General features: G+C 65.8%; 115 protein-coding genes and 2 pseudogenes (2 of these 117 cut by a window edge). 53 read left to right on the top strand and 64 right to left on the bottom strand.

What is annotated here, in order from left to right:
* The 3 genes from EGD98_RS14525 to EGD98_RS14515 form a co-directional block, all read left to right on the top strand.
* Positions 1–561 carry the 3' portion of a molybdopterin-binding protein gene (locus tag EGD98_RS14525; RefSeq protein WP_220589081.1) on the top strand. Its footprint begins 288 nt before the window's first position, so only the last 561 of its 849 coding nucleotides appear in the window; its start codon lies off the left edge, out of view; its stop codon occupies positions 559–561.
* A 127-nt stretch (positions 562–688) separates the two neighbouring features.
* Positions 689–1513: an aldo/keto reductase gene (locus EGD98_RS14520; RefSeq protein WP_220589080.1), complete on the top strand. Its 825-nt coding sequence runs from the start codon at positions 689–691 to the stop codon at positions 1511–1513.
* Between the two features lie 54 nt (positions 1514–1567).
* Entirely contained in the window at positions 1568–2239 is a 672-nt protein-coding gene (locus EGD98_RS14515; protein ID WP_220589079.1) for an MBL fold metallo-hydrolase, read from the top strand.
* 15 nt (positions 2240–2254) lie between these two features.
* On the opposite strand, the gene EGD98_RS14510 is transcribed toward EGD98_RS14515, so the two are convergent.
* From EGD98_RS14510 to EGD98_RS14485, 6 genes are all read right to left on the bottom strand, one after another.
* Positions 2255–2566 (bottom strand): DUF7126 family protein, encoded by a 312-nt coding sequence (locus tag EGD98_RS14510; protein WP_220589078.1) that lies wholly within the window; start codon positions 2564–2566, stop codon positions 2255–2257.
* Positions 2563–3480 carry a glutamine-hydrolyzing GMP synthase gene (gene guaA, locus EGD98_RS14505; RefSeq protein ID WP_220589077.1) on the bottom strand — a complete coding sequence of 306 codons (918 nt, stop codon included), beginning with the start codon at positions 3478–3480 and terminating at the stop codon, positions 2563–2565. The genes EGD98_RS14510 and guaA overlap by 4 nt, the downstream gene beginning before the upstream one ends.
* Complete coding sequence (locus EGD98_RS14500; RefSeq protein WP_220589076.1) at positions 3480–5144, bottom strand: CTP synthase; 1665 nt, start codon at positions 5142–5144, stop codon at positions 3480–3482. Before EGD98_RS14500 ends, guaA begins: the two co-directional genes overlap by 1 nt.
* An 84-nt stretch (positions 5145–5228) precedes the next feature.
* Positions 5229–5612, bottom strand: a complete 384-nt coding sequence (locus EGD98_RS14495) for a DUF7344 domain-containing protein (protein WP_220589075.1) — start codon at positions 5610–5612, stop codon at positions 5229–5231.
* 111 nt (positions 5613–5723) lie between these two features.
* A complete protein-coding gene (locus tag EGD98_RS14490) occupies positions 5724–5912 on the bottom strand; it encodes a hypothetical protein (protein ID WP_220589074.1) in 189 nt (62 codons plus the stop codon).
* A 57-nt stretch (positions 5913–5969) separates the two neighbouring features.
* On the bottom strand, positions 5970–6638 hold the full coding sequence (locus EGD98_RS14485; protein ID WP_220589073.1) for an alpha/beta hydrolase: 669 nt from the start codon (positions 6636–6638) through the stop codon (positions 5970–5972).
* Between the two features lie 93 nt (positions 6639–6731).
* Here EGD98_RS14485 and EGD98_RS14480 point away from each other — a divergent pair, with 93 nt between their 5' ends.
* Positions 6732–7568, top strand: coding sequence for a PspA/IM30 family protein (locus EGD98_RS14480; protein WP_220589072.1), 837 nt, complete (start codon positions 6732–6734; stop codon positions 7566–7568).
* Between the two features lie 15 nt (positions 7569–7583).
* On the opposite strand, the gene thrS is transcribed toward EGD98_RS14480, so the two are convergent.
* Entirely contained in the window at positions 7584–9512 is a 1929-nt protein-coding gene (thrS, locus tag EGD98_RS14475; protein ID WP_220589071.1) for a threonine--tRNA ligase, read from the bottom strand.
* Between the two features lie 158 nt (positions 9513–9670).
* A complete protein-coding gene (locus EGD98_RS14470; RefSeq protein WP_220589070.1) occupies positions 9671–10246 on the bottom strand; it encodes an HTH domain-containing protein in 576 nt (191 codons plus the stop codon).
* Positions 10247–10488: 242 nt separating this feature from the next.
* Here EGD98_RS14470 and EGD98_RS14465 point away from each other — a divergent pair, with 242 nt between their 5' ends.
* From EGD98_RS14465 to EGD98_RS14450, 4 genes are all read left to right on the top strand, one after another.
* Positions 10489–10920: a universal stress protein gene (locus tag EGD98_RS14465; protein WP_220589069.1), complete on the top strand. Its 432-nt coding sequence runs from the start codon at positions 10489–10491 to the stop codon at positions 10918–10920.
* Positions 10921–11131: 211 nt separating this feature from the next.
* The gene (locus EGD98_RS14460) at positions 11132–12661 is read left to right on the top strand and encodes a DUF7125 family protein (RefSeq protein WP_220589068.1); all 1530 of its coding nucleotides are present in this window, start codon (positions 11132–11134) and stop codon (positions 12659–12661) included.
* Positions 12661–13218, top strand: coding sequence for a DUF7504 family protein (locus EGD98_RS14455; RefSeq protein WP_220589067.1), 558 nt, complete (start codon positions 12661–12663; stop codon positions 13216–13218). The genes EGD98_RS14460 and EGD98_RS14455 overlap by 1 nt, the downstream gene beginning before the upstream one ends.
* A 96-nt stretch (positions 13219–13314) precedes the next feature.
* Positions 13315–13461, top strand: coding sequence for a hypothetical protein (locus EGD98_RS14450; RefSeq protein WP_220589066.1), 147 nt, complete (start codon positions 13315–13317; stop codon positions 13459–13461).
* Here EGD98_RS14450 and EGD98_RS14445 read toward each other — a convergent pair whose 3' ends face one another.
* Positions 13462–13806, bottom strand: a complete 345-nt coding sequence (locus EGD98_RS14445; protein ID WP_220589065.1) for a hypothetical protein — start codon at positions 13804–13806, stop codon at positions 13462–13464.
* A complete protein-coding gene (locus EGD98_RS14440) occupies positions 13803–14327 on the bottom strand; it encodes a DUF5817 domain-containing protein (protein WP_220589064.1) in 525 nt (174 codons plus the stop codon). The genes EGD98_RS14445 and EGD98_RS14440 overlap by 4 nt, the downstream gene beginning before the upstream one ends.
* A gap of 112 nt (positions 14328–14439) precedes the next feature.
* Between EGD98_RS14440 and EGD98_RS14435 the strand changes: the two genes are divergently transcribed.
* On the top strand, positions 14440–15600 hold the full coding sequence (locus EGD98_RS14435; protein WP_220589063.1) for an NAD-binding protein: 1161 nt from the start codon (positions 14440–14442) through the stop codon (positions 15598–15600).
* A 272-nt stretch (positions 15601–15872) separates the two neighbouring features.
* On the opposite strand, the gene EGD98_RS14430 is transcribed toward EGD98_RS14435, so the two are convergent.
* Both EGD98_RS14430 and EGD98_RS14425 read right to left on the bottom strand, forming a co-directional pair.
* On the bottom strand, positions 15873–17330 hold the full coding sequence (locus EGD98_RS14430; protein WP_220589062.1) for an HPP family protein: 1458 nt from the start codon (positions 17328–17330) through the stop codon (positions 15873–15875).
* A 61-nt stretch (positions 17331–17391) separates the two neighbouring features.
* Complete coding sequence (locus tag EGD98_RS14425) at positions 17392–18117, bottom strand: guanosine phosphorylase (protein WP_220589061.1); 726 nt, start codon at positions 18115–18117, stop codon at positions 17392–17394.
* A gap of 80 nt (positions 18118–18197) precedes the next feature.
* On the opposite strand from EGD98_RS14425, the gene EGD98_RS14420 reads away from it, so the two are divergent.
* Positions 18198–18422 (top strand): hypothetical protein, encoded by a 225-nt coding sequence (locus EGD98_RS14420; RefSeq protein WP_220589060.1) that lies wholly within the window; start codon positions 18198–18200, stop codon positions 18420–18422.
* A 9-nt stretch (positions 18423–18431) separates the two neighbouring features.
* Here the strand turns inward: EGD98_RS14420 and EGD98_RS14415 are convergent, their stop codons facing one another.
* Positions 18432–19265, bottom strand: a complete 834-nt coding sequence (locus tag EGD98_RS14415) for a DUF63 family protein (protein WP_220589059.1) — start codon at positions 19263–19265, stop codon at positions 18432–18434.
* A gap of 162 nt (positions 19266–19427) precedes the next feature.
* On the opposite strand from EGD98_RS14415, the gene deoC reads away from it, so the two are divergent.
* The 3 genes from deoC to EGD98_RS14400 all read left to right on the top strand — a co-directional run bounded on the left by deoC (position 19428) and on the right by EGD98_RS14400 (position 21694).
* Positions 19428–20066, top strand: a complete 639-nt coding sequence (gene deoC / locus EGD98_RS14410; protein ID WP_220589058.1) for a deoxyribose-phosphate aldolase — start codon at positions 19428–19430, stop codon at positions 20064–20066.
* Positions 20067–20068: 2 nt separating this feature from the next.
* On the top strand, positions 20069–20296 hold the full coding sequence (locus EGD98_RS14405; RefSeq protein WP_220589057.1) for a hypothetical protein: 228 nt from the start codon (positions 20069–20071) through the stop codon (positions 20294–20296).
* Between the two features lie 114 nt (positions 20297–20410).
* Positions 20411–21694, top strand: a complete 1284-nt coding sequence (locus tag EGD98_RS14400; RefSeq protein WP_220589056.1) for a tRNA (N(6)-L-threonylcarbamoyladenosine(37)-C(2))-methylthiotransferase — start codon at positions 20411–20413, stop codon at positions 21692–21694.
* Positions 21695–21718: 24 nt separating this feature from the next.
* Here EGD98_RS14400 and EGD98_RS14395 read toward each other — a convergent pair whose 3' ends face one another.
* The 4 genes from EGD98_RS14395 to EGD98_RS14380 all read right to left on the bottom strand — a co-directional run bounded on the left by EGD98_RS14395 (position 21719) and on the right by EGD98_RS14380 (position 23933).
* The gene (locus tag EGD98_RS14395; RefSeq protein ID WP_220589055.1) at positions 21719–22111 is read right to left on the bottom strand and encodes a DoxX family protein; all 393 of its coding nucleotides are present in this window, start codon (positions 22109–22111) and stop codon (positions 21719–21721) included.
* Between the two features lie 48 nt (positions 22112–22159).
* Positions 22160–22330 (bottom strand): hypothetical protein, encoded by a 171-nt coding sequence (locus EGD98_RS14390; protein WP_220589054.1) that lies wholly within the window; start codon positions 22328–22330, stop codon positions 22160–22162.
* Between the two features lie 106 nt (positions 22331–22436).
* On the bottom strand, positions 22437–23351 hold the full coding sequence (locus tag EGD98_RS14385; RefSeq protein WP_220589053.1) for a cation diffusion facilitator family transporter: 915 nt from the start codon (positions 23349–23351) through the stop codon (positions 22437–22439).
* A 24-nt stretch (positions 23352–23375) separates the two neighbouring features.
* Positions 23376–23933, bottom strand: coding sequence for an HIT family protein (locus EGD98_RS14380; protein ID WP_220589052.1), 558 nt, complete (start codon positions 23931–23933; stop codon positions 23376–23378).
* A gap of 238 nt (positions 23934–24171) precedes the next feature.
* Here EGD98_RS14380 and EGD98_RS14375 point away from each other — a divergent pair, with 238 nt between their 5' ends.
* The gene (locus EGD98_RS14375; protein WP_220589051.1) at positions 24172–24369 is read left to right on the top strand and encodes a DUF7835 family putative zinc beta-ribbon protein; all 198 of its coding nucleotides are present in this window, start codon (positions 24172–24174) and stop codon (positions 24367–24369) included.
* A gap of 197 nt (positions 24370–24566) precedes the next feature.
* On the opposite strand, the gene map is transcribed toward EGD98_RS14375, so the two are convergent.
* A complete protein-coding gene (gene map, locus EGD98_RS14370; RefSeq protein WP_220589050.1) occupies positions 24567–25463 on the bottom strand; it encodes a type II methionyl aminopeptidase in 897 nt (298 codons plus the stop codon).
* A 390-nt stretch (positions 25464–25853) separates the two neighbouring features.
* On the bottom strand, positions 25854–26702 hold the full coding sequence (locus tag EGD98_RS14365; RefSeq protein ID WP_220589049.1) for an isoaspartyl peptidase/L-asparaginase: 849 nt from the start codon (positions 26700–26702) through the stop codon (positions 25854–25856).
* Between the two features lie 58 nt (positions 26703–26760).
* Between EGD98_RS14365 and EGD98_RS14360 the strand changes: the two genes are divergently transcribed.
* Together EGD98_RS14360 and icd are read left to right on the top strand one after the other, a co-directional pair.
* Positions 26761–27459 carry a hypothetical protein gene (locus EGD98_RS14360; RefSeq protein ID WP_220589048.1) on the top strand — a complete coding sequence of 233 codons (699 nt, stop codon included), beginning with the start codon at positions 26761–26763 and terminating at the stop codon, positions 27457–27459.
* Between the two features lie 84 nt (positions 27460–27543).
* Complete coding sequence (icd, locus tag EGD98_RS14355) at positions 27544–28806, top strand: isocitrate dehydrogenase (NADP(+)) (RefSeq protein WP_220589047.1); 1263 nt, start codon at positions 27544–27546, stop codon at positions 28804–28806.
* Between the two features lie 111 nt (positions 28807–28917).
* Here the strand turns inward: icd and EGD98_RS14350 are convergent, their stop codons facing one another.
* On the bottom strand, positions 28918–29661 hold the full coding sequence (locus EGD98_RS14350) for a hypothetical protein (RefSeq protein WP_220589046.1): 744 nt from the start codon (positions 29659–29661) through the stop codon (positions 28918–28920).
* 137 nt (positions 29662–29798) lie between these two features.
* Between EGD98_RS14350 and EGD98_RS14345 the strand changes: the two genes are divergently transcribed.
* Genes EGD98_RS14345 through EGD98_RS14335 form a run of 3 tightly spaced genes read left to right on the top strand, consistent with a single transcriptional unit; the run spans position 29799 to position 32796 of the window.
* Positions 29799–31025 carry a potassium channel family protein gene (locus EGD98_RS14345; RefSeq protein WP_220589045.1) on the top strand — a complete coding sequence of 409 codons (1227 nt, stop codon included), beginning with the start codon at positions 29799–29801 and terminating at the stop codon, positions 31023–31025.
* Positions 31022–32470 carry a TrkA C-terminal domain-containing protein gene (locus EGD98_RS14340; protein WP_425433352.1) on the top strand — a complete coding sequence of 483 codons (1449 nt, stop codon included), beginning with the start codon at positions 31022–31024 and terminating at the stop codon, positions 32468–32470. The genes EGD98_RS14345 and EGD98_RS14340 overlap by 4 nt, the downstream gene beginning before the upstream one ends.
* 50 nt (positions 32471–32520) lie before the next feature.
* Positions 32521–32796, top strand: coding sequence for a ubiquitin-like small modifier protein 1 (locus EGD98_RS14335; protein ID WP_220589044.1), 276 nt, complete (start codon positions 32521–32523; stop codon positions 32794–32796).
* Positions 32797–32831: 35 nt separating this feature from the next.
* On the opposite strand, the gene EGD98_RS14330 is transcribed toward EGD98_RS14335, so the two are convergent.
* The 3 genes from EGD98_RS14330 to gatD form a co-directional block, all read right to left on the bottom strand.
* Entirely contained in the window at positions 32832–33752 is a 921-nt protein-coding gene (locus EGD98_RS14330) for a GNAT family N-acetyltransferase (RefSeq protein ID WP_268899784.1), read from the bottom strand.
* 331 nt (positions 33753–34083) lie between these two features.
* Entirely contained in the window at positions 34084–35220 is a 1137-nt protein-coding gene (locus EGD98_RS14325) for a CARDB domain-containing protein (RefSeq protein WP_220589042.1), read from the bottom strand.
* Positions 35221–35293: 73 nt separating this feature from the next.
* A complete protein-coding gene (gene gatD / locus EGD98_RS14320; RefSeq protein WP_220589041.1) occupies positions 35294–36541 on the bottom strand; it encodes a Glu-tRNA(Gln) amidotransferase subunit GatD in 1248 nt (415 codons plus the stop codon).
* Positions 36542–36713: 172 nt separating this feature from the next.
* Here gatD and EGD98_RS14315 point away from each other — a divergent pair, with 172 nt between their 5' ends.
* Positions 36714–37199, top strand: a complete 486-nt coding sequence (locus EGD98_RS14315) for a hypothetical protein (protein ID WP_220589040.1) — start codon at positions 36714–36716, stop codon at positions 37197–37199.
* On the opposite strand, the gene EGD98_RS14310 is transcribed toward EGD98_RS14315, so the two are convergent.
* The 3 genes from EGD98_RS14310 to EGD98_RS14300 form a co-directional block, all read right to left on the bottom strand.
* Positions 37196–37843, bottom strand: coding sequence for an ArsR/SmtB family transcription factor (locus EGD98_RS14310; RefSeq protein WP_220589039.1), 648 nt, complete (start codon positions 37841–37843; stop codon positions 37196–37198). The two genes, EGD98_RS14315 and EGD98_RS14310, sit on opposite strands and share 4 nt — an antisense overlap.
* A gap of 50 nt (positions 37844–37893) precedes the next feature.
* Entirely contained in the window at positions 37894–38742 is an 849-nt protein-coding gene (locus EGD98_RS14305; RefSeq protein ID WP_220589038.1) for a hypothetical protein, read from the bottom strand.
* A 95-nt stretch (positions 38743–38837) separates the two neighbouring features.
* The gene (locus EGD98_RS14300; protein ID WP_220589037.1) at positions 38838–39473 is read right to left on the bottom strand and encodes a DUF1405 domain-containing protein; all 636 of its coding nucleotides are present in this window, start codon (positions 39471–39473) and stop codon (positions 38838–38840) included.
* Between the two features lie 214 nt (positions 39474–39687).
* Between EGD98_RS14300 and EGD98_RS14295 the strand changes: the two genes are divergently transcribed.
* The 6 genes from EGD98_RS14295 (at position 39688) to EGD98_RS14270 (ending at position 45113) form a co-directional block, all read left to right on the top strand.
* Entirely contained in the window at positions 39688–40047 is a 360-nt protein-coding gene (locus EGD98_RS14295) for a DUF5802 family protein (protein ID WP_220589036.1), read from the top strand.
* A gap of 377 nt (positions 40048–40424) precedes the next feature.
* Positions 40425–41321, top strand: coding sequence for a Vms1/Ankzf1 family peptidyl-tRNA hydrolase (locus EGD98_RS14290; RefSeq protein WP_220589035.1), 897 nt, complete (start codon positions 40425–40427; stop codon positions 41319–41321).
* Between the two features lie 37 nt (positions 41322–41358).
* Entirely contained in the window at positions 41359–42369 is a 1011-nt protein-coding gene (locus EGD98_RS14285; RefSeq protein ID WP_220589034.1) for an N-acetyltransferase DgcN family protein, read from the top strand.
* On the top strand, positions 42366–43394 hold the full coding sequence (locus tag EGD98_RS14280) for a dipeptide epimerase (RefSeq protein WP_220589033.1): 1029 nt from the start codon (positions 42366–42368) through the stop codon (positions 43392–43394). Before EGD98_RS14285 ends, EGD98_RS14280 begins: the two co-directional genes overlap by 4 nt.
* 145 nt (positions 43395–43539) lie before the next feature.
* The gene (locus tag EGD98_RS14275) at positions 43540–44466 is read left to right on the top strand and encodes a GAF domain-containing protein (RefSeq protein WP_220589032.1); all 927 of its coding nucleotides are present in this window, start codon (positions 43540–43542) and stop codon (positions 44464–44466) included.
* Positions 44463–45113 (top strand): DUF7504 family protein, encoded by a 651-nt coding sequence (locus tag EGD98_RS14270; protein ID WP_220589031.1) that lies wholly within the window; start codon positions 44463–44465, stop codon positions 45111–45113. Before EGD98_RS14275 ends, EGD98_RS14270 begins: the two co-directional genes overlap by 4 nt.
* 122 nt (positions 45114–45235) lie before the next feature.
* Here the strand turns inward: EGD98_RS14270 and EGD98_RS14265 are convergent, their stop codons facing one another.
* The 6 genes from EGD98_RS14265 to EGD98_RS21305 form a co-directional block, all read right to left on the bottom strand.
* Complete coding sequence (locus EGD98_RS14265; RefSeq protein ID WP_220589030.1) at positions 45236–45709, bottom strand: redoxin domain-containing protein; 474 nt, start codon at positions 45707–45709, stop codon at positions 45236–45238.
* Between the two features lie 62 nt (positions 45710–45771).
* On the bottom strand, positions 45772–47742 hold the full coding sequence (locus tag EGD98_RS14260; RefSeq protein WP_220589029.1) for a glutamate-cysteine ligase family protein: 1971 nt from the start codon (positions 47740–47742) through the stop codon (positions 45772–45774).
* Between the two features lie 439 nt (positions 47743–48181).
* Positions 48182–48694 carry a gamma carbonic anhydrase family protein gene (locus EGD98_RS14255; RefSeq protein ID WP_220589028.1) on the bottom strand — a complete coding sequence of 171 codons (513 nt, stop codon included), beginning with the start codon at positions 48692–48694 and terminating at the stop codon, positions 48182–48184.
* Between the two features lie 41 nt (positions 48695–48735).
* The gene (locus EGD98_RS14250) at positions 48736–50910 is read right to left on the bottom strand and encodes a universal stress protein (protein WP_220589027.1); all 2175 of its coding nucleotides are present in this window, start codon (positions 50908–50910) and stop codon (positions 48736–48738) included.
* A gap of 170 nt (positions 50911–51080) precedes the next feature.
* Positions 51081–51569, bottom strand: coding sequence for an Lrp/AsnC family transcriptional regulator (locus tag EGD98_RS14245; protein ID WP_220589026.1), 489 nt, complete (start codon positions 51567–51569; stop codon positions 51081–51083).
* Between the two features lie 83 nt (positions 51570–51652).
* Positions 51653–51874, bottom strand: coding sequence for a hypothetical protein (locus EGD98_RS21305; protein WP_236039484.1), 222 nt, complete (start codon positions 51872–51874; stop codon positions 51653–51655).
* Here EGD98_RS21305 and EGD98_RS14235 point away from each other — a divergent pair.
* Both EGD98_RS14235 and EGD98_RS14230 read left to right on the top strand, forming a co-directional pair.
* Entirely contained in the window at positions 51840–51992 is a 153-nt protein-coding gene (locus EGD98_RS14235; protein WP_220589025.1) for a hypothetical protein, read from the top strand. The two genes, EGD98_RS21305 and EGD98_RS14235, sit on opposite strands and share 35 nt — an antisense overlap.
* Positions 51989–52386, top strand: a pseudogene (locus EGD98_RS14230) (type II toxin-antitoxin system VapC family toxin). Before EGD98_RS14235 ends, EGD98_RS14230 begins: the two are co-directional and overlap by 4 nt.
* Before the next feature lie 42 nt (positions 52387–52428).
* On the opposite strand, the gene hmgA reads toward EGD98_RS14230, so the two are convergent.
* Positions 52429–53640: a hydroxymethylglutaryl-CoA reductase (NADPH) gene (gene hmgA / locus EGD98_RS14225; protein ID WP_220589024.1), complete on the bottom strand. Its 1212-nt coding sequence runs from the start codon at positions 53638–53640 to the stop codon at positions 52429–52431.
* A 376-nt stretch (positions 53641–54016) separates the two neighbouring features.
* Between hmgA and nadA the strand changes: the two genes are divergently transcribed.
* From nadA to EGD98_RS14200, 5 genes are all read left to right on the top strand, one after another.
* A complete protein-coding gene (gene nadA, locus EGD98_RS14220) occupies positions 54017–55138 on the top strand; it encodes a quinolinate synthase NadA (RefSeq protein WP_220589023.1) in 1122 nt (373 codons plus the stop codon).
* Between the two features lie 3 nt (positions 55139–55141).
* On the top strand, positions 55142–56662 hold the full coding sequence (locus tag EGD98_RS14215) for an L-aspartate oxidase (protein WP_220589022.1): 1521 nt from the start codon (positions 55142–55144) through the stop codon (positions 56660–56662).
* Positions 56662–57477, top strand: a complete 816-nt coding sequence (gene nadC / locus EGD98_RS14210; RefSeq protein ID WP_220589021.1) for a carboxylating nicotinate-nucleotide diphosphorylase — start codon at positions 56662–56664, stop codon at positions 57475–57477. The genes EGD98_RS14215 and nadC overlap by 1 nt, the downstream gene beginning before the upstream one ends.
* A gap of 38 nt (positions 57478–57515) precedes the next feature.
* Positions 57516–58175 carry an RNA 2'-phosphotransferase gene (locus EGD98_RS14205; protein ID WP_220589020.1) on the top strand — a complete coding sequence of 220 codons (660 nt, stop codon included), beginning with the start codon at positions 57516–57518 and terminating at the stop codon, positions 58173–58175.
* A gap of 80 nt (positions 58176–58255) precedes the next feature.
* On the top strand, positions 58256–59461 hold the full coding sequence (locus tag EGD98_RS14200; protein WP_220589019.1) for a PH domain-containing protein: 1206 nt from the start codon (positions 58256–58258) through the stop codon (positions 59459–59461).
* Positions 59462–59533: 72 nt separating this feature from the next.
* On the opposite strand, the gene gpmI is transcribed toward EGD98_RS14200, so the two are convergent.
* Complete coding sequence (gpmI, locus tag EGD98_RS14195) at positions 59534–61093, bottom strand: 2,3-bisphosphoglycerate-independent phosphoglycerate mutase (protein WP_220589018.1); 1560 nt, start codon at positions 61091–61093, stop codon at positions 59534–59536.
* A gap of 353 nt (positions 61094–61446) precedes the next feature.
* Here gpmI and EGD98_RS14190 point away from each other — a divergent pair, with 353 nt between their 5' ends.
* Together EGD98_RS14190 and EGD98_RS14185 are read left to right on the top strand one after the other, a co-directional pair.
* A complete protein-coding gene (locus tag EGD98_RS14190; protein ID WP_220589017.1) occupies positions 61447–65202 on the top strand; it encodes a PKD domain-containing protein in 3756 nt (1251 codons plus the stop codon).
* A complete protein-coding gene (locus EGD98_RS14185; RefSeq protein WP_220589016.1) occupies positions 65199–66788 on the top strand; it encodes a DUF8159 domain-containing protein in 1590 nt (529 codons plus the stop codon). The genes EGD98_RS14190 and EGD98_RS14185 overlap by 4 nt, the downstream gene beginning before the upstream one ends.
* Positions 66789–66940: 152 nt before the next feature.
* Here EGD98_RS14185 and EGD98_RS21050 read toward each other — a convergent pair.
* A pseudogene (locus EGD98_RS21050) lies at positions 66941–67249 on the bottom strand (2,3-bisphosphoglycerate-independent phosphoglycerate mutase); the annotation flags it as partial.
* A gap of 416 nt (positions 67250–67665) precedes the next feature.
* On the opposite strand from EGD98_RS21050, the gene EGD98_RS14175 reads away from it, so the two are divergent.
* The 4 genes from EGD98_RS14175 (at position 67666) to EGD98_RS14160 (ending at position 70109) form a co-directional block, all read left to right on the top strand.
* The gene (locus EGD98_RS14175) at positions 67666–67905 is read left to right on the top strand and encodes a hypothetical protein (protein WP_220589015.1); all 240 of its coding nucleotides are present in this window, start codon (positions 67666–67668) and stop codon (positions 67903–67905) included.
* Entirely contained in the window at positions 67902–69269 is a 1368-nt protein-coding gene (locus EGD98_RS14170; RefSeq protein ID WP_220589014.1) for a DUF8159 domain-containing protein, read from the top strand. Before EGD98_RS14175 ends, EGD98_RS14170 begins: the two co-directional genes overlap by 4 nt.
* A 126-nt stretch (positions 69270–69395) precedes the next feature.
* Positions 69396–69632, top strand: coding sequence for a hypothetical protein (locus tag EGD98_RS14165; RefSeq protein ID WP_220589013.1), 237 nt, complete (start codon positions 69396–69398; stop codon positions 69630–69632).
* A gap of 84 nt (positions 69633–69716) precedes the next feature.
* The gene (locus EGD98_RS14160) at positions 69717–70109 is read left to right on the top strand and encodes a DUF7522 family protein (protein ID WP_220589012.1); all 393 of its coding nucleotides are present in this window, start codon (positions 69717–69719) and stop codon (positions 70107–70109) included.
* Here EGD98_RS14160 and EGD98_RS14155 read toward each other — a convergent pair whose 3' ends face one another.
* Positions 70110–71024 (bottom strand): calcium/sodium antiporter, encoded by a 915-nt coding sequence (locus EGD98_RS14155; RefSeq protein ID WP_328763019.1) that lies wholly within the window; start codon positions 71022–71024, stop codon positions 70110–70112. It abuts the gene before it with no gap.
* A 129-nt stretch (positions 71025–71153) separates the two neighbouring features.
* Here EGD98_RS14155 and EGD98_RS14150 point away from each other — a divergent pair, with 129 nt between their 5' ends.
* Positions 71154–72407, top strand: coding sequence for a DNA double-strand break repair nuclease NurA (locus tag EGD98_RS14150; protein ID WP_220589011.1), 1254 nt, complete (start codon positions 71154–71156; stop codon positions 72405–72407).
* 24 nt (positions 72408–72431) lie between these two features.
* Here the strand turns inward: EGD98_RS14150 and EGD98_RS14145 are convergent, their stop codons facing one another.
* The 4 genes from EGD98_RS14145 to EGD98_RS14130 form a co-directional block, all read right to left on the bottom strand.
* Complete coding sequence (locus tag EGD98_RS14145; RefSeq protein ID WP_220589010.1) at positions 72432–72839, bottom strand: DoxX family protein; 408 nt, start codon at positions 72837–72839, stop codon at positions 72432–72434.
* Positions 72840–72916: 77 nt separating this feature from the next.
* Positions 72917–73561: a helix-turn-helix domain-containing protein gene (locus EGD98_RS14140; RefSeq protein WP_220589009.1), complete on the bottom strand. Its 645-nt coding sequence runs from the start codon at positions 73559–73561 to the stop codon at positions 72917–72919.
* 76 nt (positions 73562–73637) lie between these two features.
* Positions 73638–73973 (bottom strand): DUF7113 family protein, encoded by a 336-nt coding sequence (locus EGD98_RS14135; RefSeq protein WP_220589008.1) that lies wholly within the window; start codon positions 73971–73973, stop codon positions 73638–73640.
* 45 nt (positions 73974–74018) lie between these two features.
* Positions 74019–74810 carry an endonuclease/exonuclease/phosphatase family protein gene (locus tag EGD98_RS14130; protein ID WP_220589007.1) on the bottom strand — a complete coding sequence of 264 codons (792 nt, stop codon included), beginning with the start codon at positions 74808–74810 and terminating at the stop codon, positions 74019–74021.
* Positions 74811–75369: 559 nt separating this feature from the next.
* Between EGD98_RS14130 and EGD98_RS14125 the strand changes: the two genes are divergently transcribed.
* On the top strand, positions 75370–75840 hold the full coding sequence (locus EGD98_RS14125) for a pyruvoyl-dependent arginine decarboxylase (RefSeq protein WP_220589006.1): 471 nt from the start codon (positions 75370–75372) through the stop codon (positions 75838–75840).
* 96 nt (positions 75841–75936) lie between these two features.
* Positions 75937–76290 (top strand): DUF5811 family protein, encoded by a 354-nt coding sequence (locus EGD98_RS14120; RefSeq protein WP_220589005.1) that lies wholly within the window; start codon positions 75937–75939, stop codon positions 76288–76290.
* Positions 76291–76505: 215 nt separating this feature from the next.
* On the opposite strand, the gene EGD98_RS14115 is transcribed toward EGD98_RS14120, so the two are convergent.
* The 4 genes from EGD98_RS14115 to EGD98_RS14100 form a co-directional block, all read right to left on the bottom strand.
* A complete protein-coding gene (locus EGD98_RS14115) occupies positions 76506–76688 on the bottom strand; it encodes a DUF8015 family protein (RefSeq protein WP_220589004.1) in 183 nt (60 codons plus the stop codon).
* 38 nt (positions 76689–76726) lie between these two features.
* Entirely contained in the window at positions 76727–76933 is a 207-nt protein-coding gene (locus tag EGD98_RS14110) for a DUF7987 family protein (protein WP_220589003.1), read from the bottom strand.
* A gap of 368 nt (positions 76934–77301) precedes the next feature.
* On the bottom strand, positions 77302–79107 hold the full coding sequence (infB, locus tag EGD98_RS14105; protein WP_220589002.1) for a translation initiation factor IF-2: 1806 nt from the start codon (positions 79105–79107) through the stop codon (positions 77302–77304).
* A gap of 91 nt (positions 79108–79198) precedes the next feature.
* Entirely contained in the window at positions 79199–79642 is a 444-nt protein-coding gene (locus EGD98_RS14100) for a plastocyanin/azurin family copper-binding protein (RefSeq protein WP_220589001.1), read from the bottom strand.
* 169 nt (positions 79643–79811) lie between these two features.
* Here EGD98_RS14100 and EGD98_RS14095 point away from each other — a divergent pair, with 169 nt between their 5' ends.
* Complete coding sequence (locus EGD98_RS14095; RefSeq protein WP_220589000.1) at positions 79812–80051, top strand: PRC-barrel domain-containing protein; 240 nt, start codon at positions 79812–79814, stop codon at positions 80049–80051.
* Entirely contained in the window at positions 80052–80510 is a 459-nt protein-coding gene (locus tag EGD98_RS14090; RefSeq protein WP_220588999.1) for an NOB1 family endonuclease, read from the top strand.
* Here EGD98_RS14090 and EGD98_RS14085 read toward each other — a convergent pair.
* From EGD98_RS14085 to EGD98_RS14070, 4 genes are all read right to left on the bottom strand, one after another.
* Entirely contained in the window at positions 80507–80653 is a 147-nt protein-coding gene (locus EGD98_RS14085) for a CopG family transcriptional regulator (protein ID WP_220588998.1), read from the bottom strand. The genes EGD98_RS14090 and EGD98_RS14085 overlap by 4 nt on opposite strands.
* 90 nt (positions 80654–80743) lie before the next feature.
* A complete protein-coding gene (locus tag EGD98_RS14080) occupies positions 80744–81544 on the bottom strand; it encodes a CPBP family intramembrane glutamic endopeptidase (RefSeq protein ID WP_220588997.1) in 801 nt (266 codons plus the stop codon).
* A gap of 83 nt (positions 81545–81627) precedes the next feature.
* On the bottom strand, positions 81628–82923 hold the full coding sequence (locus EGD98_RS14075; protein WP_220588996.1) for a glucose-6-phosphate isomerase: 1296 nt from the start codon (positions 82921–82923) through the stop codon (positions 81628–81630).
* Positions 82924–82961: 38 nt separating this feature from the next.
* Positions 82962–83879, bottom strand: a complete 918-nt coding sequence (locus EGD98_RS14070; RefSeq protein WP_220588995.1) for a geranylgeranylglycerol-phosphate geranylgeranyltransferase — start codon at positions 83877–83879, stop codon at positions 82962–82964.
* 183 nt (positions 83880–84062) lie between these two features.
* On the opposite strand from EGD98_RS14070, the gene EGD98_RS14065 reads away from it, so the two are divergent.
* The 4 genes from EGD98_RS14065 (at position 84063) to EGD98_RS14050 (ending at position 87818) form a co-directional block, all read left to right on the top strand.
* Positions 84063–84584 (top strand): DUF8056 family protein, encoded by a 522-nt coding sequence (locus EGD98_RS14065; RefSeq protein WP_220588994.1) that lies wholly within the window; start codon positions 84063–84065, stop codon positions 84582–84584.
* Between the two features lie 268 nt (positions 84585–84852).
* Positions 84853–85320 (top strand): DUF5812 family protein, encoded by a 468-nt coding sequence (locus EGD98_RS14060; RefSeq protein ID WP_220588993.1) that lies wholly within the window; start codon positions 84853–84855, stop codon positions 85318–85320.
* Positions 85321–85392: 72 nt separating this feature from the next.
* Positions 85393–86262, top strand: coding sequence for a protein translocase subunit SecF (secF, locus tag EGD98_RS14055; RefSeq protein ID WP_220588992.1), 870 nt, complete (start codon positions 85393–85395; stop codon positions 86260–86262).
* On the top strand, positions 86259–87818 hold the full coding sequence (locus tag EGD98_RS14050) for a preprotein translocase subunit SecD (RefSeq protein WP_220588991.1): 1560 nt from the start codon (positions 86259–86261) through the stop codon (positions 87816–87818). The genes secF and EGD98_RS14050 overlap by 4 nt, the downstream gene beginning before the upstream one ends.
* Positions 87819–88091: 273 nt before the next feature.
* On the opposite strand, the gene rnhB is transcribed toward EGD98_RS14050, so the two are convergent.
* From rnhB to EGD98_RS14035, 3 genes are all read right to left on the bottom strand, one after another.
* Entirely contained in the window at positions 88092–88727 is a 636-nt protein-coding gene (gene rnhB / locus EGD98_RS14045; RefSeq protein ID WP_220588990.1) for a ribonuclease HII, read from the bottom strand.
* A gap of 46 nt (positions 88728–88773) precedes the next feature.
* Positions 88774–90054, bottom strand: coding sequence for a tRNA pseudouridine(54/55) synthase Pus10 (locus EGD98_RS14040; RefSeq protein WP_220588989.1), 1281 nt, complete (start codon positions 90052–90054; stop codon positions 88774–88776).
* A 235-nt stretch (positions 90055–90289) separates the two neighbouring features.
* A complete protein-coding gene (locus tag EGD98_RS14035) occupies positions 90290–91456 on the bottom strand; it encodes a mechanosensitive ion channel family protein (RefSeq protein ID WP_220588988.1) in 1167 nt (388 codons plus the stop codon).
* 94 nt (positions 91457–91550) lie between these two features.
* Here EGD98_RS14035 and EGD98_RS14030 point away from each other — a divergent pair, with 94 nt between their 5' ends.
* Together EGD98_RS14030 and EGD98_RS14025 are read left to right on the top strand one after the other, a co-directional pair.
* Positions 91551–92363 carry an undecaprenyl-diphosphate phosphatase gene (locus EGD98_RS14030; RefSeq protein WP_220588987.1) on the top strand — a complete coding sequence of 271 codons (813 nt, stop codon included), beginning with the start codon at positions 91551–91553 and terminating at the stop codon, positions 92361–92363.
* A 50-nt stretch (positions 92364–92413) separates the two neighbouring features.
* Entirely contained in the window at positions 92414–93280 is an 867-nt protein-coding gene (locus EGD98_RS14025; RefSeq protein ID WP_220588986.1) for a CheF family chemotaxis protein, read from the top strand.
* Between the two features lie 387 nt (positions 93281–93667).
* On the opposite strand, the gene EGD98_RS14020 is transcribed toward EGD98_RS14025, so the two are convergent.
* The 7 genes from EGD98_RS14020 to acs form a co-directional block, all read right to left on the bottom strand.
* A complete protein-coding gene (locus EGD98_RS14020) occupies positions 93668–94069 on the bottom strand; it encodes a PIN domain-containing protein (RefSeq protein ID WP_220588985.1) in 402 nt (133 codons plus the stop codon).
* Between the two features lie 2 nt (positions 94070–94071).
* Entirely contained in the window at positions 94072–94332 is a 261-nt protein-coding gene (locus tag EGD98_RS14015; RefSeq protein ID WP_220588984.1) for an AbrB/MazE/SpoVT family DNA-binding domain-containing protein, read from the bottom strand.
* 60 nt (positions 94333–94392) lie between these two features.
* On the bottom strand, positions 94393–94623 hold the full coding sequence (locus EGD98_RS14010; protein ID WP_220588983.1) for a DUF8119 family protein: 231 nt from the start codon (positions 94621–94623) through the stop codon (positions 94393–94395).
* Positions 94624–94632: 9 nt separating this feature from the next.
* Positions 94633–95094, bottom strand: a complete 462-nt coding sequence (locus EGD98_RS14005; RefSeq protein WP_220588982.1) for a universal stress protein — start codon at positions 95092–95094, stop codon at positions 94633–94635.
* A 2-nt stretch (positions 95095–95096) separates the two neighbouring features.
* A complete protein-coding gene (locus EGD98_RS14000) occupies positions 95097–96773 on the bottom strand; it encodes a VC_2705 family sodium/solute symporter (RefSeq protein ID WP_220588981.1) in 1677 nt (558 codons plus the stop codon).
* Complete coding sequence (locus tag EGD98_RS13995; RefSeq protein ID WP_220588980.1) at positions 96770–97264, bottom strand: DUF4212 domain-containing protein; 495 nt, start codon at positions 97262–97264, stop codon at positions 96770–96772. Before EGD98_RS13995 ends, EGD98_RS14000 begins: the two co-directional genes overlap by 4 nt.
* A gap of 277 nt (positions 97265–97541) precedes the next feature.
* Complete coding sequence (gene acs / locus EGD98_RS13990; RefSeq protein ID WP_220588979.1) at positions 97542–99512, bottom strand: acetate--CoA ligase; 1971 nt, start codon at positions 99510–99512, stop codon at positions 97542–97544.
* 231 nt (positions 99513–99743) lie between these two features.
* Here acs and EGD98_RS13985 point away from each other — a divergent pair, with 231 nt between their 5' ends.
* The 3 genes from EGD98_RS13985 to glmS all read left to right on the top strand — a co-directional run bounded on the left by EGD98_RS13985 (position 99744) and on the right by glmS (position 103839).
* Positions 99744–100604 carry a CheF family chemotaxis protein gene (locus tag EGD98_RS13985; RefSeq protein WP_220588978.1) on the top strand — a complete coding sequence of 287 codons (861 nt, stop codon included), beginning with the start codon at positions 99744–99746 and terminating at the stop codon, positions 100602–100604.
* A gap of 254 nt (positions 100605–100858) precedes the next feature.
* Complete coding sequence (glmU, locus tag EGD98_RS13980; RefSeq protein ID WP_220588977.1) at positions 100859–102049, top strand: bifunctional sugar-1-phosphate nucleotidylyltransferase/acetyltransferase; 1191 nt, start codon at positions 100859–100861, stop codon at positions 102047–102049.
* Positions 102049–103839 carry a glutamine--fructose-6-phosphate transaminase (isomerizing) gene (gene glmS / locus EGD98_RS13975; protein ID WP_220588976.1) on the top strand — a complete coding sequence of 597 codons (1791 nt, stop codon included), beginning with the start codon at positions 102049–102051 and terminating at the stop codon, positions 103837–103839. Before glmU ends, glmS begins: the two co-directional genes overlap by 1 nt.
* Before the next feature lie 636 nt (positions 103840–104475).
* Here the strand turns inward: glmS and EGD98_RS13970 are convergent.
* The 6 genes from EGD98_RS13970 to EGD98_RS13945 form a co-directional block, all read right to left on the bottom strand.
* Positions 104476–105684 carry a Cdc6/Cdc18 family protein gene (locus tag EGD98_RS13970; protein WP_220588975.1) on the bottom strand — a complete coding sequence of 403 codons (1209 nt, stop codon included), beginning with the start codon at positions 105682–105684 and terminating at the stop codon, positions 104476–104478.
* Between the two features lie 1016 nt (positions 105685–106700).
* Positions 106701–107687, bottom strand: a complete 987-nt coding sequence (locus EGD98_RS13965) for an SDR family oxidoreductase (protein ID WP_220588974.1) — start codon at positions 107685–107687, stop codon at positions 106701–106703.
* A 72-nt stretch (positions 107688–107759) separates the two neighbouring features.
* Positions 107760–108320 (bottom strand): metal-dependent hydrolase, encoded by a 561-nt coding sequence (locus EGD98_RS13960; RefSeq protein ID WP_220588973.1) that lies wholly within the window; start codon positions 108318–108320, stop codon positions 107760–107762.
* A 485-nt stretch (positions 108321–108805) separates the two neighbouring features.
* Entirely contained in the window at positions 108806–109201 is a 396-nt protein-coding gene (locus EGD98_RS13955) for a hypothetical protein (protein ID WP_220588972.1), read from the bottom strand.
* A 3-nt stretch (positions 109202–109204) separates the two neighbouring features.
* A complete protein-coding gene (locus EGD98_RS13950) occupies positions 109205–110329 on the bottom strand; it encodes a DUF4330 family protein (RefSeq protein ID WP_220588971.1) in 1125 nt (374 codons plus the stop codon).
* A 44-nt stretch (positions 110330–110373) separates the two neighbouring features.
* Positions 110374–110565, bottom strand: partial view of a sugar transferase gene (locus tag EGD98_RS13945; RefSeq protein WP_220588970.1) — the final stretch only. 1239 nt of this gene lie beyond the right edge of the window; the window shows 192 of its 1431 coding nt (coding positions 1240–1431); the start codon falls outside the window, past its right edge — the gene reads right to left on this strand; its stop codon occupies positions 110374–110376.

Here is a 110565-nt window from a genome sequence, read left to right as displayed (position 1 = left end):
TCGGCGGCCCCTACCGACGGCAACACCGAGGCAGCAGTCAGGGCCGAGGACACCGACCAGACGACGCCAGCGGCCCAGACAGCCGGGACGACCACGCCGAGCCGTGCGGTCGACGTGGCCGTGGTGACGGTGTCGGGCGACCGGGCCGCGCTCGAAGACAGCATCACGGGGGCGTTCGAAGCGGCCGGACACACGGTCGTGCGCCGCGAGCGCCTCCAGGGTGGCTACGACGCTATCCAGCAGATGGTCGACACCCTGGTCGACCGGGACGCCGTCGACGTCGTCGTCACCGTCGGCGGCGTCGGGTTGACGGCCGACGACATGGCCATCGAGGCGGTCCACCCGCTCCTGGAGAAGGCGCTGCCGGGCTTTGGCGAGGCGTTTCGCGCCCGCCTGGCCGACCACATCGGCACCGGCATCGTCGGCGTCCGGTCGACGGCCGGCATCAGCGACGGAACGCTCGTCTTCTGTCTGCCGGGCGACGCCGAAGCGGCCGAGCTGGCGGTCGGAGAGATTCTGGCCACCGAAGCACCGGTACTGGTCGACCAGCTCGACCAGTGAGCGATGCGAATCTGAACGCCGTCGTCCGCGGCACAGCCGACGTCGCCGTCGGCGCGGGCGGCACGATTATCGAGCGATAGGCTCCTGTTGGCATCGCCGTTATCCCGCTGGCGGCAGTAGTTCCGGTATGGAAACCATCGAGGTCCAGGGCACCTCGGTCCCCGCGCTCGGCCTGGGTACCTGGCAGCTGACAGGTCCGACGTGTACCGAGACGGTCGAGACGGCCCTGGAACTGGGGTATCGCCACGTCGACACGGCACAGGCCTACGGCAACGAGCGCCAGGTCGGCCTGGGCATCGAGGCCGCCGACGTCGACCGCGACGACGTGTTTCTGGTGACGAAACTCGACGGCTCGAACCGGGACGCCACGTCGGTTCGGCAATCGACCCGCGAGAGCCTGAACAAGCTCGGGACCGACACCCTCGATTGCCTGCTCATCCACTGGCCGAACACGCCGTGGATGGCACCCCTCGAAGAGACCCTCGACGCGATGAACGACCTCGTCGACGACGGCGTGGTCGAACACATCGGCGTCAGCAACTTCTCGCCCGCGCGCCTCGACCGGGCCCGAGAGCTCTCGGATGCGCCTGTCCTCACCGACCAGGTCCAGTACCACCCCTACTGGGACCAGCGCAAGCTGCTCGACTACTGTCGCATCCACGACGTCCTGCTGACGGCCTACAGCCCGCTTTCCCGCGGGGGAGTCCTTTCCGACCCCGCCCTGGTCACTATCGGCAACCGCTATGGCAAATCCCCCGCACAGGTCGCGCTGCGCTGGCTCGTCCAGCAAGAGGGGGTCGCCGCTATACCCAAGGCCTCTAGCCGTGAGCATCTGGAAGCGAACATGGCTATCTTCGACTTCGAGCTGACCGACGACGAGCTGGCGTGGATTCGCGACCCGTCGAAGACCAAGACCGGCATGCAGTTCGTCCGGTCGCAGCTCCCTTTCTGAGCGGCGTGGGCCGGCTTTCGAGCGAATTTTCCGCCCCGGGACCGAAGGTCAGGTATGGTCACCCCGCTCGCCAACGACGTCTGGTGGTACGACCTCTCGGGAACCAACGCTTTCCTCGTCGACGACGACACCCTGACGCTGGTCGACGCCGGAATGGGCTTTCACGCCAGCGAGCTCATCGGCGGGCTCCGTGCGGCGGGCTTCGAACTGCGTGACCTCGACCGAATCTTGCTGACACACTTCGATATGGACCACGTCGGCGGACTGGGGGCGTTCGACGGTACCGAGGTGACAATCCACGTCGGCGCGGCTGACGCGCCGCTGGTGACCGGCGAGCGAAAGCCGCCGCTGTCGAATCACAAGGGACTCATCCAGCGACTCGGCGGGCCGCTCGTCTCGGCCCCGGACAACCCCGTCGAACCCGTCGAAGACGGCGACACCGTCGGCACGTTCACCGTCTACGAGACGCCGGGGCACACCCCGGGCCACGTCTGTTATGTGAGCGAATCGCTGTCGACGGCGTTTCTGGGCGACCTCGTCCGGGAGTCCGGCGGGCGGCTGGAACCGTCACCCTGGGTCGTCAGCTACGACACCGCGGCCGTCGAACGGAGCCTCCGCTCGCTGGTCGAGCGCGCGCCCGCCTTCGAGGTGGCCGCGATGGGCCACGGCGTCCCGTTCAAACGGGAGGGGAGCCGGCGGCTGGCGGACGTGGTGACGACGCTGTGAAAAGGTGGCGGACCGTTACAGCTCTTCTGCCACCGCGTCGGGCCCCAGCAGGTTCGGGTCGACGACGAGGTCTGTCTGGCGGCTGGCGAAGTCCGGCAGCGACCCCTCGGCGTAGACGACGACGCGCAGGTCGGGGTTGAGGTCCTTCGCGACCACGATGGAGGTGGCCTGGGACAGCTCCGTCAGGAGGTACACCTCGGCGTCCATGACGCCGGCCTCCTCCAGTCCGGGGCGGTTGCCCACGTCGGCGACGGTGACGGTGTGACCCTCGTTCTCTAGAGCCTCGCACATTCGTTCGGGGTCGTCCCCCACGAGGATGACGTTCATTCGTACTCGATGGTCGCGGGCGGTTTGTGTGTCACGTCGTAGACGACGCGGGCGACGTTCTCGTGGGCGCCCGTGATACGGCTCTGCATCCGCTGGAGGGTGTCCCAGTCCAGTTCCTGGGCGCGAGCGGTCATGCCGTCACGCGATTCGACCGACCGCACCGCAACGACCCAGCCGTGGACGCGGTTGTCGCCCTTGACACCGGTCGCCTTGCCGATGACGGCGGCGAGGGCCTGCCACGGCTCGTACTCCTCGAGTTCCTCCTCGACGACGTGGTTGGCCTCGCGAGCGACCTCCAGCTTCTCCTCGGTGACCTCGCCGATGATTCGGACGGCGAGTCCGGGGCCGGGGAACGGCATCCGCTCGGAGATTATCTCTTCGAGGTCGAGCGCGCGGGCCACTTCCCGCACTTCGTCCTTGTAGAGGTCCCGCATCGGCTCGACGATGCCGTCGAAGTCGATGCGTTCGGGGAGGCCGCCGACGTTGTGGTGGGACTTGATGGTCCCCTCGCTCTCGATGCGGTCGGGATAGATGGTCCCCTGGACCAGGTAGTCGGCGTCGACCTCGCGGGCGACCGTCTCGAACTCCCGGATGAACTGCTCGCCGATGATGTGGCGCTTCTCTTCGGGGTCGGTCTCGCCCTCGAGTTCCTCGAGGAAGCGATGTTTCGCGTCGACGATACGCAGCGAGTCCATGTAGTCGAAGGTCTCGCGAATCTCGTCGGTCTCGCCTTTCCGCATCAGCCCGGTGTCGACGTAGACGGCGGTGAGCTGGTCGCCGATGGCCTCGTAGGCCAGCGCGGCCGCAGTCGAAGAGTCCACGCCACCGGAGAGGCCGATGACGGCGTTCTTCTCGCCGACCTCGTCGGCGATCTCCTCGATTTTCTCCTCGATGAACTCCTCCGGGTTCACCATCAGTGGCTCACCTCCGTCTCGGCGTCGACGCCGTGTGGGTCCGCACCGATGACGGCCTCCAGCAGGCCGACGAAGGGCGGGCTCGCACGCGTCGGTCGGGAACGGAACTCGGGGTGGAACTGCGTCCCGATGAAGTAGGGGTGTTCCTCGGGCGCGAGTTCGAGTATCTCCATACGGTTGGCCGAGCGCCCGGAGAACTTCAGCCCGGCGGACTCCAGTTGCTCGAAGTACTCGGGATTGACCTCGTAGCGGTGACGGTGGCGTTCGGTACAGGAATCGTCGCCGTAGAGCTCGGCTGCCAGCGTCCCGGGCTCGATGTCGGTCTCGTGGGCGCCGAGCCGCATCGTCCCGCCCATGTCTTCGACCTCGTACTGCTCGGGGAGGATGTCGATGACGGGGTGGGGCGTCTCCTCGTCGAGTTCCGCGGAGTGAGCGCCCTCCAGCCCCAGCACGTTGCGGGCGTACTCGATGACCGCGAGCTGGAAGCCCAGACAGAGGCCCAGGTAGGGCACGTCGTTCTCGCGGGCGTACTGGATAGCGTCTATCTTGCCCTGGGTGCCACGGGTGCCAAAGCCGCCGGGGACGACGATAGCGTCGGCCTCGCGCATCCGGCTCTCGTGGTGGTCGGGCATCTTCTCGGAGTTGACCCACTCGACGTTGACGTCGACGTTCTTCTCCAGGCCGGCGTGTTTCAGCGCCTCGTGGACTGACATATAGGCGTCCTCGAGGTCGTACTTGCCGACCAGCGCGACGTCGACCTCGCCTTCGGTCTGCTGGGTGACGAGCTCACGCCAGCGGTTCTCCCGCTCGGCCTCGGGCAGGGCCTCGTCGGCGATGTCCAGTTGCTCCATGACGTACTGGTCCAGGCCTTCTTCCTCGACCATCAGCGGGACGTGGTAGATGTCGTCGACGTCGGGATTCGAGAAGACGGCGTCGGTGGGAACGTCACAGAACAGCGCGATTTTCTCCTTCGTGTCGATGTCGAGCTTGTCCGAACAGCGCCCGACCAGCACGTCCGGCTGGAGACCGATAGAGCGCAGTTCCTTCACGGAGTGCTGGGTCGGCTTGGTCTTCTGCTCGCCGTTCTTCGAGTACGGGACGAGCGTGACGTGGGTAAAGAGGATGTCGTCCTCGTCTTCCTCGTGGGCGAACTGGCGCAGGGCTTCGAGATAGGGCATCCCCTCGATGTCGCCGACGGTGCCGCCGACTTCGATGATACAGACGTCGTTGCCCTCGGCGGCCTCGCGGATGCGCCGCTTGATGTCGTCGGTGATATGCGGGATAATCTGGACCGTACGGCCCAGGTAGTCGCCGGCGCGCTCCTTCTCGATGACGTGCTGGTAGGTCTTCCCCGTGGTGACGTTGTGGTCGAACGTCATGTCGATGTCGAGGAACCGCTCGTAGTTCCCCAGGTCGAGGTCGACCTCGCCCCCGTCCTTGAGGACGTACACCTCACCGTGCTGGAAGGGGTTCATCGTCCCGGCGTCGACGTTGAGATACGGGTCAATCTTGACCGCGGTCACGTCGAACCCGGCGTTTTTCAGAAGGCGGCCCGTGCTTGCGGCGGTGATGCCCTTGCCCAGGCCAGACATCACGCCGCCGGTGACGAAGATGAACTTGCGACCCAGTTCCGGGTCGTAGTCCGTTTCGGGTTCGGTCGGCATACTGTCGGTGAATCCCGTGCCCTCAAAACGGTTTCGGAGCACGCCATCTTCGCCACTCGCTCGCACTGTCGCCCGAATCAGTGGCTACTTCGCGCGGTTGCGCCCGCCCGGTCGAAGCACCCGAGAGAGCAGTCCCGCTCGCTCGGCGGTCGGGTCGAACCGGAGGTACGCCAGCAACACGTCGCCGCGCTCGGTCAGGTGAACCGTCTTCTCGTGGACGTCGTGGACCAGTGCGCCCGACTCGACGAGTCGCGGAAGGTGTGTCTGATGCAGCGAAACGTAGACCGTCTTTCGTGCTCTCGCGCCGGCGTCTGTCCCGTGTTCGCCGGTGACTATCTCGTTCGTGACGTCGCCGACGGTCGCCTCCCCACCCAGCCGGTCGACGGCCCGGAGCAGCTCGCGACGGCGCCCCATCGACAGCAGCGTGAATATTCGGTCTTCCGTCAGTCCCTCGTCGTCTCGCTCCATTTCAGTACTCGGATCCACAGACACACCACGACTGGTCTATCACGACCGGCGCTATGAGTGTTCGTCCCAGGTACGGCCCCGATAAGAGCCATCTACCCCACGGTAAGGGGCTCAGACACGGCGGCTCAGGGCCCGGGTGACCGCGACCACCACCGCGAGTACGAGAGCGGAAAACGCCGCATCGCCCGTCGAGGCGCCGATGGCGAGAAACAGCGCGAGACCGGCCAGGAAGCCGGCAACGAGTGATACCGCGCCGTGGCTGGCCCGCTCGACGGCCGGCAGTCGGTTGGCCGTTGACATAGCCACCTATTGTGTCGTATATAACATAAATAGACGGCCGGCGATTGCCGGCCACCGTCACAGCCGCGCCGACAGGTAGCGGCCGACAAGCTCGCCGACCCGGCCCAGGTCACCCCGGAACTGGTGTGTCGCCGGCAGCCGCTCGACCGCGTGGCCCAGAGCTGTCGCGCGGTCGGCCACCGGTTCCCAGTCGACGGTGGTGTCGCGTTCGCCGACGAGCAGTTGCAGCGGACAGGCCACCGTATCGAGCACGCCGGGGTCGGCGGCCGGCGCCAGGACGGAACAGGCCGCGACTGTCGTATCGGCGCGGGCGGCCGCCCGCAGCGCCACGCCGCCGCCGAAGCTGTAGCCAAAGAGGCCGACGCTGTCGAAGCGGTCGGCGGCCCACGCGATGGCGTGCTCGGCGTCGGCAGTCTCGCCCTCGCCCTCGTCCCACTCACCGTAGTCGAAGCGGAGACAGGCCACGTCGGGGGCCAGCCCGTCGCTCACCGCCCGGAGCCGCGGGTCCGACCGGGAGCCGCCATGCTGGGGATGGGGCGGACAGGCCACGACCACGCTGTCTGTGTCGGGGCTGTCGACGGACGTCGGTTCTGCGTCCGTCCCTCCGTCGACGGACGTCGGTTCTGCGTCCGTCCCTCTGTCGACGGACGTCGGTTCTGCGTCCGTCCCTCTGTCGAGGCGCCCGCGGACATCGCGGCCGCCGGGTATCAGGATGGGGTCGCTCATGGCTTGGCTGTCGAGCGCGAGGCGCGTGTAGCTGTCGACATGGTACCCCACCCCATGAAAGAAGTTTAACGTTAGAGACCCGAACTGTGGAGCATGGGAATCCTCTCGCGCGCATCGTACGTCATCAGGTCGAAGGTAAACGCCGTCCTGAACCGCTCGGAAGACCCGACCGAGACGCTGGACTACAGCTACGAACAGCTCCGTGATGAACTGCAAGACGTCAAGCAGGGTATCGCGGACCTGACGACCCAGAAGAAACGTCTGGAGATTCAGAAACGCCGGCTCGAAGAGAACGTCGAGAAACACAACGACCAGGCCCGCCAGGCCGTCAAGCAGGACCGCGACGACCTCGCACGCCAGGCCCTGGAGAAGAAAAAACAGAAGATGAGCCAGATAGAGGAGCTGGAGGGCCAGATAAGCCAGCTCCAGTCCCAGCAGGACCAGCTGGTCGAGCAGAAAGACGAGCTCCAGCGCCAGATAGAGCAGTTCCGCACGAAAAAGGAGACGATGAAGGCTCGACACGAGGCCGCCAAGGCCTCGGTGCGGGTCAACGAGGCCATGACCGGTGCGGGCGACGAGATGGAGGACGTGAGCCGAGCGATAGAGCGCGCAGAGGAGCGCACCGAGGACATGGAGGCCCGCTCGCAGGCGATGGACGAGCTCCGGGAGGACGGCGCCCTGGAGACCCAGCTCGACGACCGCAGCCAGCTGGACAGAGAGCTGGAGGCGGTCCAGCAGGACGGGCAGGTCGACGCCGAACTCGACACGCTGAAAGCGGAGATGGGCGAGGAACGTGTGGATGACGCCGAGACGAGCGAGGACGGTGACGAGGAAGCCCTCGGGGCAGAGCTCGACGACGACGCCATCAGCGAAGTCGACGACAGCGAGGTCGAGGCCGAACTCGACGAGCTGAAAGAGGAGAAAAAATAATCGGGTCGGGCGCGGTTACCGACCGGCGAGGAAGGTGACCGCGGTGCGCTGCTGTTCGACTTCGGTCTCGAGGTGGTCGCGGAACGCCGCGAGGTCGATGCCTTTCTCCTCGCGCTCTTTCCGGTCGCGGACCGAGATGTCGCCGGCCGCCTCCTCGTTGTCGCCGATGATGAGCATGTAGGGCACCCGGTCGTCGTGGGCGACCTGAATCTTCTTGCCGACGGTCCAGGAGCGGTCCTCGATTTCGACGCGGAAGTCGTCGAGTTCCGCCTGTAGCTGCTCACAGTAGGGGATGTTGTCGTCGCTGACGGGGAGGATGCGGACCTGTTCCGGGGCGAGCCACGGCGGGAACTTCCCGTTGTAGTGCTCGGTCAGCACCATGAAGAAGCGCTCGTAGCTGCCATACAGCGCACGATGTATCATCACCGGGCGGTGGTCCTCGTTGTCCTCGCCGGTGTAGGTCAAATCGAACCGCTCGGGCATGTTGAAGTCCAGCTGGACCGTGGGGCCGTCCCAGTTGCGACCGAGGGCGTCCTCGAAGGCGAAGTCGATCTTCGGGCCGTAGAATGCGCCGTCGCCCTCCTCGACGACGTAGTCGATGTCCTGCTCTTCGAGGACGGACGCGAGCTGGTTCTCTGCTTTCTCCCAGATTTCGTCGCCGCCGACGCTCTTCTCGGGCCGGGTGGCGAACTGCACCGTGTAGTCGAGGTTGAACGTATCGAGCGTGTCGAGGATGATGTCGACCGTCGCCAGCACCTCCTGTTCTATCTGGTCGGGGCGGACGAACAGGTGGCCGTCGTCGATGGTGAAGGCCCACGTCCGGGAGAGCCCGGAGAGCTCGCCGCGCTGCTCTTTGCGGTAGACCTTGCCGTCCTCGAAGTACCGCACCGGGAGGTCACGGTAGGACCAGGACTTCTGGTCGAAGATAGTGGCATGTCCCGGGCAGTTCATCGGCTTGAGGCCGTACTCCTCGTCGTTGACCTCCAGCAGGAACATGTCGTCGACGTAGTTCTCGTAGTGGCCGGACTTCTTCCAGAGTTCGGTGCGGAAGACGTGGGGCGTCTCTATCTCGTCGTAGCCCGCGTCGCGGTTGAGCTGGCCGACGTAGTCGGAGAGCTCGTTGAGTATCTTCTTGCCGTTTGGCTCGTACAGCGGGAGCCCCGGGCCCGTGGTGTCGTCGATGGAGAACAGGTCCATCTCCTGGCCGATCTTCCGGTGGTCACGTTCCTGGGCCTTTTCGCGCATCTCGAGGTACTCCTCCAGCCCGTCCTCGGTCGGGAACGCCGTGCCGTAGACGCGGGTCAGCGTCTCGTTGTCCTCCTCGCCGCGCCAGAACGACGCGGAGATTTCCAGCAGCGCGAAGCCGCCGATTTCGCCGGTGGACTCGACGTGGGGGCCCTGACAGAGGTCGTAGAAGTCGTCCTGCTGGTAGAAGGAGACTGGGTCCTCGTCGGCGGCCTCGGTCTCGAGGATATCCTGTTTGAACTGGTTATCCTCGTAGCGGTCGAAGGCCTCCTCACGGGAGACCATCTCGCGTTCGATGTCGTAGTCGGCCTCGATGATGCGTTCGGCTTCGGCCTCGATATCCTCGAGGTCGTCCTCGTCTAAGTCGACGCCGGTGATGTCGTAGTAGAAGCCGTCGTCGGTCCACGGTCCGATTGTCAGTGTCGATTCGGGGAACTCCCGCTGGAGGGCCTGGGCGAAGACGTGGGCTGCCGAGTGGCGCAACACGTCGGCGTACTCGTCGCTCTGGGGTGTGACGATGACCAGTTCGACGTCCTCGGTGAGAGGAGTGTGTTTGTCGACCAAGTCGCCGTCGACGACGCCCGCGACGGTGTCCGAACCGAGGCCCGGCCCGATTTCGTAGGCGACGTCCTCGACCGTGCTGCCGTCGTCCATCGAGAGCGTGGACCCGTCGGGCAGTGTGACCGTGACCGTACTCATACCCCACGCTACGACAGCGGCCGGGGATAAGTGTATTGAGATGGTGGCGCGGTCCCACAGGAACGCAGTGAGGGCGGGGGCTCGATGGCGAGCGGAGCGAGTCAGCGGCGGTCCTCCGCGTACCGAAGTAAATGTGGGCGTATGGAAACGCAGTACCGCTACGTTATCAGGGCGGGCTCCTCGGTGTCGCGCTCCTCGGAGTCGTCGTCTTCGGGCTCGAATTCCATCGCCGAGGTGGGGGTCAGGGGCGTGGTCCGTCGGAGCGGCTCGAAGGTCGTCGGCTCCCCCGCCGCCAGCTCGTCGAGGCGGTCGTCGACGCTACGGACCGCCTCGCCGTCGTGGTGGGGCGTCACACAGCGGAGGTCACCGTCGCGGTATTCGGCCAGCAACACGGCGGGGAGACGGAGCGCCCGGTAGTGGGCGTCGGCCAGTGAGTCGTCCACTGTGCAAAGTTCCATCGCCGGCGCGAGCGAGCAGTCGTTTCGCTTCGCCCACGCCTGGAACGCGGCCAGACGGGTGACGAGTAACGCACCGACCGCGGTCCGGGTCGCGGCGACCGACGCGGGGACCTGGTGCCCACACACCTGTACCTGCCGCTCCCCGACGACACCGTCCTCGATGAGGTCGTCGACCCGGTCCAGCGTGGCCGCCTGCTGCTGGCTGTACCCCTCCGGGAGCAGCGACCGGACGTATAGCTCTGCCCGGTCAGCCACCGGCTGTCGCTCCCCGTGCATGGTAGTAACTAGCAAGGATTGCCGGAAGCAAAAGTGTATGGCATGAGTAGCGAGGGTCCGACCGAAGGGAGGACCCTCGAAGCGGAGCGGGGAGGAACGACCCGCGGAGCAGTGGCGAGGTCGACCTACGGGAGGACTCGTAACGGAACGGCGAACGCAATGAGCCGTGGAGTAGCGAGGTCGACGGCCATGCGGTGTGCCAACAGGGAGTACTATGTACCGTCGGGACGCAGTTTCACGGGATGTACGACAACGTACTGGTCGCGACCGACGGGAGTTCCGGGACGACGGAGACGCTTTCCCACGCCGTCTCCATCGCCCGCGACAACGACGCCGTGTTGCACGGGCTCTACGTCGTCGACCGGCGGCTGGTGCTGGCCGCCGAGAAGGACACGCAGGACGACGTGCGACAGTCCTTAGAGGAGGAAGGTGAGGTCGCGCTCGACGACATCGGTGTCGGCGGCGAGGAAGCCGGGCTCGACGTCGAGACGCGGATGGAGGAAGGTATTCCCCACAAGGCCATCGTCGACTACGCGGAATCGGCGGCTATCGACCTCGTCGTGATGGGCACCCACGGACGCACCGGCCGGGACCGGGTGGCCAACCTGGGCAGTGTCACGGAGCGCGTCGTCGAGAGCTCGCCGGTCCCCGTCCTCGTGGTCCACATCGACTAATACTGCCGGCTGTAAGTTCGTAAAGATATTCGCCACCCGCGGGGGCGAATTACTTCAGTTTGTTACAGCCGGCAGTATGAGCAGGACTGCTGTCACGGTTTCCGGTGTCCGGCGGGAACAAGAGAGCAGTCCCGCTGTGACCAGTTTCATGACTGATACTGTTGGCATCAGTCATTTATGAGGGCGTTGCCAACTCAGGGCAGATAACCACATGTCCGTCCCGACAGGCAGTGAGACCCTAGACAGCATCCTCGACGGCGGACTCCCCGAGGGCCGGACGGTACTGGTCACCGGCGGCCCGGGAACGGGGAAATCGACGCTGGCCATGCAGTTCCTGGCCGAAGGAGTGGCACGAGACGAGGACTGTCTGTACATCAGCACCGAACAGACCTTCGACGAACTGTCCGACGCCTTCGAGGAGTTCGCCTTTGACCTCCACGACGACAACCTCACGGTCACGTCGCTGCATGCGACCCCGGGCCAGACCGTCGAGGGCGGTGACGGTCGCGAACTCACGCTCGAAACTCTCGAAGGCGGGAAGATGCTGGGCGGGGACTACTCCGCGCCCTTCGAGTCCCAGTATATCACGCAGTACCTCGAACGGTTCGCGCCCGCGGACCGCGTGGTGCTCGACTCCGTTTCGGGGCTGTCGGCTATCGGCGAGGACCAGGACGTGTTCCGGCGCACACTGTTAGATTTCATCCGCCTGCTGAACGACGAGTTCGGCGCGACGGCGCTGTTTACCGCCGAGGAGTCCCAGCCCGACCTCAATCAGAACGACGTCAAGACCGTCGCCGCGAGCGACGCCGTCCAGTTCAACACCCACGGCGTGCTCCGGCTCTGGCGGGAGAACGTCGGTGGCGACTACCACCGGTTCCTGGAGGTGGTGAAGATGCGCGGCGTCGACCACGACACCCGCGTCCACGAGGTGAGCTTCACCCACGAGGGGCTGCGTATCTCGCCGCGACTGCGGACCCACCCGGGGGAGTTCGTCCCCTCGGATCACATGTCCACAGGCATCGACGGCCTCGACCGACTCATGGGCGGCGGTGTCGTCAAGGGCGGCACCCTGCTGCTGGAACACGACGGCCAGGCCAGCCCCCACTCCATCCTGACGAACCTCATGGTGCAGGCCCGCGAGGAGGGGATGCCTATCACCATCATCCCGCCCGTCGAACTGCCGCCCAAGCGGCTGCGGACTATCATCGACGAGCGAATCGGCGACATGGAGGAGTTGCTGGCGAACGACCAGCTCTTTCTCGTCGACTTCGCCAACATCTGGGAGAACACCAAGCGCAACGTGTTCAAACCGCAGGAACACGACACCGACAACCCCGCGTCGGTCTTCCGGACCATCGACGAGCGCCGGGGCGACGCGCCCATGTTCAGCATCCTCAACGTCGAGGCCCAGCTCCCCGTCCTGACCGACGACGAGCTCCGGCAGATACGGTTCTGGGAGGAGGAGAACCTCTACCAGCCCGAAGACACCTCGATGTATCTGTTCAACCCACAGTCGCTCGACGAGGAACTCGCCGCGTTCTACGAGAACGGCGCCTGGCAGACCCTGGAGACGTGGGTGACCGACAAGGGACTGCAGTATCTCGAACTCCAGAAGTCACCCAGCGGATTTATGGGGTCGACTCGCCTCGTCGAGTACATCGAAGAAGAACCCTATATGCGAATCCAGCAACCACCTGGCGCCGGTAGTACCGAGACGACCCTCGACGACGGGGGACAGTGATGCCGACCGACAGCCCAGCACCCGGGACGAACGTCATCGTGATGGCCCCCTCCCTCAGTGACGAGAAACGGGCGACGTGTCTCGACCTGCAGGGTGCCGGCCCGCCCAGCCGCCTCGACGTGTTGCACATCACCTACTCGGGTACCCCGGCGGACCTCGTCGACCAGTGGCGCGACCACCACGGCGACTTGCCGGGGCGGATGGGTATCGTCGTCGTCGGCGACCAGCCCGGCCAGCAACCAGGTGGTGAGAGCGTCCCCGAGAACGTCTTCGTTACGACGGCAAATCCGAACGACATCACCGGCCTGGGGATGCGGCTCAACAACTATCTCAACGACCACGACGACGACAGCCAGCTCGTCGTCTGCATGGACTCGATGACCGAGATGTTGCAGTTCGCGGACATGCAGCCCGTCTTCAAGTTCCTCCATATGTTCGCCGGCCAGCTCCGGGACGCCGACGCCGTCGCTCACTTCCATCTGGACCCCGGCGCTCACGACGACCAGACAGTCAGTCGCCTGAAGCCGCTGTTCGACGAGGCCGTCAACCTGAGCTAACAGTTTCACTTTCGCCACGCGGCCATGGCCGTCGCTTTTCTCAGAGCCGGCGGTAGTTCGGGTGCGTCCGCCGGGCAGCCCCCGCGGGCGTCCACCATGTCCCCAAACCAGTCAGAGTCCCCGACCCAGTCAGAGACAGAATCGACCGTAGCGTCCCTCAGACGACGTCTCGCTCTCCTGAAGCAGGTCGTGACGATACTGCTCGCACTGGCGACGCTCGCGAAGATGGCCGGCTGGCTGTGATCAGCGGGCCTGGCTCGCGAGGAAGCCGACGCCGGCGACGAGTACGACCACGCCGGCCAGTAACAAGTCGCCGTTCCCGAACAGCGGCCCGGCCACCAGCAGCGCCCACGCGACGGCGAAGACGCCGTGAGCAATCGCGAAAAGCCGCCGGCCCCGCAGGGCGAAGACGACGGTCCCAAGCGTGAACGCGGCAGTGAGCGTTACAGCTGAGAGCGCGACGGGGCTGACCCGGAGTCCGCCAATCGGGACCGGGGCGACGACCGGCGCGGCGAGAAAGAGCAGTCCCGCTAGGCCGACCAGCAACCCGACGGCGACCGGTCCGGCTTCGAGGTCCAGTTCGGTCATACGAGCCGGTAGCTCCCGTCGGACTCGCTGACCTGGCCGGCCCGCACGAGCTTTTCGAGCGCGCGCCGGGTGTAGTCCGCCGGGACATCGCGCTCTGTGGCGTAGGCGACCACGTCCGCCTCGGTCGGCTCGTCCAGCTCGCGCAGGGCCTGCAGGACAGTCTCTTTCCGGCTGGCCCCGCCACCGGACCCCTGGTCTGCCCGGTCGCCGGCCGACGCGACGGCCTCGCTGTCGATACCCGACGCTTCGAGGTAGGTCTCGTCGTCGACGCCCGCATCGTCGACCTGCCGGTCCATCTCGGCGAACGAATCCAGTTCCGCAAAGGCGTCGCCGTGGCCCTGTCGGTTGGCGAGCATCGACGAGCGCACCTCGCGGGCGTGGTCCTCGTCGTCGGTCTCGACGAACTTTCGGCGTTTGGCGTGCTGGCGACGCCCCCCACAGCGGGGACACTGACTCGTCTCGGGGCGGCCTTCGAGGACCCAGAGGGCGCTGCACTCGCTACAGCCGACGACCGCGTACATGGGCGCGGCTATGGCTCGTTCGGGGTTGAACGTTCGGATTGCGGCGTGGCACGGGCTGTCGCATCGGCTGCCGGGACAGTACATTTACAGCCACCGATGGTGACGAGGTGATATGGACTGGTCGCGGGAGTGGCTCAGCGCCCGGGCGACGATACTGCTGCCGACGCTCGTCGCGGTGCTATCCTTCGTCACTGGTGTCGCGAACATCACCTCCCCCATCAGCGGCGTCCTGGGGACCGCCATCCCGGAGAGCTTCCAGCTAGCCGCCGGGTTCACCGGCGCGCTGACGGGGTTTACGCTGCTCGTGAGCGTGGCGGGGCTGCGCAAGCGGCTGCGGGCCGCGTGGTATCTGACCGTCGTCTTGCTCCCGGTGTCGGCGCTGCAGGGTATCGTCCAGTCGTCGCCGCTGTCGGCGCCGCTGGTCGTCCTCTCGCTGGTGTCGCTGCCGACGCTGCTGGTCAACCGCCACCGCTTCGACCGCGAGTTCGACCTCTCGACGGCCCAGCTCGCCGCCGGGGCGGCGCTGCTCGGTGCGCAGGTGTACGGCACCGTCGGCACGTGGGCGCTGCGCGAGGAGTTCAACGGGGTCGCGACGCTCACCGACGCCTTCTACTACACGCTCGTCACAGCCAGTACGGTCGGCTACGGCGACGTGACGCCGGCGACCGACCGGGCGACACTGTTCGGGATGTCGGTGGTGCTGCTGGGGACGGCCAGCTTCGCCATCGCGCTGGGGACCCTGCTGGGGCCCGCCATCGAGAAACGCCTCTCGGAGGCACTCGGAAACATGACTGATGCACAACTGGACCTGCTCGAGAACCACGTGGTGGTTCTGGGCTACGGCGACCTGACCGAACCGATAATCGACGAACTGGTGGACGCGACCGACTTCGTGGTTGTGACGCCGGACCAGGAGAAGGCAGCTCGGCTGCAACAGCGGGACATCGCCGTGCTCACCGACGACCCGAGCGACGAGGCCCCACTGCTTCGGGCGGGCATCGACGACGCGCGAGCGGTCGTCGCGGCCACGAACGACGACGCCCAGGACGCGTTAGCCATCCTGACCGCCCGGGCGCTCAACAGCGACCTGAACATCGTCGCCGCCGCGACCGACCGCGAGAACGTCGAGAAACTCCGCCGTGCGGGCGCCGACACCGTCATCAGCCCGGCGGTAATCGGCGGGCACCTGCTGGTCCAGTCGGCACTGGGCCGGGAGGGGATGGAGAGCGTCGCCGACCACCTGCTAGAGGTCGAGGACGGCGGCGACCTGTAGCGAGGGCGGCGCCCAGCGCCGACCTCGAAGCGAACCGGCGAGCGAAGTGAGCCGGAGAGCAGTAGCGAGACGATGAGCGAAGCGAGGGGCGTGCGTAGCACGGCCCTCGATGCGGAACGGGGAACAAGTGACCCGAGGAGCGAATCGTCTCGAATTGCGAACGGCGAACAGAGTGAGCCGTGAGCAGTAGCGAGGGCGGCGCCCAGCGCCGACCTCGAAGCGAACCGGCGAGCGAAGTGAGCCGGAGAGCAGTAGCGAGGGCGGACGCGTTTTCAGTGACTCCGGTCGACGATAGCGACGTCCGTCTCGAGGTCGTCCAGGCGCTCGAACGTCGGCGGCGTGATGAAGCGGGAGGCCGCGCTACGGTCCTGGCTCGCCCCGATGATGACAAGGTCGTACTCCGGGCTCGCCCGGCCCAGAAACGAGTGGATGTCGGTGCCGCTGACGCGGGTCTCGATATCGCCGACGAACGGTTCGGCGAGGTCGGCAAGCATCGACTCGGCGCGACGGCGGTCCCCGCTGTCGCCGATGCAGGTCGCGACCGCGACACGCCCGCTCCCGCCGGCGAGCCGGACGGCGAAATCGACCATGTGGTGGGCCACGTCGCTGGCCCGTCTGACCGGGACCAGTACCCGCCGCCAGCGGGTGCGGCCGTTGCGCGAGCGGTGGACGAGCACGTCCGACCGACCGCGGAACAGCTCCCGGAGATACGTCGTCAAGGCGCCGTGTTCGCTCTCGTATGGCGCCGCGATGAGGTCGCAGTTCGTCGACTCGGCGGCCTGCAGCGTCGTCGCCGCCGCCGACTCCTCGCCGGTCGCGACGACGACCTGACAGGGGACGCCGACCCGCGTCTCGATGGTCGCAGCGCGAGACTCCAGCCGTTCGACCCGCTCGCGGACCGCGTCGCTCACCTGGTCGGTTTTATTCACGCCGCCCGCCTCGACGGTACCGGCTTCGACGCCGCCGTTCAGCATCGCTCGTTCCGTCTCGGCGGCGCCCGTGTCACTGACGATATCCAGCAACACTACCTTGCCGGCCTCGTGGGCCGCGGCCAGACGCGCGCCGAGCATCGCCGTCGCGTGGGCGTGCTCGCCACGCATCGGGACCAGCACGTGGTCGTCACCGGTGGTCGACTCGTACAGCACGGTCGCCCGGCGGTCGTAGAAGCGGTTGCGCCAGACGACGAAGACGACGGCGACGATGGAACTCGCGAGGAAGATGCTCCCGAGGAAGGTCAGCCGCTGGGTCGGCTGGACCAGCAGCGCCAGCAGCGCCGTCGAGTACGCAGAGGGCTCCTCGATGTCGAATGGCCACGTGATGAGCCCCGTCGCGAGCGTCGCGAGCACCGCCGCCCCGGCAGCCACCTGAAACTGTCCCGAGGGAAGCGTGAGCACCGCTGTCGCCACCCACAACGCCCCCAGCCCGCAGGCCGCGCCGATGGTCAGCCCCGCGACGAACTGCACGGGGTCGGCGTACTTCCCGCGCGGGTCCACGAACAGCGTGTAACTGCCCGAGGCCAGCGGCGGAAAGAGCAGGAAGGAAAGCTGCGGAACGGCGTTCGACAGCAGCGTCACCAGCCCGATGAGCAGCGGGACAAAGACGAGCACCGAGAGGTGGACGAGCCGGTCGGTCGTCTCCGCCCAGCGGCGAAACTCCCGTAGCTCTCGCCGCTCGGCGCGGCGGAGCCGGCCCAGGAGGGCGCGGACACGCTGGACGAACTCCTCGAACATATCTATGCCTGGGACTCGGCCATCCTAAGCACACCGGCCACGGTCCGTTGCAGTCTGTGATTCAGAGCGTCGTCGCAGCGGTCAGCGCGATGTCGATGGCTCGCTCTACGTTGTTCTTCGCTTTCTCGGGGAGTTCGTCGGCGTCGGTCTCGCCCTTCTGGGTCCCCTCGACGAGGTTCCCGTCGACCGTACAGATAGCGCCGGCGGCCAGCCCCTTCCGGCGGGCCAGCGAGAAGATGGCGGCGGCCTCCATCTCGACACACTGCAGCCCGGCGGCCTCCCAGGCGTCGACGTATGCCTCGGTCTCGGCGTAGAAGGCGTCGTCCGTCGCGACGGGGCCGACGTGTACGTCTTCGCCGTTCGCTTCCGCCGCGTCCACGAGCGCCGAGAGCACGTCGTAGTCCGGGACCGCGGGGACGGCTTTGTCCTCGTAGCGCTCCGTGGTCCCCTCGTCCTTCGCGGCGCCGGTGGCGACGACCATGTCACCGATGTCGATGCCGGACTGGAGGGCACCGGTCGTGCCCACGCGGACGAACGTCTCACAGCCGACGGCCGCGAGTTCCTCGACGGCGATTGCGGCCGACGGCGAGCCGATACCGGTCGAACAGATGGTCAGGTCCCGTCCCTCGTAGGTCGCGTTGACGAGCTTGTACTCGCGGTTCTGTGCGACGACCTCGCTGTCCTCGCAGTGACCGGCGATGCGGTCGACGCGGCCGGGGTCGCCCGGCAGCAAGACGAGGTCGTGGAGGTCGCCCGGTTCCACCAGCAGATGGGGCTGTTTAGCCATGGGGGCCGTTCGACGCCGGGGGGTAAAACCGGCGGGGATTCTCCGGAACAATGAGGTGGGTGCGTCGCAACACCCCAGCTATGAGCGACGATATCTCTCTGTTTCACCCGCGAATGCGAAAACCGGCCATCTACGCAGCGGTGTTCGGATTGATTCTCGGCTTCCTGGCCATCAAGGGCCAGCGTATCGCGACCGGTGGGGGCCAGCCGTGGGTTCTCGTGGCCCCCTACGCGATTCTGTCCGCAGCGTTCCTCTACGGAATCATGTACCGGAACCTCTCCCAGCACCTGTCACAGGAGGAGTGACGACTCCAGTCAGCCCGCAAAGAGGAACAGAACGACGTTGTTCGTCGCCGGCCCGAGTCCGACGGCGGCCACCAGTGAGAGGAGGAGGCTCGCCTCGACCGGCTCTTCCTGCAGGTAGTCGTCCATGAGGACGACGACGGCGACCGCGACGACCAGCTTCACGAGGACGAACAGCCAGCCGCTCCCGATGGTCGAAGCCGTCGGCAGCCCGCCGGCAAACTCCATGATTGCGCGGGGAACGGGGGAGCGCTCGCTGACGCCGAGGACGTCGGTCCCGATGGCCGTCGAGATACCGTCGAAGACGTGTGCGAAGATGACCACCGGGGCGGCATAGCGCGCCCTGATGACCAGCGGCGTCCGCCAGAGCGCCACCGCGAGCACGGCGATAGCAGCGACGAACAGGGAGAGAAGCACCGCGAGCGGCGACCAGACGGGGTCGATGATGCCGGAGCGAAGGGCAGTGATGGCAGAGAGCACCAGGATAACGGTCAGGATACCGGTGCCGACGAGCCCGAGGTTCCGGGGGATGTTCTCGTCGTGGCCCAGTCGGACGCCCAGAAAGGACAGCAGGAGCCACACCGTCCCCATCGTGTTGAACGTAGTGAGATACACCGACGGCGTCCCGAACAGCGGCGCGAGCGCCGCGTCGTAGAGTTCGATGGGGGGCTGGTTGAGCGCGTGCAGCGCGCCGCCCAGGGCCATCCACGGCGCCAGGGCGACGACGGTCCGCTGGTCGACGGGCGGCTCCAGAGCCACCAGCAGCGCAGCGATGAGAACGACGCCGCCGACGAGCACGACCAGATACGGCAGCGGCGGCAGCGCGAACCCCGTCGGCAGTACCATATCCCCCACCCCGCCCTCAGTAGATGAAAAGCTTCCGGCCCCATACCGAACAGTACAGGGTACTGATAGAAACAGACCGCTCGGGCGGCCCACACCGGGACGTCGCTTCGACACACCGGCTCCGCCCGGGACGTTTAGGTACGTGCCATCTGAGTACCGGGTATGGACGACGTACCCAACCGTATCGAACACACGGTGCTGGGACCGACGACGGGGCCCGACGCGGTCCGTGACTGTCTGGACGCGGCGCTGCAGTACGGCATGCGGGCCTGTCTCCCGCCGTGGGCGCTGGGGCTGGCGAACGACTACGCGAACGTCCCCCTGACCGCGGTTATCGACTTTCCGCACGGTCAGGGCGCGACCGACGCCGTCTGTTCGGCCGCCCGGACCGCGTGGGACGAGGGCGCCGACGAACTCGACGTGGTCTGTAACGTCGGGCGGCTCAAGGCCGGCGAGGACGACGCCGTCCGCGACCACCTCTCTGAGGTCGTCGCGAGCGTCCCCATCCCGGTGAAAGTCATCGTCGAAGCCCCGCTGCTCTCCGAATCGGAGCTCCACCGCGTCGGCGGACTGGTCGCCGACGCCGGTGCCGACTATCTCAAGACCGCCACAGGGTTTTCCGAGGGTGGGGCGACCGTCGAGGACGTCGAACTGCTCAGCCAGTACCGCCCCGTCAAAGCCAGCGGCGGCATCGGTTCGTGGGCCGACGCCGAGGCGATGTTCGAGGCCGGTGCGGACCGTATCGGGGCCTCGGCCGGTGACGTCATCGTCGAGGAGTGGCGCGAGACGCGTGGTGAGTGATAGTGGCCTTCCTGACCGCTCTGGCCGACGCGACGCCGCTCGCTGTACTCGTGGCCGTCGCCGCGACGTGGGCCGCGACTGTCAGCGCGAGCCTGCCGCCCCTGCTGGTCGGTCCGCTGGCTGGGCTCGCCGTCCTCGCAGCCGGGACGATGCTAAGCCTCCGGTATCAGACAGACGAGCGACGGTTCCCGGTTTTCCGGGTCCTGTTCGAACTCCTGACGTTCTGGTGAGCCGGAGTGCAGTGGCGTCCGGGACGCCGACCGCTCCCTCGACACGCGCTCGGCCAGTGCGGACGGCCAATCCGTCGCACTTTTGCCCGCAAAGATACTGCGTCCTAGCAACCGATGGCCCGCTATCACATCGAGACGTACGGGTGCACCTCCAACAGAGGTGAGACCCAGCAGATAGAGCAGGCGCTCCGCGAGGGGGGCCACCACCCGGCCGACGGTCCCGAATCGGCCGACGTGGCCATCCTCAACACCTGCACGGTGCTCGAGAAGACCGAGCGCAATATGCTCAGCCGGGCCAAAGAACTGGATGCGGAGACCCCTGCCGACCTCGTCGTCACGGGCTGTATGGCACTCGCACAGGGCGAGGAGTTCCACGAGGCCGGCCTCGACGCCGAAGTGCTCCACTGGGACGACGTACCACAGTACGTGCTGAACGGCGAGTGTCCGACGGTGACGGCGGACACGGAGACGGTCATCAACGGCGTCGTCGGCATCCTCCCCATCGCCCGGGGCTGTATGAGCGACTGCTCCTATTGCATCACCAAGCAGGCGACCGGGCGCATCGAGTCGCCGTCGGTGACGGAGAACGTCGAGAAGGCCCGCGCGCTGGTCCACGCTGGCGCGAAGGAAATTCGGATTACCGGCCAGGACACCGGCGTCTACGGCTGGGACACCAACCAGGGCGAGAGTCTCCTGCCCGAACTCCTCGAACGCATCTGCACCGAAATCGACGGGGAGTTTCGCGTGCGGGTCGGGATGGCGAACCCCAAGGGACTCCACGGCGTTCGCGAGGAACTCGCGGCGGTCTTTGCCGAACACGACGAACTGTACAACTTCATCCACGCGCCCGTCCAGTCCGGCTCCGACGACGTGCTCGCGGAGATGCGGCGCCAGCACAGCGTCTCGGAGTATCTCGAAGTCGTCGAGGCGTTCGACGACGCGCTCGACTACTGGACGCTCTCGACGGATTTCATCGTCGGCTTCCCGACCGAGGCGCCCGCCGACCACGAGCAGTCGATGGAGCTGCTCCGGGAGACCACACCGGAGAAGATCAACGTCACACGCTTCTCGAAGCGGCCCGGTACCGACGCCGCGGACATGAAGGGACTTGGCGGCCAGACGAAGAAGGACCGCTCGAAGGCCATGAGCGAACTGAAGATGGACGTGGTCGGTGCGGCCCACGAGGAGATGGTCGGCCGGACCTCGTCGGTCCTCCTGGTCGAGGACGGGACCGACGAGTCGCTGGTGGGCTACGACGAGGCCTACCGCCAGGTCGTCATCGTCGACGCCGAGGAGCGCGGGCTAGAAGTCGGTGATTTCGTCGACGTGGAAATCACGAGTCACAGCACCGTCTACGCCTTCGGCGAGCCCGTCGAGCGACCGGTGCTGGCGGACTGAGGCGGTTTTTAACGGGAATCGCGTTCAGTCGGAACGCCAGGCCTCGTGTAGGAACGCCACAGCCGCGCCGAACATCGCCAGGTTGCCGAAGAAGGCCAGCCGTTCGCCGTCGCGGTCGTCCGGGTCGGCGTTCCAGAAGTCGTGCATGGTCAGGGTGACGACCGCGAGAAAGCTCGTCACCGCGCCGGTCGCGACGCGTGGCAGCCGCCAGAACGCGACCCCCAGGCCGCCGACGAGCATCATCCCCGAGGCCAGTGGGGCCATACGGTCGGGAAACGGGACCCCCGCCGACTCGGCGTACTCGACGGTGTCGTCCATGTCCCGGAAGTCCTCGGAGGCCTGCAGGGCCATCCCGAGACCGAAGACGAGTCGCCCGAGTCTGAACGTCGTGCCGTCCGTTTCGCTGTCGTCTGTCATACCACAACACACGGCATCGTCTGTAATAAAATCCGACGCGAATTCGGACTACTGGTCGTGGTAGACGTAGGCCAGTTTCGGATAGGGGATGTAGGCGACGCGCTCGATGTTGTTGTTCTTGATTTCTTTCTTCAGGTGGACGCCGTGTGAGCCCTCGACGACCTCCTCGATACCGGTTATCTCGGTTCCGTCGTCGAGTTCCGCTGTCATATGTGCCATGTTCGTAAACCTACGGTCCGTGGCGGGAAACCCCCGGCGGTCCCGCCGGGAGTCCCGCTGGCAGGGGTGGGCGTCAGGCTCGACAGCGGCGCGACGACCGTCCCGCTCACTCCAGGTCGGCCAGCCGCTCGACCTCGTCGTCGTCCTTCCACTCGCCCAGTTCCTTCGGGTCGACGTGGACGAACACGTCGTCGACCTCCGGCAACGCCTTGATGGACTGGATGACCTCGGTCTCGATATCGTGGGCCTCGTACAGCGTCAGCTCGCCCTCGACCTCGATGTGGAGGCTCACGTCGATCTCGGGGCCGACGTAGTGGGCGATGACGTCGTGGGCGCCCTCCACCTGGTCGTGGGCCAGCGCGCGTTCGAGAATCTCCCGCCGGAGGTCCGCGGGCGGGGCGGCACCCACGAGATAGGCGACGTTGTCCCGGACGACCTCGTAGCCGGTGTAGAGGATACCGACGGCGACGACGACGGCGGCCAGCGGGTCCAACAGTGGGTAGCCGGCCGACGCGCCGACGACACCGACCAGCGCTGCCCCGGCGGTCAGGATGTCGTTGCGGTTGTCCTTTGCCGTCGCCACCAGCGCCGGGGAGTGGGAGTCGTCGCCGGCCGCGAGACAGTACCGATAGAGGCCGTACTTCGCGGCCGCCGACAGCACGAGCACGCCGACGGCGTAGGGGCCCTGGGTGGAGGCGACGGTGCCCGAAAGCAGCGCCCGACCGGCCTGGAAGAGCACGATACCGCCCGCGGCGAAGATACCCGCGGCGACGAACAGCGAGACGAACGGCTCGATGCGCTCGTGACCGTGGGGGTGTTCGAAATCCGGTGGCTGGGTCGTCAGGTAGAGCCCGGCGACGATGACCAGCGAGTAGGCGGTGTCGGCGGTGCTGTTGACCGCCTCGCTCTGGACGGCCAGACTCCCCGTGGAGAGCCAGACGGCGCCTTTCAGCAGCGCCAGCGCGAGGTTGACACCCAGCACGAGGAGGCCGACCCGCCGGAGTGTGTCGCGCCGGGACATCTATCCTCCAGTTGTCGGTCGGCCCTAAAGCCCCTTCGGGGGCGCTTCGACCCGTACGGCTGCGTCCGGTCCGGGGACGCTGGTGCCGTCCTGCTCGGCGAACCCCTCGTGTATCCGGTCGTAGCTGTCCTCGACTGCCTCGACGATGACCTGCGTGTCGCTCACGACGGGCATGAAGTTGGTGTCACCCTCCCATCGCGGGACGACGTGGGTGTGGAGGTGGTCGTCGATGGAGCCACCCGCCGCCTTCCCACCGAGGTTCAGGCCGGCGTTGAAAGCATCTGGCCCCATGCCACGCTCCAGGGCGTCGAAGGTCCGCTGTTTCAGCCTGGCGTGGTCCAGCAGCGTCTCGTCGTCGAGGTCGCCGTACTCGCCGGTGTGTGCGTGGGGGATGACCATCACGTGTCCGGGGTTGTACGGGTAGTTGTTCAGCAGGACGAACGCGTGGTCGCTCCGGGCGACGACGCGGTTCTCGCGGTCTGCCTCCTCGTCCCGGAACGCACAGAAGACACAGTCAGTGTCGGGGTTCTTGTCCTCACGTTCGACCCAGTCGATGCGCCACGGCGCGAACACGCTGTCCATACAGGTGGCTCTGGACGCCGGTGCAAAACCACTTCGACCGGCCGTTTCTAGTATTTAAATATACCGGCCGTTCACACCGATGAACCGAATATCACTCGTTGAGAACGGCGGCCAAGCGCGCTCTCGACGCTGGTAACCGTCGCCCACCGCAGTCGGCTTCCTTTCGGCGCATGAACCGTCTGAACAACTGGAACGGTAGAGGGTTTTTATGCTGTTTTCCAAGGGAGTTCGTAGTAGGATGGCCACCACAAACGACGGGGTCGATATGTCCGAGACCTGTACCGACTGCGAACGAGATACACCCCACGCGGTCAGCGTCGAGATACAGACCGAGAGCACCAAGCAGGAAAACGCGGAGTTCTCGCGGGAGCCATACCGGGTCAGCGAATGCCAGATCTGTGGTGCGACCACGAGCACGCGGATGAACAACGCGTAGACGGGCTATTCTCACTGTTCGACTGCCGGGTAGCCGCCGGCTCGCCAGCTGACGTGGGTGCGGCACGGCTCAGGCGCTCGGTGTGAACAGCGAGTACCGGCGCGGGCTCACGGCCCAAATCCCCCGTTCGCGCTCGCAAGCGAGCGCGGACAGATAGCCTACCGCGGCCTCGCCGTCCGCGGTCACGAGTGACCGCGCTACCGCGATCTTGTCGTCACTTCCACGCCGTCGTCGGTCACGATGACAGTGTGTTCCTTCTGACTGACGAATTTTCCATCTTCCTCCTTCAGCACCGGATAGCCGTGGACCATGTCCTGCTGTTTGAGTCGGCGTAGCGCCATCTTCGACCGCGGCGAGTCGAGCCAGCGGGCGGCGAAGGGCAGCGTCTTGAACTCCTCGGTGACCTGGTCTAACACCTGCCGGGCGGTGCGGTCTCTGATATTGCCCTCGCGTTCGAGCGCGAAGATTTCCTCGCTGGAGCCCTCCTTGACCTTGCCGCGGCCGTCGGTCGCGAACGGCTCGATGGCGACCACGTCGCCCGGCGAGAGCGTCGCCCCCTGGGCTACCTCGCGGTTCGGAATGTTCGGCGCGGTGTGTTGTTCCCAGTGGCCCAGCCCGTGGCCGGTCAGGTTGACGACGGGGTTGAACCCGTACCCCTCGATGACGTCCTCGACGGCGGCGCCGATCTGACCCACGTCGACGCCGGGGCCGGCGACCTCCAGAGCCGCGTCAAGCGCCTCCGCGGAGGCGGCGGCCAGCTCGTCCTGGCCCGAGAGGTCCACCGTCACCGCGGTGTCGGCCAGCCAGCCGTCGACGTGGACGCCGATGTCCAGGTTGACCATCTCCTCGCCGAACGTGGTGTCGTCATCCCGTTCCGGCGTCGCGTGGGCGGCCTCCTCGTCGATGGAGATGTTGACCGGGAACGCCGGCTCTCCGCCCAGCTCCCGAATCTTGTCCTCGGCCCACTCGGCGACTTCGAGGTGGGAGACCCCGACCTCGACGCGCTCGGCGGCCTCGTCGCGTACCTGGGCCAGTATCTCGCCGGCCTCGCGACACTTCTCGTACTGCTCGGCTTCGAAATCGACGTCGCTCATACCCGACGACTCCGGGCCGGCCGCCGAAAGCGTTTGTGTTCGCTAGCAGATGCAGGCGTGTTCGTCAAGCGGGCGAGGACTGCAATCCAGACCAGCCGGAACGCCGCGCTAGCTCTGGCCGTCAACCACTCCGCAAACAGCCAGAACGCGATGCTAGCAGTATCCCTTCACAGCACCCCAAACAGCCAGAAAGCCCCGGCCAGTTACACTCCCGCGACTCGCTGCGCGCTTCAGTCACTCCGTTCCCTGCAGTGCTTGCGTCGTCGGGGGTTCGTGCAACTGGCCGCCCTTTTCAGTCCACCCACGCCGGTTGTCCAATCGGCTACAGGCGAGACTGAAAGCGGGGGCTTCCTGGCTCTACGAAATTCCGCTAGTGACCGCAGGCAAGCCTCAGTCGTCAGTTCGCGCAGTCTGCATCGCGGCAGTGTTGTGTTCACGCCCGACACGTCCCTCGTGGTCCAGCACGAGAACACCCGCCCGTCCCCCGGTCTCGCGTTTGAACTCGGCGATAGCCTCGTTGGCGGCCTCCCGGGGGCTGAACGTATCGAGGAGTTCGACGGCGCGGCGAGCCAGGCCGAAGCGGGCGATTGCCTCGCCCTCGCCGGTCGCACTCGCGCCACCTCGGTCGTCGGCGAAGAAGCCCGCACCAAGTTGGGGCACGTCGCCGACGCGGCCGGCGAGCGCGAACCACCGCCCCGCCGTGGAGGTGGCCGCCGCCAGACGGTCGCCGTCGGTCGCCACAGCGCCGACGGTGTCGGTGCCCGAAAAGTGCTCGCGGACCCAGTCGAGATGGGCGTCGCTGGCGAGGGGTGGCGGGTCCGCCGCCTCGATTCGCCCGTCGGTCGCGTCGGTCAGCAGGGTAACCCCGGTGTCCACGCCGTGAGCGGCCGCCAGCTCGCGGGCGGGGTCGCCGGCGACGAGCAGGTGGGGCGTCTCCGTGGCGACGAGACGAGCCACGTCTGTGGCGTGTGCCACGCCCGTCAATCCCGCCGCGGCGCCCGCAGTCCCCTCGTCGGCCATCACACCGGCCTCCGTGCGGACGACGCCGTCGCTCTGGACGGCCCCGCCGACGCCGGCGTTGAAATCGGGGTCCAGTTCCAGCGGGCGGACGGCCAGACAGACGGCTGCGAGTGGCGTGTCGGCCGTCGCGGCGCTCGCGACCGCGTCGGCGAGGGCCCGCTGGCGGTCAGCCGGCTCCTCGGGTGGGCTGCCGGCACCGCCGTGGGCGGTGACGTACATACCCCATCTTGTGGTGTCGAGCGGAAAACATATTCCCCCGGCAGCAGAGCCGTCGGCCATGCCCATGTACCGACGCGATAGGGACACCGACTACCGCGTGGTCGACCGCTGGCACCGCGGCGTCGGCTGGCAAGCAGTCCCCGAGGAAGGCGGCCTGCGGACGAGTCACGCGGTCGAGGTGCCAGACGGCGGCGTCTGGCTGGTCGACCCGCTGGACGCCCAGGGCGTCGACGCCGTCTACGCCGACCTCGGCCAGGTCGTCGGTGTCGCGGTGCTGTCCGACTACCACGCCCGCGACGCCGCGGTCTTCGCCGAGCGCCACGACGTGCCGGTGACGGTACCGACGGGACTGGACCGAGCCGCCGAACAGGTCGACCCACCCGTCCGCCGCGTGACTGACTCGCTGGCCGGCTTCGAGCTCCGACGGGTCAGCCCGCTCGGCACGTGGATGGAGACCGTCGCCTACCGCGAGCGCGACGGGACACTGTACGTGCCGGACGTGCTCTCCTCGGGCGCAGCCTTTACTGTCGGTGACGAACGGCTCGGCTTGAACGTCCTCGCGCGCCTGTCCCCGCCACGTGAGACGTTCGCCGATATCGAGCCCGACCGCGTCCTGCTGGGCCACGGCGATGGGGTCTTCGGTGACGCGAGCGCAGCACTGGACGATTCCCTCGCGAACGCCCGCCGCAGACTCCCACGGGCACTGGTGTCGACGGTCCCGCGAGAACTGCAGGCGATGGTCGACGCGGTCCGGTAGTATTGCCGCGTCTTCGGGTGGTGTGCGTTACCATGTCGTCGGGAAAACGGCAGCCCTTTAGGGATAACTGTCATGGGGCGCGATATGGGCTACGACTACGACAAAGTGGATGTCCCGGACGAGGGACAGCAGATCGAAGTTACCGAGGACAACGAGCTGGACGTGCCGGAACAGCCGATCATCCCCATCATCCACGGGGACGGTATCGGGACGGACGTGGGTCCGGCCGCCCAGAAGGTCCTCGAAGCGGCCGCCGACGCCACCGGCCGAGACATCTCCTGGATGCGCGTCTACGCCGGCTCCAGCGCCCGCGAGATGTACGACGAGAACCTCCCCGACGACACCGTCGAGGCCATCAAGGAGTTCAACGTCGCGATCAAGGGGCCGCTGACGACGCCCGTCGGCGCCGGCTTCCGTTCGCTGAACGTCGCGCTCCGGAAGACGCTGGACCTCTATGCTAACGTCCGCCCGACCTACCACCTCGACGGCGTCCCCTCTCCCGTGAAAGACCCCAGCGAGATGGACATGGTCACGTTCCGGGAGAACACCGAGGACGTCTACGCCGGCATCGAGTGGGAAGCCGGTACCGACGAGGTCCAGGAGGTCAAGGAGTTCGTCGAGGACGAGATGGACTTCGACCAGACCATCCACGACGGTCCGGTCGGCATCGGCGTCAAACCCATCACGGAGTTTGGCACCAAGCGACTGGTCCGTGAGGCCATCGACTACGCCATCGAGGAGGACCGCGACTCGGTCACGCTGGTCCACAAGGGCAACATCATGAAGTTCACCGAGGGCGCCTTCCGTGACTGGGGCTACGAGGTCGCCGAGGAGGAGTACGGCGAGGACGTTATCACCGAGGACGAGCTCTGGGAGGAGTACGACGGCGAACAGCCCGAGGGCACGCTCGTCGTCAACGACCGCATCGCGGACAACATGCTCCAGCAGCTCCTGACCCGCACCGGCGAGTACGACGTCATCGCGACGATGAACTTGAACGGGGACTACATGTCCGACGCCGCCGGCGCACAGATCGGCGGGCTGGGCATCGCCCCCGGCGCGAACTTCGGCGAAGCGCGCTGTCTCGCGGAGCCGGTCCACGGCTCGGCCCCGAAGTACGCCGGCGAGAACAAGGTCAACCCGACCGCGATGATCCTGTCGGGTCGACTCATGCTCGAATACATGGGCTGGAAGGACGCCGGCCAGCTCGTTCGCGACGCCGTCGAGGAGACCATCTCCAGCGGGAAGGTCACCTACGACCTCGAGCGACAGATCGAGGGCGGCGAGAAGCTCTCGACCTCCGACTTTGCCGACGCTGTGGTCGAGAACATCCAGAAACTGGCCTGAAGCCAGTTTCTGGACTCTGACGGCGAAACCGTCAGAATATCGAGGACCTCGCGTAATCGGCCTCGCGACACCACCGTTTTTTCGCTGCCCGCTCCCGTAGCCCCGCCGCCGTCAGCCACCGGCAGCTGACTCGTTCGCCCACGCCGGCCGTTCCGGTTCGCTCCGGCCGACCCGCTCGACGGTGAGCGATATGGAAACCCCGACCGACTGACCGGAATCGGGATGGTCCGCCCGACCCGAAACCGTCATCTGCCGGACCACGCCGTCCCGTATCGTGGCCTCGACGGTCGCGTTCCGGCCATTTCGGAGGTCGCCCGGGAGGGGTATCGTACGGAACTCGTGTTGACTCCCGGTGAGTACAGCCCGGTCAGTCGTTTGCTCGACGGCCAGGTCGAACCGGTCCAGCAGACCCCGGACGAAATCCGACAGCGAGGTGTCGTCGAACCCGGTGGTCGGTCGCGTGCGAACGTCCGTCGTCCCATTTTCCGCCCTTAGCCTGACGAACTCGGTATCGTCGGTCTGATAGATGCTGATGTCGTCACGGTCCCCTGGGTACGAGCCGCGCTGGCGACGCTCGTAGCTGTAGGTGGGACCATCGCTGACGACGAAGGTGTCGGTGAGCCGGCCCGTGGAGCCGTTCGGATACGTGACTCGCCACACCGCAGTCGCCGTGTACGAGCGGTTCGAGAGCGCCGCCCGATGTCGCTCGGCTATCGCGTCCGCGTCGCCGACCCCCTCGCCGCTGGCGGTCGGGACCGGTGCAGGCGTTACCGTCTTGTCACCGCCGCCGTCGAACCCCTGACAGCCCGCCAGCAGGACCAGGGCGACCACGGCGACGGCGCGGCCACGAACCATACACACCAATCCGTGCGGTCGGGCAAACCGTTTGTGCCGACGACGCGGGAAGAGCGGTGCGTTGCTGGCGGCGAAAAAGCGCACACCGCAGAGACCGCGCCGGAAACGATTTACTACCGGAACGGTTCCGTGGGCACATGGCTTCCCTCCCCGTCGAGATTCTGCTCGGCATCTATCTGGGGCTACTCGTCGGCGTCATCCCGGCGCTGGTCTCGTGGGCCATGGGCTTTGCGTTCAAGTACTTCACCGGGGTGACCATCCCCGGCCTGGGTGTCGTCGTGCTGGCTATCGCGCTGGCCGGCGTCAGCGGCGGGTTACTGGCACTCGCCGACCAGTCGATTACGTCGGCGCCCAACGCCGAGCGCGTCGTCACCGCCATCCTGCTGGTCGGGATGGTGTCGCTGTACGCCCACAGCAAAGGGGACAAGATGGGCGCGACGTTCCCGAAACGACTCTCGCTGCAGGGACTGCGGGACAAGCGCCTGTCGGCGGACGTGGTGGAACTGGTCGGTGGGCGCGACGAGGTTCGCATCCGCGTGGTCGGTGACGTGTCCGACATGGAGGGGTATCCGCCCCTGCCCGAGTCGCTGCGGGCCGAGATACGGGGCGGCGAGTGGACGTTCCCCGTCGACCTCCGTATCGGTGAACTCGAGACCCGCATGGAAGAGCGCCTGAAGACGGAGTTCGACCTCGGCGACGTCGCCGTCAGCATCGACGAGCAGGGCCGTGCGAGTATCACCGCCGCGCCGCCCTTCTCGGGGCTGTCGAAGCGAATCAGCGACGGGCGACACGCGGTGTCGGTCGACGCCCTGCTCCCGACCGGCCTCGGGCGCAAGGACGAGGTGACGGTGCTGACCCCCGACGCCGAGGTCAGGGGAACCGTGGTCAGCGCGCGAACCACGGACACAGACGAAGCGAAACCCGTCGAGACACCCGAGACGCCGGATGTGGCCGACGCCGACGCGCCGCCGGCAGGCGTGCGGGCGCCGACGACCGCCGGCGGGGAGGGTCGGCTCACCGTCGCGGTGACCCGAACCGACGCGGGCCCGCTCCTGCGGGCCGACAGCGCGAAAGTCGTGGTCGAACCGCGTGGAACCCGTCGCGAGTACGAACTCATCTCGCTGCTGCGACGGGCCGGCAACCGTTTCCGGCGGGTGACACTCGACGCGGAGAGCGAACTCGACGGCCAGTCGCTCCGCGAGGCGCGGGTCCGGGACCACTACGGCGTCGCGGTGCTTGCGGTGCGGAAACCCGGTGGCTGGCGCCTCGCGCCGCGTGGCGACACCGAGCTCGTCGCCGGCGAGGAGCTGTACGTCGTCGGGACCACGGACGCGCTCGACGCGTTCGAGGAGGCGGTCGCATGAGCGCCGACACGCTCGTCCCCCTCCAGAGCAACCCGACCACCGAGGACCCGGTCCTGCTCGCGGCGTGGCTCCTGGGCGTCGGGTTCGCCGCCGCGGTCGCGGCGGGCCTCGTCGCCGTGGTGTACCGCTGGTACGTCCGCGAGCGCGTCCCGACCGGACTGGGCGTGCTCTTCGGGCTGACGGTCGTCTCGGTGTACGTCGGGGCGACCGGCGCGCTCGGCGCCGTCATCTCGGACCCGCAGGCCGAGGAGGCCATCCTCCAGACGAGCGACGTGCTCCCGAATCTCGGCGCCTTCGCGCTCGGGGCCGCGGGCTCCTCGGTCGGTATCCGGGTCGGCGACGCCGTCGGGACGGACCTCTTTGCCGCGACCGGCGGGCGCACCGTCGACGCGGACGTGAGCGAAATCGTCCAGACGGTGGGTCGGGTCACCTCGGTGAAGCTGCCCGACGACATCGACGACATCGTCGGCTACGACCCGATGCCCGAGGAGACGAAACAGTCGCTGGCCGGCAAGCGGTTTCTCTTCCCGCGCCGGCTGACGAAGGCCGAACTCCGCGACCGGCTCGTCAGCCGGCTCAAGACCGACTACGGCGTCGGTCACGTCGACCTCGAACTCGACGACGACGGCACCGTCGACTACATCGCCGTGGGCTCGCGGGCCGCCGGCATCGGCCCGACGCTCCCGCCGGCGACCAACGCCGTCGCGGTGCGGGCCGACCCGGCCAACGCCGCCAGCTCCGGCGACCTCGTGCAAGTGTGGGACACCGACCCTCACGAACGCGTCCTGACCGGCGAGCTACGCGGCGTCGCGGGCGACGTAGTGACCATCGCCATCGACGCGGCCGACACGCCCAAGCTCGACCCGACCAGGGAGTACAAGCTGGTCACGCTCCCCGTCCAGGACCGCCCGGACCGTGAGTTCGCCTCCCTGCTCCGGGCCGCCGACGAGACGATGGGGACCATCACGGTCCCGGCAGGCAGCGAGCTCGCAGGGACGCCCATCGGCGAGCTGGGCGTCACCGTCGCGGCCATCACACAGCCCGACAGCCCGCCGGAGCCGATTCCCTCCCGCGAGCGCGTGCTCGACGACGGCGACGTCATATACGCCATCGCCACGCCGGAGGCGCTCCGGCGCGTCGAGACCGCCGCGAACCGACAGCGGCCAGCGGCGGTGCCCGAGGACACGGACGAGGGAGACGGTATCGAAGACGACGCGGACGGTGGCGACGGTGTCGAAGACGACGGGGCCGACGACGCCAGCGAGACCGCCGACGAGCCGGCGGCCGATGAACCGGCCGACGGGGACCTCCTCGGGGAGGGCGACGACGAGCCCACCGGCGACGAATCCGCCAGTGGTACCGACGACGAGCCCACCGGCGACGGATCCGCCAGTGGTACCGACGGCGAGAACACCGGCGCCACAGACGAGGGGCCGCGGAACTGAGCGTTGAGCGGTGTCACAACCCTCAAGGGTGGCGCTCTCGGGTATTGTGTATGGAGTGGAAGCTGTTCGCACACCTCCGCGACACCGCTGGTGACGAGACGGTCAGCGTCGACGTCGAGCCAGGCGCGACCGTCGAGGACGCACTCACAGCGCTGGTCGAGGCCGAGCCGCCACTGCGCGCGGAGCTGTTCGAGGACGGCGAGCTGGCCGAGCACATCCGGCTGCTGGTCGACGGTGAGGACGCCTTCGCCGCCCGGGAGGGGCTAGACACCGTCGTAACAGCGGAGATGGAGCTCGCACTGTTTCCGCCGGTGAGTGGGGGCTAAGAGATACCCAGCAGCGTTTTGGGGGAAACAGCGTCTCAGGTCAGGTCCGCCGAGAGAACGAAGTCGGGCCAGTCGGCCAGTTCGGCCCGGACAGCCGCAGCTTCGGCGACGTGGCGCGGGGTCTCGGGGATGAGGACACGCGTCTCCTCCACCTCCAGGGCGGCCGCATCGGCGCGAATCGCGTCGAACAGCGACGCGGCCGCCCCGCGGTCGTCCCACGCGCCGACGGCGTACTCGGCGAGCGCACCATCGCCCGACGGCTCCGACCTCGTCCCGGTTCGGCAGGCCATCCCGGTCGTGCCGTCGGCCGTGACCGCGAGGACGGCCTCCTCGTCGGCCAGCCGGTGGAGTCGGTCGCGGGTCAGTTCCGAGAGCGCCCACGCCCGGTCCGGGTCGAGCGCCAGCCCAGAGAGGTGTGTCCGGGCGTCGCTTGCGGTCCAGTAGCTCCACGCGGCGTCGGGGTCGTTCCGCACGGGAACGTCGGGATCGGCATCCGTGTCGGGTTCGGGGTGGGCGAAGCGAAAGGCGGTGTCGGGCTCGAACCCTGCTGCGACCGACTGGCCGAGACCGGCGTCGTTCCAGGAAAAGACCATGTTGCGCCCGACCGTCGCGCCCCGCTGGCGGGCCCAGTCGAAACAGTGCTCGACCATCGAAAGGCCCAGTCCTTCGCCGCGGTGGTCGGGGTCGACGCGCATCCCCTGGAACCACGCCTCGTGGTCGGTCAGCAGGACCACCTGACAGAGCCCGGCGGCGGTGCCGTCGACCTCGGCGACGACGGTGTGCTGGTCGGGACCGTCGCTCTCGACCCAGTCGGCGAACACGTCGGGGATATAATCGACCGTGTCGGGGCGCTCGTTCCACACCTGCTCGGCGAACGATACGACGTCGTCGGCGTCGTCGAGGCGGGCCTGTCGGACGGTCGAGTCCATGCGGTATCGTCGGTTCCCGGAGCGCAAAAAGCCACAGCGTCGAAGCAACAGTCTCCCGGCCGGGCCAGCAGGGGTCGGGACCCCGACGGGTCGACCCTACGACTCCGTCCGGGTCCGGTTGCCGACCGAGATGGTGTGTTCACCCGTCTCCTCGAACGTGTGGGTAAGCGCGAGCGTCGTCGACTCCTCCGGGGTGACCGTGACCGACTCGCTCGCGATCTGTGTCCCGTCGGCGGTCAGCGTCGCCTCGTACTCCCGTTCCGAACTCGCCGTGTTGTTCGACGGATGCGGGCGTCCGACTGCTCGCCCGCGACGCCGCCCTGGGGCAGCGTCACCGTCTCGGAGAACGTCCCCTCGGTCAGCCGCTGTCGTTCACCGGCGTCGCACGGTCCCGTACCTCGCCGGGGACCTCGACCGACACCGTCTCGTTGAACGCGACGTACTCCCGTCGGCTGGTGAACTCGAACGAATCGTAATCTTCCCCGCTCCTGGCATTGAATCGTATCAACTCTGTGGTACTGCGCCCGGTCTGGCGGTCGTACCGGAGTTCGAAGTAGAGCTCGTCGATGGACTCGGCGGACGGTCCACTGTTGTCGCTCTCATCGTCGCTCTCACGGAAGGAGCGCAGCAGTTCTGTCGACTCGGCGGAGTTCTCGGTCTCGACGATGAACACGTACTCGTCGTCGGTGTGTTCGGTGCTGAGGTAGTCGAGAACCGTGTCGTTCTCCAGTGGGTTGTCGTCCTCGAACTCGTCGGACGGCTCGCGGGTGTAGTCGCGCTCCCCGTCGTCACCGATGGTCCGGCTGAAGACCGTCCCGTCGACCGTCCACTCCTCTGTCCGCTCGACAGAGGTCTGACCGAAGAGCGTGGTCCGCGTCGTTACGTTCCTGTACTGGGTCTCGGCGGCGTAGTTCTTCCGGATAGTCGCCGAGCCCTCGGCAGTGATATTGAACGTCGTCTCGTTGGCCGACACGGCCGCGTCGACCGTGTTGGACTCCTCGATACGGGCGGTCTCGACTCGCTCCATCGCCGCGTCGGTGAAGTTGCGGGCCGAATCGTACACCTGTATCGTCCTGCTACTGGTGCCCGTCGAGAGGTCGTGCTGGCCGGTGGTCTCGAACGTGTGCGTGAGCGAGACAGTCGTGGACGCCCCGCCGTCGAGCGTGACCGACTCGGTCGCGACCTGCTCGCCGTCGGCGGTCAGGGTGGCGTTGTACTGCCCCTGCTGGCCGCCGGTGTTCTCGACGTCTATCCGGACTATCGACTCGTTGCCGGCGACGCCGCCGTTCGGGTACCGGACCGACGCGTCGAACTGCGCCGGTGTCTCTGTCTCCGACCCGTTTGCCATCCCCATGTCCGTCTGTGTCGGCGTCGCCGTCTCGACCGGTGTTCCGGTCGCCGACGGCGTCTGACTGCCACCCGTGTTCTCCAGAGCCGAACAGCCCGAGAGAACCACCATGGCAACCAGGAGTACCGACAGCGCTGTCTTTCGCATAATACGTCCTGATAGGACATGGATAAAAGTCAATCGGTTTCGCGCACTGCGGCGTGAAATTATCCCGGGCGGTTCACAGCCACGGCGTCGACCGCTGCTGAATCTCGCCCGCCAGGGGCTCGCCCATCGTGTCCGCGACGTCGTCGCTGTTTGCCAGCGCCCACATCAGCTTGACCTTCGCAGTGCCGGGCAGCATATCCTCGCCCTCGATAACGCCCGCATCGAGCAGGTCCCGGCCGGTGTCGTAGACGCGGTCACAGACCCGGCCTTCCAGACACTGACTGGTCATCACGACGGGGATATCCAGGTCGTCGACGACGGATATCCAGTCCGTGTTGACGTGGCCCAGCCCGGTGCCCTCGATGACGAGGCCGTCGCTGCTCTGGGCGGCCGCTTCGAGGACGGCGGTGTCCATGCCCGGCGTGAACTTGACGAGTTCGACGTCGGTCGCCAGATCGTCGTGCAGGGCCAGCTCCTGCTCGCCCCGGGACTGGTACTCCCGGTGGAACGACACCGAGTTGTCCCCGTCGGTGTCGTAATCCACGGTGCCCAGCGGCTTCGCACCTACCGTCTCGAAGGCGTCCCGGCGGGAGGTGTGGTTCTTGCGCACGCGAGTGCCCCGGTGGAGGGCACAGCGGTCGTCTGACTCCCCGGCGTGCATACAGACGAGCACCTCGGCGCAGTCGCTCGTGGCCGCCTCGACCGCGGAGACGGCGTTCATCACGTTGTCCGAGGAAGGACGGTCCGCCGAGCGCTGGCTGCCCGTGAAGACGATGGGCACCGGCGTATCGAGCATGAAAGAAAGTGCCGAGGCGGTGAACTGCATCGTGTCGGTGCCATGCATGACGACGACGCCGTCGGCCCCGGCCTCGATCTCGTCGTAGACGGCGCGGGCGAGGTCCTGCCACACCGCCGGCGTCATGTTCTCAGAGAGGATGTTGGCGACGACGCGCCCGCGGTAGTTGGCCATTCCCGCGAGGTCGGGCACCGCCCGGAGGACGTCCTCGGCGTCGAACTGCGCCGTCACCGCGCCGGTGCGGTAGTCGACGGTCGAGGCGATGGTCCCGCCGGTCGAGATGAGCGACACCGTCGGGAGGTCGTCGTCGAACTCGATTTCGGAGCTGCTCTCCTCGTCCTGGGCGCTCTCGACGTCGTAGACGTCGGATTCGAGTACGTCGACGCTCGCTTCGTCACGGTCGATACCCACGTTGTACCCCCCGTCGAGCTTGACCACCAGATGGTCGTCGGTGCTGGACGGGAGCAAGACGCCCTCGTAGCGCTGGTCCGCGCGGTCGACACGGACCCGGTCGCCTGCGTTCATATCCGCCAGTTCTGGCTGCCGTGACTTGAACCCACTCGTTCGACCCCGGCCCGACCGCTGCCGGTGCCACCAGGAGTCGACCCCGGCCGGACCGCTGCCGGGGTCACCCGGCGGCTGACGGGCGTCAGACAGCGCCCATAAAGGACATACGTCACGCTAGCGGAGTATACGTATGTCCGAACAGACGGCGGATCGAACCCGCGAATCGGACGCGGACGCCCAGTCGGTGGCGACGACTGCCACCGACACGACGGACACCACACTCGGTTCACTGTCCGAAGACGCCACTGAGACGGCCGAGGAATCCAGCGGCAGCTACGTTTCGGTCCGGGCGCTGATAGTCGCGTTCGTCGCCGTCGGGGCCGGGATGACGCTCGGGAGCCTCATCCCGATGATTCCGTTCACGGCCTTCGCCGGCATCCCCATCGGCTCGTTCCTCCACGGGCTGCTGGACCGCGAGCGTCGATACGTCGAGACGGCCGTCGCCGGCGGTGTGCTCGCCGGGCTGGCGGTCGTCACCTCGCTGCTTCCACAGGTGCTTGCCGGCCTGGACGGGACGCGCCTGTTCGCTATCGCCGCCGCTGTCGGCCTCGTGCTGGCTGTCGTGGGTCACTACTTCGGGCGCGACTTGCGCGACGGGCTGACCCGGGAGCTCTAGCGGAGCTGCCAGCCCTCGTCGGTCCGCTCGACGACGTCCTCCTCCGCGAGACGACCCAGCGCCTTCTCGACGAGTTCCGGCGGGGCCTCGACCTCACGAGACAGTGATTGGACCGACAGCGGCCCCTGGGTGAGCGCGCTCACCAGCTCGGCGTACAGCCGCCCCTCGCCGTTCTCGATGGCCTCGTCGAAGCGGTCCCGAACGTCGGTCACCCGGCCCTGGACCCACCGCTGGGCCAGTGAGAGCTCGTTTTCCAGCTGTTCGAGCCGGCTGAGCTGTCGCGCGAGGTCCCGGAGGTCACCGCCGTCCTCGTCCTCGACCTCGATAGAGAGGTGCCGGCAGGTCGAGATATCCAGTCCGGCACTCGTTGGATAGGCGCTCTTGGTCCCGAACTCGTACGGCGAGACCCGGACTTCGAGCCGGAGGTTCCGCGAGATGGAGAAGTACTTCCGGCGCTGGTCGTCGGTCCGGGACTCGACCAGCCCCGCCCCCTCTAACTTCTTGAGGTGGTCGATGACAGCTTTCGGGCTGACGCCGAGATACTCGCTTATCTCGGTCACGTAACAGGGCTTGTGCGCGAGCAGCCGCAGAATCCGCCGGCGGTTGGCGTTTCCAAGCAGGTCGAGCAACTCGGCGGAGTCCATTCACCTGGGGTAATGGGTCGTGGTTAAAAAGGTTGACCCTCGCCAGGCCGTCAGTTCTTCGACCGGCCCGGCGCGTCGGCGCCGCCCTGTCCGCCACCACGGTTGTCGCTGCCCGCAGAGCCACCGCCCCGACTACCAGAATCACCACCGGTGTCGCCCGCGGAATCGTCGTCGCTGGCGCCCGGAGAACTATCCGACGCGCCCGTTTCGTTGGTGGTGTTCCCACCGGCGTCAGCCTGTCCGCTGGGCCCGGTCGTCTTGTTCGCAGACGCCCCGCGGTCGCCCTCACCGGTCGACTGGCCCCGCTCGCCGCGGTCTTCGGGCGGGCCGCGGTCTTCGGGCGGGCCGCGGTTCGCCGGCGGGCCGCCGCCCAGCCCGCGGGCGATGGCTGCGACTTCCGGCCCTCGTAGTTCCGAGGCGTTCTGTCGGAGGCGTTCGAGCTGACTATCGTTCACACCGGCCTGGGCCGCGGCCTCGTCGGTGTCGTTTATCGCCGCCTGTAGCCCGTCGATACGGGCGCTAAGTCGGCTCTGCTGGGCGATGTAGGCTGGTTCGGTGACATTGCCGCTCTCGTAGCGCTCCTGCAGGCTCGCGTTCTGTCGCTGGAGCCGCTCCAGGCGCTGTTCCAGTTTCCCGGCCCGGTTTCGGACGAGCTGTCCCCGTTCACTGGCGTTGGACTGGTTGAAGCCAGCTTTCCACATCCCGTTCTCGACGGAATCGTTCAGCGCGGTGGAGCTAGACTGGGTAAAGGCAGTCAACTGCGCCCCCATCCCAGCGGTTTCCCCGCTCTCGTTGGTCGTGTTGCGGGTCGCCGTCGCGGTCTCCTGGGCCAGGATGGTCGGTGAGACCAGCATGGCGAGGGCGACCGACACGACCAGCAGCGTGTGCCGGTGAGTCATCTATCAGCGTCTATCACAACCCCCAATTAAAAACCGGGTCGTTCGTTCGTGTCGTTCACGTGCCCGCGAGACGCACCGAGCTAGTCCAAGAGCGTTTATTCACCGCTCTCCTCTAGCCTCGGCAGCCATCGGGCCGCCACTGCCACCGACCCCACCGACAGGGCCACGGTGGCGACGACGAGGGCCGGCCCGGGCTCGTATCGCAGCGGCGGATAGTAACCAAAGCCGTAGTCTAAGAGGTCGTTCGCCAGCGCCAGGACCAGCGCCGTCGCCAGCGCTCCGCGGGTCGTCCGTGCGTAATGGGGGACCAGCGCCCCCTCTGCGATGAAGCCCACGTGGGTGACGATGATACCGAAGTACGCCCACAGCGCGGGGAAGTAGACGGTAAAACCGAGGTTCAGCGCGACGACCGTCCAGATACCCATCTTCAGCAGCCACACCAGCGCGATAGTGTGGAGGTAGGCCAGCGGCCGGTTTACCGGCACGTCCTCCAGCGAGTCACCCAGGAACGGCCACAGCGTCACCAGCGACAGCGTCATCAGGAACAGAGCCGTCGGCGAATCGGCGTACAGCGGCCAGAGAAAGGTCGAGACGCCCGGCATCGTCTCGACGTAGTACCGAACGCCCACGAGGATAGCCACGCTGTTGACGACGACCAGCCACACCAGACTCGGCGCGTTCTCCAGGTAGTACCGCGCGTACCGCCGTGGGAGCGGCCCCCGACTCTCCATACAGAGGATGCAGGACGGCGGTGTGAAACCCTGTCGGTACGAGTCCCACCTCGTGGTGTGATCGTCTCACCGGTATTCGAGAACAGCCGGCGCCACGCCAGGCAACCGCACTGGTGACAGCGTATCGAACAACTGCGTGTGGTAGAATAGCCCGACGACAAGAGGATTTCGGCGAAGGCTTTTATATATGTGTGTGCATCGTTCACGCGTACCGATGTTCGAACAGTTTTCACGCGGCTACTACCTCGGCCGGCTCTACGTCGAACCACGCGAGGGCGGGGCCGCGATGTGTCGTGACCAGCACGAGCGAGTGAATCGACAGCTGTACGGCGACGAGGGCGTAACACGGACAGACCTGCCGCTGGTGATGAAACTCGGCCGGCGTCACTTCCCCGTCCGGGGCGACGAGGAGGTCCCGGCGGACACGCTCGCGGTCCCGGAGGAAGTACTCGCGGACGCGGACATCCGGAACCCGCCGAGTCTGAGCGAGGTGTTCCTCGCGAAGGCCGACCACGCGGCCCAGCTGCTGTCCGTCGCGGACACGAGCGACGTCGTGCCCGACAGCGCAGTGTAGCCCGTCGGGTCGAGAAGCGGTGTTTAGTTTAGCAGCTACCCTCTCAGAGAGCCAGAAAGCCCCGGCTGGCTCCGGTCGGGGGGCTCGTTGCGCTCCTCGGCCTTCGGCCTGCGGTGCTTACGTCGCCCGCCTTCCCGGAGCCAGCCGCCCCTTTCAGTCCCACCCACGCTGATTGGCCAACCGGCTACGGGTGGGACTGAAAGGGGCCGCGTTCTCGACGAAGCCCGGCGAAGCAAGCACCTACCGGAGCGCAGCGAGCCGCGCGAGTCGAGAACGCGGGGGCTTTCTGGCTGTTTGCAGTCCAACTCGCCTAAGTTAATACGACTGGTCGGCACGGGCAGGCACTTTTAAGCCGGTCGCCGGATGCAGTACAGCCAATGCTGGACCGGTTGCTGGGACGGGCGTCCCTGAAAGAGCGCGTCGCCGAGCTCGAAGAGGAAAAGCGCCACCTCGAACGGCAACTCGACGCGGAGGAGGACCGGCGCGCCGAGGCGACGACGGCTCGCCAGCGGGCCGAAGAGCGGGAGAACCGACTGGAGGACCGCGTCGCCGAACTCGAGGACCGCGTCGAGCGCCTGCAGTCGGGCGACGGCAGCGCCAGCGGTGACAGTACTGCCGAACGTCTCCACGGCCACCGCGTCGGTGAGATACTCGACCGGCTGGCCGCCTTCGAGACAGAGCCGGAAGGCGTCTTTACCGCCTACGTCGCCGGTGAGCACGACGTGCCCGACGCAGTCAGGGATGCCTTTGGCGACCGCAGCGAGACCGTGGCCGGCACCGCGCCGTGTCTCGCGGTCACCGACGACGCGGGCCTGCTGTCCGCGTGTCTCTCGGTCCCCGTTCCACCCGAACCGTTCGCCGGGTGGGACGACGGCGTCCAGTTCGAGCGCTCGTGGTTCGAACCGGTCGGTGCCCACACCGTCGCGCTCGTTCGTTCTGACCTGTTCGCACTCGGCGAGTACGACGGTCGGGAGCGGACGGCGTTCCACGGCTTCGACTCCGAGCTGAAGAGCCAACACTCCAAGGGCGGGTTCTCCCAGTCCCGATTCGAGCGCCTGCGCGACCAGCAGATAGAGAACCACGTCGAGCGCTGTCGCGCGGCCATCGACGAGGTCGACCCCGAGACCCTCTACGTCGTCGGCGAGGGGTCGGTCATCCACGAGTTCGACGAGCGGGCCGCGGTGACGAGGGCGGTCGACGCCACCGGCGACCCCGAAGACGCGCTTGCCGATGCGGTGCGGTCGCTGTGGACCGTGCGGCTGGTCGTCCCGTAACCCTAGCTTTAGGCACTGTCCCGGCGACCCTCCACGTATGCAGGTCGCCGTCCTCGCCCACGATTCGTTTCCCGACCGCGCCAAGACAGCGGTGGGGCTGTTGCGCTACGGTGACCACGAGGTGCGGGCCGTGCTGGACCGCGAGCGAGCCGGTGGACGGGTCGCCGACCATCTGCCGGACGTCCAGGACGCCCCAATCGTCGGGTCGATGGACGAGGTTCCCGAGATAGACGCCCTCGTAATCGGCGTCGCGCCCATCGGCGGTAGCTTCGAGGAGTCATGGCGGCCCGACGTTCGAGCGGCCCTAGAGCGGGGCTGTAACGTCCTCTCGGGACTGCACTACTTTCTCACCGACGACGAGGAGTTCGCCGAACTGGCCGCCGAATACGGCGGGAAGCTCGTCGACGTGCGGAAACCACCCGAGAACCTCACGGTGGCCGACGCCAGTGCGGGCGAGGTCGAGGCGACCGTCGTCACCACCGTCGGCACCGACTGCTCGACGGGGAAGATGACCACGGCCTACGAACTCCGGGACGCGGCCCGCGAGCGGGGCCTCGACGCCGTCGTCGTGCCGACGGGACAGACCGGCGTCGTCATCGAGGGGTGGGGCATCGTCGTCGACCGCGTCGTCTCGGACTACGCCGCCGGCGCGGTCGAACGGCTCGTCGAGACACCGGTGGGGATGGACCTCGTCGTGGTGGAGGGCCAGGGCGCGCTCGGCCACCCAGCGTACTCCGGTGTGACGACGAGTATCCTCCACGGGTCGGCGCCGGACGCCCTGGTCATGTGCCACGAGGTCGGCCGCGAGCGGGTCCACGGCTACGAGTCGTTCGAACTGCCCTCGCCGGCCGAGTACGCCGACCTCTACGAGCGGGTGGCCGCCCCGGTATCGGATGCCTCGGTCGTCGCCGGCGCCCTGAACACCCGAGGACTCGGTGACGACGCGGCCGCCGACGCCGTCGCCGCCTACGGCGAGGCCATCGACGCGCCCGCGACCGACCCGGTCAGGGGCGAGATTCCAGAGGAGCTGTTGGAGGCGATAGTATGAACTGGACCGTCTCCCGCCACGACCTGCCACTGTCGACGCCGTTCGGTATCAGCCGTGGGACCAGCGAGGTTTGTGAGTGTGTCGTCGTCGAGCTGACCCACGAGGGCACAACGGGGTACGGCGCGGTTACCCCGTCGGCCTACTTCGGCGAGACGGCCGAGACGGTCGCCGAGACGCTCCCCGACCTGCTCGCCGCAGTCGACGATGTCGGCGACCCCCACGCCGGCCAGCGCATCGAGCGCCTGTGCCACGAGGTGGCGCCCGACCAGCCGGCGGCCCGCAGCGCCGTCGGTATCGCTGTCGCCGACTGGGCCGCCCGGGCGCTTGGCGTCCCGCTGTACCGCCAGTGGGGACTCGACCCGGCGCGCGTGCCGGCGACGAGCTACACCGTCGGCATCGCCCCGCCCGAGGAGATGGCTTCGAAAGCCCACAGGGCCGTCAACGCGGGCTTCGACATCGTGAAGCTGAAGCTCGGGACCGACGACGACCGAGCCCGCTTCGACGCGGTACGGAAGGCCGTCCCCGACGCCGAGCTTCGGGTCGACGCCAACGCGGCCTGGGACGCCGACGAGGCCGTCGAGAAGGCCGCCTGGCTGGAATCGGGCGGCGTGACGATGCTCGAACAGCCGGTGGCTGCCGACGACGTGGCCGGGCTCGCCCGGGTCACGGACGTGACGACGATGGCGGTGTGTGCCGACGAGGCCTGCCAGACTGCGACGGACGTCCCGCGGCTGGCAGACGCCTGTAACGTCGTCAACGTCAAGCTCGCCAAGTGCGGCGGCCCGCGGGCCGCCCGGCGGCTGGTTCACACTGCCGACGCCCACCGGCTCGCGACGATGCTTGGTTGTATGGTCGAGTCCAGCGCCTCGCTCGCTGCTGCGGTCCACCTCGCGCCGCTGGTCGACTACGCCGACCTCGACGGCGCACTCCTGCTCGATTCGGACCCCTTCGACGGCGTCCCCATCGAGGGCGACCGGTTCGACCTCCACGCAGTGGACGCGGGGACCGGCGCGCGCCGGCGCTGAGCGGGACAAAACGGGACGCTTTCGGGCCAGTGCTGTCAGCTGGCAGTGGCGTTGTTGGTACCACCCTTATTTATATGATTGCTTGGAAAATCATGGTCGATAATCGGTCACCCACAGTTATACGTCAGTTTCCGAAGGAGAGTGTATGTCCAAAGCGACAACAGAGGAGGCGGCCGACCTCTCACGAACCGTGCTGTGCGTGGACGACGAGCAGCGAATCGACGACGTGTCGACGGCTATCGACGGGGAAGGGACGCTCACAGCCGTCGAAGCGACCACCGTCGAGGGTGCGACCGAACTGCTCCAGGAGGCGTCGGTCGTCTGTGTGGTCACGAGCTACGACCTGCCCGACGGGACCGGGATGGACGTCATCGAGGCCGTCCGCGAACACGCGCCCCAGGTGCCGAGCGTCCTCTTTACGGACCGGCCACCGCAGGATATCGACACCGACTCCTTCGAGGAGACCATCGTCGAGTATCTGAACCGGGACCTTCCCGACGCCCACGACCGGCTCGGGTTCGTCACGAACGACGTCATCGAACACAGCGCACAGGTCGGGTTCCTCCGGCCTGACGACGAAGAGGAGCGACTGGCGACGCTGGCCGAGTACGACATCGACGAGCTTCCCATCGACGAGAGCTTCGAGCGGCTCACCGACCTCATCGCGAGCCACTTCGACGCCGGCGTCGCCTTCATCGGCCTCATCGAGAAAGACGAAGAGAACTTCCTCGCGTGCCACGGGGCCGACCTGGATAGCCTCACGCGTGAGGACACCATCTGCACCCACAGTATGCTCCAGGAGGACGTTATGGTCATCGAAGACATCGCCGACGACAACCGCTTCAACAAGAACGAACAGCTCGAGAACCTCGGTATCGTCTCCTACGCCGGTGCGAACATGACCGCCCCGAACGGGCAGGTCATCGGCCAGGTGTGTCTCATCGACTTCGAGAAGCGGAGCTACGACGCCGAGGAGCGGGCCGAACTCCAGGATTTCGCCGAGACGGCCATGGAGATTCTGGACCTCCGCCAGTCACTTCGCAGTGCCCGCGGCGAGGAGGTGGCCCGATGAGTCTCGCCACCGACGGGTTCGCGGTGGACTCGCTCTCACTGGGCCCCATCGACAGCGGGACGAGTATCCTGCTGACCGGCGAGGACGCCGACACGCTGCAAGCGGTGTTCAGTCAGCTCGTCGCGGCCGCCGACGACGAGCGCTCTATCGTCCTCTCGACCGGGAGCGGCGGCCGGGCCGTCCAGCGGGACCTCAACAGCGCCCGGACCGGCGCCGGCAACCGGGCCTCTGTGCTGACCTGTGAGGGCCCCGCCAGCGGCGACGACATCCAGTCCGTCGACGACATCAGCGACCTCACCAGACTCGGGATGGACTTCTCGACGCTGGTCGCGTCGGCCCAGCAGGGGTCGGGCCGGTTCCGCTCGGGCATCATGCTCTGTTCGACCATCGCCAGCGAAATCGAGGACACCCGGTCGCTGTACCGATTCCTCAACTCCAATTTCCTGACCGAACTGCGCCGGGGCGACGGTATCGGCGTCTGTGCGCTCGACACCAGCGCCGACATCGGCGCCGACATGTCGAGTACCATCAGCGGTCTGCAGACCTCCTTCGCGGCCCACATCGAGGTCGAGAAGACCGGCCCCGGACAGGCGACGCTCACCGTCGACGGGCTGGACGGCGAGGACACGGTCGACGTCGACCTGTAGCGACCGATAGAAAAGCTGTTTTCGGGTTTTCAGTATCAGTGACCGAAGGGACTAGTAACGAGAGCCAGTCGGGGCTTTCTGGCTGTTCGAATCCGAATCGACAAAAACGAAATCGGTCGTAACTAGGCGCTCTCGGCGGCCTCGAGCAGCTCCTCGTAGTCGGGCTCGTTGGTCGGGTCGTCGGCGACCCAGCTGTAGGTTATCTCGCCGTCGTCGTCGATGACGAACACCGAGCGGTTGGCCACGCCCATGAGGCCGAGGTCGCCGATGTCGATGCGGACGCCGTAGTCCTCGATGGCGTTACGGTCCATGTCGCTGACCAGCGCAAAGTCCAGGCCGTGTTCCTCGCGGAAAGCGTTCTGGGAGAACGCCGAGTCGGCGCTGACACCCAGAATCGTCGCGCCGGCGGCCTCGAAGTCGCCCAGGTGCTCCTGCAGCGCCACCATCTCGTTGGAACACGGCGGGGTGAACGCGCCCGGGAAGAACGCGAGTACGACCGGCCCGTCGCCCAGGTGGTCGGACAGTTCGAACGCCTCTACCTCTCCGTTCGCGAGCGTCGCGGAGATGTCGGGTGCGGAATCGCCTGTGGATACCATCGACTTTTCGTAGGTTCGGCACCCGGATAAATGGTCGTCAATCGACACGCGTTGCCAGGACGCTAGGCGTCGTCGCGCACCCACTCCGCGAAGGCGTGGTGCTCGCGGCAGTGCTCGAAGTACTCCCGTTGCATCTCGGTCATCGCGTCCTCGAGTGCGAGCCCGTCGTCGAGGTGGCTCCGAACCCGGTCTATCTTCCACGAACTCGGCGTCTCGCCGGCGTCGTAGCGGTCCTCGATGGGGTCGAGATACTCGTCGATACGGGCTTCTGGCAGGTCCTGTTCTTCCAGTCCCAGTCGGGCAAAGCGGAAGATTTCGTCGAAGATGACCTCGTGGTCGGTGGTGCGCTCGCCGTGGATGGTGACCCACGAGAGGTCGGCCTCGAGCCCGTCCGATGCGGCGGCGTAGAAACTCCGCTCGGCCTCCACCCACGGGAGCTCGGTGACGGGATGGTCGGCGACCACGAGGCCGCGAATGAGCCCGACGGTCAGGGCCTGCAGGCCGATCATGTCCTTGACGTGGGGCTGGGTGGGCAGCGGACGGTACTCGATGCGCAGCGAGCGCTCGTCGCTGGCGCCGTCGACAGGTGTGCCGCCGATGACACAGCGGAGCCAGCGCCAGTAGGTCCCCCGCTTGTGGTCGAACTCCCAGATATCGTCTTCGAGGGTATCCCGCTCGCTCTCGTCGAGCCACTCCCGCAGGAACGGGCCAAAGAGGTCGTCCGCGACGACGCGGTCGACCACGTCCTCGACGGTGTCGATGTCGCGGGGGACCCGCACCTTCGGATTCTCGCTCGTGTTGACCGACTGCTCGAACGCCGAGATCCGCAGTTCGTGGTCGGTGTTCGCACAGAGCCACTCCCCGTCCGTGTCCTCGGGGTAGAAATCCGCGGGCAGGAACGGCGAATTCACCGACAGCGCCAGCAGCGGCCCCAGGGTGCGGATGGCGGCGTTGTAGTACTCGGGGAAGGCATCGGTGTCGGGAATCTGGAGGTGGGGCTGGATAGAGGTCGCCAGCGACTCGAACAGGATGGTGGGGAACGACCCCTCGTAGCCCGGCACCGAGAAGTCGATGGCCCCGCCGGCGTGCTGGACGGCCTCGTTGTCGAGCGCGACGTAGCGGGGCGCCTGGCGCATATTGTCGGCCAGAATCACGCCGTCGCGCTCCTCGTGGGCCGAGAGATACGCCTCGCCGCCCTCCTCGGGCGGGATGGTCCACATCGCGTCCAGAATCAGCTCGCAGTTTTGTTTCTCGGCCTGCGCTCGGGCCTGCTTGGTGTGCATCTCGACGGCCGTGGTCTGGACCTCCATGCCCGCCCCGTCGAAGGTGTTTGGTTCGGTGTTGATCTCGGCGTTGTGCAGGCCCAGTTCCTTGTTGGCCTCCCCATCGAACACCACGTCGGGGAGTCTGGTGAGCCGTCCCTCCCACTCCTCGGGCTCCATGTACGGCTCGTCGTCCTCCTCCTCGGCGTCGGCCTCGACGGCCGGTTCGGGCTCGTCGGGCTCGACGTCCTCGGGGTCGTCGGGCGCGAGCGGACTGTCGGGGTCGACGTCGAGCGAGGGGCCCTCGCCGGGGCCGAAGTCCTCGCCCGAGTCGTCGTCCGCGCTCTCGGCTTCGGCCTCGCCGTCTCCCGTGTCGGGCGGCGGCGTCTCGTCTTCGGGCTCCAGTGACGCCCCGCTCCCGCCGGACTCGCCCTGGGGCTCCAGTGACGCCCCGCTTCCGCCGGATTCGCTCTGGGGCTCCAGCGAGCCGTCCCACGCCGACCCGCCGTCGCCGCCTGGGTCGTCGTCGAGAGCCGCATCCGCCCCGTCGTCCTCGGTGTCCTCGTCGTCCTCCTCGGGTTCGGGTGGCTCCGGGACGCTGTTGATGGCGTACAGCTCTACCTCCAGCCCGACCGAGAAGGCCTCGTTGTCGAACTCGCCGGCCGCGATGGCCCGGCGAAGCTCCGCGGCCTGTGCGTCGACCCGGTCGGTGAACTCCCCGTAGGTCTCATCGGCCAGCGAGCGGCGCACCAGGTCGACGATATCGTCCATGACCCAACTGTGGCGGCTCTTTCATTATAAGTGGTCCGTCCGGTAGTGGGAGTTTGCGATGGCAGTCCGAACGCCGAGAGCCAGAACGGCAGTGACTCGCGTTGCTCCACGGCTCACTCCGTTCGCCGTTCCGGTTCGAGGCGTCTCGCTGTGCTCGACGCCTCGCCACTGCTCTGCGGTTCCCTTCGGTCACCGCTTGGCCACGAGGTTTTCGCTCACTTCGTCGTCGGGCGGCAGTGCCGCCCGACTGCTCGAGGGACCTCCGGTCCCTCGGTGTTCGCTCAAACCTCGCGCTGCTCGACGCCTCGCCTTACTCCGCGGGTCACTTCGTTCCCCGCTTCGTTTCGAGGGTCCTCCCTGCGGTCGGACCCTCGTCCTACTCCACGGCTCCTTGCAGTCGCCGTTCCGTTTCGTGGTTTTCGCTCACTCAAACCACGCCCTACTCGAACAAATCCTCGTGCCGAGCCGCGAGATTCGCGTAGTCGCCCGAGGAGAACGCCTCGAACACTTCGTCGGGGTCGATAGTCGTCTCCGAGAGCGGTGTCACCTGCGCAGGGCTGCCACGGACGAAGGACTTGGCGGGCACCTCGTAGCCCGGCGGGACGACGGTTCCCATGGCGACGATAGAGCCCTCGCCGATGACGGCGTCGCTAACCGTAGAGTTGAACCCCACGAGTGCGCCGTCTCTCACGTCGGCGTCGTTGAGCACGGCGCCGTGGCCGACCATCACCTTCTCGCCGACGGTCGAGGCGTGGAGGATGGCCCCGTCGCCGATTGCGGTCTCCCGGCCGACCTCGACCGGGCCCACGTCGCCCCGGAGCACCGCGCCGGGCCAGACGTTCGCGTTCGGCCCAACGGACACGTCACCGACGACTGTCGCCTCGCGGCTGACGTGGGCGTATCCGTGGATATCGGGCTCGGCTCCCTCGAAAGCGTACTCGCGACTGTCCATACGGATATCGGGAGTGGGCCATCCGAAAAGATACCGGTCCCCTAGAACGTGAGCCGTTCGAGCAGCCGACGCCAGAGCGCCGGGCGGCGTGACTGGTGCGGGTAGGCCGTTATCGTCGTACAGCCGGGGTTGGGCACGGTCGGGCCGTCGTCCAGCACCGCGTTGCGAATACGGTCGTCGGCCCCCCGGCGCACCAGCAGGTCCGGTCGGGGTGGCGCGCCGCCGTCGGTCCGGAACGGTTCGGACTGCACCGGGACCGAAAGCATCGACGACAGTTCCGACTGGTAGTCGTCGACGGTCCGCTGTTGCTCGTCGGAGCCGTTTCCGGGATGCCACATCGAGATGCTACCGCCGTTGGCCTCTGCGATAGCCCCGGCGGCTGTCACGGCCAGGGGCGGGTACGGGCCGCCGTCTCCGGAGAGAGCGACCTGCTCCGGTTCGTTGTACCCCAGGTTGTCCACGAGCAACACGTCACAGTGTGCGTGTCTGACCACCCAGTCGATGGGGTCGCCGCCGAGCCGCGAGCGGAGCCGGAGCGGTTCGTGTTCGGCCACGATGGCGTCGACGCCACGGCCTTCGGCGAAGTTGACGATGGCGTGTTTCGTGTCGTGGCTGACGATTTCGTCGGCCTCGACCTCGACGCCCAGTTCGTCCGAAAGGGCCTCGGTCCGCGTCTCGAAGGAGATGTCCGCCTCCGACTGGGTCGTCATGTCGTCTGTCAACGGCATCTGGTCGGGGACCTCTTCGAACCGAACGGCAACGACGCGGCCGTCGTCAGACCGGACGAGGTCAGCGGCGAGACTGACCAGTGCACGTTCGCGGGCGCCGCCGTCGCGTTTCGTCAGCGCGACGAGTACCTCGTTTGCGTTCCGCTGGATTTCGGACTCGACGTCGGTGAGCGCCTCGCGGCCGACCTGTCGCCGGATGGCGTCGGTCGCCGCCCCCTCGCGGTCGACGCGCTGGCGGACGTACGCGAAGTACCAGAGGACGCTGGCGACGACGATGACGACCGCCCCGAGCAGCGCAATGGGCCCCATCTGGGTCAACAGCAGGAGGCCGGTAATCGCGCCGAAGCCCTGCATCCAGGGGTACAGCGGCGAGGTGAACACCGGTTCGTACTCCGCCGACCCCTCGCGGAAGGCGATGACGGCGACGTTGATGAGTGCAAACACCATAATCTGGAACGCGCTGGCGAGTTTCGCGATCTCCAGTATCGGGACGAACGCGATGAGTAGCAACAACACCGCGCCGGTGAGGGTAATGGCGTTCAGCGGCGTCCCGAACCGCTCGCTGACTTCAGACAGCGACGGCGGCGCGAGCTGGTCCCGGCTCATCGCGAGCGGGTACCGCGACGAAGAGAGGATACCCGCGTTGGCCGTCGATATCAGTGCCAGGATAGCCGCGAGAATGACCGCGATGACACCGGCCTGCCCCATCGTCGCCTCGGCGGCGACCGCGACCGGGGTGAGCGAGCCGGCGACGCTGCCGGGGTCCGTCACACCGACCAGCACGGCTACGATACCGACGTACAGCAGCGTCGTGAACAGGAGCGAGCCCAGAATGCCCAGCGGAATGTTCTTGCCGGGGTCTTCGACCTCCTCGGCGACGCTCGCGACCTTGGTGACGCCAGCGTAGGAGACGAACACCAGCCCGGTCGCCGCCAGCAGCCCGCCGATGCCGTCGGCGAAGAAGTTCGCGTAGTTGGCCGACTGCACGCTGGGGGCGCTACCGGCGGCGAACCAGCCAAGCGCCGCCAACATTACGACGACGATGGCGACCTGGAGTCGCCCCGTCTGTTTGGCGCCGACGATGTTGATGAGGATGAGCACGCCGGCCAGCGCCAGTGCGACCGGTTTCAGCGGCAGGTCGAAGAGAAGGAGAAGGTACGGGACGCCGCCGACCAGTGCGAGCGCGCCCTTGAACGACAGCGAGAACCACGTCCCCACGCCGGCGACGGTGCCAAGCAGCGGTCCCATCCCGCGTTCGATGTAGATGTAGGTCCCGCCGGCCTCGGGCATCGCGGTCGCCATCTCCGACTTCGAGAGGGCGGCCGGAACCACGAGCAGGCCGGCCAGCGCGTACGCCACGATGACGGCGGGGCCGGCGATTTTCAGCGCCAGCGCCGGGAGGATGAAGATGCCGCTGCCGATCATCGCGCCGATACTGATAGCCAGCACAGAGGGGAGTCCGAGGTCGCGTTCGAGGTCTTTCGTCATGAGTGGGGGTCCGGATGTGTCATTATGGACAGGCGTTGTCAGGGCGGTCGAGTGGCCCTCGACGGCCCGGGTGCTGGCACACTCTTAATTCCGGAAGTGGATAAAGTGCCGGGTTTGAATTCCGTATCAGAAATCAAGATGGCTATATAGCCGCACTCGGAAGATTATACTCATTTATCATCTCCAACCGTCTCCGGCCCGAACTGGTGGAACGGCCGTGTGTACTCGTTGCGGATGAGGTCCTCGTCGACAACCTCGAGGCCGATATCGTTCAGGTCGCGGCCGATACGGCTGAGGTCGTTGCCGTCGACGCCGACGACCTCGACGTGGACGTTGTCGGCACCGGTCATCACCTCCCGGATGGCGACGACGCCGTCGACGTCGAGAGCCCGGCGGGCTATCTCCTCGCGCTCGTGAATCGGTGCCGTACAGACGATGAGCGTGTGGAGCTGATAGCCCGCGGCCTCGTAGTCCACGTCGACGTCGTAGCCCCGGATGACCTCGGCGTCCTCCAGTTTGCCGATGCGATTGCGGACGGTCCGGGCCGAGACGTCCAGCGACTCGGCTATCTCGCTTGCTGACGTGTGTCGGGCGTCGCCCTGCAATGCGTGGATTATCTGTCGGTCGAGGTCGTCTATCGGGTACTCCGAGTCGGCCATGCCGACTCGTTTGCGAGGCGGTGGCACAAAAGTTCCTGATTCGGCCCGGAGTCGGTCGTCCCCGTCCACACCCACGACCCGCGTTATCGACCGAGTTCGGCGTGTGCCGAGGAGAGATGTCGGGACGAGAGCGCCGCGAGCAAGGAGAGCTCGCCCGCCAGAACTCCGGCAGCGATGACTTCAGAAGCGCTCACCGGTAACACAGATCCGAAATCCACCACCGTTCGATTGACCAGCAGCCTTTTTGAGCCAGCCCTGCAAGAAACGCGTATGAGCCTGACGACGGACGACTTCCGAGAGTTCATCGACTCTGACCCGGAAGACGACGACTCCGTGCCACTGGGGGATGCGCTCTCCGCCGTCGCTCTCGACGTCGAGGTCGATTCCGTCGATGCAGTGCGTGACGTGCGCGAGCGGCTATGAAACTCTTTCTGGATACGAACGTCATCGTCGCTGCGGTCACGCGGGACAGGAGCGGTCAGCGGAAGCAGTTGCACTTCTTAACGACGTCGAAGAACCCTACGTATCAGTACTGAACCTGATGGAACTCAGAAGCGTCCTCAGCAAGAAAAAACGGTTCGAGCGCGACCGTATCGACCAGATCGAGTCCCGGATTACGAGCCGAGCGACAGTGACGGTCCCCGACGCATCGGATATGGTCGCAGCGAACCGGCTACAATCAGAGAAACTGCTGTATCCGATGGACGCACTCGTTCTGACAGCCGCAAAAGCGGTCGATGCGACCCTCGTCTCCTTCGACAGTGAACTGGTCGACCACGGTGCCGTACGGCCGGCTGACGTTCAGCTACCCGACTGAGAGTGACGCTGACCGGCCAGTACCGACACGGGAAACAGTGAATTACCGACCGAGTTCGGCGTGTGCCGAGGAGAGATGTCGGGACGAGAGCGCCGCGAGCAAGGAGAGCTCGCCTGCGAGCACCCCGGCGGCGATGACCTCCGCCAGCGCGTCGGCGTTGCTCCCGGCGGGGTCGCCGCCCCCGGCGTACCCCAGCACGTCGAGGGCTTCGGACTGCGTGGGTAAGGAGGTCCCGCCGCCGACGGTGCCCACCTCCAGCGACGCCAGCGTCACAGAGGCGTACAGTCCCTCCTCGCGTGCGTCCACAGTGGTAATCGTGTTGCTCCCCTCGACAACCTGGGCGGCGTCCTGGCCCAGCGCGAGGAAGGCGGCGGCGACGACGTTGGCGGCGTGGGCGTTGAATCCCAGCGCGCCGGCCTTCGCCGAGCCCACGAGGTTCTTTCTGGTATTCGCTTCGGCGATGGCCGCCGTCGTCGTGTCCAGCCGTTCCTCGACCTGCTCGTGGGGGATGAGCACGTCGGCCGAGACCGTGCGGCCGCGGCCCTCGACGGCGTTGATGGCCGCGGGTTTCTTGTCCGAACAGAGGTTGCCCGACAGCGCAACGAGGTCTGCGGGCGTCTCGGCCTCGATGACGTCACAGGCCGCCTCGGTGGCGATGGTGGCCATATTCATCCCCATCGCGTCCTTGGTGTCGTAACTGAATCGGAGGAAGACGCTGTCGCCGACGACGTAGGGGGTCACCTCCTGGAGCTCCCCGTGGCTCGTCGTCGACTCGGCCGCGTCGGCCAGTTCGTCGACGTGTTCGCGGACCCAGGCCGACACCTCGCCGGCCTCGGCCACGTCCTCGACCCTGAACACGGGCGCACGCGTCATCCCGGACTTGAGCACTCTCGCCGTCGCGCCGCCGGCGTGGCGGATCGTGGAGACGCCGCGGTTGACGCTCGCGAGCAGGGCGCCCTCGGTCGTCGCCAGCGGGAGGTAGTGCTCGCCCTCGGCTGCGCCGCCATCGATGGGCAGGGGCCCGACGACACCCATCGGTATCTGGGCCGCGCCGACCATGTTCTCGATGTTGCTGTCGGCGTCGGCGGCGTCGAAGGCGTACTCGCCGACCGTGTCGAGGTCGGCGCCCGTCTCCTCGCGAAGGAGCTGTCGGCGGGCGGCGGCGGCCGTCTCGGCGTCGGCGTGGTCCTCGAGCTCGTAGAGGCGCAACTCGCCGTCCTGTACTTTCCGGGCGAGGGTCTCGGCGTCGGTCATACAGGTCGGTTGCGGGCCGGCCCCCTAACAGTTGCTCTTGTCGGCGGTCCCCGCGGCCGGCCAGGCGACAGGCCACCGGAACGGCGAGGGAGTCCGGGTCGCGTCGCGCACACCCGCAGTCTGGTATAGCCGCCGAGTTAGGGAGGGAAAAACACCGAAAGCGGATGTGTGACAGGCGGTGTAAGCTCCATCTATCGCGGGACTGCGACGGGACTGTCGGCCGCCAAGTGTATGACCATCGTTATCATATACCGAATTCTAACAAAGTTCGTTACCGACCTACTATTCTCCCCATCGGCCCGTATTGAAGGCAAAATTTTTTCAATAGAGGCGTCCGAACGACTAGTCACCTATAGGAGGGTCAACTTTGCCCGAAATGGAAACGGCTGAGTTCGAGACCGACCTCAGCCTCTTCAAATACGACAACCTCGAACAGCTCCCACCGGCCTATCGGGAGCTCGAGGAGGACGAACGGACCGAGCGCATCGAGGCAGCGCTCGACGAGCTAGGTGACGACGTCGTCATCCTGGGTCACAACTACCAGCGCCGGGAGATAGTCGAGCACGCCGACTTCATCGGCGATTCCTACCAGCTGTCCAAGGAGGCCGCCGACTCCGACGCCGACTACGTTATCTTCGGCGGGGTGACGTTCATGGCCGAGTCCGCCGACATCATCACCGACGACGCCCAGAGCGTCATCCTCCCCTCGATGGAGGCGTCCTGTCCCATGGCCGGGATGGCCGAGGCCCTGCAGGTCGACGCCGCGTGGGCCGAACTCACCGCCGAGACCGACGAGAACATCGTCCCCATCACGTACATGAACAGCTACGCCGACCTGAAGGCCTTCTGTGCCGAGCAGGGCGGGCTGGTCTGTACGTCCTCGAACGCTCACAAGGCCTTCGAGTACGCCTTCGAACAGGGCGATAAAGTCCTGTTCCTGCCCGACAAGCATCTGGGCGAAAACACCGCCTACCGCCTGGGGATGGAAGACGAAATCGTCGACTGGGACCCGTGGGACCCCGAGGGGACCACCGCCGCCGAGGCCGTCGAGAACGACATCATCCTCTGGGAAGGGTACTGCCAGGTCCACGAGCGCTTCCGCGAGCACCACATCGACGCCATCCGCGACGAGCACCCGGACGCGAACGTCATCGTCCATCCGGAGTGTCGCCGCGAGGTCGTCGAAGCCGCCGACGTGAGCGGCTCCACGGCGACCATCTGCGAGAAGGTGGCCGAGGCCGACCCCGGCGACACGTGGGCCATCGGCACCGAGATTCACCTCACTCACCACCTCCAGCGGTGGCACCCCGAGGTCAACGTCGTCCCGCTCTGTGGCGACGCCTGTATGGACTGTAACGCGATGCGCCAGATAGACCCGAACTACCTCACCTGGGTCCTCGAAGAGCTCGTGGAGGGGCGTGAACGAAACGTCATCGAGGTCGCGCCCGAGGAGAAGGATCTGGCCCAGGTCGCACTCGACCGGATGCTGGAAATCTGACCCATGACGGACCAGAACTACGAGACGTCCGACGTACTCGTCGTCGGCTCTGGCATCGCCGGGCTGGCCGCGGCACTGGGGGCAGTTCGCGAGGGCAGCGACGTGACCGTCGCGACCAAAGCGACCCGGCCGGAAGGCGCGTCCTCCTGGTGGGCACAGGGCGGCATCGCCGTCTCCCGTGACCACCCCGAGCAGTTCAAGCAGGACATCATCGCCGCCAGCGACGACACCGCCGACCCCGACGCCGTCGACGTGCTGGTCGAGAACGCCAACGACGCCGTCGAGGACGTGCTGCTCGACACCCTGGAAGTGAAGTTTGACGAGAACGGCGGCGACCTGGATTTCACCCGCGAGGCCGCCCACAGCGAAGACCGTATCCTCCACGTGGACGCCGCGACGGGCAAGCACATCCACGTCCCGTTCCTGAACTATCTGGACGCCCACGACGGCGTCGAGATTCTGGACGACACCGCCGCACTGGAACTGATTCGCCACGAGGGTCGCGTCCACGGCGCGATGCTCGAATCGGACGGCGAGGTGACCCCACACTACGCCGGGAGCGTCGTGCTCGCGACCGGCGGCATCGGCGAGCTCTACCCGCGGACGACCAACCCCGACATGGCCACCGGCGACGGCATCGCGATGGCCGCTCTCGCGGGCGCCGACGTCGAGGACATGGAGTACGTCCAGTTCCATCCAACGGTGGCGATTCCAGGCGAAGACGGCGATGACGACGACGTCTTCCTCGTCAGCGAGGCCGTCCGCGGCGAGGGCGCGCTCCTCAGAAACGGCGACGGCGAGCGGTTCATGAAAGAGTACCACGCCGACGCAGAACTCGCGCCCCGCGACGTGGTCGCCCGCGCCGTCAAAGCCGAGCGGGAGGGGACGGGCGAGGTCCTGCTGGACGTCTCGCCGCTTTCCTTCGCCGCCGAGTTCCCCGGGCTGGCCCGGCGCTGTACGGACCACGGTATCGACTACGAGGACGGTATCCCGGTCGCCCCCGCCGAGCACTTCCTCTGTGGCGGGGTCGCGGTCGACGACCGCGGCCGGACCACGCTCGACCGGCTCTACGCCGTCGGGGAGTGCTCGCGTACTGGTGTCCACGGCGCGAACCGCCTGGCCTCGACCTCCCTGCTGGAAGGGCTGGTCTGGGGACTGCGCGCCGGCGAGGACGCCGCGGGCAAGGGCGTCGAGCCCATCGAGGCCCCGGACCTCCTGGAGCGGGACCCGGACCTCCCCGCCCGCTTCGCCGGCGACAAGATGCACCGCCTGCGCCGCGTGATGGACGAGCAACTGGGCGTCGAGCGCGACCCCGACGAACTCGGCAAAGCCATGGCAACGGTCCGCCGGCTCAAGGGCGAGGTCGACGCCTACGTCCGCACCCGCACGAGCCGGTCACTGTACGAGCTACGCCACGCGAGCGTCACGGCGCTGCTCGTGGCCCGCCACGCCAGCGAGAACACCGAGAGCGTCGGCACCCACAACCTCGTCGAGAAAGCGCCGGCGGAACCGTCCGCTGACTGATGATTACCGACGCCGACGTCGAACGGTGGCTCCGCGAGGACGTGGGCCACCACGACGTGACGAACCAGGTTCCCGGCGACACCGAGGGCCGCCTCGTCGCGAAAGAGGCCGGGACAGTCGCGGGACTGGACGCCGCGCGAGCGGTCTTCGACTATCTGCACTGCGAGCCGACAGTCGAAGTCGGAGCCGGCGACCGCATCGACCCCGGCGACGTGGTCCTCACCGTCGAGGGACCGGCCCGTGAGATACTGCGGGGCGAGCGCGTCGCGGTCAACGTCGTCGGCCACGCCTCGGGTATCGCGACGAAGACGGCCGAGGCAGTAGCTGGGGCACGCAGTGTCTCGGACGGCACCGCTATCGCCGGCACACGCAAGACCACGCCCGGTCTGCGCGGAGTCGAGAAGCGCGCCGTCGCGGCCGGCGGCGGCGACACCCACCGGCTCGACCTCTCACATATGGTGATGGTCAAGGACAACCACGTCGCCGAGATGGGCCTTGCGGGTGCTATCGACCACTTCCGCGAGCGGGCCTCCTTCGCCACGAAACTCGACGTCGAGGTCGAGACCGTCGAGGACGCCCCGCGAGCCGCGGAGTTCGGGGCCGACATCGTCCTGCTTGACAACATGACGCCCGAAGAGACCGAGCGGGCTGTCGAACTGGTGGCCGAGACCGACGGTGAGACGCTCACCGAGGCCAGCGGCGGCATCACCGTCGAGACCGTCCCCGACTACGCCGCCACGGGCGTGGACATCATCTCCATGGGGTCGCTGACCCACTCCGCGCCGACGCTGGACCTCTCGTTTCGGACTGGCTAAACAGGGAGCTTTTCACGACGCCCACGGATCCAGAGACCATGTCAGCGGACGTGCGACGATGCGACCACCACGGTTTCTTCGAGGGCGATAGCTGCCCACACTGCGAGGCAGACGATGAGCACGTCGTCGATGGCGGCCACCGCCGACAGCTCTCGAAGTTCATGTCGGGTGCGCTCAGACACTTCCCGGACGACGCCGGGCTGGTACTCGACGACGCCGGCTGGACACCGTTTCCCGACCTCGTCGCCGCCGTCGAGTCGAAGTACGGCTGGGCCGACCGACAGACGGTCGACGCCGTCGTGGCGACGGACCCCAAAGGCCGGTTCGAGCGCGACCCCGGAACCGACGGCGACCCCGACCGACTCCGGGCGGCCTACGGCCACTCGGTCGACGTGACCATCGAGTCCGAGGGCGGCCCAGTCCCGGACAGGCTCTATCACGGCACCGCGCCACGGAACGTGGATGGGATTACCGAGGAAGGACTGCGACCGATGAACCGCCAGCAGGTCCACCTCTCGGCGAGCGTCGAGACGGCACGAGCGGTGGGCAATCGCCACGCCAGCGACCCCGTCGTCTTCGAGGTCGACGCGGCGGCGATGGAAGCGGACGGCCACGACATCGACAAGCGCGGTGACGCCACCTACACGACCGGCCGCGTGCCGCCGGCGTATCTCTCGAGGTTGAACAGTAAAGGGTAGCCCGGCTATTTTGCGACGGTCTCAGGTAGATTTATTCCCCCGGGGGCCCCGTACTCGGTGTATTTGCTGGGGAGCGACCGATGACCGATACACCGACCGCAGGACCCCTGGAGCCGTATCTACACGACGACGAGCGGCTGCGTCACCTGCTGACGAACTCTCGGGTCGGTGTCGAGCGCGGTGACGACGGTGCCCGCGCAGTCCGTCCCGGAGATAGCAGCGGCGCCTATCTGGGCCTGACCGACCAACGCATCGTCGTTCTGGTCGTCGACCCGGTCGACCGCAACGCCGACTTCGTGACGTCACACCGGTATACGAACGTCGCTGACGTAACAGTGGAAAGCGAGACCCTGACGACGCGTGTCGAGTTCGAGACGGTCTACGGGGAGACGTACTCGTTTACGACCCGCGAATCAGATGTCGAAGCGGTGGCGACGTTCCTCTCGGTGTCCTGTGAGGGGTCGGGTGGGCCGTCAACCGACCACGACGAGCTCGAGGAACACTGCGAGGCGCTGTCCGCGTACCTCGCGAACGGCGAGTGGGAGGCCTTCGACAACAGAGTGCCAGCGGCGATGGAGGCCGTCGAGTCGCGCCGGGGCGACAGTGCGGGCCCACAGCTCGCAGACGCCGGTGCAGTGGCGACGGACCTCCACTGTCTCGTCCGCGACAGATACGTTCTGGCGGGCCGCGAGAAGGTCGTGTCGGCACGCCGCCGACTCGAAGCCGGGGAGCTGGAACAGAGCTACCGGGACGCGCGGACGGCGTACGAACGCTTCGAGCGCGCCCGTGAGCAGGCAACCCAGGAAGCCCTCGCGACGGCGAACGCTATCGTTGGGCTGACGAAGGCCGACGACATCGCCGATACGAGTCTCGGGCGGCTCTTCGCGACCGGTCGTCATCGGTTCGCCAGGGCGACGGACGGGAGTAGCGAGGCGCGTATCGACGACCTCGAGGCGGCGCTGGACATCTACGAGACGGTCGGAACGCTTGTCACCGGCAGCGATGTGGCGTCGGAACAGGCCAGAGAGCGGGCGCGTGAAGAGGCTGGAAACGCCATCGAGGCGCTCGTCGAGGCACGGCTGGCGTCCGCCCGCGAAGCCCGGCAGGCGGCCGACTGGGAGCAGACAGTCGACAACGAGGCGGTGGCCCGGAAAATGGCCGAGTCAGCGCGGGCCGACCTCGACCGTGCGCTGGAGCTGGCCACTGCGTACCCGCCGGGCGACGCCGACGCGATACGTGAGCGGTGCTCGCAACTGGTGTCGGAGTTCGGGCTAGAGGAGCGTTGAGCGGCAGGCCAAGCTGGTGTTCGGGCTGGGTGGGGAGGAACCAATGGGGCAGAAGTAGTCCGTGGCGCGACCCTACTCGACCAGCGGCTCGCCGGTCATCGCGTCGGGCTGGTCGACGTCGATGAGCGAGAGCATGGTCGGCGCGAGGTCGGCGAGGGTGCCGCCGTCCCGTGCCTCCAACCCGTCGGCGGTCCCGTCCGGCGCGACGTAGATGAACGGCACCGGGTTGGTCGTGTGGGCGGTGTGTGGGTCCTCTTCGGTGCCCATGTCGTCGGCGTTGCCGTGGTCGGCACAGATGAGGACGTGGCCGCCGGCGTCGTGGATGGTCTCGACAAGCCGGCCGAGTTGCTCGTCGACCGCTTCGACGGCGGTCTGTGCCGCGTCGAAGTCACCGGTGTGGCCGACCATGTCCGGGTTGGCGTAGTTCAGGACGAGGGCGTCAGGGTCCTCGGATTCTATCACGTCGATAGCGGTGTCGGTGACGCCGGGCGCGCTCATCTCCGGCTGGAGGTCGTAGGTCGGCACGTCCGGGGACTCGACGATCTCCCGGCGCTCGCCCTCGAACTCGACCTCGCGGCCGCCGTTGAGGAAGTAGGTGACGTGTGGGTACTTCTCGGATTCGGCCAGCCGGAGCTGCGTGAGTCCGGCCTCGGAGAGCACCTCGCCGTAGGTGTCTGCGGGCTGGTTCGGCGGGAAAGCGACGGGCAGGTCGAACGTGCTGTCGTACTGGGTCATCGTCACCAGCCGGATGGTCGGCGGCTCGGTGTCTCCCCCCCAGGCGTCGGGGCGGATATCCGCGAGCAGCCGGGAGAGCTGGCGGGCGCGGTCCGAACGGAAGTTGAAGAAGACGGCCGCGTCGCCCTCAGCCATCCCCGCGTAGTCGCCCACGACGGTCGGCTCGATGAACTCGTCGGTGGTGTCACGGGCGTAGGATTCGGTGGCGGCGGTGACGGCGGCGCTGACATCGTGGTCACCGTCGGCGTCGACGACGGCGTCGTACGCTCGCCTGGTCCGCTCCCAGTTCTGGTCGCGGTCCATGGCGTAGTAGCGGCCCGTCACCGTCGCGACGTGGCCGGTGCCGTGTTTCTCGGCGTGGGACGCGAGCTGTGAGAGGTACCCTTCGCCGCCCTTCGGCGAGGTGTCGCGGCCGTCGGTGAAGGCGTGGGTCACAGTTTCAGTGCCACGCTCGTCGGCGAGTTCGATGAGCGCGTGGAGGTGGTCCTGATACGAGTGGACGCCACCGTCCGAGACAAGTCCCATGAAGTGGACCTTGCCGTCGTTTTCCTCGGCGTACTCGAAGGCAGAGAGGAGATGTTCGTTCTCGAAGAAGGCCGGGTCCTGGTCGTCGGGGTCAGGTTCCTTCTCGCCGCGCGAGCGAGCGACGCTGTCGGTGACGCGGGCCGAGTCCTGCTTGACGACGCGCCCGGCGCCGATGTTGAGATGGCCCACTTCGCTGTTGCCCATCTGGCCCTCGGGCAACCCGACCCGGCGGCCGTGTGTCTGCAGCGTCGAGTCCGCACCGGCCTCGCGAAACCGGTCGAAGTCCGGTGTCTCGGCCGCTGCGACGGCGTCCCGTACATCTGTATCCGGATTCAGTCCCCAGCCGTCGAGGATTACGAGCCCGACTTGCATACGCGAATGGTCACACGAACGGGGTAATAGCCCTTCGGTCCGGGGAGTCTGGGGCGGTGCGAGGAGTGGCCGGGGTCGTCCCGAGTAGCGGGCGGCTTCACCAGCCGTCTGAATCGCCCTCGGAGACCCTTCAAGCCCGAGTTGAAGGCCCGAAAAGTGCCGTCCCAGCCCACAGGCGGCAACCAGTGGCTCGACTGGTAGTTCCGGGTACGAGGGATGTTCAAGCTATCCTTGCCTGCCGCCCCAAAGTTCGAGTTCGATAGTATTTATTTTACTATAGAAGGTTATTAAATATATGGCTCTGATACAGTATTTTACTCCGGGCCAGCTGGGCTGGCGGTGGAGACACACCTATGACTGAACAGACACCTGACGAACGAGGCGTGGATAGCACTGAAGATACCGAATCGGGCAGTCTACGGCAGTCTCGACGGTCACTGCTCGCGTCGATGGGGGTCGGCGTCGCTGGGCTAGCACTGGGCGGGGTCACGGGTTCGGCCGAGGCGACCGAGGAGCCTGCTGCGGAGTACGCCGACAGCAGTTCACCGGCGACGACGGCCACGTCGGACGGGAGCTGGTCGGACGGCGCCACCTGGGACAACGGCGTCCCGACGGCTGGCCAGGCCGTCCGTATCGACCCCGACGTGACGATTACCGTCGACAGCGTCACCGAGAAGATCAAGACACTGGACGTGGCTGGTACCCTGGAGTTCGCCACGGACACCGACAGCAACCTTCGCGTCGAAACGATCGTCACCCGGCCCGACAGCACCATGCATATCGGGACCGAATCGGACCCGATTTCACCGGACAGCGAGGCTCGTATCACCATCGTCCACCACGAGGACATCAGCGAGAAGGACAACGATCCCGAGCGCATCAGCAAGGGGCTCATCACGATGGGCGAACTCGAGATTCACGGTGCCGAGAAGACGAGCTGGACCGAGCTCGCGAGTGCGCCGAAGTCGGGCGATACGAAACTGGAGCTACCGGAGGCACCGACCAACTGGAACGAGGGCGACGAGATCGTCGTCCCTGGACTCGACCCTAAAGAGAACGAGGACGAGGAGCGGACCATCGCGAGCGTGTCCGGAGCGGCCGTGGAACTCGACGAACCGCTCGAACACGACCACGTGCCGCCGGAGAACAAGCTCGACGTCGAGCTGACCGCCTACGCCCTGAACCTCACCCGCAACGTCGTCATGGAGTCCGAGGTCCAGGAACGGGACCCAGACAAGGAGGCGCGAATCAACCGGCAGGGCCACATGATGGTGATGCAGCCCGCCCAGTCGCTGCACAACTTCCGGACGATCCATCTGGGCCGCACCAACAAGGACTTCAAATTCGACAAGCAACCAATCGATGAAGAGTCGCTCAACGGCGACGAACCGAACCCCAAGTCCCGGTACTCCGTGCACTTCCACAGGACCGGGCTGGGTGCCGAGCCACACGAGGTCAGCGGCGTCGTCGCCCAGAACAGCCCGGGCTGGGGCATCGTCAATCACCACTCGCACGCGAACGTGCGCGACTCGATCACGTACCAGGTGTATGGCTCCGGCTTCGTGACCGAGTCCGGCCCGGAACGCGGTTCGTTCAAGCGATGTTTCGCGCTGCGTTCGCGCGGGAGCGATTTCAAAGGTTACTTACAAACCCGCCTGGGGCACGAGGACTTCGGCCACGAGGGTCACGGGTTCTGGTTCCAGGGCCCGGGCGTCGCCATGGAGGACTGCGTCGCGGCCGGCCACGATAAATACGCATACGCCATGTATGGCGAAATGCTGGACCCCGGACACAGCTCGGGCGGGGGGAACTATCCGAACGAGCTGGCGATCGAAGACGGCCTACTCCCGGAGGACGCCGACCCCGACGGAACGAGCAAGAGCAAGTACCTCCCGTTCAAGTCGTTCACCCGAAACACGGCCTTCGCCTCCGGTGGCGGCCTCGACTACGTGGAATTCGACGGGAAAAGCGAGGTGAAGAAATCGGTCGTCGACACGTTCACCGTCTACAACATCTATGCGTACGGCAAGTACGGACGCTACGGCGGCAATCGCATGGGCGAGGGCGGCAAGTGTGCAATCACACAGCGCTATGCCGACTATCTCCACGTGAAGAACCCACAGCTCTGTAACAACGACGTCGGCGGCGGCCACGGGTTCCGACCGAACTTCTACCCACGCTTCAGTGAAATCGAGGGCGGTATTATCGAAGGGTTCGACGTTGGCGTCCAGTCGCTCTTTATGTGGAATCACTCCATCGAGGACATCACCTTCTACGACAATGGTGACGACATCCATGTCACCCGGATCGGTGACGAGTGGAAGGACGTCCACATGAAGAACATCGACTTCGGTGCGGAGTCAGGGAGGGGCCTGGATCTCAATTTCTCGTGGGGCTCGACCCATCCCTACAAGATGTTCGGCCAGGACCTCACCATCGACCTCGACGGCGAGCGGGTCTACCTCGACCAGCAGGACCCGGATTTCGTCCCGTTCGAGAATCCCGGAGATGTCGACCGGCTGAAATCCAAGGGTGACGTACCGGGAATTTTCGGCCTGAGCAGCTTGGACGAGGTGAAATCGGAAATTCCGGGCAAGACGAACGCAGAGCTACAGGCAGAATACGGTACCAGCATCTTCAACGAGCTGACGCCGCCAGAAGCTGAGTCACACCCCAATGTCAGTGGCGGCGTGGTCGGTGGGTCGAACGAATCGCCCAGCGGCGACGTTACGGTCGATCCGGCGGCAATGACCGGTGAATCCGTCACCGCCGAGGTCACCGGACTCAGTGACGCCGACGGCTCCATCGACCGTGTCTTTTGGACGTACGGGGACGGCCAGCGTTCGAATGGTGAGTCGATGACCACCAGTTTCGAGGAGGCCGGTGAACACGAGATCACGGCTCACATCATCGACGACGACGGTGCCAGCGAACTCGTCTCCGAGACCGTCGGTGTCGTCGACGAGTTGGAGCCGTCGACGAACCCGGGACCAGTCTCGCCCGGTGTCAAGTACGACGTCTCGGACAATATCGACCCCGGTTCCGGGGGATCCGGTGTCCATGATCAAATTAACCTCGGAGTGGTCGGCAGTCCCAACGAAAAGGATATTACGTACGAGGGCTACCTGCAGGTTCCCGAGAGTGGGGCCTACAGGTTTACTTTCATCGTGAACGAGAAGGGGACAGTATACATCGACGGAACGGAAGTTACAGGCGCACAGGAGGAGTACGACACCACCAACACCTCAACCGGACATATCGGACTGGAAGCAGGCCTGCACGAGATCCGTGTCGAGTACAGCGAGTTCGGCGCCAGTCACGCCCTCGAAGTGCGTATGGACGGCGGGGGGATGTCCGGCGAAATCCCCGCTGACGCGCTCTACCACGAAGACGAGGACGGCGAGGTCATAACTGATATGCCGCGGGCCACGTTCTCCACCACGGACGAGGGCGGGCGGACGGTGTCGTTCGACGCGAGCGGGTCGAATTCCCCGGAGGGCTCGATCAGCAGCTACGAGTGGGACTTCGGCGACGGCTCGACTGCCAGCGGCGAGACCGTCGAGCACACCTACGACACCGGTGGGTTCTACGATGTGGCGTTGACAGTGACCGACGACGCCGATCAGACCGGCGACATCACCAAAGAGGTCGAGGTCGGCGAGATCCACGAGATAGTTATCGATGGGCTCGACGACCAGGAATCCGATTACGAGCTCTCCGTCAGTGGCACACTCAAAAAAGGCGAGGACGCTAGCGTAGTGGATACCATCGATGAGAGCACTGTGTCGGCAGAGATCGGCGGCGCTCAGGACAACTATCATTACGGGGGTGAAGTTACCAGCTGGTCGCTGGACAAAGACATCCCGGTCAAAATCACGATCGACGGCGAGGAAGTCGACCCGTCGACGCTCGGTGAATCGGACGAACCCGAATCGATCTCCGAGGCCTTCGACGAGGACGACGACGGGGAGATGGACGACGACGAGATACTCGACGCAGTCGAGTACTGGCAGGACGAGGAGCCGGTCCCCGGCATCGGCGGCGAGATAATCGATGACCAGAAGATACTGGATCTCGTCGAGAGCTGGCAGGGCGGGGGAGACAAGTGAACCGCACCCTGCTCGGTGTCGCCGTCGTCGCTCTCCTCGCGGTGCTTGCGGCACCGGCGATAGCCGACCCGGCGACGACGTCGGTAGACGGACCCTCACAGGCCCAGCCCGGTGAGAACGTCACGTACACGTTCACGCTGACCAACACCGGCGAAAACGATAGCGCCTACACGCTGAACGCGACCCTGCCCGACGGCTGGGAGATAGTCGACCGGACCGACAACGGTGGGTACTGGCAGGACTCGGACACCGAGTGGCTCTTCCTGTCGACCGAGCCTGGGGAAACCCGAGAACCCACACTCACGGTCTCAGTGCCGGAGAACGCGGCGAACGGGACTGTCGAAATAACGTCCACTGCCTCGGATAAAAAGGGCGTACGGGACAGCGCAACCGAGACGGTGACCGTCGAGACCGACGGTGGCGATAGCGGTGACAGCGGGAGCGACGACGGCAGCGATGGTGACGACGGTAGTGACGGTGGCGATGGTGACGACGGTAGTGACGGTGGCGATGGTGACGACGGTAGTGACGGTGGCGATGGTGACGACGGTAGTGACGGTGGCGACGGCAGCGATGGTGACGACGGTAGTGACGGTGGCGACGGCAGCGATGGTGACGACGGTGGCGATGGTGACGACGGTAGTGACGGTGGCGATGGTGACGACGGTAGTGACGGTGGCGATGGTGACGACGGTAGTGACGGTGGCGACGGCAGCGATGGTGACGACGGTGGCGATGGTAGCGACGGTGGCGATGGTAGCGACGGTGGCGACGACTACAGCGGCGGTGGCGATAGTGGCGACAGCAGTAGCGACGACACCGGCGACGACGACACCAGCGACAGCGGCGAGACTGATACCCCCTCCGGCGAGGACGGCAATACGAGCAGTGCGCCGGAAAACAGTAGCACCGACGCCGAGTCGAACACTACTGACGCCGAGTCGAACACGACAGCGGAGGAGTCGGACGAAACGACCGCGAGTGAACCGACCGAGACGGCTGGCGGACCGGCGTCCGAACCCGACGAGCCCGCAACAGACGACGCGGACACCGAGACCGACGACGGATCGGGAGCGTCGGACACCGAGAACGATTCGAACACCGCCGTCGGGGTCGGTCTCAGCGCACTGTTACTACTCGCCGTCGGCGTCGGGATGATAACCGTCCGACGGAACGTGACCGAAGAGCCGATTATCGAGGGGTCGATTGCCGAGATCGTCAGCGGTGGTTCACAGACTGAGTCCGGAACGACCGGGAGTCCCGACACCGGCGACGGCTACGGCGAGGCAGACATCGAAGTACACAGCTTCCACGCGGCCCCCGACAAGTGCACTCTCACCTATTCGACGGAGAAGATAGGCAACAAAGAGCTCGGTGACGAAGTCAGGGAGGTCGCACGCGGCTACGCCTCGGCCGACAACGACGATGTCCGAACGCAGCGCCTGGAGGCGACAATCGTCGACGGGGACCTGACGGTGGCGACGTGGGAGATTCGTAGCGAGTGGATGGAGCAGTTCAAAGACGGGGAGCTGTCCGCTGAGGCGTTCGAACGGCGGGCCGTGGCGACACTCAGCTTCAGTAGCTGAGCCCCACGGCGTCGCGTGTTTCTCTGGCCGTGGTCGTCGGACAGACCCGTAAATTGCCAAAGCGAGCTCGGTAGCCTGCGAGACTGTCGGCAAGAATCAAGTGGGTATGTGAGGTGTGCTTTACCCTAAGGCGTGCGTTACAGCACGCCGCGGCCCGTGAAGTGGACTTTGCCGTCGTTCGTCTCGGCGTAGTCGAACGCCGACAGGATGTGTTCGTTCTGGAAGATGGGCGGGTCCTGGTCGTCCTCGTCCGGCAGGTTGTTGCCACGTGACCGGGCCACAGCGTCGGATACATCGGCGGAGTCCTGCTTGACGACGCGCCCGGAACCGATGTTGAGGTGGCCGACTTCGCTGTAGCCCATCTGGCCCTCGGGCAACCCGACCCGGCGGCCGTGTGTCGAAAGCGTCGAATCCGCACCGGCTTCGCGAAACCGGTCGAAGTTCGGTGTCTCGGCCGCGGCGGACGGTGTCTCCCCAGAGGAACGGTCTGTGCGAGTTACCGACACGAGAGAGCTCAGAGACGTAGCAGGACACGTTCGTCGAAATATTCGCCACCCCTGGGAGCAACTCAGTCCAGTTTGGTACAGTCACCAGAGCAGCGGCGTTCAATTTGTGCCTGGAGACGGAGCGCGCTGTCGGTTCGAGGGGTTTGCGGTACAGCCCACAGCGTGCCGTCGCAAGGCTGTCTTGACGCCACCGGAACGGAGTATAGTTCTACTTCTGAATGAAAAATTAGTTAATCAAGGTGTGAATTAAAGACGTGTCCCCCGCTTGTACCAGCGTACCCGCTGGAGAGTCAGTAGCAAGCGTCGTACAGTGAACGTCGCAGGGAGTTGCCACAACACCGTTCGCTAAAAGCCAGTGGCGATGCAAAACTATGGAAGACAATACCACGCCAAATCAGGACGGAGTTGGGAGTACCGACGACGATGCCGCCAAACACAGCCACTCACGCCGAGCACTGCTGGCGTCGGGCGAGATGGACGACACGGCGATTCTGTCCGCGCTGGACTACTGGCAGGACGGCGAGACAGTGCCGGGAACCGACGGCGAGACTATCGACGACCAGACGCAACTGGACCCCGTCGGGAGCTGGCAGGACGGGGGGAGCGAATGAACCGCACCTTGCTCGGTGTCGCTGTCGTGGTAGCCGTCGCGGTACTCGCGACGCCGGCGCTAGCGGAACCCGCGAACACCTCGATAACCGGCCCGGACCAGGTTGCACCCGGCGACACGGTGACGTACACGTTCAGTCTGACCAACACCAGAGAGAACGAGACGAGCTACGTGCTAAACGCCTCGGTACCCGAAACGTGGGAGATCGTCGACCGGACCGATGACGGGAGCTGGCGGCAGTCCGAGAGCAGATGGGTCTACAGGTCGGTCGAGCCGGGGGCCACGAAAGAGCCGTCGCTGACCTTCTCGGTGCCGGCCGACACGGACGCTGGGAATGTCTCGTTCGTGTCGAGAACTATCGATCGCGGCGGCAAGGAAGTTGTCACGGTCAAAAACGTGACCGTAGAGCAGGATAGCTCCGAAGGTGGCGGGTCGGACGACGACAGCTCCACCGGCGGGTCGGACGACGACAGTTCCACCGGCGGGTCGGACGACGACAGTTCCACCGGCGGGTCGGACGACGGCAGTTCCACCGGCGGGTCGGACGACGACAGTTCCACCGGCGGGTCGGACGACGGCAGTTCCACCGGCGGGTCGGACGACGGCAGTTCCACCGGCGGGTCGGCCGACGACAGCTCCACCGGCGGGTCGGACGACGGCAGTTCCACCGGCGGGTCGGACGACGACAGCTCCACCGGCGGGTCGGACGACGACAGCTCCACCGGCGGGTCGGACGACGACACCGCCAGCGCGGGAGGCGAGGCGACCGCCACGGAAGAACCGACTACGGAACGCGAACCCGTGACCGAGACGGCCGGCGGGTCAGCGGTGGGCGGGGAGCCCGAATCCGAGACGGAGACCGATGGGGCGGTGTCGAACGGTGGGAACACCGCCATCGGGGTGGGGATCGGGGCGCTATTGGTGCTCGGTGTCGGCGTCGGGGTGGTGACGGCTCGGCGGCGTGTCAGTACCGACAGCGGGACTGAGCGGACAGAGGCGGAACCCGAGACGACCGCGCGGCCCACCGACAGTGGGCTGTCGGCCTCGAACGATGAGCCCGGCGGGCCGGATATCGACGTAATCGACGCCCAGCATGGCGAGAGCGAGGCCACACTCACCTACGCGACCACGAGGACGAGCAACAAAGCCATCGGCGACGAGATACGGGAAATCGCACGACGGTACGCGTCGGCCGATGCCGAAGATATCGGGACCCAGCGGCTGGAAGCGACGGTCACCGACGGAAGCCAGCCGGTTGCCACGTGGCATATCTGCAGGGAGTGGCTGGACCAGTTCGAGGACGGCACGCTCTCGCGCGAGGAGTTCGAGCGGAAGGTGCTGAGAACGATGTCTCTCAGCGACTGAGAGGGTCGCGTTCCGTGGTGGGAGTCCGGGCAACGGTACCGTGTCCTGGGACTGTGGACAAGATTTATGTAGGTGTGTAAAGTTTACTTTACTGTAAAGCGTGCTTTACAGCACGCCGCACAGACCATGACTGCACTACGACCCGCCGACGACCGCCTGCTGAACTGGTCCCACGAAACCATCGCACTGCTACTGACTGTCACCGTCCTCCTCGGCTCGCTAACGATGACGGCGACGGCCCTGGGTGACCCCGAACTGGTCGCCGTACTCGCGGCGCTTGGCTGTGGCCTCGCACTGCTCGGCCTCGGGCTGACCGCCCTGAATGGGCGTGTGCGATCACTGTCGACACCCGCCGGCGTGTAGCTCCACGGAGTGGCGTCTCACAGACTATCACGTTCGATAGCCGGGAACCCGGAGGTTAAGAGGGTGGACCGTCACCCTACTGGCATGACGCGAAACATCCTCTCGGAGGACCTGGCCGACGCTATCGTCACGACGGCGCGGACAGCGACAGGCGACTCACTGCGGTCGGTGACGTACTTCACACGGGCGAACTTCGAGCAGCTCTATCTGCGGGACGACCTCGAACAGGACGCGGACCTCAACGACTTCGTCGGCCACGAGTGGCAGGGGTACAAACAGACCAAGAACGCCTACCAGGAGTCCGAGCTGGGCGAGTACCGATTTACCGTGCGGGCCTTCGAGAACGGCTATCTGCTCCGGGCGACCACGGAACGGCAGGGCGTGCTCATCACCACCGACGGGCTCTCGATGGGCTCCTACGAGGAGATTGCAGAGGCCATCGAACGGCTGCTGCGCGAGGAGTCGGGCAAGGAATAATCAGAGCAGGTTCAGGAGCCAGTTCGCGGCGTTGAGCGCGACGAGCAATCCACCCTCGATTCTGGACAGCGTTTCTTCGGTGTAGAACAGCACCACGACCAGCACGGTGGTTCCAAGCAGCCACGCGGTCCCCTCGACGCCGACCGGCGAGACGGTCAGCGGGTTCACGAGCGCGGCCAGCCCGAGCACGCCGAGCGCGTTGAAGATGCAGCTGCCGACCAGATTCCCCGCGGAGATACCCGTCCGGCCGGCTCTGGCGGCGGCGAGAGAGGTGACGAACTCCGGCAGCGATGTGCCCGCAGCGACGATAGTGAGCCCGATGACCCACTCGGAGACCCCGGCGACCCGGGCGATGTCGACGGCCGAGACGACCAGCAGGTGGCCCCCGCCGACCACGAGCGCGAGGCCGACGAGCAGCCGACCGACGTCGGGCGCGTGGAACTGGTCGGTGGCGGTCGCCGCGCCGTCACTTCCCGCCCGTGCGAGCGCGACCAGATACGCGAGTAGCGACGCGAAAAGCAGTCCCCCCTCGACCGCGGAAAGGCGACCGTCGAGGGCGACGACAAGCAAGAGCACAGTCGACGCGACCAACAGGAGGCCGTCGCGGCGCACGAGGGTTCGGGAGACCGCCATGGCTCGAACCAGCGCGACGCCGCCGAGGATGAACCCGAGGTTCAGGATGTTCGAGCCGACGACGTTGGCCACGGAGATGTCCGACTGGCCGGCCAGCGCGGCGTCTATCGTCACCGCGAACTCGGGGGCTGAGGTGCCGAAGGCGACGACGGTGAGGCCGATGACGAGCCCCGGCACGCCGAGCCGGCGGGCGACCCGCGAAGCACCGGTGACGAACTGGTCGGCGCCGAACCACAGCGCGACGACGGCGACGACGACGTACAGCACGTCGAAGAGGACCACGTCAGTCCCCTCCGGCGGCGCGACGCGGGCTTGGGTGGCATAACACAGGGCTAGCGTAGCGACAGGACGCCCCTAATTGTTGCCCCTACAGCCCACCAGAGTTATGCCGTCACCGGCGAACCCACGCACATGACGCTGGACCCGGTACACGTCGACGGCATCGCCCAGCTGGCCGGCCAGGTCGGGGCGACCGTCGAGACGAGTGACCAGGGGGCCGCCGCCGAGGACGTGTGGGAGTCGTTTCTGGACCCGCTGTACGACACCGACGGCCGCGAGATACTCGTCCCGCTGGGCGAGCAGCGCCGTCGGAAGGTCCCGGTCGCGGACATCGCTCTGGAGGACCCACCGTTCCCGACCCAGCACGGGCTGGACTCGGGCACTATCAACCCCACGACGTTCAAGAACGGGCTGGTGCTGGACGTGGCACAGGCCGCGATGAGCGCGACGCCGTCCGACGTGGACCTCCACCGGGGTCGGACTATCATCATGGCGGTCCACTCGAACGACGCGACGCTCGCCTTCGACGACGAGTGGCGGGCCGACGACCGCGGCTACGCCCGCCGACGGGTGCTCGATGCCCCCCAGGTCGACCGCTTCGAACAGCGGGTCGTCCACGCGCTGGCGCTGTATCTCGCCGAGAGCGACCACGCACTCATGAACGCCGACGCTGTCGATGACCTCCTGGTGCTCGACGGTCCTATCTATCCCACCGGCCTGCTCCGGTGGGCCGACCGGGACACCGAACTCGCCGAGTTGCTGGCCGAGGATGACCGCCCAAAGAGCGTGGTCGGCAACTACGTCGAACTCGTCGAGCGGTTCGTCACGAAGGACGTCCCCCTCGTGGGGTTCGTCAAGAGCTCCTCGCGCAAGCCCCTGACCCGGACCATCCGAAAGAAGACCGCGGCGCCCTGGACCAGCGACAGCGCCTTCTTCCGGCACATCCTCGAACGCCGCGACGACGACGGCGACCGGCAGACGGACACGCTGACCTGTACCAACTGGTTCCGCTCGCGGGCCGGCACCGACGGGATGATGGCCGCCGACGGCGACGCCCTGGATATCGACCGCGAACTCGAGCCCGAGGCCTACGAGGTGACCTTCTTCGTCGTCTACGACCCGCGAACGGACCTCGTCTTTCGAGTGGAAGCACCCTACGCGTTCACGAAGGACCCGGAGCGACGGGAGCGGCTCACCCGCCAGCTCCTGCACGACGTGGCCGCCGAACAGGGGCCGCCACTGGCCGTCGCGAAGGCGGACGAACTCGCCAGTATCGACCGACAGGGCAGCGAGGAACTCACCCGGCGCATCGAGCGGGAGTTCGAGATGGACCGCGACGCCTCCTACAACGACCTCCGGTGGGGCGCCATCGAGGAGAAGTTCTGAGACGGTCTGTCGAAGGGGTTCGCCCTACCTCGTAACGGCCTCGCCGACTCCGAGCGGGTCCCAGATGTACTCATCCCCCGTCCCGATGAGGACGATACCGATACAGCTGACCAGGACGAGCGCGTTGGCGACGTTAGCACTCGCAACCACCATGGCCGTCACCATCACCGGGACCGTCACCAGCGCGCCAACTCGCGCCAGAACACCGGTGGCAACAGTACCGACGGTGAAAAGCTGGAGAACACCCACCACCACCACCATGATTTCGGGCGCTGGAATCCCGTACTGGGTAAAGCGGCCTACCCGGTCGGCGTAGAGAACGAACTTCCCGATCGCCGGACCCGTCAGAATCAGGACCACGAGGCCACGCAACACGACAGGCAGCCGGCCATCCGCGAGGTCTGTATCGAACTGGAGCGCGTTTTGAACCATACGTGACCATCAGCCCGACACGTAATCGGGATTCTGTGCCACATCTGGGCAGGGTTTATACCGCCGCCGTTGCAGGGCTACGGCACGAACTCGGCAAACACCGTCGACTCCACGGCCCGGAGGTGTCTGCCGACCGTTCCGGGGTCGACACCGAGCGCTTCCCCCAGGTCGTCGAGTGTCGCCTCGCGGGGCGTCTCGTAGTAGCCGCGTCGCACCGCAGTGGTCAGTGCCTCCTTCTGGCGGTCGGTGAGCCCAGAGAAGGCGTCACCGGCGCCGGGGTAGTACGGCCCGGTCGAGTCGAGTTCGACGTCGATTTCGTCGAACAGGTCCGGGACGGCCGCGAGGTCGCTCTCCGACCCGACGATGGTCATCTGTAGCCCGCCGTCCTCGGTGAACGTCATCGGCATCTCGACGATGAACTCCTCCTCGTCCCGGCGCTGGAGCAACGCTTTGCTGGTCGGTGTCGGCTCTATCTGGGAGTAACAGTAGCCCGATTCGTCACCCGAAACGGCGAACCGCCGGACCTCCGGGGCCTCGCGTAGAATCTCCCGGTACCGGTCGAGGTCGCCGTCGACCTCCGCGAGCACTGCGACAGTGCCGTCGTCGAGGAGCTTGAGCGCGTGGAGCTTCCGCCGCCGGATATCGGGGTCCCGAAAGAGCCGCTTTTTCAGCGACGGGAAGGTCTCCCAGTCCGGGTACATCGTGACCTCCATATATCGCATCGGTTGGCGCCGAGTAGGGTAGGCGGAGGTAAAACATCCAGCTAACCGACTGGTAACGCCGTGAGACCGGGGATGTCTATGCGTCGACCCGCCGGCGGACCGTGATATCGACCTCGCTCTTGGGGACGCCCAGCCGGGCGAACTGGGTTCGGATGTGCTCTTTCCCAGCCCGCAGGGCCGCCGCCTGGTCCGGGAACCCACGGGGCGCCGGCGACTCGAAGGCGACCCGGAGCTCGCGGTCCCCGACGGTCTGGGGCTGTCCGCCGCTCTCGACCTCGTAGAAGGCGTCACACACCCAGACGTAGGGTGACCCCTCCTCGGGTGCCCCGCGAAACGACGGGCGCGATTCGCCGGGTTCGTACAGCGTGCCGGTCAGCCCGGCCTCCCCCGCAGCGCCGGAAACGAGTATCATACCTCACGCTAGGCACCCAGCGGGCAAAAGCGTCCCTGCGTCCGCTCAGAACACACAATCGACGACGACCGGCAGGTGGTCCGAGGCGTAGTGGGCGTCGTCGCGGTCGGTGACGGCCGCCCAGCCGGTGACCGACGCGTCGTCGCTGACGAAGACGTGGTCGATACCCATCTCCGGCAACAGGTCCTCGAAGTCGGTCCGGGTCGTCGTCGGACCGTGGCAGGTCGGCGCCAGCCGCCGACTGTCGCGCAGCTGTCGGCCACCGGGGAGCGAGTACTCGCTGGCAGCGGCGTGGGCCGGCCCGCCGACGACGCAGTTGAAGTCCCCACAGAGGACGACCGCCGCGTCGTCGACGAGGTCGGCGAGTCGCGACAGCGCCAGCTCGATACCCTCCCGCCGGGCGCGCCCGCCAGCGTGGTCCAGATGGGTGTTCAACAGGACCAGCGGGCGGTCCGCGCCCCGCTCGCGCAGGCGCACCCAGGTCGCGACCCGTGGATGCCTGGCGTCCCAGCCGACGGAGTTGGCCGTCTCGGGGGTCTCCGAGAGCCAGAAGGTGTCCGTCGCCAGACCGCTGAAGCGCTCGCGCCGGTAGCCGACGGCGGTGTGCTCGCCGCTCGGTGCGTCAGTATCGCGTACGTCGCCGACCCACTCGTAGCCCGACAGCAGCGTCTCTAGCTCCCGGAGCTGGTGGGTCATCGCCTCCTGGACGCCCACCACGTCGGGGTCGTGGTACCGGATGGTATCGGCCACCAGACGCCGCCGATGGGCCCAGTTGTGTACGCCGTCCGTGGCAGTATCGTACCGAACGTTGAACGACATCAGCCGCACCGGCTTCATATCGGTCAGTCTGTGGGCCAGCGGGGTAAGCGTTCCACTTCCGGCGTGCGGCAGTGTTTACTTTAGCAGTGACTGATACTGAGAGCCAGAAAGCCCCACCCATGCCGGCTGGCCAACCTGCTACGGGTGGGACTGAAAGGGGCGTTCGCGGGCGGCACAGCCGCCCGCGAGCTCGGGAGACCTTTGATCTCCCGGCGGCTGGCTGAACGAAGGCGGACGACGTCCTCGCGAGAGCGGAGCTCTCGCGGGATGATGAAAATCGCTTCGCGATTTTCAGATCACAAGGACCGCAGCGAGGTCGTTCGAGAGAGCGAAGCTCTCTCGTGATGACGAAAGACGGCTCCGCCGTCTTTCGAACCACCCCCGAGTTCAGCCAGGGCGAGAGCATAGCTCTCGCGGGTAATCGGAAGCTTCGCTTCCGATGACAGCCGGGGCTTTCTGGCTGTTCATACTCGTACTCGCGTAACTAAACACCGTCAATCGGACTGGCGACCGCTCGGCGCCCCCTCACCGCGGGCGAAACGAAACCACTTAGCGGCCAGGTCCGCCACGCACAGACATGAGCACCATCCGGGTCGTGTGGGGGACCGCCACCGGCCCGACCGCGCTGTCGTCCTACGACGCGGCGCTGGCCGAGGCCGGCGTCCACAACTACAACCTGGTGACGCTCTCGTCGGTCATCCCTGCCGGTCCGGCCATCGAACTCGCGGGGACGGCCCCAGACCTGGGCCCGCCGGGCGAGGCCCTTGAGGTGGTCCAGTCGGCCGCGACGGCCGCGCCGGGCGAGCGGGCCGCCGCGGGCATCGGCTGGGCGCGCAGCGAGGACGGTCCCGGTATCTTCTACGAGGTCGACGGGACCGACCCCGACGCGGTGCGGGCGGAGATTCGCGAGGGGCTGGTGGCCGGGCGGGAGCTCCGTGACTGGACGTTCGTAGAGGAAGACGTCCACGTCGAATCAGTCGCGCCCGAGGCCCACCACGCGAGTGCGGTGGTCATCGCCACCTACGGCGAGAGTCATCCGGTCGTATAAGCTGAGCTTTCACCTGACAGATGCGGTTCGACGGCAACATTCTCGCAAAGCCACTGGGTTTTTATCAGTCAGCTACCTACCCACGGCAGAACCTTCATGTACGGTAATTCGCCGCTCGGTGGCGAGACGGAGAAAGTGACGCTCACGCGCGAGCAGCGTCAGACGCTGCGCCGGGACCTCGCGAGCGTCGCGGCTCGAACGCGTGAGCTGCTCCCCGGGGAGTTCGTGGTGGGGTCGGAAGTCAGTGACAGCGAGTCGGGGCCGCGAGCGACGATCGCGGTCCAGCCGCCAGTCGGCTCTGTGGTCAGTGCCGACTACCGGCCCGAAGACCCGGAGTCGGCGACCATCTCCGCCGACGAGCGGGACGACCTCGCACAGGGTATCGCCGCCTCGGCGGCCCTGCAGGTCAAGCAGGTCATGGGCGAGGACAGTTCGCCGACGGCTCAGTAGGCGAGGTAGTTCGCTCCGCGAACTACCTCGAAAGCGACGCGGTGAGCGAAGCGAGCCGCGGAGCAAAAGCGAGGAATGGAGCGTAGCGAGGTTCCTCGATAAAGCGCAGCGGGGAGAGCGAGGCGCTACGTGCCTCGTAAGCGAACCGCAGAGCATAGCGAGGTCGGCGAAACGCGGTGACCTCGAAGCGACACGCGATGTTTTCGACGGGACGTTCAGCCGTCGGTCGGCGGGTTGTAGAACAGCGCGTAGCCGATAGAGCCGGTCGCGGGTATCGAGCCCGCGGCCATGGCGACGGCGACGCTTACCGAGGTCGCGACGGCCCCAAAGGCCGAAAGCGCCAATGCTATCGCGATGGTCGCGAGGACGAGGTCGGCCGTCGAGAGCCCGTCGGTCATCGTGTCTGTGCGAAGACACGCCTACTAATTAAATATTATTACTCTCGCTCGGCGGCCGTCTCGTCGCCCGAGAGGTACGCCCCCACGTCGGGGCGTTCGTTGACGAAAAACGGCAGGACGACCCCGACGCCCAGCAGTAGCGCCAGCACGAGCGGTCCGGGGAGGTCCAGCCAGGCGGCGGTGTAGCTCAGTAGTACTGCGAGGGCGCCACAGCCCAGCAAAATCTGGTTCTCGCGGGAGAGCATGCGCGTCTGTTCAATCGGGGCGAAAAAAAGTATGCCGCAAGTGCTCGGGGGTTCGCTGTCGAGTCGCGCCGCCTTCTGACGGAGTCTCCCTGCGGTCGATATCTCGCTACTGCTCTGCGGTTCGCTATCGCTCACCGCGTCGCTTTCGAGGCCTCCCTCCGGTCGGCCTCGCTGCTCGCGGGTCGCTTCGCTCCACGGGTCACTGCGTTCCCCGTTCCGCATCGAGGGCCGTGCTACGCACGCCCCTCGCTCCGCTCCCCGCTGTGCGTTCCGGAGGCATCTCCCTCCGGTCGATATCTCGCTATTGCTCTCCGGCTCACTCCGTTCGCCGGTTCGCCTGGCGGTTTCGCCCGTCGGGCGAAACCGCCCTACTTCCCCCAGAAGGGGTCCCGATTCCGGTGGTTCTCCAGGTACATCGACAGCGCCTCGCGCTCGTCGACCGATATCTCCTCTTTGAGCTCCTGTTCGAGTATCTTGGCGTGTTTCTCGGGGATTTCGACCCAGAGATCGTCGCCTTCCTCTATCTGGCGGCCGACGGTCGGCCCGTCGATGGAGGCCGCGAGCTGTTCGCCGGTTCGGGCCGAATCGACGTCCTCGCCGGCGTCCTGCAGCGATTTCAGGCGGCCGACCCGCGTCGGCTCCGACCCGTCCCACTTGACGACGTTTACGTTCCGGCGGAGTTCGCCCGAGAGCACCTCGATGCCGACGACGGCGGGGTCGTTCTGCCGGAAGGTGTGGTCCGGTAGCACACGGAACTTCGCCGGGCGGGTGATGTTCTCGAGAATCTGTTCCTGCTGGGACTCCTGGATCTCGGTGACGTGGTCGTCGTACCCCTCTACGAGCTGGTAGATGACGTCGTCCTCGAACAGCGTCACGTCCTCTTGCTCGGCCAGGTGGCGGGCGTCCTCGAGCACGTCGACTGAGAACGCGAGGATGGCGCGATGGGTCGGTTCGTTGGCCGTCTCGGCGACGCGGACGTCGCGGGGAGCGACGGCGCCGACCTCGGCGCGCATGATGGGAATCTCCTCCTCTTCGAGCGTGCTCGAAATCGCCTCGAGCGAGCCCAGCGTGTCGGCCTTGACCACGACGCCCTCCTCCTGTGTCGTGACCTCTATCTCGGATAACTCCTCCTCCACCTCGGCGATGACCTCGGCGCGGTCGCGGTCCCGGAGGACCCGAATCGGCGCGCCGGCGATGGCGTCGTCTAAGTCCGGGGCGGCGATTTTCACCCCGTCGGCGGCGGCCACGGCGTCGACCTGCTCGAACTGCTGTTCGGTGCGTATCTCTTCGAGCGGCCGCGGGCGCAAGAGCGCGCGCACGTCGGTGACGATGGGGCCCTGCAGGCCGCCCACGACGATGGTGTCGTCCTTGTGAATCGTCCCGTCGTAGATGATAGCGTCTAAGGTAGTCCCGAAGCCCTGGGTGTCTTTCACTTCGAGGACGGTGCCGACGCCGGGGCCGCTGGCGTCTATCTCCATCTCCTCTTTCATGTAGCGCTGGGAGAGGCCCATCATCACCGTCAGCAGGTCCGGGATGCCCTCGCCGGTCTCGGCGGAGACGGGGACCACGCCGATGTTGGCCTGGAAGTTCTGGACCCGCCAGTACATATCCGCCGAGAAGCCGTTGTCGGAGAGCTCGCCGATGAGTTCGTAGAGCTTCTCGTTTAAGTCCGAGGTGACTCGCTCGGACTGGGCGTCCATCGTCTGCTGGACGGGCTGGTTCTCGTTGGGGTTCCAGCCCGGCACGGTGTCTATCTTGTTCGCGGCGACGATGAAGGGGGTCTGGGTCCGTTTGAGGATGTCGATGGCCTCCAGCGTCTGGGGCTGGAACCCGTCGTTGACGTCGACGACGAGGATGGCGATGTCAGCCAGCGCCCCGCCCCGCGAGCGCAGCGTCGAAAATGAGTGGTGGCCGGGCGTGTCGATGAACAACAGGCCGGGCAGGTCGAAGTCCGTGGGGTCGACCAGTTCCCCGGCGATGTCCGAGATGACGTCGAGCGGGACCGCCGTGGCCCCGATGTGCTGGGTGATGGCGCCGGATTCGCCGGCCGTCACCGCCGAGCCGCGGATTCGGTCCAGCAGGCTGGTCTTCCCGTGGTCGACGTGGCCAAGTACGGCGACGATGGGTGTCCGTAGGGTGTGCTCCGTCTCTGTGGTGGCGTCCTGGTCAGACATAGATGGCCTCAGAAGTTACTGGAAGGTGTCGGCCACAGTAGTTAAGTTCGTCGTCATGGGGCGCGCCCGGCGTGTCTGGCCGCCCAGCGCCCTACTGTTCCGTGACGATGAACGAACCCGTCATCCCGGACCCCCGGTGAGGCTGGCAGTAGTAGCTATACTCGCCCGCTACCTCGAAGGTGTAGCTGTAGGTGTGTCCGGAGCTGTACAGGTCGCTGCCCGCCGTCCCACTCCAGTCGCTCCCCTCGGGGGTGGTGTCGGGTTTGACGTTGTGGCCGCCGGCCGCCCACTCCCACCGGACGGTCTCGCCGGCCGCGATTTCGAAGCTTGCGGGCGAGAAGCTGAACCCGTCGGTCGCGACGGCGACAACCTGGGCCGCTTCGGGCGTGGCTGTCGATGTCGCGGTGGATGTCTGTGCCTGGGTTCCGGTCGACTCTGCGGTCGGGGTCGAACTCTCGCTCCCGCCACAGCCGGCGATGGCGCCGGTGATACCCGCTGAGAGGGCCGCCACGAACCGCCGTCGGCTTTCTTCCATGACGTCCCCTCTGAACCCTGGCGTAATAGGTGTACTGTCCGTCTGTAACCCAGTGTTGTAGATTAGTTCCGGATTGGGCCGACCCGGGGTCGGCGCATACCGGTACCTCGCTACAACACTGCGTCAGACGCCCCGTGGCGTTTATGTAATCTCGCTCAGAAAGGGGGGTATGGCCGAAATACTCGCCGAGAACCTCTCGGGGAAAGACGTCATGGGTAGCGACGGCGCGGAGATGGGTAGCCTCTACAACATCACGATGGACCTCTCGTCGGGGTCGCTCAACCACCTCGTCATCGACCCCGCAGAATCGCTCCGGAACACCGACTTCGAGTACAGCGACCAGGGCCGCCTGCTCGTCCCCGTGGAGCGAGTCAAGGCAGTCAAGGACCACATGATCGTCCAGCGCTAAATGTACGTTCTCGACTCGTCAGCGTTCATCAACGAGTACCACACCGACGAGCGGATAGCGACCATTCCGCTCGTCCAGGAGGAACTGGAGGGCGAGGCCGCCTACCGATTCGACGCGCTGGAGGGCTCGGGGATGCACCTGCATATCCCGGAGGACAACACCGTCGAGCGCATCGAGCGGGCCGCCCGCGAGACGGGCGACCTCGAGGAGCTATCGGAGACCGACATCCGCCTCGTCGCCGCCGCCTTCGAACTCGACAGCCCGCTGGTCACCGACGACTACGCGATGCAGAACGTCGCGGAGAAACTGGACGTCCGCGTCGAGGTCATCGCCCGGGAGGGCATCACCGAGCAGCGGGAGTGGCGATTCCAGTGTGCCGGCTGTGGTCGCGAGTTCGACGAGAACCACGACCGCTGTCCAGTGTGTGGCAGTTCGCTGTCCCGTAAGAACCCGGCCTAGACTGTCCGTTCTTCGACGTCTTCGAGGCCGAGCTCGATGAGCTGCTTGAGTACTTCCTCTTCGGTGATGCCGTAGCGACGGGCCAACACCTGGATAGCCCGGGCCTGGTCGTCCTCGCACACGACCGTGTACCGGGTTGACATAGCATAATGATGAACCGCGTTCAGCTTAAACACCCGTCAGACAACCGTCACACGGCTCCCCAGCGCCTCTGGGTAGTGGCAGCCGCGCTGTCAGCTCGGCATCGTCAGCGAGGTGGTCGCGATGTAGTAGTTCAGCACGAACAGCCCGGCGTTCCAGCTCCCGTGTGCCAGGGCGGGAACGAGGATGCTCTCGGTGTACTCGTACAGCGCACCGAGGACCAGCCCGAGCGCGCTGGCGGTGAGGATGTACGTCCAGGCGCTGCCGGAGCTGATGGCGAGATAGTGCCCCATCCCGAACAGCAAACTCGCCAACACCACCCCCGGAACCACGCCGAACGCGCGCCGGAACAGTCCCTGGACGACGCCTCGGAAGACGAGTTCCTCGGCCGGTCCGACGAAAAAGAGCGCGACGGGAACCATGTACAGGAAGAGCACGGGGTTCTCCCGGCCCTCCGTGATGATGTTGTTCTGGCCGGTCTCGACGGCGACGCCAAACAGCGTCTCGGCGAGGTTCGAGAGCACCTGCACGACGACGCCCATCACCAGCGAACCCAGCAGGATGCCGACTACCCCGACCACTGCCCAGCCCAGATCCGAGGGGCGGGGCCGGCGCAGATAGACCAGTGACTGGTCGTCTCTGACCTGCAGGTAGGCGACGCCCGCGAGTACAAATCCGACGAAGGAGATCGCGTTGACCGCCGCGTACAGCGCCGCTGGCGTCGAACTCGCATCGAGGCCGTTCTCGACGTTGATGCCCAGCAGCGCCGCGCCGAGAGCCGAGAAGACGCCGGCAAAGAGAAAGGCTCCGGCGACGACGGCCAGCGCCCGGACGACGCTCTCCATTATCGTGCGGCCGTCGGCGACCGAGACGTACGGCGGGGAGAGTGCCATTGCAGTTGCTGGCGGTACGCGAGCGAGGCTCAAGACCCCACCGATTGCCGGCTGTGGCCGTGCCGGTCGCTGTCTGACCCGGGCTAGTCGATACGGTAGCTGGGTCGCTCCGCGACGGTCCTGGTCTCTTCGGTCTCCTCGCCCGACAGCAGGCCGCGCGCGGCGCGCTTGCCCCACTCGACGGCGGGCTGGGTGAACGTCTCGATGTCGGCCAGTTCGCCGACGAGCACGGTGGCGGCCTCCATCGCGTACAGCAGTTCGCCGACCCCCTCGGCGTCGAGGTCGTCGAGCTCTATCTCGACGGCCGGTCGACCGGCCTCGGCGAGGCTGGCGACTGTGGCGTCGTACTCCGCGTCCAGTAGCTGGCCCAGGTCCGCGCCGGCGAAGTAGGACAGCGAGTCGTGCTCGGACTCGGGAATCTGGACGTCTGCCCGCTCCTGTGGACGGACGACGGTGACCATCTTGTCTGCTGGTCCGGCCCGGTAGAGCTGGAGCTGGGAGTGCTGGTCGGTCGCGCCCAGGGCTCTCGCGGGGGTCTGGCCCCGCCCCTCCTTGCCGAGGCTCTCGGCCCACAGCTGGGCGAACCACTCGGCGAAGTACTCCAGCCGTTCGGCGTAGGGCATGACGGCGTTGACCGCGGCCCCCTCTTCTTCGAGTGCGTAGCAGACGGCGCCGTAGGCGTAGCCAGGCGAGTCAAAGAGCGACGGCCCGAGCCCGTCGGCGGCCGCGCTGGCCCCCTCGAGCAGCCCCTCGATGTCGACCCCGAGGATTGCCGGCGGGACGAGTCCCACCGACGACAGCGCGGCGAAGCGGCCCGGGACACCGTCGGGAACCGGCAAGCGCGGCAGGTCGTGTTCCTCGACCAGTTCGGCCAGCGGGCCGGACTCGCCGGTCGTGACGACGGTCAGCTCCGTCCAGTCGACGCCCGCGTCCTCGTAGGCCGCCCGCACCACGAGGAAGTTCGCCAGTGTCTCCGCCGTCGTGCCGGACTTCGAGACGACGTTGATGGCGGTGTCTTCGAGCGGGAGACCCTCGAGCGTGCGCTCGATGTGTTCCGGGTCGACGTTGTCCAAGATGACGTGCCGATCGGGCTCGTCGGCCAGCGCCGCGGTCACCGTCTTCGCGCCGAGCGCGGAGCCGCCGATACCCACGGTCAGGACGTACGCGGCGTCTTCGACCGGCTCGACGGCCTCGCGGATTCTCGTCGGGTCCGTCTCCTCGGGCAGGTTCAGGGCTGCGTACCCGAACTCGCCGTTTTCCCGCCCCGCAGCGATGGTCTCGTGGGCCGCGGCCACCTGTTCGTCCAGCTCCTCCAGGTCGTCCTCGTCGACGCCGGGGTCCGCTTCGTCCCCGAGCGCCGCACCGATATCGAGATGCATACGCGAACCCTCGAAGCCCTGTTACATATGTGCCCGGTCTAGAGCAGCAGTGTCCCCCGGCCGACGACGAAAGCCAGCGCGGCAAAGACCATCCCGGCCTTGAGCCACCGCTGTCCGCTCCCGGGGTCGACGAAGGCGTAGCTCGCCGCCGCGAGCATTGTCACGTTGGCCGGCAGGACGGCCACGATGTATCCGGTTCCGAAGGTGCCTTCGAGATACGGGAGCACGCTGGCAGCGACCGCGACGACGATACTCGCCAGCCCGAGCCACAGCGACGGTGACTCGCCGATGGCGATGGGGAGCGTTCGCAGTCCCTCCTGTCGGTCCCCGTCGATGTCCTCGACGTCTTTGATTATCTCGCGGCTGAGCGTCGCGACGGCCGCGAGTGCGAACAGGACCATTGTGGCAGCGACGTCGCCAACGGCCGCACCCCCCAGGAGCAGGTTACTCGGCATCACGACCGCGATGAGGGCGTTGCCGACGCCCGGGAGCGGCTTGAACACTTGCGTGTACGCGAGGAGACCGAGCGCGTTCCCCACGACGATGACGGTCCCCCACAGCGGGAGCAGTAGCGACGCGACGAACCCGGTGGCAAACAGGGCGAGACTGTACAGCAGCGCCGTCCGTGCCGAAATCGCCTCGCGTGGAATCGGTCGGTCCGGTCGGTTGATGGCGTCGATGTGGCGGTCGAAGTAGTCGTTTATCGTGTTCCCGCCGGCAGTGACCGTCGTCGCGGCGACGACGGCCGCACAGACCGCGAGCGGTCGCGTGAGGATGCCGCCGGCGACGAACGCGCCGATAACTGTGAGTACCCCCGTGAACGCGACGTTACCGGGTCGCGTTATCTCGAGGTACACGCCCAGGTCCGAAAGCTGTTGCCTGAGCACCGTGAAGAGACCGTCACTTGAACTCGCTGTCCCCCATCCGGTCTGAACCCCACCACGTGAGTTGCTCATGCAGTACAGCCGCTCGCTTTGAAACGATTATTATTATATTTTATCATTTATGAAAAAACTTCATATTTTGACCTAAAACCCAAAATTAATTAGATATTCGCAGATGCACGAGACGACTGCACAGCCGCCCATCGCTCGCCAGACAACGGGGCGCTTAACCCGCTCGTCGCTCTATATCGGGTGATGACAGACGCGCAGCCGACCGAGAGCGAACGGAGCTACAACGGGTTGCCCGGCGCGTTCCCCTACGCTATCCGGTCTAGCGAGTCGCTGCTGTTCAAGGGGTACGTCGTGGTCGCTACCTTGCTGACGGTCGCCATCGCGCTCATCTTCACGTTCGGTCTCATCGGCGTCCTCGCCGGGAGTTCCGGGGCCCGCGGCGGGACGTTCACCTTCTCACGGACCTTCTTCCTCTTTGTCGGCCTGCTCGTCGTCGCGCCGCTGCTCGCGCCCGTCCTCCTGGTCGCTCGTCGCCACCGCCGTACCGCCTCCTCTATCGCCTACGACCGCGGGCTGGCCCTCTCGGCGCTGGGCTTCGTCGCTTCGCTGTACGTCGGACTGATTATTTCGGTGCCGCCCGCGCTCCAGGAGTCGACGACTAGTCGCGTGGTGATGGCACTGTACGAACTGCCACAGCTCGCTGGACTGGTTCCGCCGCTACTCGCTGTCGGGCTGATGTATCTCGTGCATCGGTTGCTGCGGTGAGCTAACGCTTTTGACTGATCAGACATACACTGACATAGACTGACACGATGTCGATTACACTGGACGAGTTTGCCGCGTCGCGAATCGCGAACGTGGTGAGTCTCGGCCAAATCGAAATCGAATACGGCAGCGACGCTTACGGAACGGACGCTGAGTGGGCAGCGACGGTACCTGACCTGAGGGAGAACGCGTAACGCTGTGGAAACTCAGCAGTACGAAATCCTCCCCAGTCGAAACCCCGAAAAACGGGCCTGACCTACCCCGTCGCATGACCCAGAAAGAGGGGACCTTCCTCGTCACCCATGCCGACGAGTCGTCGGTCACAGTTCGGGACGTGGTCGATGCGCAGGTACTGACGCTGTCGGAGAACCCCGGCCTCGAAGGCGGCGCCGTCATCGAGGCTACGCTGGAGGCGGAGCCGCCGATGGAGGTCACCTACGCGGTGGCAGACCTCGCCGCCGAGTACGAGATTCCGGTCGCAGTCGTTGACCTGGAGCCGACCCAGCAAGCAAAGGACCTCGCCGCCGACCAGCCCGTCGGCGAACTCACCACCCAGGAGCGGGCCGGCACCGGCGAGTTACACGTCCTGACCGTGCCCGACGGCGAGGCGGCACCGACGGCCGACGACGTCGCGGCCGACGAGGAGACGGTCGCCCGAGCAGCGCGGCTGGGTGTCGACCGCGTGGAGATTCGGACCGCCGACGGCGTCGTCAGCGTCCGGTATCTGCCGGATTGAGGCCCCGGTTCGTTCCCGGTCGGGCAGCGCGGATTAAGAAGGCTTATTCGGGGGCGTGCCACACCTGCGGCCATGGTCGCGTTCGAGGTCCCGGAAGTCGACTACACGCAGTACTCCAACCGTCAGCTCATCGCGGTACCGCTGGTGGTGCTGGCGGTCGCCCTGGGGGTGCTCGCGGTCACCTACGCGTTTACCGGGTCACCGGTCACGCTGGGCAACGACTTCACAGGGGGATCAGAAATCAAGGTGCAGTCGTCCGAGCCGATTTCGGAACAGCAAGCCACCGACCTCTTCGGTGACTCCGTCGTTTCGGTCCAGCAGGTCTCCGGACAGGACCAGTATATAATCACGTTCGACAACACCGGGGACCTCTCGACGCTCACCGACACGGCCGAACAGGCCGACGGTATCACCGTGCTCCAGAGCGGGACGACCTCGGCGGTCTTCGGCCAGCAGAGTCAGCGGTTCGCGCTCATGGGCGTCGGCATCGCGTTCCTCGGGATGAGCCTGCTGGCCTTCGCTCTCTTCCGGACGTTCGTGCCAAGTATCGCCATCGTCATCTCGGCCTTCTCGGACATCGTCATTCCCGTCGCCATCATGAATCTCGTCGGTATCAAGCTCTCTCTGGGGACCGTCGCCGCCTTGCTCATGCTCATCGGGTATTCGGTGGACTCGGACATCCTGCTGAACAACCACGTCCTCCGTCGCTCGGGCGGGTTCTACGAGTCGACCTACCGCGCGATGCGGACCGGTGTGACGATGACCCTTACCTCCATCGCCGCGATGACCGTGATGGCCATCTCGGCGACACTGTTCGGTATCGACCTGATGGCCTCTATCGGTATCGTGCTGGTGCTGGGGCTGACGGCTGACCTGATGAACACCTACATGCTCAACGTCACACTGCTTCGCTGGTACAAGTACGAGGGGGTGTCTCGATGAGTACCCTCCGTGATAACTGGCGCATCGTCGTCCTCGTCGTCCTCCTGCTCGGTAGCACCGTCGCACTCTTTGTCCCCGGGGCGCCGCCGGGGACCGCCGCTAACGAGTCGGCCGGTGGCGAACAGCTCACCAACCTCCAGTACGGTATCGACCTCTCCGGTGGTGCCCGTATCGAGGCACCGGTCGTCGGCACGACTGCCGAGGGGGTCGAAGTCGGGAACCAGACCGAGGCGGTCCAGCTGCAGACGGCCCTGTCGAACCGACTGGGGGTCGACCCCATCGACCTGACGGTCAGGCCATCGGCGAACGAGAGCGGCACCGTCGAGGTGTTCGACGGGAACGTCACCGAGGCCGAGCTCCGGACCGCGTTGGAGGAGGAGGGCTACCAGCCCGAGACCGTCCGCCCGGGCGTGACGTCCGAGACCCGCAAAGAGATGGTCGACGCCATCGACCGGAAAGTATCCACGTCGGCACTCAGCGGCGGGAACGTCCGTGAGGTCAACGTCCCCGGAGGGCAGAATCTCATCGCCGTCACCGCCCCCGGCCGCGACGCCGAGGACCTCATCGATATCCTCGAAGAGCGCGGTGTCGTCCGGGTCTACGCCGTCTACCAGAACGGCACCTCCGGTAACTGGACCCGTCAGCAGGTCCTCGGACAGGACGACTTCAGCGACATCGGCACCGCCCAGACGGTGAACAACCAGCCCCAGGTCCCGGTCGTCATCGAACAGCAGGCGGCCCGGCAGTTCCAGAACGACATGGCCGACGCCGGCTTCGGCGGCGGGGCCTCCTGCGCTGTCGAGGCGAGCGAGCACGAGAGCGTCGACACCATCAACGGCACGTGTCTGGTAACGACACTCAACGGCGAGCCGGTGTTCGTCGGCGGCGTCGACCCGGGCCTCGGGCAGTCCTTCGCCGATGGGACCTTCGCCAACGACCCGCAGTTCGTCATGACCACCACCTCCATGGACGAGGCGCGCGAACTCCAGCTGAGTCTCGACGCCGGCCAGCTCCCGGCGGACCTGAACTTCGAGGACGGGAGTCGGAGCACCCTGTCGCCGGCGCTGGCTGACCAGTTCCGGACGAACTCTCTCATCACTGGGCTGCTCGCGGTGCTCGCGGTCAGTCTCGTGGTGTACGTCCGCTACCGGCGCCGTGAGGTCGCCCTGCCGATGATCGTCACCGCGCTCTCGGAGGTGTACATCCTGCTTGGCTTCGTCGCGCTGGCACAGTACCCGCTCAACCTCTCCCATCTCGCTGGCTTCATCGCCGTCATCGGGACGGGGGTGGACGACCTCATCATCATCGGTGACGAGATTCTCCAGCAAGGGGAGGTCGGGACGGCCCGCGTGTTCCAGAGTCGCTTCCGGAAGGCGTTCTGGGTCATCGGCGCGGCCGCGGCGACGACCATCGTCGCGATGGTCCCCCTCGTGGGCTTCCCGCTGGGTGACCTCTCCGGCTTCGCCATCATCACCATCGTCGGCGTCCTCATCGGTGTGCTGGTCACCCGCCCGGCCTACGGTGACATCCTCCGGAACCTCGTGCTGGACGAATAGGGACCGAAAATTTCGGTTTCGCTGTCGGTTATGTCGACTCCAGCACCGCTAACAGCCAGAAAGCCCCGACTGGCTACACTCCCGCGACTCGTTGCGGTCCTCAGTCGCTCCCGCTCCCTGCGGTCCTTATGATCTGAAAATCGCCGCTGGCGATTTTCATCATCCCGAAAGAGCGCGGTGCGCTCTTTCGAGGACTTCGTCGGGGTTCGTGTAGCCAGTCGCCCCTTTCAGTCCCACCCGGTGTTGTCCGTGTCTTCGTCTACGAGCGGTGGTTCAAAACTCCCCCAGCGACGACTGCTGAGCGGCGGCCAGCACGTCCTCGCAGGTGGACCACGACGCCCGGGCACACTCCGGTAGCTCCCCGTGCTCCTCGACGTACTCCGACAGAAACTCCCGCGTCGTGGGGTCGCTCGGGTAGCCCGAGCCCACGTCGCCGTAGATATCGGCGAGGGCCTCGACGTGGCTGTCGCGGGCCACCTTCGCGAGGATGGAGGCCGCGCCGACCAGCGGGTCGGTCTCGTCGGCCCCGTGTTCTGCGGTGAGGGAAAGCGTCGCGTCGACGCGGTCGGCGACCCGGCGGCCGAAGCGGTCGGCGTCGGTGTCGCCGGCGTCGACCAGCCCCGCGAGCCCGTCGTCGGCGACCCCCGCGAGCGCCTCGGCGTGGGCGGCGACGGTCAGCGTGTTCATGTCCGTCTCGGGGTCGTCGATGCGGGCGACGGGAATCTCCGTGACGGCGACAGCGTCCGCTACCGTTCGGATTTCGCTGTCCAGTCGCTCGCGTTTCGCGGGCGCGATACCCTTCGAGTCGCCCACGCCGTCGGGCAGTGTGTCGGGGTCGGCTCGCACCGCGGCGGCGAACATCGACCCCAGCACGGGCCCTTTGCCGGCCTCGTCGACGCCCAGTCGCATGGCTGGTCGGTTCGCGGCGTCGAGTAAAGCCGTTGTGGTCGCTCTCTCAGATGTCCCGGAAGAACTCCTCGTCAGCGAAGGGCTCGTCCTCGCCCTGCACGTCGACCACGTCGAGTGCGGTCACGACGCTGTCGACGCCCAGCAGCCCCGTCAGACTCGGCTCGGTGCGGCCTTCATCACTCGAAATCAGTTCCTTCACGTAGAGCCCGCCCGCGCCGTGAATTCGAATGTCGGCGTGGCTCTCGTCGACCAGTTCGCCGCTGGCGGCGTAGACGTCCCGGGTGCGGGTGAGGTCCGCTCGTCGGTGCGAGACCCGCTGGGGTGTGTCCTGGTGGATGGTCGCCCCTTCGAGCTCCTCGAGGGCGCTCTGGAGGGCCTCGTCGGTGACCGACTCGTCGAACTCGACGTCCATCCGGTAGGTCTTCGAGGCGTCGAGTTCCTTGACCCGTTCGACCATCTCGTGAGTCGCCAGCCGGAGGCTCTCGACCTCGACCTTGCCGTCGGCGAAGTCGTTGATATCTCTCTCCAGCTGTTCGACGTCGATGTCGCGCACTCTGGGCTCGTCGACCTCGATGACGAACGGGCGGCCGGATTCGAGCATCAGCGCGTCGACGTCCTCGCGGCCCGCGCCGTGGAACGTGCCCGCCTCGCCGTCCATCGCCTCGACGACGACCGGCGCGGAGAGCTGTTCGACGCTCTCGTCGTAGCGAAAGCCCGAGCCGTCACAGCCGTCACAGGGCTCGCCCTGCCAGCGGCCGGTGCCGTTACAGTCGTTGCAGGGCCACTTCGTCTGTGGGATATCGCGTTCGAGCTTGCGGTAGCGGCCGTAGACGAACGCGGAGTTGACGTTGACGTCGACCTCGTCGGTCGCCAGGTCCAGCGTGAACTGGACGTCCGGTCGACCGAACTCCACCTCGGCGCCGGTCAGGTCGCCAACGTGCTTGCCCACTTCCCGATTGAGCTCGGTCTTCAGCGCCTCGCCGGCGTCCTCGTCCAGTCCCACGTCCTCCCGGAGCAAGGCGTCGTTCTCTTCGAGCAGGGGCGGGACCTTCGTCCCGACCTGGTACGTGTTGAACTCGTAGCCACGGACAGCCGTCGCGGCCTGTTCGGCCCACCACTCCACTCGTTCGCTCTCCAGTTCGCAGACCCAGCAGTCCTCGGTCGGCTCGAAGGGTTCGTCGTCCTCGAGCGCCAGCGAGACCCGGAGTGCGTGGCCCCGCTCGGCGTTGGCCAGCCCGAAGCTGCGCTCGGCGAACAGCCGACCGAGACAGGAATCACAGAGCGGCCCCGTGGCCAGCGCGGCCTGCGCGTCGTCTAGAACGGTCATTGTCGATGCGAGGGGGGCGGCCGGTAACTGCGTTTCGACCTAGCTGCAACAATGCACACGATTCCTACTCCCTGCTGTGTCGACAGCCAGAAAGCCCCGGCGGGGACGACTCGCGCGGCTCGCTGCGCGCGCTCGCTCCGCTCGCGTGCTTGCTTCCCCGTGCTTCGTCCTCCCCGCCGCCCCTTTCAGTCCCGCCCTGGGTGTTTGTCGAATCAGCCACGGAGCTTGGATTCTGTCACCGGCCGTCCTGTCCGCCGTCAGAGCGGTGTTCGGCCCCCGGCTGGCTCGCTTCACCGGCCGCGCCCTCGGTCGGGAACGGTTCACTGGGCGGCTCGCTGGGCTGGCCGAACAGCTCTCCGGGTACGTCGGTGACGGACATCGACACGTCCCGCTGTGGGAACGGAATCTCGATGCCGTCGGCCTGGAATCGCTTGTAGATGGCGCTGTTGAGCTCGTGGGTGGCTCTGGCGCGCTGGGCGGGATTGTTGACCCAGCACAGCAACTCGAAGTTCAGCGCGGAGCCACCGAACTCCCGGAACCGCACTCTCGGTTTGGGTCGCTCCAGTACCAGCCCCTCGCCTTCGGCGATCTCCAGCAGCAGTTCCTCCAGGTCGTCGATATCGGTGCCGTAGGCGACGCCGATGGGCACCCGGATGCGCCGTTTCGTCTTCGGCGTGGACTCGTTGACGATGGCCGCGTTCGACAGCTTCGAGTTGGGGACGGTGACGAGGATGTCGTCGCGGGTCCGGATGACCGTCGAACGCACCGAGATGTCCTCGACGCGGCCCCGTTCTCCGGTCTCGAGGACGACGTAGTCGCCGACCGCGTAGGTCCCGTCGAGATACAGCGACAGCGAGCCAAAGAAGTTCGCCAGGGTGTCCCGGGCCGCCAGCCCGACGATGATACCGGCGATACCCGCGGAGGCAAGCAGCGGCGTCACGTCGATGTTCCAGAGCACGAGCAGGAGGAAGATGGCGACGGCGGCGACGGCGGCGCTCCAGACGTTCTGGAGGATAGGGACCATCTGGCGGTCGATGTAGCGGCTGTCGGTCACCACGGTCGAGGCCTTCCGCCCGACACGCAGCAGCGTCAGCGCCCAGACGACGATGACGAGCGACAGCGTCCCCGCCTCCAGCGGGACGGCGATGCCCGGCGAGATGTCGTACACCTGTGTCCCGACGTAGGCACCGGCGAGTCCGACGGTGAGATACAGCGCGGTGTGGACGCCGCCGAAGACAATCTCGTCGACGTCGCCGTCGATGCGGTCGGTCAGCCGCTTGAGATATCTGTCCCCCAGTTCCCGCACGGCGACGGAAAGCAGGAGGCTGGTCACGACGAGCAGCCCAAATCCCTGCCAGGCGGGGAGGCCGGCCAGCCAGGCGACGATGCCACCCAGTTGCATACCAGCCGTTAGACAGGGCCTATATATATACTGATAGCTCTCGTCCCGACTCCGGACCGAACCGATTTTACCCTCGGCTATCCGCTGGATGGATATGAATCCCGTCCTCGTCGCCATCCTGCTTGGTATCCTCCAGGGGATACTGGAGTGGATTCCCGTCTCCAGCGAGGGCGGGGTCGCGCTCGCCTCGACGGCGCTGGCCGGGTTCGCACCCGAGGATGCGACACGGCTGGCGCTCTTTTTACACGCCGGGACCGGCGTCGCCGCCATCGCGTACTACCGGGCAGACGTGGCCGACATTCTCGGTTCGGTCCGCGAGCTCACCCGGCGCCCGTTCGCCGACGAGACCGCTGACCTCTCCTTTCTGGCGATAGCGACGGTCGCAACGGGACTGACCGGATTGCCGGCGTATCTCCTGCTCGACGCCGCCGTCTCCGGGCTGGAGGGCGGACTGTTCCTCGCGCTGGTCGGTGGCCTGCTCGTTTTGACGGGGCTGCTCCAGCGGTTCGCCGTCGCGCTGTCGCTGGGCGAGCGCCACAGTCCGAACTGGCTCGACGCCGTCTTCGTCGGCGCCCTCCAGGGCGTGGCCATCCTCCCGGGCGTCTCCCGCTCCGGAACGACCGTCAGTGCGCTCCTGTTGCGCGGTCACGAGGGGGAGTCGTCGCTGCGGCTCTCCTTCCTGCTGTCGATTCCGGCGGCGATGGGAGCTAACGCCTTGGTACTACTCGACGACGGTGTGCCGGCCATCGACCCGCTGAGTGCGGTGGTCGCGCTGGCCGTCAGCGCGGTCGTCGGCTATCTCACCGTCGACGCCCTGGTCAGACTGGTCCGCCGGGTCCCGTTCTGGACCGTCTGTGTGGTCTTCGGTGGCCTGGGCGTCGTCGGCGGGTTGCTGGTGGCGCTCTGAGCGGTGGAAGTTATATACGAGTCGGCGACAACTCTGTGACGACAGCGGCTATGAGTGGTGACGAACACAAGATACTCGACACGTCCGGCGACTTCCAGTACGTCGTCCGCGGCGGCGACCCGGTCGCCGACCCCAGATGGCAGTCCTGCCGACTCATCGTCACCAACAAGCGAATCGTCCTCGCGACCAACGAGGGCAAGACGCCGATTCCCCACTCGAACATCTCCGTGCCCGACGAGCCCGAGAGCGTCGTGCCCGAGGAGGTGCCTCCGGGTGCGACCGTGCTCTCGGTCGGCGACAACGTCCTGCTGGTGGACGCGAGCAACGTCTCCGATTTCGAGTTCGAGTACCGACGGGCGACCCTGCAGGGCGAGGTCATCCTCGCCCGGCATCCCGCCGTCGTGGGCGGCGTCATCCAGGACGACGCCGAGTGGAGCAAGGCCCGGTTCCGACTGGACGACGACGAGGTCCGACTGCAGTTCCCGGGCGGTGGGTCGACCGTCTTCGATATCGACGACGTTGGCACCATCGAGACCAGCGAGAGCACCGTGCTGGGCGACCAGCGAACGGTCGTCGAGGTCGAACACACCGACGAGGAGGACCGCAGCGTCGAGACCCACTTCTCCGGAATGGCCCACCACACCGACGCGCTGGAGGCGCTGTTCGGTGCCGTCGTCGACGAGCGAGAGGACGACTACGAACTCTCCGAGATGGAGAGCCAGGTGCTGATGGCGCTGTATTCGGGGGTTTCGCCCTTCGAGATGGCCGACTTCGTCGGAACGACGCCCGACGACGTCGAGGAGATTTACCAGAAGCTGCTGGACGTCGGCGCGGTCGATAAAGTCCGCGAGCGAACGGAGGTCAGTCTGAACGCGCAGGGGCGGAATATGGCGAGTGAAGCGATGAGTGGGGAGTAGGGCGGTTTGAGCGAGCGGAGCGAGCGAAAACCGCCGAAATGCGCAGCGGCGAGTGTAACGAGCCGCGAGCAGCGAGGTCGACCGGAGGGAGACGCCACCGAACGCGCAGCGGTGACCGAAGGGAACCGCGAGTAGCGGGGTCGGAGCGTAGCGACGACCTCGGTTAAGCGCAGCGGGGAGAGCGAGCCCGACTACAGGGAGGGGTCGTACGCGAACGGCCCAAGCCGTGAGCGCAGCGACCCGCGAGTAGGGAGGCGACGAGTGAAACGAGTCGCCTCCTGACGGAACGGCGACCGAAGCGAGCCGGGGAGCGGGAGACGCCGACAGAAAGCGGCGTATCCGAACAATCGAGGACGAAGTGAGCCGCGAGCAGTAGGGCGGTGACACTCACTCAGTCTGATATGATTCCAACGGGAGTCTGTCGAGTCCGACCGTCTCGTAGTCCTGCTCGCTCGACAGTACCGCTCCGTCACGAACTGCGGCCATCCCGGCGTGGAGTGCATCGAACGGCGTCAACTGGTACTCGTCCAGAAACGCCGCGGCGGCCAGCACAGCTTCCTCGTGTATCTCCGGTCTGATGGGGACAAGTTCGAGCAAATTCGAGACGGCACGTGGGACGTCGATATCGTACTCCGCCTGTTCACGGTCGTAAAACATGACGAGTAGCTCAGCGTAGGCGAGGACGGACGTGTGGATGTCGTCGCGCGCTTCCAGCGCCCGGAGTGGGGACTCCTGCAGCCAGTCGTCCTCTTTCAACAGCGCAATCAGGAAATCCGTCTCCACGTACACGGTCACTCTCCCTGGGTTCGGTCACCCGTCTCTGTGGCCACGTCGTCCGAGATTCGGTCGCGCGCCGCAGTCTTCAGTCGGTCGGCGTCCTGTCCCTCGAACGCGTCACCGACGGCCGCTCGAACGCCTTCGATAGGGTCGTCGTCGACGGGAAAGAGAGCGACGTGACTCGGCAATTCGACGATACGGTACTGCTCGCCGAACCGCTCGCGGACCTCCTTCGGGAGGTAGAGCCGGCCCCGTTCGTCGAGCGATTTGGACATACCGAAATGTGGGTGGGAAGATGATAAAATGTTCCCACTAAATTCGACTCGTACCGGTCGCTACTCGCCCTCCCGCACCGCCTCCAGCGACCAGAAGAAGCCGAAGTAGGCCACGACGCCACCCAGCAGCGTCAGGTAGTAGAGCCACTCGGGCCCGCCGGGAAGCAGGTCGAAGACGACGGTGACGACGGTCACCCACGCCAGCGCGAAGACGAAGTCGACGACCATCCCCCCGCGGTGCTCGTCGACGTGCTCGCCGACGGTTTCGAGCAGCCGTTTGCCTGAACTCATAGCCATCTCTCAGTCCTCGCGCTGCTCGTCGACGACGAGCACCGGGAGGTGCGTCGAGCGCAGGACGCGCTCGGTGACGCTGCCGAGCAGGGCCCGGCGGACGCCGGAGCGGCCGTGGCTCCCGATCACGACGAGGTCGATGTCGTTGCTGTCGGCGTAGGTGGTGATGATCTTGTGGGGCGTGCCGCCCCGGACCGCTTCGACGACCTCGATGTCCTTTTCGCGGGCCGCGTCGGCGACGACCCCCGTCGCCTCGGCGGCGTCGGCTTCCAGCTCGTCCATCTCGCCGATGTTCCCCTGTCTGATACGGTCGAGTTGCTCGGACCCGAGGCTGTAGGCGAGCCAGTCGGGGTCGACGACGTACAGCGCGTGCACCGTCGCCCCGTACTTCGCGGCGAGGTCCACCGCGTGCTCGACTGCGACGTTCGCCGTTTTGCTTCCGTCCGTCGGGATGAGGATGTTCTCGTACATGGTTAGTCGTCCGCAGGGGTATCGCCGCCGCTGGACACGATATCCTCGGCGGACTGTTGCTGGCCCATCGGTTCCGGGCTGTGACACTGTCGGACCATCTTCTTGGTCTCCAGTGGCGGCTCGGGCGTCGCCAGCGAGACGGCGATAGTGACCAGGAAGACCAGCGGCGTCCCGACCAGCGCGGCGCCGATGGGCGGGACGTACTGGGCGTATATCGGGATGAGCGCGCCGCCTTCACCGGCGATGTCGGCAAGGGCGGGAACGTAGGCTGGCAGGACGCTGTTGATAATCGACGTTATCCACAGCAGGAGGCCGACGGTCATCCCGGCCAGGGCGCCCTGCCGATTCGTGTTCTCCCACCAGAGCCCGAGGAAGAACATCGGGAAGAGGACGGTCCCGGCCAGCGAGAAGGCGTAGGCGACGAGTTCGCCGATGAGCGCCGGCGGGTTAAAGGCGGTCACCGTGACCAGGGCGCCGATGCCGACGATGGTCGCGCGCCCGATGAGCACCTGCTGGCGCTGGGTCGCGTCGGGGTTGATGAGCTCGGCGTAGATGTCGTGTGCGACCGCCGACGAGGCCGTGATGAACAGGCCCGCGGTCGTCGCGATGGCCGCGGCCATCGCGCCTGCAGCGACGAGCCCGACGAACCACGTCGGGAGGTCGGCAAACTGCGCGGCGAGCACGACGATGACGTCACCTTCCGCGCCGGACATCGCTTGCCCGCCGGTGAAGACGGCTTCCGGCGAGATGTTGTTGACCGCCGCGAACAGGTCGACGCCGAAGGCGGCCATCGCGGGTGCGGCCCAGTACAGCAGGAGAATGAAGAACAGTCCCCAGACGGTCGACCAGCGGGCGGTCCGCTCGCTCTTGACCGTGTAGAACCGCACGAGGACGTGCGGGAGGCCACAGGTCCCGAAGATGAGCGAAAAGGCCGTCGCCACCCAGAGGTAGTAGCTGTTCCCACCGATGAACGGTTCGGTGAACTGTCGGCTGAGTTCGCTGATCAACGCACCGTACTCTATCTGTGGCAGGACCGTCGAGTACCCGCCCGTGAAGCCGACGGCGTAGACGCCCGCGAGGAACGCGACGATGAGGATGACGTACTGGACGGCCATGTTCTTGGTCGCGCCCAGCATCCCCGAGAGCGCGAGGTAGCCGACGGTGATGGTCATCATGACGACGATCATCGGGATGATGTCGAGGCCGAAGACGTACTGGCCGACCAGCCCCATCCCGCGGGCCTGGCCCACGGAGTAGACGTATGCGATGAGCAGCGTGGTGAAGGCCGCCAGCGCCCGTGCCGTCGGTGAGTTGAACCGGTCCGCGACGAAGTCTGGCGCGGTGTACTTCCCGAACCGGCGCATCTGTGCCGCGAGGAAGATGAGCAAGACGAAGTAGCCGGTCGTCCAGCCGACGATGAACGCGAGGCCGTAGAAGCCGGCCAGCGCGACCAGTCCGGCCAGTCCGAGATACGACGCCGCGGACATCCAGTTGGCGCCGATGGCCATCCCGTTCTCGATGTTGCCGATGCCCCGTCCGGCGACCCACATCCCCTCGGTGTCGGCCACTTTGAAGACGTAGCCGATGACCAGGAAGGAGGCCATCATCAGGAAGACGATGATAGCCGGCAGCAGTTTGAACGAGATGTCCAGCGCCTCGGCCTGCAGGGGTATCGTCATCGCTGGCCCCCGTCGGAACGGGGTTCCGACGAAGCTCGCCTCGTTTCACTCGGCTCGCCACCGTCTGACCGCTGGTCAGACGAGGCTCGCGACCCTTCGGGTCGCTCACCCCCGTCCGTGGCGGCGGCCTCACCGGAGTCGTCCGACTCCGGAGCGCCAGCGCCGGGCTCGCTGTGGTCGATACCGTACTTGTCGTCGAGCTTGTCTCGCTGGCGGGCGTAGATGGCCGCCAGGATGAGCGCGCCCGTCGGCGCACCGAAGCCGACGAGGAAGTAGTGCCACGGGAAGCCAAGCACCGGCATCGTCGTGGTCATCACCTCAGGGGCGATGGCCGTCAGGGTCACCGGCCCGAAGACGATGAGCGCCCAGGCGACGAAGCCGACCCAGACGATTCTGAGGTGGTCACGCATGTACGGCGTGGACGGCTTCAGCAAGTTCACCTCCTCGTCGAGATAGTCCGTGTTCCGATGGCGCTGTGCGGCCTCTGTCATTCCACCGTCGGAACGTGGTTCCGACGAGGCTCGTCTCGCGCCGCTCGACTCACCACCATCAGAGCGAGCGTCCGATGTGGATCGCCTCGTTTCATTTGACCCGTTACTGTCGACTGCGGCAGTGTCGTCGTCCGCCGCTTCGTGATTGTGTTTGTCAGGCATGGTTGGGTTCGTCTCTCTCCCCCACCGTGCTCCCCTGTGTTCGAGAATCGGTTCACCGGGGCCGACGGCGCCATGACCCGGTGGCGCCGCCCGGGCGTCCCCGCCCGGACACCCGTTAGTCGCCGCTCATTTTCGACTGAATGTCACTGACCACGTCGGGGTTGCGCAGCGTGCTGGTGTCGCCCAGCTCTTCGCCGTTGGCGATCTCCTCCAGCAGTCGGCGCATTATCTTCCCCGAGCGGGTCTTCGGGAGTTCGGGCGTGAAGATGATAGCCTCCGGCCGCGCGATGGGGCCGATGGCGTCCTCGACACCCTCGACGATTCGCTCTTTCAGCGCCTCGGTCTCCTCGGTGCCGTCCTCGGTGATGACGTAGGCGTAGACGGCCTCGCCCTTGATCTCGTGGTCCCCGCCGACGACGGCCGCCTCCGCGACGCCCTCGACGCCGACGATGGCGCTCTCTATCTCCATCGTGCCCAGGCGGTGGCCCGAGACGTTGAGCACGTCGTCGACACGCCCGAGGACGGTGATGTAGCCGCCCTCGTCGATTTTGGCCCCGTCCTCGGGGAAGTACACCCACTCGTCGCGGTCGGGGTTGGAGTACTCCCGCCAGTACTCGTCGACGAAGCGCTCGTCGTTCTTGTACAGGGTCCGGAGCATCCCGGGCCAGGGCTGGTTCACGACCAGATAGCCGGCTTTTCCGGCACCGACGGGGTCGCCGCTCACGTCGACCACGTCGGCGCTGATACCCGGCAGCGGCGGCCCCGCTGTCCCGGGTTTCATCTCCCCGATGGCCGGCAGCGTCGTCAGCATCATCCCGCCGGTCTCGGTCTGCCACCAGGTGTCGACCACGGGGCAGGACTCCTTGCCGATGTGTTTGTAGTACCACTTCCAGGCGCGGGGGTTGATTGGCTCCCCGACGGTGCCCAGCAGGCGCAGGCTGGAGAGGTCGTGACTGTCGGGATACTCCTTGCCCCACTTCATGAACGCGCGGATGGCGGTGGGGGCGGTGTAGAGCTGGGTCACGTCGTACTCATCGACGATTTCCCAGAGCCGGTCTTTCTCGGGGTAGTCCGGCGTCCCCTCGTACATCACCGTCGTCGTCCCCAGCGCCAGCGGCCCATAGACGATGTAGGAGTGGCCGGTAATCCAGCCGATGTCGGCCGAACACCAGTAGGTGTCGTCGGGCTTGACGTCCAGTACCGCGTGGCTGGTCCAGGCCGCATACGAGAGGTAGCCCCCGGTCGTGTGTTTGACGCCCTTGGGCTGGCCGGTCGTCCCCGAGGTGTACATGAGAAAGAGCATGTCCTCGGCGTCACGGGTGACCGGCTCGACGGTCGCGCCGGCGTGTTCGCCGACGAGCTCGTCGTAATCGTGTTCCCCGTCTTTCATCGGGTGGTCGTAGTCGTCGTCTAGCCGGTCGACGACGACGGTCTCGACGTCGTGGCCCACGTCCTCGAGCCCCTCGTTTGCCTTCTCCTTGTGGGGCAGCGGGTCACCGCGGCGGTAGTAGCCGTCACACGTCACGAGATACTCGGAGTCGGCCGATTCCATCCGGGTCGCGAGCGCGTCCGCGGAGAAGCCCGCGAAGACGACCGAATGGGGGGCGCCGATGCGGGCACACGCCAGCATGGCGACCGGGAGCTCCGGAATCATCGGCATGTACATCGTGACCACGTCGTCCTCCTCGACGCCGAGGTCCCGCAGCGCGGCGGCGAACTCGTTGACTTCGCGGTGGAGTTCGCTGTAGCTGTAGGTGCGTTTCTCGCCGAGTTCGCCGATCCACTCGATGGCGGCCGCCTCGCCCCGGTCGTCGAGATGCCGGTCGAGACAGTTCTCTGAGGCGTTCAGCTTCCCGTCTGTGAACCACTCGTAGAACGGGGCGTCGCTGTCGTCCAGCACCTGGTCCCACTCGGACTCCCAGTCGAGTAGGTCGGCCGCCCGCTCCCAGGCGTCGGGGCCTTCTTCTTCGAACTCGTCGTAGATAGCAGGGTCGGCGACGTTGGCCTGCTCGACGAACGACTCCGGTGGCTCGAAGACGTCCTGTTCTTCGAGTCGTGCTTCAAGTTGGACCTCCTCGTCTGACATGGTCTATCATAGACAATTACGGGCGTTGTTCATAAACGGCGGGGTCGGTCACCCCTGGTAGGAACTGCCTACGTCTCCCCAGTATCGTACTGCGGTGTCCGGAACGGGGCACCAATGGTCAGCGTCGACTATCGGCGCGAATCCGGCGTCCCGACCGGCCTGTTCTCAGTATCGACACTCGCGGCGCAACCTATTTGCGCCGGCCTCGATAACGACGCCACAGAGCGGCCCATGAGCGACACAGAGAAGAAAATCGCCGACATGCAGGGCCAGTACCTGCAGGCGGTCTCGCAGGGCCAGCGGCTCACCGACGCCGAGTGGCAGAACTGCCGCATCATCCTCACGACCGAACGCATCGCGCTCATCGCCGACAGCAAGCGACAGGTCGCGCTGACCGACATCGACCGCATCGCCGACCGGTTCGACGTGAACCAGCAGAGCGCCGGCGTCTCCGAGTACGTGGCGCTTCACGTCGGCGAGGACGTCCTGCTGGTCTCGGCGTCGGACCACGAGGCCTTCGAGACGGACTTCTACCGGGCGAGCCTCGATGGCGCGGTCATCCTCGTCCAGCACCCCGCGGTGAAAGGTGGCGTCGTCCAGAGCAACGAGTGGACGAAGGGCCGACTGAAGATATCGGACGAAGCAGTCAGGCTTGCGATGGCCGACGGCCAGGCCGTCGACATCGACCGGGCCGACATCGGCGACCTGACCGTCGAGGACAAACAGGTCTCCGGGGAGGAACGGACGGTCATCCAGGTCGAACACAGCCAGGACGACATCAGCGTCGAGAGCCACCTCGCCGGCGAGGAGTTCCACGCCACCGTCCTCCGGACGATGTTAGAGGACAGCGCCGAGCAGAACCGCGCCGACCTGGACCTCTCCTCGACGGAGAAACGCGTCATCATGGCGCTGCACTCGGGGGTCTCACCCTTCGACATCCCCAACTTCGTCGGCATCGACGTCGAGAAGACCGAGGCGATATTCGACCGCCTCATCGAACTCGACGTCATCAGCGTCCTGCGCGAGCGGACCGAGGTGTCGCTGACGACGAAGGGACGGCGGGTTGCTGGGGACCGGATGGGAGAGCAGTAGCGAGGTCGGCGCGTGGCGCCGACCTCGAAGCGAAGCGGGGACCGAAGGGAACCGCAGAGGTATAGCGAGGTAGTGAGCGTAGCGAACTACCTCGAGGCGCAACGGCGAACGGAGTGGGCCGGAGCCCAAAAGTCAGACATCGAACGGTGGGATGGCCCTGAAGAGACACTCTTACTGTCCGTTCTCCGCTCCGCTCGCAATTTTTGTGGCATTAGCCCCGCCATATTCAAATCCCTGCTGGCAGTGATACGTGTATGGACATCGATACGGCGGTGGTGCTCGCCGCTGGCGAGGGGACTAGACTGCGGCCGCTGACCCGGAATCGGCCGAAACCGATGCTGCCCGCTGGGAACCGTCCGATTCTCGAACACGTCTTCGACGCGCTGGTCGAGGCGGGTGTCGAGGAGCTGGTCGCGGTCGTCGGCTACAAGCGCGACCGCGTGCAGGACCACTTCGGGCCGACCTATCGTGACGTGCCGGTCACCTACGTCACACAGCGCAAGCAACTGGGCAGTGGACACGCGCTCTTGCAGGCGAGCGAGGCCGTCGACGAGTCGGTGCTCGTGCTCAACGGCGACCGGCTTATCGACGCGGGGACGGTGTCGGCCGTCGCCGACAGCTTCGCCGAGACGGGCGACCCGTCGCTGGCGGTCGTCGAGCGACAGGATACGAGCCGGTACGGGGCCGTCGAGATGCACGGCGACGAAATTGCCGACCTCGTCGAGAAACCCCGCACCGACGACTACCGGCTCATCAACGCCGGCGTCTACGCCTTCTCGGCGGACATCTTCACTGCTATCGAGGAGACGTCGCGACAGGAGGGCGAGCTGGCACTGACGGACACCCTGGAGCGTATCATCGAGCGCGACCGGGTCCGCGGCGTCGAGGTCGACGGGATGTGGGTCGACGCCACCTACCCGTGGGACCTGCTGACCGTGGCTCGTGAGGTCCTCTCGCGGGGCCGTGTCGTCGAGGCGGCCCGCAGTGACGGCGTCTGGATCGCCGATTCGGCACGGGTCCACCACGAGGCCGTCCTCCAGGCGCCGGTCGTCGTCGGCCAGGACTGTGAGGTCGGGCCCGACGCCGTCATCGGCCCGAACACGGCGCTTGGCAGCAACGTCACCGTCGGCTCGAACGCCGTCGTCCAGGACAGCGTCATCGACGCGGACACGCGCATCGACCCCGGGTCGACGCTCATGGACACTGTCACCGGGCAGGACGTCCACCTCGGGGCGAGTACGGTGGTCCCCGCCGGTCCGGCCGACGTCCAGGTCGGGACGAACATCTTCGAGGAGCAGCGCCTGGGCGCGGTCATCGCCGACCGGGCCCGAGCTCGCGGGAACGTCAGCTTCACGCCGGGGTCGCTGGTCGGCCCGAAGGCCCACCTCGACGTGGGCGTGACCGTGCGTGGCAACGTCGAGGAGGGCGCGGAGGTGACTCGCTGATGTGTGGCATCATCGGCTGTGTCGGCCGCGGCTCCGAGACGCTCGACACGCTGGTGCATGGCCTCTCGAAGCTGGAGTACCGGGGCTACGATTCGGCCGGCGTGGCGATGGCCGACGAGCGTGTGTCGCTGTGCAAGAAATCGGGGAAGATCGAGGACCTACGGGACGCCCTGGAGAGCGCCACGCTGTCCGGCTCGGTCGGTATCGGCCACACCCGCTGGAGCACCCACGGGCCGCCGACCGACGCGAACTCCCATCCTCACCAGGACTGCCAGGGTGACGTCGCCGTCGTCCACAACGGCATCATCGAGAACTACCAGAGTCTGCGCGACGAACTCGTCGCCGCCGGCCACACGTTCACCTCCGATACGGACACCGAAGTCGTCCCCCACCTCATCGAGGACGCACTGGCCGAGGGTGCCGAGCCCGAAGCGGCGTTCCGCCAGGCCATCGCCCGGCTGGAGGGGAGCTACGCTATCGCGGCCGTCGTCGCCGGCACCGAGGCCATCTTCGCAGCCCGGCACGACTCCCCGCTCGTCCTGGGGCTGGACGACGGCGCGACGTACCTCGCCAGCGACGTCCCCGCGTTCCGCGATTTCACCGACCAGGTCGTCTACCTCGCCGACGGCGAGTTCGCCCGGCTCGACGACGCTGGCTGGGAAGTCACCGACTCGGACGGTGTCAGCGTCGAGAAAGACGTCGATACCATCGAGTGGGACCCCGAGGAGACCGGCAAGAGCGGCTACGACCACTACATGATAAAGGAGATTCACGAACAGCCCCGCGCCCTGCGGCAGTGCCTGCGCGAGCGCGTCGACGAGATGGCCGGCACCGTCGACCTCGATGATCTAGGAGACCTCTCGCCGACCGGCGTCCAGTTCGTCGCCTGTGGCACCTCCTATCACGCCGCGCTGTACGGCGCTCACCTGTTCCGCGAGGCCGGTATCCCGGCCCAGGCGTTCCTCGCCAGCGAGTTCGCCACATCGGTGCCGCCCATCGGCGACGCCCTGGTCATCGGCGTCACCCAGAGCGGCGAGACGGCCGACACGCTCTCGGCGCTGCGGGCCGCTCAGAAACGCGGTGCCCGCACGCTCGTGGTCACCAACACGGTCGGCTCGACGGCCGCCCGCGAGTGCGACCACGCCTTCTACATCCGTGCCGGCCCGGAGATCGGCGTCGCCGCGAGCAAGACCTTCTCCTCGCAGCTGGCCGCGCTGAACCTGCTCACGCTGGGGATGACCAACTCCGACGACGCCCGCGAGGTCATCAACGCCCTGCGGGAACTCCCCGGGGACCTCCAGCGCATCCTCGACGAGTCACGCGCCGAGGACGTCGCCGAGATGTACGCCGACGCCGGCGCGTACTTCTTCATCGGCCGCGGACTCCAGTTCCCAGTCGCACTGGAGGGCGCCCTGAAGATGAAAGAGATAACCTACAAACACGCCGAGGGCTTTGCCGCCGGCGAGCTCAAACACGGCCCGCTGGCACTCGTCACCTCGGAGACGCCCGTCTTCACCGTGGTCATCGGCGACGACGAGAAAGCCCGCAAGACTGTGGGCAACGTCAAGGAGGTGGAAGCTCGTGACGCGCCGGTGGTCGCGATTACCGACGGCCAGACCGACGTCCACCGGTACGCCGACCACGTGCTGGAGATTCCCGAGACCCACGAGCGCGCCGCGGCGGTGCTCGCGAACGCCCACCTGCAGCTGCTGTCCTATCACACCGCGGCGAAGCTCGGGCGCAACATCGACAAGCCGCGGAATCTGGCGAAAAGTGTGACGGTGGAGTAAGCGAGACGTCGACTGAAAGGAGTGAGGGTCTCCGGACGAACGAAGGGGGCCTCGAAGCGAGTGGTGGAACGCGAGTGGCCCATCGCTCGCGGTCCGTTCGATTCTACTGATACTCAAAAATACCTGTTCTGAGGAGTGTGTACGCACTCACTTTTCCGAGAGACACACCTTACACCGAGTGAATAGCGAGATTTTGACCGGGGGTGTCATAGGTCAATACCAGAGTGAATTGTAAATGTCCCTCAGTTATTGACGATATCTTGCACGTGTTCCAAATGGTCTCAATAGGCAGTAGAGGCCTTCTATTTAGTCGAGTCGGCTTCTGAAAATCACACGAACTGCGATTGCTCTCCGCAGAGACACACCCCATACCGAGTGAAAAGCATGTGCTCAATGGATTCTGTGCTAGCCGCGTATTTCTCTGCTAGTGTATTTGAGTCTCCCATAGAGCAGACTGCTCTTCCTGTCTATTCTCAGCCACGTATAGGGCCACAAAGAATCAAATAGTGTCCTCAGAGACAGCTGTCAAGGCGTTACTCTACTGAGGGACACACCTCACACCGAGTGAACGACTGACCTGTTGAAACGATAGTCGAACGTCCAGCACCACACAGAGCGAACTGACTCTGTATCGAACTAGTCTCCGTTTGATTGTCTCAGTGCCCGAGTCACAATTTCGGGGTCTCGCAAGAGGCGGTGTTCCAGATAGCTCCCTTCGCTTTGCCCGCCCCCTGTATGATTAGACTCAGTCACTCCAAGGAACGACTGCTCCTTGAGAAGCCGATAGACCCGGTCCTCTGATAGGGGATCCGCCCCCTCACGTTCAGCGAGTTTTACGTATAGCGTGTATATCCGATGCGTTCGAAAAACCTCTTCTGCTGGATTATCTGCGGTGAGCAGCGCCAGCGCATGGAGTATGTGTTTTACGTGCGGCGTCGTTCCTTCAATCAGCTTCTCAAACCGATTTATCTCTGCTTGCTGGACCGCATCGTTGACGTGTTCTATCGTCACCGTCTCCGTATCCTGCTTTTCCGCTAATCGGCCCGCTTCATACAGTGTGTCGATTGCTTTCCGTGCGTCACCGTGCTCTTTTGCGGAAAGTGCGGCGATTTTTGGTATGACATCCTCATCTAGTACGTCTGGCTCAAACGCGTCCGTTCGATTCAGGAGAATTTCCCGAAGCTGCCCGGCATCATATGGATCAAAGACTAGTTCATTATCCTGAAGGCTGGAATCGATGCGCTCGTTCAACCGTTCACGGAACTCGATCTTGTTGCTGATACAGATTGCACCGATATGCGTGCTGGCTTTTCCACTCTCCCGTGCTCGGGAAAGACTCCTGAGAAGCTCGTCATCGTCTAATTTATCGATTTCGTCGAGGATAACGACAAAAGCGTCCACACTGTAGTTCTCGAGAAGGTCCCACGTGATATCTCGATAATCAGCTGCGGCGATTCCAATCCGCGGAATGTCTATATTCGCATCGAGATTGTTCGCGAGACCACGGGCCATTTCACGGCTTGCCTTCGCTTCTGTCTGATAATCAGAACAGTCCACATAGGCGTACTGAAATACGACTTCGTTTGTTCGTGCCTCTCTGTGACCCTCTCGCGTGACACACCTGGTAACGAGTGACTTTCCTGTTCCAGTCTTGCCATACACGATTGTCGTTTCTGGCGGGCCACCCATCGTCGCTGGTCCTAACGCTTGGCCAATTGCGTTCACTTCTTGGTCACGACCCACAACACGATCCAGTTTCGGGACGTGGCCGATACGTACCAGTTCCCGATTAGCAAAAATAGACCCTGTTTTAAATATGTCGTCGAAGTCGCCAGATTCGGTCATATCGTATTTAAACACAGCAACCAATACACTATAAAGTTACTGACCTCACACCGAGTGAATTACTGAAGAAAGCCTAAAAGTCTAATATTGGGGCGTTTCACTTACATTTATATATAATATACCACATTCTGACACACGACACACCGAGTGACAGTCTGCATCACTTGGTGGAGCCCTGTTACTCCAAACGGTGCATTTCTGACACGAGAGCTCTATGTTTCACTCGTTACGGGGTGTGTCTGTCGCTTGTGACTGAGGCGTTTCAACTCCTGTTTTCGCACTTCACTCGGTACGAGGTGTGTCTCTATATGCACATGGCTACTGACGCAATTGGGTGGATACAGTCCGGAAAAACGCCCAGCGTAGCTCTAGAGAGCATACACTCAACCCAACCTTGGGAAAGTCTCCCGCTTAGTAGTGTCTGAGTGTCCGAATAGATGCTTGGGGGAGTTTGCCGTAGGCTGGTTCCCCCACGTGCGGTATGCGCTCGACTTCGAGCAGAGTGTCTCTGCGGACAGTCTGTGGTGTTCTCAAGTTGTCCATGCTTGTAGTGAGCTATGACGCCGGCCGGGTGTAATAGATAGATTTCATACTAATAGTCTATAGATACCTTCCAACCTTACTGCTATCTACGGGTTTTGCTAACCTTGGAAACTATTGGAAATGTGGGTATTGAACTGGCAGGAACTGCCCGACTCTCTATTACCTCGTTTCCGTACTGGACAGCGCTGCCTGCACAGGCATCTTCGCCAGTCAGTATTCACACCGTCCTAGTCTCGATTTCCTCACTTTGTCCCTCTACTAGCGGTGTGTCTGAGTAAGGTTGTCTCACAAATCGATACCCGGTCCCCCAGCTCGTCTGGCTGCCCAGTCTTAACCAACGCTGGCGCTGTTTGGTCTGTTTTGTTGGTTAAAGAAATCTGTCACATCGTCCTGTCCCCGTGCGTATTTACTTGCTGTCATAACCGCTAACAGAAGCATTGTGTCTTGATATTAAATACCGGATAGGCCTCGCCTCACGAGCGTCTCACTAACGGCTCGTACCATTCCCGATTCGCGTCGTACCAGTCGATAAATTTCCCGACACCCTCCCGAATCGTGTGACTGGCCTCGTACCCCAGCAGCTCCCCGGCCAGCTCGGTATCGGCGTGGGTGTGCTCGGAATCGGCGTCGTGGCGCACGGCGTACTCGAGCTCCAGTTCGGGGGCCAGCTGGTCGCGAATCTCCTCGGCGAGCGTCTTTATCTCGATGTTGTCCGTCGACCCGATGTTGACGGCTCGCCCGTCGGCCGCATCCTCCTCCAGCAGCGTCACGTTCGCCTCGACGATATCGTCGATGAACGTGAAATCCCGTGTCTGCATCCCGTCCCCGTATATCACGGGCGGCTCCCCGTTCATACACCGCGAGACGAAATTGGAGATGGCCATGTTGGGGCGCATCCGCGGGCCGTACACGGTAAAGTACCGCAGCGCAACGACGGGGAAGTCGTACACCTCGCCGTAAGAGCAGGCGTACCGTTCGGCCGAGAGCTTCGAGGCGCCGTAGGGCGAGACCGGCGTCGTCGGGTGCTCTTCGTCGTAAGGGAGATACCGGGGTTTGCCGTACACCGACGACGAGGAGGCCATGACAAACCGTTCGATACCGGTGTCACGGCAGGCGTCGAGCAGATTCAGGGTTCCGTCGACGTTGACCGCGTCGTACTTCCGGGGGTTCTCGACGCTCGGGCGCACGCCGGCCTGAGCCGCCTGGTGGTAGACGTAGTCGGCGTCGCTCACGAGGTCGGCGACGAGGTCGGCGTCACGGACATCACCCTCCACGAGTTCGTAGCTGCCGCCGCCATCTTCGGCGGCCTCGCGGCCGGTCTCGACGTTGTGTTGTTTTATTTCGAGGTCGTAGAACGGGTCGAAGTTGTCCAGGACGACGACACTGTGCCCGTCGCGAGCGAACCGCTCGGCGAGGTGACCGCCGATGAAGCCCGCCCCGCCGGTGACGAGGATGTGCATTGTCGGAGGGGCGACAGGGTGTCGGTTAGTTAAACGCTCTGTACCGGCGAAGAAACCCGGCTACTCTCGGCCCTACCCCGTCGTCGCGCCGTCGGCTCGCCGTTTGCACCACCGACCGACTGCCCGGAGGCCAGGCGCGCCGTCGACGGCCCACAGCAGCGTCGCCGCGGCGAACAGGAGGAGTTCTGCGAGTAGGTATGGGGTAATATCCGCCGCGAGGAAGTGCGCGAGGATGCCCGGCGACTCCGCGTAGCTCGGCAGCGACAGGGCGGGCCAGAATAGATAGGTAAGTCCGGAGACATCGCCCTCGAGGAGGGCGTAGACACCGTCGGTCGCGAGATGCACGAGATAGCCGACGGCGAAGCCAGCCCAGGCCCGCCGCGCCGTGGTCCCGTCGACGCGCCACCACAGCAGCGCCAGCAGCGGGACGGCGACGAGCAACGAGTGGGCGCCAGCCCGCCCCGAGGGGAGAACGCCGAACGTCCACGCCAGTGGCTTGTCGACGAGGTCGGGAAACTGCGTCCCGACAGCCAGGGGGAGGACGATGCCGGCTGTCGGGCGCCGGTCGTACCGGGAGCGAATCCAGAGTGAACACAGCAGATAGCCGACGGCGGCGTGTCCCCAGGGCCACATGGGCTTCGATAGTGCTTGATTCGTGTTGACACTGTTGTTTCGCCTCGTCTTTCAACGCGAAGCGTATATTATGTGATGAGGATGCAAAATTCCAGACAGCATACATCTGTTTTTTTTAGAATTGCGAAGTTTGGGTCGGCGAGTAGTCCTCCTCGCGAATCCCAAATCAAAGAAACGCAGTGCTATGAGCGTCTGATGAGAAAAACCGAAATACCAGGACAGAGTTTGTTCGGACAGTCCTCTCGGATACGTTGAATCACAACTCAGCAGACTTGTTAATACGCAGCGTAAATCGGTTCCTAACACCGGTATCTCCCCCGAATTGGATAGGCGAATCAAATGACCCAACGATTCCAAAGCCCATTGAAAACATATGGCGGGGTAGCTCGGCGGTAGACCGAAACGCCCCACAACCTGATTAAAAGTCTGAATGTGGAGTAACCAGCTGACAGGAGTTCGCTCTGGACCTCGTGGACACTGGTTCGCTACTCGCGCTCGTCCTCTTGACGTTCGTCTGACGGTGGTTCCAATAATGCCCCAAGGAGACGACCCGTCCGTGAATTCAACAGCGCCGGACCCAGACCGGCCGTAACCGACGCCAGCCGCGAACGCATCCACGCCTGCTCGATGGGGTCGATACCCCACTCAAGTAGTCGAACGAACGGCCCGATAGTGCGAGTTTCGCGCAGGTCGATGACGATGACTTCGGGGTCCGGTTCCGTAGTCAGCCAGCGGTAGCAGTACGAGTTACGGACTATCGTCTCCATGCGGCTTGTGAGACGCTTCGCCGCGTCGACGAGTGTCGACCCCTCGCTCGCTCGTCCGACTGCCGCTGTTACCCCCCGGAGTAGGCGTGCGGTTCTGGACTGGTCCCACACCATGGGTCATCGCCCGATGTCGACGACTTCCGTCCGCACAGTGATCGGACCGAGGTCGAGCACGACCGTCGAGCCGTACTGTATCCGCTCCCCTCTGAACTCGACGCCGCCCGTCGTCTCGCTGACTCTGAGCTCGGTCGTGAGCGTGACGTCACGCAGCGTCGGGTGGTCGTTGACGACGATCGTCCCGTCCTGGGCAGTCGCGATAATCGGTGTCGGCTCCCTTTCGACGGCTGTCACGGACGCCGTCGGGACGGTCCCCGCCTGCTCGGTCTGGCCCGGCCGAATAGCGTTCGCGGTCTCCTCGGACACTTCCGACAGCTCGAGTGTTACCGTTCGGTTGGTTAGGGCCCTGCTCTGGAGACTGGTATCGACGTGTTCGATGCGGCCGTTGATAGTGTACTCCTCCGTCGGCAGCGTCATCCGCTGGCCGGTTCTGATATTTGTCCCACCGAAGCGACGGCTGTCCTGCTGGGTGTAACTGGACACGTTGGCTTCGACGAGGACCCGGCGCTTGTTCGCGTTTGCCGTCGGGTACACCGCCACGTCTTCGATGGTTGCAGCGGTGCGGCCGCCGACGTTGATTTCATCACCGGGCGTGACCGCGCTCGCAGTGTCTGCCGAAACCGTCTGTCGGAGAACGACTGTCGTGGTACTGGTGTCGAGGCTCGACTCGCCACTGATGTCGCTTATCTGTCCCTTGAGGTCGTACTGTGACGTATTCATCCGCAGGGTCCGACCGAGACGCGGCGGGGCCCCGGCGTAGTCGATACTGTCGTTTCGGTCCATGCCCTGGAGCCGGACCTGGGCGATGACACGTGTCTGCCCTCCCTGCGGGGCGAGGTGGAGGTCAGTAATCGTCAGGTTCGACCCTTTGGTCGGGCTCACTGTATCGCCTTCGTTGAGCGCGGTGACGATGTAATCCGGTTGCGTGCCGAGGTCCAGCGTGACGAACGCTGTGCCTGTCTCCGGGCCTGCGTCAGTCTGGTTGCCACCAGAGAGTACCAGTCCGGCGCCTGCGACAGCGACTGCAAGAACGAGCAGGACGACGAGTGCATCGACGACGTTGATGACGCCGAAGATCTTCCCCTCGTCGTCGATGACCCCACCTGCGTTCGTAGAGAGGAGCATAGATAGTGGTCTTCGGCGGGGTGTATGTTCTTTTTGTTTGTTGATTACTGGCGTCTGAACTTCTCTTTGATGAGCGCGCCGACGTCGACGACGACGCCGTAGAGCTGTCGTACGACGATTTTCAGATCGAAACTGAACGACTGATTTCGAATGTACTGGATATCGTATCGAATCTTCTCAGCCGGCTGATGGCCCGTCACGTCGTTAATCTGTGCCATCCCGGTCAAACCAGGTTT

The organism is Haloarcula salinisoli, assembly GCF_019599405.1.
GTDB classification, from domain to species: Archaea; Halobacteriota; Halobacteria; order Halobacteriales; family Haloarculaceae; genus Haloarcula; species Haloarcula salinisoli.
Note: the sequence above shows the minus strand (reverse complement) of the source record. Positions and strands in the feature narration are given on the sequence as shown.

Coding starts and splice junctions, on each gene's coding strand:
- EGD98_RS14170 (WP_220589014.1), top strand. CDS start 67,902: ATGAACCGCACCTTGCTCGGTGTCGCTGTCGTGGTAGCCGTCGCGGTA.
- deoC (WP_220589058.1), top strand. CDS start 19,428: ATGGACGACGTACCCAACCGTATCGAACACACGGTGCTGGGACCGACG.
- EGD98_RS13950 (WP_220588971.1), bottom strand. CDS start 110,329: ATGCTCCTCTCTACGAACGCAGGTGGGGTCATCGACGACGAGGGGAAG.
- EGD98_RS14215 (WP_220589022.1), top strand. CDS start 55,142: ATGACGGACCAGAACTACGAGACGTCCGACGTACTCGTCGTCGGCTCT.
- EGD98_RS14395 (WP_220589055.1), bottom strand. CDS start 22,111: ATGACAGACGACAGCGAAACGGACGGCACGACGTTCAGACTCGGGCGA.
- EGD98_RS14060 (WP_220588993.1), top strand. CDS start 84,853: ATGACCCAGAAAGAGGGGACCTTCCTCGTCACCCATGCCGACGAGTCG.
- EGD98_RS14280 (WP_220589033.1), top strand. CDS start 42,366: ATGAACTGGACCGTCTCCCGCCACGACCTGCCACTGTCGACGCCGTTC.
- EGD98_RS14285 (WP_220589034.1), top strand. CDS start 41,359: ATGCAGGTCGCCGTCCTCGCCCACGATTCGTTTCCCGACCGCGCCAAG.
- EGD98_RS14130 (WP_220589007.1), bottom strand. CDS start 74,810: ATGAAGCCGGTGCGGCTGATGTCGTTCAACGTTCGGTACGATACTGCC.
- EGD98_RS14340 (WP_425433352.1), top strand. CDS start 31,022: ATGAGCGCCGACACGCTCGTCCCCCTCCAGAGCAACCCGACCACCGAG.
- hmgA (WP_220589024.1), bottom strand. CDS start 53,640: ATGACCGACGCCGAGACCCTCGCCCGGAAAGTACAGGACGGCGAGTTG.
- EGD98_RS14265 (WP_220589030.1), bottom strand. CDS start 45,709: ATGGTATCCACAGGCGATTCCGCACCCGACATCTCCGCGACGCTCGCG.
- EGD98_RS14360 (WP_220589048.1), top strand. CDS start 26,761: ATGCCCATGTACCGACGCGATAGGGACACCGACTACCGCGTGGTCGAC.
- gatD (WP_220589041.1), bottom strand. CDS start 36,541: ATGAACGCAGGCGACCGGGTCCGTGTCGACCGCGCGGACCAGCGCTAC.
- EGD98_RS14500 (WP_220589076.1), bottom strand. CDS start 5,144: ATGCCGACCGAACCCGAAACGGACTACGACCCGGAACTGGGTCGCAAG.
- secF (WP_220588992.1), top strand. CDS start 85,393: ATGGTCGCGTTCGAGGTCCCGGAAGTCGACTACACGCAGTACTCCAAC.
- EGD98_RS14480 (WP_220589072.1), top strand. CDS start 6,732: ATGGGAATCCTCTCGCGCGCATCGTACGTCATCAGGTCGAAGGTAAAC.
- gpmI (WP_220589018.1), bottom strand. CDS start 61,093: ATGCAAGTCGGGCTCGTAATCCTCGACGGCTGGGGACTGAATCCGGAT.
- rnhB (WP_220588990.1), bottom strand. CDS start 88,727: ATGCGACTGGGCGTCGACGAGGCCGGCAAAGGGCCCGTGCTGGGGTCG.
- EGD98_RS14305 (WP_220589038.1), bottom strand. CDS start 38,742: ATGACTCACCGGCACACGCTGCTGGTCGTGTCGGTCGCCCTCGCCATG.
- acs (WP_220588979.1), bottom strand. CDS start 99,512: ATGTCAGACGAGGAGGTCCAACTTGAAGCACGACTCGAAGAACAGGAC.
- EGD98_RS13970 (WP_220588975.1), bottom strand. CDS start 105,684: ATGACCGAATCTGGCGACTTCGACGACATATTTAAAACAGGGTCTATT.
- EGD98_RS14415 (WP_220589059.1), bottom strand. CDS start 19,265: ATGGTACTGCCGACGGGGTTCGCGCTGCCGCCGCTGCCGTATCTGGTC.
- EGD98_RS14275 (WP_220589032.1), top strand. CDS start 43,540: ATGTCCAAAGCGACAACAGAGGAGGCGGCCGACCTCTCACGAACCGTG.
- EGD98_RS14365 (WP_220589049.1), bottom strand. CDS start 26,702: ATGTACGTCACCGCCCACGGCGGTGCCGGCAGCCCACCCGAGGAGCCG.
- EGD98_RS14485 (WP_220589073.1), bottom strand. CDS start 6,638: ATGAGCGACCCCATCCTGATACCCGGCGGCCGCGATGTCCGCGGGCGC.
- EGD98_RS14200 (WP_220589019.1), top strand. CDS start 58,256: ATGACCGATACACCGACCGCAGGACCCCTGGAGCCGTATCTACACGAC.
- EGD98_RS14245 (WP_220589026.1), bottom strand. CDS start 51,569: ATGGCCGACTCGGAGTACCCGATAGACGACCTCGACCGACAGATAATC.
- EGD98_RS14010 (WP_220588983.1), bottom strand. CDS start 94,623: ATGAGTTCAGGCAAACGGCTGCTCGAAACCGTCGGCGAGCACGTCGAC.
- EGD98_RS14400 (WP_220589056.1), top strand. CDS start 20,411: ATGGCCCGCTATCACATCGAGACGTACGGGTGCACCTCCAACAGAGGT.
- EGD98_RS14300 (WP_220589037.1), bottom strand. CDS start 39,473: ATGGAGAGTCGGGGGCCGCTCCCACGGCGGTACGCGCGGTACTACCTG.
- EGD98_RS14005 (WP_220588982.1), bottom strand. CDS start 95,094: ATGTACGAGAACATCCTCATCCCGACGGACGGAAGCAAAACGGCGAAC.
- EGD98_RS14175 (WP_220589015.1), top strand. CDS start 67,666: ATGGAAGACAATACCACGCCAAATCAGGACGGAGTTGGGAGTACCGAC.
- map (WP_220589050.1), bottom strand. CDS start 25,463: ATGAGCGACGTCGATTTCGAAGCCGAGCAGTACGAGAAGTGTCGCGAG.
- EGD98_RS14315 (WP_220589040.1), top strand. CDS start 36,714: ATGTCCGAACAGACGGCGGATCGAACCCGCGAATCGGACGCGGACGCC.
- EGD98_RS14450 (WP_220589066.1), top strand. CDS start 13,315: ATGTCCCCAAACCAGTCAGAGTCCCCGACCCAGTCAGAGACAGAATCG.
- EGD98_RS14420 (WP_220589060.1), top strand. CDS start 18,198: ATGAGCGACGATATCTCTCTGTTTCACCCGCGAATGCGAAAACCGGCC.
- EGD98_RS14520 (WP_220589080.1), top strand. CDS start 689: ATGGAAACCATCGAGGTCCAGGGCACCTCGGTCCCCGCGCTCGGCCTG.
- EGD98_RS14460 (WP_220589068.1), top strand. CDS start 11,132: ATGTCCGTCCCGACAGGCAGTGAGACCCTAGACAGCATCCTCGACGGC.
- EGD98_RS14090 (WP_220588999.1), top strand. CDS start 80,052: ATGTACGTTCTCGACTCGTCAGCGTTCATCAACGAGTACCACACCGAC.
- EGD98_RS14125 (WP_220589006.1), top strand. CDS start 75,370: ATGAGCACCATCCGGGTCGTGTGGGGGACCGCCACCGGCCCGACCGCG.
- EGD98_RS14390 (WP_220589054.1), bottom strand. CDS start 22,330: ATGGCACATATGACAGCGGAACTCGACGACGGAACCGAGATAACCGGT.
- EGD98_RS14335 (WP_220589044.1), top strand. CDS start 32,521: ATGGAGTGGAAGCTGTTCGCACACCTCCGCGACACCGCTGGTGACGAG.
- EGD98_RS14140 (WP_220589009.1), bottom strand. CDS start 73,561: ATGCGATATATGGAGGTCACGATGTACCCGGACTGGGAGACCTTCCCG.
- EGD98_RS14385 (WP_220589053.1), bottom strand. CDS start 23,351: ATGTCCCGGCGCGACACACTCCGGCGGGTCGGCCTCCTCGTGCTGGGT.
- EGD98_RS14065 (WP_220588994.1), top strand. CDS start 84,063: ATGACAGACGCGCAGCCGACCGAGAGCGAACGGAGCTACAACGGGTTG.
- EGD98_RS14150 (WP_220589011.1), top strand. CDS start 71,154: ATGACGCTGGACCCGGTACACGTCGACGGCATCGCCCAGCTGGCCGGC.
- EGD98_RS14120 (WP_220589005.1), top strand. CDS start 75,937: ATGTACGGTAATTCGCCGCTCGGTGGCGAGACGGAGAAAGTGACGCTC.
- EGD98_RS14165 (WP_220589013.1), top strand. CDS start 69,396: ATGACTGCACTACGACCCGCCGACGACCGCCTGCTGAACTGGTCCCAC.
- EGD98_RS14110 (WP_220589003.1), bottom strand. CDS start 76,933: ATGCTCTCCCGCGAGAACCAGATTTTGCTGGGCTGTGGCGCCCTCGCA.
- EGD98_RS14095 (WP_220589000.1), top strand. CDS start 79,812: ATGGCCGAAATACTCGCCGAGAACCTCTCGGGGAAAGACGTCATGGGT.
- EGD98_RS14435 (WP_220589063.1), top strand. CDS start 14,440: ATGGACTGGTCGCGGGAGTGGCTCAGCGCCCGGGCGACGATACTGCTG.
- EGD98_RS13985 (WP_220588978.1), top strand. CDS start 99,744: ATGAGCGACACAGAGAAGAAAATCGCCGACATGCAGGGCCAGTACCTG.
- EGD98_RS13955 (WP_220588972.1), bottom strand. CDS start 109,201: ATGGTGTGGGACCAGTCCAGAACCGCACGCCTACTCCGGGGGGTAACA.
- glmU (WP_220588977.1), top strand. CDS start 100,859: ATGGACATCGATACGGCGGTGGTGCTCGCCGCTGGCGAGGGGACTAGA.
- EGD98_RS14205 (WP_220589020.1), top strand. CDS start 57,516: ATGTCAGCGGACGTGCGACGATGCGACCACCACGGTTTCTTCGAGGGC.
- EGD98_RS14235 (WP_220589025.1), top strand. CDS start 51,840: ATGAGCCTGACGACGGACGACTTCCGAGAGTTCATCGACTCTGACCCG.
- nadA (WP_220589023.1), top strand. CDS start 54,017: ATGGAAACGGCTGAGTTCGAGACCGACCTCAGCCTCTTCAAATACGAC.
- EGD98_RS14015 (WP_220588984.1), bottom strand. CDS start 94,332: ATGTCCAAATCGCTCGACGAACGGGGCCGGCTCTACCTCCCGAAGGAG.
- EGD98_RS14495 (WP_220589075.1), bottom strand. CDS start 5,612: ATGGAGCGAGACGACGAGGGACTGACGGAAGACCGAATATTCACGCTG.
- EGD98_RS14345 (WP_220589045.1), top strand. CDS start 29,799: ATGGCTTCCCTCCCCGTCGAGATTCTGCTCGGCATCTATCTGGGGCTA.
- EGD98_RS14260 (WP_220589029.1), bottom strand. CDS start 47,742: ATGGACGATATCGTCGACCTGGTGCGCCGCTCGCTGGCCGATGAGACC.
- EGD98_RS14510 (WP_220589078.1), bottom strand. CDS start 2,566: ATGAACGTCATCCTCGTGGGGGACGACCCCGAACGAATGTGCGAGGCT.
- EGD98_RS14515 (WP_220589079.1), top strand. CDS start 1,568: ATGGTCACCCCGCTCGCCAACGACGTCTGGTGGTACGACCTCTCGGGA.
- EGD98_RS14375 (WP_220589051.1), top strand. CDS start 24,172: ATGGCCACCACAAACGACGGGGTCGATATGTCCGAGACCTGTACCGAC.
- EGD98_RS14325 (WP_220589042.1), bottom strand. CDS start 35,220: ATGCGAAAGACAGCGCTGTCGGTACTCCTGGTTGCCATGGTGGTTCTC.
- infB (WP_220589002.1), bottom strand. CDS start 79,107: ATGTCTGACCAGGACGCCACCACAGAGACGGAGCACACCCTACGGACA.
- EGD98_RS14080 (WP_220588997.1), bottom strand. CDS start 81,544: ATGGCACTCTCCCCGCCGTACGTCTCGGTCGCCGACGGCCGCACGATA.
- glmS (WP_220588976.1), top strand. CDS start 102,049: ATGTGTGGCATCATCGGCTGTGTCGGCCGCGGCTCCGAGACGCTCGAC.
- EGD98_RS14035 (WP_220588988.1), bottom strand. CDS start 91,456: ATGCAACTGGGTGGCATCGTCGCCTGGCTGGCCGGCCTCCCCGCCTGG.
- EGD98_RS14455 (WP_220589067.1), top strand. CDS start 12,661: ATGCCGACCGACAGCCCAGCACCCGGGACGAACGTCATCGTGATGGCC.
- EGD98_RS14040 (WP_220588989.1), bottom strand. CDS start 90,054: ATGACCGTTCTAGACGACGCGCAGGCCGCGCTGGCCACGGGGCCGCTC.
- EGD98_RS13995 (WP_220588980.1), bottom strand. CDS start 97,264: ATGACAGAGGCCGCACAGCGCCATCGGAACACGGACTATCTCGACGAG.
- EGD98_RS14255 (WP_220589028.1), bottom strand. CDS start 48,694: ATGGACAGTCGCGAGTACGCTTTCGAGGGAGCCGAGCCCGATATCCAC.
- EGD98_RS14425 (WP_220589061.1), bottom strand. CDS start 18,117: ATGGCTAAACAGCCCCATCTGCTGGTGGAACCGGGCGACCTCCACGAC.
- EGD98_RS14000 (WP_220588981.1), bottom strand. CDS start 96,773: ATGACGATACCCCTGCAGGCCGAGGCGCTGGACATCTCGTTCAAACTG.
- EGD98_RS14030 (WP_220588987.1), top strand. CDS start 91,551: ATGAATCCCGTCCTCGTCGCCATCCTGCTTGGTATCCTCCAGGGGATA.
- EGD98_RS14250 (WP_220589027.1), bottom strand. CDS start 50,910: ATGACGAAAGACCTCGAACGCGACCTCGGACTCCCCTCTGTGCTGGCT.
- EGD98_RS14070 (WP_220588995.1), bottom strand. CDS start 83,879: ATGAGCAACTCACGTGGTGGGGTTCAGACCGGATGGGGGACAGCGAGT.
- EGD98_RS13960 (WP_220588973.1), bottom strand. CDS start 108,320: ATGTGGCCCTGGGGACACGCCGCCGTCGGCTATCTGCTGTGTTCACTC.
- EGD98_RS14085 (WP_220588998.1), bottom strand. CDS start 80,653: ATGTCAACCCGGTACACGGTCGTGTGCGAGGACGACCAGGCCCGGGCT.
- icd (WP_220589047.1), top strand. CDS start 27,544: ATGGGCTACGACTACGACAAAGTGGATGTCCCGGACGAGGGACAGCAG.
- EGD98_RS14295 (WP_220589036.1), top strand. CDS start 39,688: ATGTTCGAACAGTTTTCACGCGGCTACTACCTCGGCCGGCTCTACGTC.
- EGD98_RS14470 (WP_220589070.1), bottom strand. CDS start 10,246: ATGCACGGGGAGCGACAGCCGGTGGCTGACCGGGCAGAGCTATACGTC.
- EGD98_RS14290 (WP_220589035.1), top strand. CDS start 40,425: ATGCTGGACCGGTTGCTGGGACGGGCGTCCCTGAAAGAGCGCGTCGCC.
- EGD98_RS14445 (WP_220589065.1), bottom strand. CDS start 13,806: ATGACCGAACTGGACCTCGAAGCCGGACCGGTCGCCGTCGGGTTGCTG.
- thrS (WP_220589071.1), bottom strand. CDS start 9,512: ATGAGTACGGTCACGGTCACACTGCCCGACGGGTCCACGCTCTCGATG.
- EGD98_RS13965 (WP_220588974.1), bottom strand. CDS start 107,687: ATGCACATCCTCGTCACCGGCGGGGCGGGCTTCATCGGCGGTCACCTC.
- EGD98_RS14100 (WP_220589001.1), bottom strand. CDS start 79,642: ATGGAAGAAAGCCGACGGCGGTTCGTGGCGGCCCTCTCAGCGGGTATC.
- EGD98_RS14135 (WP_220589008.1), bottom strand. CDS start 73,973: ATGATACTCGTTTCCGGCGCTGCGGGGGAGGCCGGGCTGACCGGCACG.
- EGD98_RS14310 (WP_220589039.1), bottom strand. CDS start 37,843: ATGGACTCCGCCGAGTTGCTCGACCTGCTTGGAAACGCCAACCGCCGG.
- EGD98_RS14160 (WP_220589012.1), top strand. CDS start 69,717: ATGACGCGAAACATCCTCTCGGAGGACCTGGCCGACGCTATCGTCACG.
- EGD98_RS14115 (WP_220589004.1), bottom strand. CDS start 76,688: ATGACCGACGGGCTCTCGACGGCCGACCTCGTCCTCGCGACCATCGCG.
- EGD98_RS14025 (WP_220588986.1), top strand. CDS start 92,414: ATGAGTGGTGACGAACACAAGATACTCGACACGTCCGGCGACTTCCAG.
- EGD98_RS14465 (WP_220589069.1), top strand. CDS start 10,489: ATGTACGACAACGTACTGGTCGCGACCGACGGGAGTTCCGGGACGACG.
- EGD98_RS14430 (WP_220589062.1), bottom strand. CDS start 17,330: ATGTTCGAGGAGTTCGTCCAGCGTGTCCGCGCCCTCCTGGGCCGGCTC.
- EGD98_RS14075 (WP_220588996.1), bottom strand. CDS start 82,923: ATGCATCTCGATATCGGTGCGGCGCTCGGGGACGAAGCGGACCCCGGC.
- EGD98_RS14270 (WP_220589031.1), top strand. CDS start 44,463: ATGAGTCTCGCCACCGACGGGTTCGCGGTGGACTCGCTCTCACTGGGC.
- EGD98_RS14190 (WP_220589017.1), top strand. CDS start 61,447: ATGACTGAACAGACACCTGACGAACGAGGCGTGGATAGCACTGAAGAT.
- EGD98_RS21305 (WP_236039484.1), bottom strand. CDS start 51,874: ATGAACTCTCGGAAGTCGTCCGTCGTCAGGCTCATACGCGTTTCTTGC.
- nadC (WP_220589021.1), top strand. CDS start 56,662: ATGATTACCGACGCCGACGTCGAACGGTGGCTCCGCGAGGACGTGGGC.
- EGD98_RS14490 (WP_220589074.1), bottom strand. CDS start 5,912: ATGTCAACGGCCAACCGACTGCCGGCCGTCGAGCGGGCCAGCCACGGC.
- EGD98_RS14350 (WP_220589046.1), bottom strand. CDS start 29,661: ATGGTTCGTGGCCGCGCCGTCGCCGTGGTCGCCCTGGTCCTGCTGGCG.
- EGD98_RS14050 (WP_220588991.1), top strand. CDS start 86,259: ATGAGTACCCTCCGTGATAACTGGCGCATCGTCGTCCTCGTCGTCCTC.
- EGD98_RS14440 (WP_220589064.1), bottom strand. CDS start 14,327: ATGTACGCGGTCGTCGGCTGTAGCGAGTGCAGCGCCCTCTGGGTCCTC.
- guaA (WP_220589077.1), bottom strand. CDS start 3,480: ATGGTGAACCCGGAGGAGTTCATCGAGGAGAAAATCGAGGAGATCGCC.
- EGD98_RS14380 (WP_220589052.1), bottom strand. CDS start 23,933: ATGGACAGCGTGTTCGCGCCGTGGCGCATCGACTGGGTCGAACGTGAG.
- EGD98_RS14145 (WP_220589010.1), bottom strand. CDS start 72,839: ATGGTTCAAAACGCGCTCCAGTTCGATACAGACCTCGCGGATGGCCGG.